This is a genomic window from Thermococcus sp. (assembly GCF_015521605.1).
Classification (GTDB): domain Archaea; phylum Methanobacteriota_B; class Thermococci; order Thermococcales; family Thermococcaceae; genus Thermococcus.
Genome location: NZ_WANV01000036.1, coordinates 1 through 105473, shown reverse-complemented (window position 1 = coordinate 105473; position 105473 = coordinate 1). Strand labels below are relative to the sequence as shown.

The following is a 105473-nucleotide window of genomic DNA, read 5'->3' as shown; positions in this document are numbered from 1 at the left end:
CGGTGCCTCGTGCGCTCCTATGGCTTCGCCCTGGGTTCTCCTTATCTTGGCGAGCAGGGCGACGTAGTTCGGGATTGCCATGAGCTTGCCCTCGGGGAGTTCGTCTATGCAGTATTCGATGATGTCAAGGCTCTGGTCTATCTCGTAGAGCCTCACCATGGTGATGTCGTAGGCGTCCCCCCTGGCCTCGCCGACGATGTCCTGGGGAACCACCGCGCGGACGTCTATGTCAGCGTATGCGTCGTAGGGTATGTCCTGCCTGATGTCCATCCTTACCCCTGCCGCCCTTGCAACCGGCCCAACGGCGTTCAGTTCGAGCGCCATCTTCTTGGAAAGCTGGGCGACACCCCTCGTCCTAGCCTTGTAAACCGGATCGGAGAGGAAGACGTCCTTCATCTCCTGGTTGAATGTGCGGTAGTAGCTTATCATGTCCTTGATGGCCTTTATGTGGCTCTCCTTGATGTCCCTTCTAACACCGCCTATCATGAAGACGGAGTAGTTTATCCTGTTGCCCGTGAGGAGCTCCAGTATGTCGAGAAGCCTCTCCCTGCCCTTCCACGTCCAGAAGAGGAGGGAGTCAAAGCCCATCTCGTGCGCCACGACGCCGAGCCACAGGATGTGGCTGTGTATCCTCTCCAGCTCACCTATTATCGTCCTGATGTACTGGGCCCTGGGCGGCGCCTCTATCCCGAGGGCCTTCTCGGCGGTAACCACGAAGGCGTATGGGTGCGATATCGAACAGATTCCGCATATCCTCTCGGAGAGGTAGAGCGTCTGGATGGCGTTCCTCTTCATGCCCATGTACTCTATTCCCCTGTGGGCGAAGCCCCTCTTGACGTCGACCTCGACTATCTTCTCACCCTCGACCTTCGCCTCGACCCTTATTGGCTCCTTCAGTGCGGGGTGAATGGGTCCAACGGGGACGTAATACTGAGTCTTGGCCATCAGTCCTCACCCCTCATCTTCCTTATCTCGTTCACGCTCCGGTGGGTGTGCTTGATCATGTCCTCGACGCCGTACTCGTCCCGCCTCCACGGGTACTTGCCCTCCGGCCAGTCGTCGGGCAGGAAGAGGTGCCTCTTGTTCTTCAGCCCCTCGAACTCAACGCCGAGCATCTCCCGGATCTCACGCTCGTTGGTCTCGGCACCCATCATGAGGTCGGTTATCGTCGGAAGAACCAGGTTGTCCTTGGGGAGGTCAAACTTGATGGTGATGCTCAGTTCGCCCCAGGGGTGCGTGTGGAAGACCCCGAAGGAGTATATCATGGTGAGGGTTTCTCCGCCCTGGTCTTCGCCGGCTATGAAGTGAAGGTGGGGATAGTCTAGGGCAAATATGGCTTCGACGGCCTTCCTGAAGGCGTCGGGCTTTATGGTGATCCACAGCTCCCTGTACGTTCTCTTCCTCTTAACGCCCTTGGTGTACTCCCTGACCTCGTGGGAGAGCAGTGCCTCCCCCAGCGTCTCCTGGAGCTTCTTGAGTACCTCTTCCACGCTTACAGGCTCTTTCATTTCTTCTTCCCCTCCAGCTCTTTTTCCAGCTTCTCTATCTTGAGCCAGGCCTTAACCACGCCGTCTATTATCGCCTCTGGTCTCGGTGGACAGCCCGGAACGTAGACGTCCACGGGTATTATCTCGTCTATCGGGCCCGCTATGTTGTAGGAGTCGTAGAAGACGCCGCCGCTGGTCCCACAGTTCCCGACAACGACGACAGCTTTGGGGTCGGGCATCTGCTCGTAGACGCGCCTGAGCTTGTCCGCGAAGTCCCTTGGAATGGCTCCGGTAACGAGGAGCACGTCCGCGTGCCTGGGACTTCCGACGAGCTTGATTCCGAAGCGCTCCACGTCGTATCGGGGAGTAAGCACGGCGACTATCTCAATGTCGCACGCGTTGCAGCTTCCTCCCGAGGCATGGAAGACCCATATTGAGCGCTTAAAGTTGGTGAGCTTTCCCATTCACACACCCCCCACGAGGACGAAGAGTATTATAGCACCGAGCCCGAGGTACCAGAGTATGTAGTCCCTGAGGTCTCCGGTGTGCATTCTCATGAGGACGCTGTAGTAGCCCTTGAGTGCTTCGATGAAGCCCCAGTATATGTCCCCGGCCCTTACCCTGATATCCTCCACGTCCTCCACGGCGTTGCCGCTTATGAACGGCTTCACCTGCTCCGTGTTGGGCTTGTAGCTCCTGTTACCCCTCGAATAGATGAGGTAACCGATGATGGCGAAGATAACCAGGAACGCCAGCCAGACTATCGGGTTCCAGAAGCCCGACGGCGACTTCAGTGTAAGGCTCTCAATCCAGGTCATGGTAGACCACCCCACGTCTGGTAGCTGCTCAGCTTCAGCAGCGCGTCAACTGCCGGGTACACCAGCTTGTCCAGCACCACGTTCGGGAACAGACCGAAGAGGATACACAGCGCCGCGAGGATTAGCATTGCCACCACCATGCTTCTCGGAACCTCCTTCACGTCCTCGTACTTCTTGACCGGCGGTCCGAGGAAGGCCGAGGCAAAGACCTTGACGAACGACGCTAGGGTCAGGACGCTCGTGACCATTGCGAATACCGCGAATATCGGGCTGAGCTGGTAGGATGTTTCGTAGATGAGGAACTTGCTCGCGAAGCCGTTGAAGGGTGGTATTCCGGATATTGCCGCGGCTCCAACGATGAAGGCCACCGTGGTGTAGGGCATCTTCCTGGCGAGGCCACCCATCTCGTTGAGGTTCCTCGTCCCGGTCACGTAGAAGAGCGCTCCGGCGGTCATCAGCAGGAGGCTCTTGTAGATGATGTGGTTGATTATGTGGAATATACCTCCGGCCATGGCGTCCCTTCCGAAGGCTGCAAGCTTGGCCGGGTCGTTGAGGACTGCCAGGCCAACGCCGACTCCGAGGAGCATGTAGCCGGTCTGAGAAATCGCGTGGTAGCTCATGAGCCTCTTGACGTCCTTCTGCACGAGTGCCATGGTGACGCCTATGAACATCGTGAGTACTCCGAGGATGCTCATTATCCACCCGAGACTGCTCATGCTCACCGTGATGTTCCCGAAGAGGCTGAAGCTGACCCTGAAGAGGGCGTAGAGGCTCGCGTAGGTCGCCACCAGCAGGGTTGGGTTGATTCCCGAGGGAACTTCTGTGTACGCATCGGGAACCCAGTGGTGGGTCGGCACCGAACCGCACTTCATCGCGAAGGACGCGAAGAGTATTCCAAGGGCTATCATGTCAACGGTGTTGAAGCTTATCTGGGTGCTCAGGTAGGCTATGTTGAGGTTTCCGTACTGGCCGTAGAGCAGGCCTATGGAGAACAGCACCATCAGCGAGGCGACCGCGCTGACTATGAGGTACTTGATTCCAGCCTCGCTTGCCTCTCCCCTGTAGTTTCTGAAGCCCACCAGTGCCGAGCCAGCTATTCCCGCTATCTCCAGGAACACGAAGAGGTTGAACAGGTCTCCCGTGAGAACCATGCCGAGGATTCCGACCTCCAGCAGGAGGAGCAGCGCGTAGTACTTCTCAAGGCCCGTCTCGTTTCTGACGTGGCTGTACGAATAGAGGGCTCCGACGAAGCTCATGAGCGTTGCCGAGAGTGCCATGAAGGCCCCTATCGCGTCGACCTCGAAGATTATCCTCACCGGAACCCTGTACCCTGAGGGCAGGACGAGGGTCGGTTTGTCCGCTCCGAAGACGTACACCATCATGCCCTGAGCGAGCACCTGTCTAACGAGAAGGAGCGCCATTCCCAGGGTTGCGCCGGTGATGATTATCGCCCAGACGGCCGGAGCACTGCCCTTCTTCTTCAGCAGAGGCGCTACAAACGCCCCGAAGAGGGGCACGGCTATCATGAGTGCCGGTAGGTGCTCGATCATCCTTTCAGCCTCCTGACCTTTGTAACGTCAAGGGTTCCGTAGTGGCGGTAGATGTTAACCGCGAAGGCGAGCATGAGGGCCGATACGGCGACGCCTATGACGATGCTCGTCAGGGTTAATGCTTGAGGCGTTGGCAGAACCATGTTGTTGGCTGCCTCCTTCGGCGCCATGGTGTATATCGGGGCGTAGGCGCCTTTGACGTAGCCGAGGGCTATCAGGAACAGGTTGACGGCTCCCTCAAGGATCTCAATGCCTATGACGACCTTGATGAGGTTCCTCTTGAAGCCTATAGTGTAGAACCCCACCGCCAGCAGGAGCGCCACGACTATGAAGGGGAGGTTGACCAAAATCACGTTATTCATTCTTCTTCACCCCCAGGAGGAGGTAGAATACCAGGATTATGCTCGTTAATCCGGCCAGAACCTTTGTTCCGACGAATATGTTCATGTACGGCAGCGTTCCACCTGTGTTCAGGTACCCCGGGTTTATTCCGAGCGGGGTGGGCTCGCCGAAGAGCGGAAACCCGCTGTTTGCTATGACGTTCTTGAAGAACGTGTACCCCATGAATCCGAGTGCCGCCGTTCCCAGGAATCCGAGGGCACCTATGCTCTCGAAGGTACTGAGCGGGACCTTGGAGAAGGTTCTCCTGATGTCATCGTACTTGTTGGCCACGATGAGGAGCGCAAGGCCGCTGGCGAAGACTGCCCCTCCCTGGAAGCCGCCTCCCGGGGTGAGGTGACCGTGGAGGATGATATACGCTCCGAAGGTGAGTATGAGCGTGGCCAGGTACTTCGTGGTGGTCTTGATGATTACGGTGGTCATGTCGTCACCTCCCTCCGCCTGAGGGCCATCAACACACCGGCAACGGCCGTGAACAGAACCGTCGCCTCACCGAGGGTATCGAACCCCCTGTAGTCGAAGACTATGCTCGTGACCACGTTGTTGGCCGAGGCTTCCTCCTGGGCATGCTGGATGAAATAGGAGTCCATATCCTTGTGAACCGGCTCTCCGAAGGGCCTGAGGCTCGCCGCCGCTACCAGGAGGAACAGCGTGAAGCCTATGAACGCAAAGAGGCCGAGGGCCTTCCTCATTCTACCACCTCCTCGTCGGTGGTGTTCTTAATCGCCAGCAGGTACATCGCGGTCGTCAGGCCGGCCCCGACACCAGCTTCGGCGATGGCAACGTCTGGCGCTTGGAGTATGTAGAACTCCAGTGACAGTATCAGGCTGAAGACGGCCATCGCGATGACTGCCGAGATCAGGTTCTTGAACCTGATAGCCGCTATCGCCGAGACCAGAAGCCCCAGCCCGGCCAGAACCTGGATCACCCAGAAGAGCTCCTCGAAGTTCATAGCCTTCCCTCCAGCTCGTCTATAACGGCCCCGTAGGGCCTTATCCCCGACTTTCTGGCCGCTCTACCGAGGGCGTGAGCTCCAACCGGGTTGGTCAGCACCAGGAATATGAGAACCAGCGCCGAGTGGATTCCTATGGTCACCCATGCCGGGTTCTTGGCCACCCAGTAGTAGTTGTATATCGAGTAGCTCACCGTTGCGAGCACTATGAATATCGTCCCGAAGGTCGTACACTTCGTCGCCGCGTGTATCCTCGTGTACACGTCCGGGAAGCGGAGGATACCGACGCTTGCCAGGAGGTTGAAGAAGACTCCTATTGCCAGGAACAGCCCTATGATCCATTCTATCACTGGCTCTCCCCCCCGGTCTCGTAGATTACTCCCACTCTCTTTCTTACCAGATAGCGGGCTATGTAGAGCGTTGCGATGTAGCTCAGAACCGCGTAGACGAGTGCAACGTCTATGAAGACCGCCTGCCTGGTTATGACGCCGTAGAGAACCATGGCACCGGCCGTTGTTGTCGTCATGGAATCGAGGGCCACTGCCCTGTCCGGAATCGTTGGGCCCGCCAGGAGCCTTATAAGTGTCAGCATGGCTGAGAACAGGAGCAGTATCATGGCCCACATGAACATTCCATCGACCGTCATTCCGCAATCCTCCTTGCCCATTTTGGAAGATATCCACACAGCTCCTCCGGAGTGGGCTTCTCCTTTCCGGGCGGAACGTTTATCCAGTGGACGTAGAAGTTGCCCTCCTCGTCTATCTCCAGGGTGAAGGTTCCCGGTGTCAGTGTTATCGAGTTGGCGAGGAGAGTCTTGCTCTCGTCTCTGGTCAGGCCGGGGGATATTTTGACTATTCCTGGCCGTATCTTGCCCGTTATGACCCTGTAGGCGACATCAAGGTTGGCCTTGGCCATGGCGAAGAAGAACGGCCCTATGGCGTAGACTATGAACAGCAGCCACCTCTTCGGGTTGAAGAAGTAGCTCAGCTTTTCGTCCATGACGTCCTTTGTGGCGTAGCCGATGATGGCCGCTATTACAATCCCTGCAACCAGCTCCCCCGGGCTCCAAGCGATGACGTTGCCGGAACCCGCTGTGAGGAGCAGATAGACGATAAGGGACCACAGGAACGGTGTGGCAAACCCCATTTTCCCACCTCAACTTTAGGTTTTAAACCCTTATCGGGCGTATTTTCCCGAAATCTCAAGTGAGCATTGGCCAAATCTTTATAAATGGATTTCTAAAACAAATGGTTAACAACCTGAAATTTGACAAACAGAAACAGCACAATGCTTTACGTAAGTACAAAAAACGGCTCTCTGTAGTATGTTTATGGATACGGATGTTCAGAAAAGAGCATCAGAACCCATGGAGGAAAACATGAGAAAAGAAATGTAACTACTTGGAACCTTCCTTCTTTGCGGCTTCCTTGGCCTTCTTCTGCTCCTCCATCTTCTTCTTGAGACCTTCAATCTCGTCCTCCTTGAGCCAGCGCAGGTTGTCGTCGTACTTGTCCGTCGTTGCCAGCAGGAACTCGTCGCTCATCCAGAGGGCGTTGACCGGGCAGACGTCCACGCACTGCTGGCAGAAGACGCACCTTCCGAGCCAGAAGGTGACCTTCCTGACCTCCGGGACGTACTCTATAACCCCGGCGGGGCAGACCATGACGCAGAGCCTGCAGCCGACGCACTTCTCGACGTCGTAGTTGAGTTTGCCCCTGAAGCCCTCCGGCGTTGGAACCGGCTCGCTCTCGGGGAAGGGGTTGGTGGCGGGCTTCTTGAGGAGGTTGCCGAGCACCGTTGAGAGGGTCGGTGGAACCTTCATGCTATCACCCCCAGTGCGTCAATGGCGAGTAGCAGTGCCCCAACTATGCTCGCCGGCAGGAGCCTCGTCCAGAACAGGTTCACCGCCTGGGTTATCCTGAGCCTCCCCGTTATTGCCCTGAAGACGCTCATGCTCACGAAGAGAACCGCGAAGACCTTGAGCGTGTGGAAGAGCAGGTCAACGATTATCCCCGCTATTCCGCCAAGCCCAATGTAGCCGGAAATCCCCCAGGGGAAGAATATCGCCACCACGAGGCTCGCGCTGACGAAGGCCTTTATGGCGTTGGCAAGCTCGAAGAGGGCCAGGTGTCTTCCGCTGTACTCGGCCATGGGGCCTTCAGCGAGCTCGGTCTCCGCCTCAGGGATGTCGAAGTATCCCACCTCTATCTCGCTCGCCAGCCAGGCGAGGAAGACCACGAGCAGTATGAACGTCCCGATGAGGCTGAGGGGGGTGCCCAGCTCCCATATGCTGTGCTCGTAGAAGGTGCCCATGCTGAATGGTTTGGTGACTCCGAGCTCGCTGAGGCGCCAGAGTATTGTGAAGAGTGCCAGCATCATTGGCCCTTCCCTGGAGACGAGGACTATTATCTCCCTCTGGGCACCTATCTGGGCGTAGGGCGAGCCCGAACTGATCGCACCGATTACCCTGAGGAAGCCGATGAGGGTCAGCAGGTATATGAAGAGTATCACGTCTCCTTTGGTTCCGAAGAGGGGCTCAAAGCCGAGCGGAGTGTATGCGAGCAGTGCTATTGATGTCGCGAGCGCCATGACAGGGACCAGCTCGAAGAACCTGTTGGCGTCTCTCGGTATTATTGACTCCTTGCCCACCAGCTTGAGGAAGTCGTAGAACGGCTGGAGCAGGGGAGGGCCAACGCGGCGCTGCATCCTTGCTACCAGCTTCCTGTCTATACCTCCCCACAGCAGCGAAGCTGAGGACACGTAAACGTAAATCCCTATGAAACCGAGGGTAGCGTAGAGGACGTTCATGGTGCACCACCCCTTGGGCAGCCAACGCCCACAACTTCGGGCCTCGCCTTAACGTTCGGGTTCAGCTCCTTTGTCTTCTCTATGGAGAGTCTCAGGAGGTCTTTCTCGGTGAGAACCATTTTCCTCCCCGTGTTCGCATCGATAACCGCGACCCTGTCGGTACAGCTCAGGCACGGGTCTATCGAGGCTATCGCCACTGGGACGTCCGCCACCTGCTCGCCGACCAGCGCCCTAGCTATCGCGAACAGGTTCGGGAAGGTCGGCTCACGCATCTTCCACTTCGCCGGAACGTCCTTGCCCTTCTGTCCCATGACGTAGTGGATGAGCTCTCCCCTCGGGGCCTCGTACCTTCCGATGCCCTCTCCGTCCGCTTTCTTGAGCTGGAAGAGGAGTGCGTTGTCCTTCGGCACGGCCTTTATCTTACCCTCTGGCATCTGGTCTATTGCCCTCTCAATCAGCTCCATGCTCTGCCAGAGCTCCCCGACCCTGACGACCATCCTGTCGAAGACGTCCCCCTTGATGACACCGGTGAACTCCTTGGGGGTTATCGGCTTCACGCCGAGGTCGGGGTAGACGCCGAGCTTCTCGTTGTAGCGAACGTCCTTCTTCACGCCGCTTCCCCTCGCTGTTGGGCCCTGGGCGCTGTACTCGATGGCTATCCTCTTGGGAATAACTCCGGCGTCTCTGAGCCTTGCCTCGACCGTCGGGTCGTAGAGGAATATCTCCTCTATCTTCGGCATAACCTCGTTCCTGTAGTTCTCTATCATGTCAAGTATCGCCCTGATGTGCTTCTCTTCGAGATCCCTCCTCACTCCTCCGATGGTGTTGATGGAGTAGTTGACCCTGTTGCCACCGATGGCCTCCAGGATGTCCATGACCCGCTCGCGAGCGAGCCAGCTGAGGTGCAAAACGGTGTCGTAGCCTATGGCGTGACCAACCACACCGAGGTTGAGCAGGTGGGAGTGGATTCTTTCCAGCTCGCCGACGATGACGCGGATGTACTCGGCCCTCTCGGGAACCTGGATGCCGGCCATTTCCTCAACTGCCCTTGAGTAGGTGTGGTTGTGGGAAAAGGAGCAGATGCCGCATATCCTCTCCGCCAGGTAGAGTATCTGGATGTAGTTCCTTCTCATGGCTATCCATTCGAGCCCCCTGAGGTTGTAGCCGAGCTTGACGTCGACGTTGATTATCCTCTCACCGTCGAGCGTGATGATGAACTTCTCGGGCTCCTCCAGTGCCGGATGAATGGGTCCGATGGGTATCTTAACCCAGTACTCAAGCCTTCCGTTCATTTTGAGCCCTCCCTCTTCATCTTGTACGGGTGGCCTGCGTTCTTCACCATCTCGGGCTTGATTCCGGTCTCATCGAGCCTCAGCGGGTAGATTCCCTCCGGGAAGTCGTCGGGTAGGAAGAGCCTCCTTGGATCGGGGATTCCCTCGAAGAACAGCCCGAGGAACTCCTGGTTCTCCCTCTCGTAGGGCAGTGCGCTCGGGAACACATCTGTGACCGTTGGGAGCTTCGGGTCGTCCTTCGGAACGCTCGTCCCTATGATGAGCGATATGCTCTCGCCCTCCTCCCAGAACAGCTCCATGTGGTACTTGGCGAGCAGTTTATCGCCGGCATCCATTCCGATTATGATGGAGAACTGTGCCCTGGGGTCGAGCTCTTTGATGAACCCCATGGCGTCGTGGAACTTCTTCCTGTCTATCTCGACCCAGACGCGCCTCTTCGGGTGGGGCATCTTGTTCTCGCTCACCCGTATCTCCGCCTCGGGAAACCTCTCGCCAAAGGCTTTAACGAACTCGTCAACGTTCATTTTTTACCCCCCTCAATCTTCTCTATCAGCTTCTGCAGGCCGAGTACGACGCCGTAGAGTATCGCTTCCGGCCTCGGCGGGCAGCCGGGTACGAAGACGTCCACCGGTATGTGCTTGTCCAGCGGCGCGTTGGTGAAAGGGCTCTCGAAGAACACGCTTCCGCCGGTGGGGCACGCGCCTATGGCCACCACGACCTTGGGGTCTGGAGTCTGCTCGTAGACCAGCTTGACCCTCTCAAGGCTCTGGTCTGTTATCGGGCCTGTTACGAGGAGGACATCGGCGTGCCTCGGCGTTCCGACGAGCTTCACACCGAAGCGCTCCGCGTCGTACCTCGGCGTTAACGCGGCTATTATTTCAATGTCGCAGCCGTTGCAGCTGCCGCTGTTCACGTGGAACACCCAGGGTGACCTGCCTATATACCTGCAGAGCTTGGATATCTCCTTCTCCAGCCTCTCGCGCTCCGAAGGGCTGGAACCACTCACATGAGTTTCGTGGGCGTGAACTTTAATGGCCATTCATCTCACCCCCACACTATCAGCGCTCCAACAATTATCGCGGTCGTGACGAGCAGGTAGCTGACGTAGTCGCTCAGCAGTCCGGTGTGCTCCCTGCGGAAGATGAGGAACATCCTGTGGATTCCCCTTATGAGGCCCCACATGACGTGCCTTCCGGTGACGTAGCCCTGGAAGTGCTCGAACTGCGGGATGACCTTGTCCTGATCCTCACCGCTGAGGAACACCTTGGTTCCGTCGCCGGCTCTTCTGGTTCCAGTGCTTGAGCGCTCGGCCCACTTGTAAATCGCGTACGAGATGAGCAGGCCTATGATGAAAACGTAAACGAAGTAGAGTGCATCCCAGTAGCCGAACATTTCACGCACCCCCCAGCACGGCTGATATGTACGTTCCAGCGTTTTCGAGCATCTTTGCGGCTGGTATCATGATCCTGTCGCTGATGAACCACGGGAAGAGCCCCATGAGGACTATTACCGCCACGAGGATGAGCATCGGAACGAGCATGGCCTTTCCTGGCTCCCTGGCGTTCATGACCCTCTCGCTGGGCCTGCCCAGGAAGGTGAAGAGAACCTTCACGTAGGCCGCCAGACTGAACGCGGTTCCTATCACCGCTATAACCGCCACCAGCGGGTTGAAGAGTGCGGAGCTTTCGTATATCAGCCACTTGCTGGCAAAGCCGTTGAGCGGCGGAAGGCCGATTATCGCCGCGGCGCCGACAAGGAAGGCGAAGCTCGTGATCGGCATCTTCCTCGCTATGCCGCTCAGCTCGTTGAGGTTCTTGGTTCCCAGCTGGTGTATGACCGCTCCGGCGACCAGGAAGAGGAGGGCCTTGATGACCGCGTGGTTGACGGTGTGGTATATCGCTCCGGCGAGGGCGATGTTCCCAACGTCGCTTCCGTAAGCGGCGAGGCCGATTCCTGTGCCGAGGAGGATGTAGCCGATCTGGCCGACGCTGGAGAAGGCAAAGAGCCTCTTCATGTCGGTCTGGATTATGGCCATCGCGTTTCCGACTATGAGCGTCGCGCAGGCGAAGAGTATGATTATCCAGCCTATCGTTCTGGCGTTAACTCCGGCGCTGAAGACGCTGAAGGCAAGCCTGGCCAGTGCGTAGGTTCCACCTATCTTGATGACGAGGCCGGAGAGCATCGCACTGACCGAGCTTGGGGCGGCCGGGTGTGCATCGGCGAGCCACATGTGCACCGGGACGGCGCCGCTCTTGAAGAGCAGCCCCCCGAGGAGCAGGCCGAGGGCAACCTTTGCCGTGAACGTCGGGTTCTCGGCTATCATCTTCGCGAGGTAGGCCATCGTCAGCGTTCCGTACTGGCCGTAGAGCAGCACTATTCCGAGGAGGATGAACGAGCTGGCGAGAGAGCCGACGAACATGTACTTTATGCCCGCCTCGATGCCCTCCCAGGTGTCGTTCCTGAAGGCGACGAGGGCGTAGCCGGCTATACCCATTATCTCCAGGAAGACGTAGAAGTTGAAGAGGTCGCCGGTTATGGCTATGCCGAGCATTCCGACCTCAAGGACGAGCACCAGGGCGTAGTACTTCTCAAGCCCCGTGTCGTGCCCCATGTACTCGCTGGAGTAGAGCACGGCCACGAATGCTATGAACGCCACCATCAGGACGAAGAGCGCACTGAGGAGATCTACCTCCCAGACTATCCTTATCGGGAAGGAGACTCCGTTTCCGAGGGGACTCTTCGCTCCGAGGGTGTATACCAGTATCTCTCCGCTCTTCCAGACCGTGTTGAACAGACCGGCCGCGACGCCGAGGGTGATGGCGGTTACGAGTATTGCCCACAGCTCCCTGGCCTTCCTTCCCACGAGGCCAACTATGGGCAGGGAGAATGCTCCGAAGAGCGGGACTATGATGAGGTATGGTATCAGCCCGTTCATCCTCTCAACCTCCTGAGCTTGTTAACGTCGAGGCTTCCGTAGTGTCTGTAGGCGTTTATCGTGAGGGCCATGGAGAGGGCAAGCACACAGACGCCGATGACTATGCTGGTGAGCGTGAGCGCCTGCGGAATCGGGGCCACCATTGCGCTCTTTACCGTCTCATAGCCCGTGTAGATTGGTGCCGTCGGTATCTGGCCTGCCTCTATGCGGTATCCGAAGCTTATGAGGAGCAGGTGTATGCCAGAATCGATGATGTTCAGCGCCAGTATGAGCTTGATGAGATTCCTCTTGTAGAGGAGGGCGTAGATTCCCATGGCTATCAGCAGGAATGCCGTGATGAACTGGAATGGTATCATTCGTTCCACCTCCTGAATGCCGCTATTGCAACCATCGCGCTGACCAGTCCCGCAAAGACCTTCAGTCCCACGGCGAGGTTCATTATCGGCAGGTATCCGGCCGAGAGCAGCGTTCCCGGCTGGCCGTTGAAGACCGGGCCGCTGTGCCACAGGATGTTGTAGAAGAACGCCACACCAAGGCCGAGCATGGCCGCTCCGAGGAACACCAGACCCCCCAGGCCTTCGAGGGCTGAGTAGAGGTGGTGGTTGTAGCGCCTCTTCATCTCGCCCAGCCCGAAGGCTATGAGGAACAGTATTCCTGCTCCCGCTATCGTCGCTCCACCCTGGAAGCCGCCTCCCGGGGTGAGGTGACCGTGTGAAACAACGTAGGCTCCGAAGATTCCTATGAGAGGTATCGTTGCCCTCGCGGTCGTCTTGACTATGAGTCCCATGTCACTCCCCATCCTCATCCCTCCTCCAGGGCCTGAGAAGCGCAACCGCTCCTGCTATGGCTGTGAAGAGAACAGTCGCCTCCCCGAGGGTATCGTAACCACGGTAGTCGAAGACTATGTCGGTGACTATGTTGGTTCCGCCGACTTCATCAACACCGTGCTCGATGTAGTACTGGTCGGTGTAGCGGTAGGCCTTCCAGTCCTCACCGCCGAGGCCGAACTTTATCCCCGTTGAGGGGCTCGCAACGACGAGCAGCACCCCAAGGAGGAACAGCAGTGCGAGAGCTCCGAACGTCTTCTTCATGGTCCCTCACGCTCCCATCTCTCCGTTTTGGCGATTCCATACACGACTATGGCCGTAACGACGCCTGCTCCAACCGCGGCCTCGGCTATCGCGACATCCGGAGCGTGGAGCATGTAGAACTCCAGGCTGAGGAGCAGGCTCATCGCCGCCGAAGCTATGGCCGCACTGAGCAAGTCACGCATCGTTATCGTGATGTAGGCCGCTATGAGCACGCCGAGGAGTATTCCGAACTGTATCGCCATGTCAATCGAGAGGACATTCATTCGACACCACCCCTGAGCTTGTTCTCGTAGGCATCGATGACCGCCTTGGCGGGCTTGTATCCGCTGAGGTGTGCTGCCTTCGCTATCGCGTGCGCCCCCGTTGGATTCGTGAGGAGGAGCGCCACCAGTGCCACGAGGCTGTGAAGCGCCATCTGGAGGTACTTGGGGTCTCCGGTAATGCGGAGCTGGTAGGCGGCGTGAACTACCACCGCCAGAACCGCGAATATCGTCCCGAAGGTGGTGCACTTGGTCGCCCCGTGGAGTCTGGTGTAGACGTCGGGGAACCTGTGGAGCGAGAAGCTGCCCAGCAGGTTGAAGACTATGTTTATCGCGAGGAATGCGTAGATGACGTACTCGATCACTCCAATCCCCCCTGGAGGTATTTGGCTATGGCCAGGGTCCCCACGTAGCTCAGAAGGGCGTAAACGATGGCGATATCGATGTATATCGTCCTGTCGTAGGCCGCCCCGAGGAGGATCATTCCGGCAACGATCAGCGTGTTGAGCGTGTCGACTCCGACGACCCTGTCGGGCACGCTGGGGCCAAAGAACACCCTGAGCAACGCCAGAAATGCTCCGATCATGACTATGACCGCGGCATAGAAGAACTCCGGTGCTATCATCTTCCCAGCCTCCTCGCCCATTTTTCAAATGGACCTGCTATAACCTCGGAGCTCTCCGGCTCCTTCTCCGTCACGTTTATCCAGTGGACGTAGAGGGCCTTCTCCTCCGGGCATGCGTCTATCGTGAGCGTTCCGGGGGTGAGCGTTATTGAGTTGCTGAGTATTGTGTACTGGGCGTCGTTCTCAAGCTCTACCGGAACGCGGACGATTCCGGGCTTTATCTTGCCGGTTATGACGCGGTATGCAACGTCGAGGTTGGCTTTGACCATGCCCCAGAAGAGCGGGCCGATGGCGTACACCACAAAGCCCACCCACTTTGCCGGGTTGAGGAAGCGGGATGCCTTTTCACCTATGACGTCCCTGGTTGTGAAGGCGATTACTCCCGAGAAGATCAGTCCCGCGATAAGCTCTTCGGGGCTCCAGAGTAATCCTTTACTGCCCGCTGTGAGTACCAACCAGAGCACGAATGACCAAATGAATACAGCGATGAAACTCATTGTTCCTCCCTCCTCTCACTTGATACAGGCTCCACAGCCCTGTGTTTCGTCATTTTTCAATTGAGATTTCGTTATTTGTTTTAAAAGGGTTTTTTGAAGCTTAGAATTGAAAGTAAAGGTCTGTAACCTCTCGTTATTAACCAAAAGTTAAATACCTGCGTCGGATCGTGAAAAAGGGCTGTAAGAAATTCACTGGACTCTGTGCTCCGTTGCTGGACTTCTGTGGTTCAGAACAGCCTTTTAGTGACCTTAGGGGCGTAAAAATTACCCAAAGCTTTATATACCCTCGGGGTGACCCACTACTGGGACTCTTCTTGGAGGTTTCCCTGAAGAGCCCTGAAAGTTGAAAGAGTTGGTGTTAGATATGTATGGAGATGGATTTGGCGGTGGCTACGAAGCCCCTGTTAAGGTTGGAGAAAGGTACAGAGTTAGGATCGAGAGCCTTGGAAAGGGTGGCGATGGTATCGCCAAGATAAAGGGCTTCGTTATCTTCGTCCCGAACACCCAGGTCGGAGACGAGGTTGAGATTGTCATTAACTCGGTCAAGAGGAAGTTCGCTTTCGCGGAAGTCATTGGTTGATTTCCCTTCCCTCTTATTCTTACCTGTCTGCAGGACGTTTTTAAGGCCTTAGGCTAAATGTTTCTCGGTGGTTCTGTGGACGAGAAGTCCGTGATGATCGGAGTTGCAGTCGGTGTTCTGGTTCTTCTGTCACCTGTTATACTCTACTGGACGGTGGCGCTCCTCGATACATCGGGTATCGACTGCTACCTCCCCGATGCACTTTTCATGGCGGTATCGTCATTGGTTCCCGTCCTGATCGTCTGCTCTCTTTCGTTACTCGTTATGAGGCACTACAACAGGCCTAATGAGTGGATAAAGAAGAGACTAACGTTCGTGGCCGTTTTTCTCTTCGCGGCTCTCTTCGTGCTCCTGGCCGTGATAGGTTTTGTGTGAGTTCCCAAACCTGAACCGCACCCTTTTTAAACCCCTGCCCTTAGCCCGCTCCGATGGTAAGGGTTCACGTCGAGACCTACGGCTGCACGAGGAACAGGGCCGATGCGGAGATGATGGAGGCCCTTCTGGTTAGTGCTGGCTACGGGTTAGTGGAGACCCCGGAAAGCGCCGATTACGTCGTGGTGAACACCTGTGCAGTCAAGGACCCGACGGAGAAGCACATGAAGGAGCGCATAAAGGAACTCCTTGATTCCGGTAAAAGGGTCATCGTTACCGGCTGTCTTCCCCACGTTAACCCCGACGTCATAGACCCCCGCGTCTCTGGGATACTCGGTGTCAAGAGCATCGACAGAATAGCCGAGGCTGTAAGCGTGGCGGAGCGCGGTGGGAAGCTGGTGAGCGTCGAAGGCTGGCGTGAGAGGAGCATAGACAAGCTCGAACTCCCCCGCCTCTGGAAAAACGGGGTTGCCTTTGTCGTGCCCATAAGCGAGGGCTGCCTCAACGGGTGCACCTACTGCGCGACCCGCTTCGCCCGCGGGGTTCTCAAGAGCTACAAACCTGAGCTCGTCGTCAAGTGGGTTAAGGAGGCCCTGGCCAGAGGGTACAAGGAAATCCAGCTGTCGAGCGAGGACACCGGCTGCTACGGCTTCGACATCGGGACGAACCTGGCCAAGCTCCTCGACGAGATAACCGCCATTGGGGGCGACTTCAGGATAAGGGTCGGCATGATGAACCCCAACCACGCGATAAAGATACTCGATGAGCTCGTTGACGTCTATCTTGACGGGAAGGTCTATAAGTTCCTCCACCTGCCTGTCCAGAGCGGTGACGATGATGTTCTCAGGAGAATGGGAAGAACGTACACTGTGGAAGAGTTCGAGGAGATAGTTCGAACATTTCGTAAGAAAGTTCGTGACTTGAACCTCAATACAGACATCATAGTGGGCTTTCCGGGAGAGAGCGAAGAGGCCTTCGAGAACACCGTTGAGCTCGTGAAGAGGGTAAGGCCGGACAAGATAAACGTTTCCCGCTATTCACCGAGACCCGGTACGGTGGCGGCCAAGTGGAAGCAGCTCCCCGGCTGGAAGGTTAAGGAACGCTCAAGGGCCCTCCACAGACTCAGGCTCCAGATAGCCCACGAAATAAACCGCTCCTACGTTGGCAGGACGGTGGAAGTTCTCGTCCATGGGGCCGGAGAGAAGGGCGGCGTTGAGGCCCGGACTTTCAACTACAAGGACATAATCCTCGATTCCGGTGAGCCCGGAGAATTCCTACGGGTTAGGGTTCAATGGGCCGGTTCGACGTACCTTAAGGGCACTCCCCTTCACTGAGGCACGCCTTTGGGGAGTATCCAAGATGTCTTGAGGGATTCTCAATAATTTTCAGGTTCTTTTGTAGAACTTACAATTTCAAAAGGTGAACCTGCATGGTTTGCTTTAGAAAACTATTTATACCCCTAAGGGGGAGAAACTATGAGGCTTTATACAGGGGTGGGTCAAAATGAGGAGGAACAATAAGAAGAGGTTAATTCCGCTTGCCATAGCCCTTGCACTTTCCCTCATCAGTGCCGCGCTCGCTGTTCCTGCCATTACCCTGAACGTTCAGGAACTTGGACAGGGAAGCACGGTTATAACGAGCAGCGTTACAAATGCGGACGTCTCGTGGACGCTTGACTCCACGAACCCGGACTACGTTACCGGTGCCACGGTTACGGTCACCACTGATCCTGGGGCTGGAACGATCTATCTGAAGCTCTACAGTGGAACGACTTTAGTGGCCGTTGCCCAGGCGAGTCTGAACGGGTCCGGTACTTATACGCTGACGTTTGCCTCACCGGTGGCCTTGAGCAGTTTTGACACTGTCTATGTGGTCTACCAGGGTGGCTGAAAGTAGAGGAGGCCCTGAATGAATGCCAAGCGCTTTGACTTTCTCTCCATTTTGACGTATTCTATTCTTGTCTTTGTGCTGGGAATCGTTGCTCTGCACTTTATCTTCGGCTTCCAGTATGTCGTTATCCTAACGGACTCCATGAAACCCAATATAAATCCAGACGACATGGTGATTACCCGGCCTGTCTCCCCTGAAGATGTGCATGTTGGTGACGTGATTCTCTATCGTATTGAAATTGGAAATGCAACGTACCGGATAACCCATCGGGTGGTAGACATAAAGACAGACCCGGATGGTAACATTTACTACGTGACTAAAGGTGATAACAGAGAGTATGCTGACCCTTGGAGGGTTTATCCCAGTCAGGTTGTGGGTAGGGTAGTACTCGTTATTCCCCGGGCAGGGGTCATCTGGTACTATACCCCTATCATAATCTTCGGCCTGCTGCTAATAGTGGTGGCCACTCTCGCGTATGATATAGCATGGTCGCTTTTGGAAGAAGAACCGATACGTCCTAAGTCCAGAAAAGCAGACCTGATTGCACTGAGAAGAAAGAAAATAAAGGTTTACCACTATCGGCGTCGTTAAGCCCACTCGTCCTCGGGGATTGCCTCTTTCTTGGCCGGGATTATGCAGAGGAACTCGAATGTCTCGCTCAGAGCCCTGTAGCCGTGCGGCTCGTTGGGCGGGACGTAGAGGAAGTCACCGGCCTTGACGTGGGCCTCCTTGCCGCCGCCGGTTATTATCCCCTCTCCCTTCACGATGAATATCTCGTGCTCCCAGTCGTGGTGGTGGAGCGGTATTTCAGCACCCTTTCTGAGGACGAAGTAGCGCATTGCGTAGTTCTTTGCTCCGAGCTTCGGAGAAACGAGCCACCTTATGGTTACCCCATCAAAACCGGTGTCCTTCTCGGGGACGTCCTTATAGTGTCCTACGAACATGGTATCACCCGGGAGAGATTTTTAGACATTATTATTTAAACCTGCCGAGCTGAAAGCCGGTGATGGCATGCCCAGAAGTCCAAAAGGACTTTAAGCGCGAGGTTTAAACTTTTAGGCGGTGAAAGGTTATGAGGAAGATTGTTTCTGCATTCCTGCTGGTCTTAATAGTCCTGGCGGCTGGGTGCATAGGTTCAACGGGACAGACCACGTCCACACAGACCACTGAGAAGGGCACTGCATCAACGACCCCCGCGTCCCCCTCGGAATCAGGGGGCATTGACTTCACGGCCTACGAAAAGGGCCAGGTTCTCTCCAGATGGTACGACATAGTGGACACGTCGAAGGTCTACGTCAGTGAAGGGTACGAAGACCTTGCAAAGCACTACTTCCCAAACGCTGAAATCCTGCCGGCGAGCCAGTACAACGGTGGAATAGCAATACTTTCCCCCAAGGACGCCCGTCCGGTTCTCAGGGGGAAGCCGATACTGATAACGGTCAACGACTACTTTGGCTACATCGTCTACAAGCTCGGCATCAAGTTTGTCGGAGGAGACAAGGGCATCTTTGCGGCCTTTAACAGTGACGGAAAGCCCTACATCGTATTTACCGGGACGAGCAAAGCTGGAGCTGGAGCCGCCTTGGAATACGCCATGGAGCTTAAGTCGGGTAAGAGCATCAACACCAACGATGTGCTGAGGAGTGGTCAGTTTGAGGGAATCCTCCTCAAGGTCATTGGGGACAACAACTGGAACGGAGTTCCAGATGAGGGTGAACACTGGTATCTGACCTCATTTAAGACGATGGAGCCCTTCATATACTACTGGCGCGTCGTTGATGGGGAGAACGTCACCGTGAAGGGCGGCTTTATCCGGCTCGTCAACGGCTCGACGATATACATCCATGCCCTCGGCTTCAACGTCAGCGTGGAAATAAAGAACCCCAACGGAGCGGAGCTCACCTACGTGATAGAGAACACCAACCCCGGCGTACTCAACATCCCGGCCGGAGCTGAGACCGGTGACACGTGGGTCAGGTTCAGCACCTCGGAGAGCTCTTTCAGGATAGAGGCGGGGAAGCTGGCCAACTACACAGTCCTTGCATTCGGCGACCACAGGTCAGATGGTGGAAAGGAGGTTCCCCCGGCGTTCCTCAAGGTGAGGGATGCCATGAACGCTGACGACGGAGTCTTCATAATAGACGGCGGAGACTTGGTCTATTCGGGCAAGGTTGACGAATGGGGCGAGCTGATGAAGGAATGGAAGTGGAACAAACCGGTCTTCATAGCCGTCGGAAACCACGAGTACCGCGGGGAGGGAATAAACGTCTACCACATGCTCTTCGGCCCGACGGACTACTCCTTCGTCCTCGGAGATTACTACTACATCTTCATGAACAACATAGACCACGACTACGGGCTGAGCGACGAGCAGTGGGGCTGGCTCCAGGACGAGCTTGAAAGGGCTAAGGCCCTTGGCAAGAAGCCCGTCATCGTTATGCACGCTCCACCCGTTGATCCGAGGCCCAGCGGAAACCACGGCATGAACTACATGGACGGGAAGAAGCTCCTCCAGCTCATGAAGACCTACAACGCCTTTGGTGTCTTCAGCCACATTCACATGTTCTGGGACGGCACCATTGAGGGCGTCAGATACATAGTCACCGGCGGCGGTGGGGCGCCGCTCTACGCCAAGCCCGACGAGGGGGGCTTCTATCACTACGCCAGACTCGACATGCTTTCCAACGGCACAATAACGGCTGAGCCCGTGAAGGTGGAGACTTGACCCCGCTCTTCTATTTATTCTATTTATTGCTATATAGAGACTCGCACACGACTATATTCTACTGCGGCAAGATATTTATATGGTGTCGCTTAGCCCCTCCTCGGTGATGCAGGTGGAGCCGTGGTTGCTGGTAACGATCATCCTGGGCTTTTCAATGGCCTGGGCAATAGGTGCGAACGATGCGGCAAATTCCATGAGCACCGCGGTGGGTGCGAAGGCCATAACCCCCAGGCAGGCCGTCATAATAGCCGGAATCCTTGAGTTCACTGGAGCGTACTTCTTCGGAAAGAGCGTTACCGAGACGATAAGGAAGGGCATCCTTGACCCGACCATGATAACCGACCCGAACGTTCTCATCTACGGTTCCGTGGCTGCTCTCATGGCCGCGACGATATGGCTCATCATCGCGACGAAGTTTGGTCTGCCCGTCTCGACCACCCACTCGATCATAGGAGGTATAGCGGGCTATGGAATAGTCTACGCCGGAACGGCCATAGTCAACTGGGGCAAGATGACGCAGGTTGTCCTCAGCTGGATACTTTCCCCGATAGTCGGCGCCATAATGGCTTACTTCATATTTAAGGCCCTGACCAAGAGCATCTTCGAGAGAAAAGACCCCGTGAGGAGCGCCCGCATCTGGTCCCCCTTCTGGATTGGACTGGCCTTCGTGGTCATAGGAACCATGTTCTACATCAAGGTTCTCCACGGGAAGGATCTCAGGACGGGTGTTTTTATGTACGGCATTCCCCTCGGTATAATCGTGTTCGCTGTAACGTACCTTCTCATAAAGCTCCGCTTCCCGAGCAGCGACCCATTCATCGGCGTTGAAGCCATATTCAAGAAGGTTCAGGTCATCACCTCGGGCTATGTCGCCCTTGCACACGGCGCAAACGACGTCGCCAACGCGATAGGTCCGGTCGCGGCAGTGTACGCTGTGGCAACGATGGGGCTGAGCGGCATGCAGGTTCCCGTCCCCAAGTGGATCCTTGCCCTCGGAGGTCTGGGAATAGCGGTCGGTGTCGCAACGTATGGATACAAGGTAATGGAGACCGTCGGGAAGAGGATAACCGAGCTGACCAATACGAGAGGCTTCACCATTGACTTCTCGGCGGCAACGGTTGTTCTGGTCGCCAGCTGGATGGGCCTGCCGATTTCGACGACCCACACCGTGGTCGGAGCGGTCATAGGAATAGGCCTCGCAAGGGGAGTAAAGGCAATAAACAAGAACATCGTTAGGGACATAATAATCTCCTGGTTCGTTACCGTTCCGATCGCAGGTCTGATAAGCGCGGCCATATTCAAGTTCCTTATGATGGTGGGGTGATAGCATGCAGGTCTGGACAAAACTCTTCGCGAAGAGCCCGTTCAAGCCCCTCATAAAGCACGCTGATGTCGTGCTGAACACCGTTGAGACCCTCGAAAAGGCGCTCCAGCACTGGTACGAGGGGGACTACGAGGGGATGAGAAAGATAGCCATCGAGGTCGATCGCCTTGAGGACGTTGCCGACAGGATAAAAGAGGAAATCCGTGACTCCCTCAGCTCGAAGCTCATGATGGCGGTCGCGAGGGAGGACGTCCTAATCTACCTCCACATGCAGGACAAGGTCGCGGATGCTGCGGAGGACACAGCTAAGTGGCTGCTCATCAAGGAGCCCGGTGATCTTCCTGTGGAGGTCAAGGAGGTAATCCTCCAGATGGGCATGGAGAGCATCAAGGCTGCAAAGCTAGTCCACGAGGCCATAGTTCAGATGGACCGCGTCATAGAGAGCGGCTTCACCGAGGGGGAAATAGAGAGGGAGTACGAGATAATCAGGCAGATAGAGAGCGTCGAGAACAAGATAGACGGCCTCGACACGAAGCTCATGCAGCTCGTCTTCGAGAACGCCGACTCACTGAGCTGGGGCGACGGCTTCTACATCCTCAACATCGCCAGAACCCTCAGCAACATCTCGGACAAGGCGAAAGATGCGGCCGAGAGGATAAGGCTCATGATGAACAAGTGAGCCTCTGCTCCTCTATCTTTTTGGAAGAATTGCAAGAGGGAAGAACGAGAGGGTCAGATGGCTATCATCGTCGAGGTCATCTGTATCTCGGACATCTTCCTTATCTTCTCCGTGATGAACTGGTCAAGGTCCTTGAGCGTGTCCGTCTCGACCTTAACAACGAGGTCGTATTCGCCATATACCACGTAAGCCTCCTTAACCTCCGGCATGGCCAGAAGCTTTTCCATAACTTCCCTTTCCTTTCCAGCGGCCGTCACCATCAAAATAAAAGCCGTCACCATGGCTACCACCAAAAGTATTTTATCGGCGGGGTATTTAAGCTTATCGAGGAGTATGTTCGACCACCTGATAAGCAAAGCTCAATTAGGGCGGTTTTACTCTCACCTGAGGGGGCTTGGATTTGAGGAAATCCGCCCCTACGCCAAGGGAACCACGAGCCTCATCTTTGGCGCCCGGTTAGATGAAAAAAACGTCATTATTAAGCTCCAAAGGCCCGACTCGCCGAGGCAGAACTTCGCGAGGGAGGCGAAAATCGTCAGGACGATAGAGCCCTTTGGGATAACTCCTCCGCTCGTGGCCTACGGCGTCTTTGAGGGACTGGAGTATCTCATCCGGGGGTTTGCGGAGGGGGAGATAATATTCCACGCCGACCTCGAAAAACGCCATCTCTTTGAGATAGTTGAAAAAACCGCCCTTCTCGACAGGCTCGGCCTCGACCACGGTCAGATACAGGGCGGCAAGCACATAATAGTTGGCGAGAGCGTTTACCTCATAGACTTCGAAAAGGCCAACTGGAGGAAGCCGAAGAACCTGACCTCGGCAATGGCGATGATCTTCCTCAGCGATAACTACATCTCGCGTCGGGTGAGGGCGAAGTTCGGTATCGATGAAGAATTTTTGGACGAAATGAGGGAGGGGGTCAGGGCCTACAAGAGAACAGGGAGACTTTCAGGCCTTCTGCGTCTCCTTTCTCGCCTTTAGCCTGTCGGCATAGATCGCCAGCAGGGGTATCGCGACTGCCATCGCTATGAGGCCCATCCTGGGGTCCCAGAGGTAGTTGAAGACCAGTATAATCACGACCGCTATGGCTATCATGAGGAACAGATCCCTGTCGTAGAGCCTTGACTTGGCGAGTACGTTCTGCTCCCTCGAAATGTAGGCCAGGTAGAGGGGTATTCCAACGGCGGCCATCGCCACGCCCACGTAGGTCTTGAAAATGAGCGAGACCAGTATTCCAGCCACCAGTATTATTCCAACGGCGTGCTCTTCCTTCATTCTCTCACCTGGACGGGTAGTTATGCTTATATACTTTTAAGGCTCTCTACTAAGTAGGTGATAGCGTTATGAGCGGTATCGAATGGGATGAGAAGACCTTTTCTAAGTTCGCCTACTTGGGCGACCCGGGGATAAGGGAGAGTCTCGTCGCCTACACCCTCACGAAGGCCAGCCTGAAGGAGAACAAGTACGAGAGCACGGTCGTCGTTGAGGATCTGGAGACCGGAGCGAGGCGCTTCATCGAGAACGCCTCAATGCCGAGGCTCTCACCCGACGGCAAAAAGCTCGCCTTCACCCGCTTTAACGAGGAGAAGAAGGAGAGCGAGATATGGGTGGCCGATGTCCAGACCCTGAGCTCCAAGAGGGTTCTGTCCGCCAAGAACGTCCGCTCGATTCAGTGGAACGACGACTCCCGCCGTTTGCTCGTTGTCGGCTTCAAGAGGCGCGACGACGAGGACTTTGTCTTCGACGACGATGTCCCGGTCTGGTTCGACAGCATGGGCTTTTTCGACGGCGAGAAAACCACCTTCTGGGTTCTCGACACGGAGAGCGAGGAGGTCATAGAGCGGTTCGAGAAGCCGAGGTTTTCCAGCGGGATATGGCACGGTAACTCCATCGTCGTGAACGTCCCCCACCGCGAGGGTTCAAAGCCGGCCCTCTTCAAGTTCTGGGACATATACCTCTGGAATGACGGCGAGGAAGAGAAGCTCTTCGAGCGCGTCTCCTTTGTGGCCGTCGATTCCGACGGAAAAAGCCTTCTCCTCCACGGGAAGAGGGAGAAGAAGTACCTCAGCGAGCACGAGTGGCTCTACCTCTGGGACGGGGAGCTTAAGGCGGTCTACGAGGGACCGCTGGACGTCTACTCGGCCAAGCTCGACAATGGGAAGGTCTACTTCCTAACTCCTGATGCAGGCAGGGTGAACCTCTGGCTCTGGGACGGAGAGACAGAGAGGGTCGTTGCCGGCGACCACTGGGTGTACGGCTTTGACGTGGACAGCGGCAGGGCCGTCCTCCTCATAGCCACCGCCACGAGAATAGCGGAGCTCTACCTCTACGACGGCGAGCTGAGGCAGCTCACCGACTACAACGGCCCGATATTCGAAAGGCTGAAGACCTTCGAGCCGAGGCACTTCAGGTTCAGGAGCATTGACCTGGAGATAGACGGCTGGTACTTAAAGCCGGAACTCAAGGAAGGCGAGAAGGCTCCGGTGATAGTCTTCGTCCACGGCGGGCCGAAGGGGATGTACGGCCACCGCTTCGTCTACGAGATGCAGTTAATGGCGAGCAAAGGCTACTACGTCGTCTTCGTCAATCCGAGGGGGAGCAACGGCTATGACGAGGATTTTGCCCTGAGGGTCCTTGAGCGGACAGGTTTGGAAGACTTCCAGGACATCATGAACGGCATCGAGGAGTTCTTCAGGCTCGAACCGCAAGCGGATAAGGAGCGCGTTGGCATAACCGGCATAAGCTACGGTGGCTTCATGACCAACTGGGCCTTAACGCAGAGCGACCTCTTCAAGGCCGGCATCAGCGAGAACGGCATAAGCTACTGGCTCACCAGCTACGCTTTCTCCGACATCGGTCTCTGGTACGACGTGGAAGTGATAGGCCCGAACCCGCTGGAGAACGAGAACTACCGGAAGCTAAGCCCGCTGTTCTACGCAGATAGGGTTAAAGCCCCGATCCTGCTGATCCACTCGCTTGAGGACTACCGCTGCCCGCTCGACCAGAGCCTGATGTTCTACAACGTGCTCAGGGACATGGGCAAGGAGGCGTACATAGCGGTGTTCAAGCGCGGCGCCCACGGCCACAGCATCCGCGGAAGCCCAAAGCACCGCTCAAAGCGCTACAGGCTCTTCATCGAGTTCTTCGAGAGGAAGCTGAAGAGGTACGAGGAAGGCTTCGAGGTGGAGAAGATTCTGAAGGGAGAGGGAAAGGAGGATAATTAGTCTCTCCCCTTTCTTTCCGGTTTCCTCGCCACAACACCGAGCGCTTCCTCGACGCGCCTGACCCCGACGAAGCCGGCCTTCCTCAGTCTTTCCATGACGCCTCTCTGGAGGTCTTTCCTCCGGTACTTTTTCCCGGGGTTGCCGACGTAGTGGAAGAGCCTCCCGCCTGGCTTCAGGACGCGGTACAGCTCGCGGTAGAACTCCTCGGAGTAGAGGTGACCCGCGAGAGAAAAGCGCGGCGGGTCGTGGATCACGACGTCGAAGCTCTCATCGTTGAACCTCTTTACGACCTCGAAGGCATCGCCCTGTATCACCTGAATCCTGCCGCCCGTGAAGAGTTCCCTGCTCCAGGGATTTATCCTGGCGAGCTCAAGCACGTGCGGGTCTTTCTCGACGGTTATGACGTACGCCCCTCTCCTGGCTGACTCTATGGCCGTGTATCCCAGCCCCATGCAGGTATCCAGAACCGTCTCCCCCTCCCTCGGTTTAACCGCGTTCACCTTGTTCCTCGTGTCCTGGAGGGGGTTCACGTCCTTCGTGCGGTGCATCCTTATTCCATTTATCTCTATCGTGGGTGGGATCGTTGGAACGAGCTTGTAGAAGTGCTCTCCGGCTATGGCGGCCTTGTAAACGCCGTTTCTGATAAAGTAAACGCTCCCCTCATCCCTCGCGATCCTCTCCATTACCTCCAGCCCAACCCTCGTGCCGTCCGGAAATATGAACTCCTCCCCCTCAACTGTCACGAGCCACGACCGGCTGGTTTTCCGCAGGTCGAGGTTGACCCTCGCTCCCCCCTTCGTGAGGAGTAACCTCCTTGCCTCCCTCGCGGTCAGAAAATAGAGTTCCTCCATAACTCCCACCGTGCCGTGCTGGGGGGCGGGGAATAAAAACCTAACCCACCACCCTCTCAAAAACGCGCTCGAAGTTCTTGAATGTTATCGCCTCGACCTCTTTTTCGCTGAAGTTCTCCCCCAGCTTTTCAAGGAGGTGGGGTATTCTCGACTCGTCCTCGAAGCCATCGACGCTCTTCCCGCTCCAGCCTGGGAGGTAGTACACGAAATCAAAGCCGAGGCCGACGTGCTTGTAACCGGCTAAATCAACCATATACGCTATGTGCTCCACGTACCTTTCCAGCGTCGCGTGCTCCCTGTGGATGAAGCTCGGAATCGCCACCGCCCCGATGACACCATCGCGCTCCGCTATGGCCTTTATCTGTTCGTCGGTCAGGTTTCTCCTGTGATCGCACAGTTCCCTGGCGTTGGAGTGCGACGCTATAACAGGAAACGCGGTGACATCAAGGACATCCCAGAAGCCGGCCTCGTTGATGTGGCTCAGGTCAACCAGTATCCCGAGCTCCTCGGCCTTCCCGACTACCTCCCTGCCGAAGTTGCTCAGGCCGCCGCCGGTTCTCTCAAAGACGCCGTCACCTATCGCGTTGCGCAGACTCCAGGTGAGGGTCAGAACCCTCAGTCCGAGGCGGTGGAAGACCTCAAGGAGGTGGATGCTCTCCCCTATCGGTTCACCCCCCTCAAGGCCGAGCCACAGGGCGACTCTCCCCTCTTCAATGGCCTTTTTCATTCCCTCCACCGTCGTCACCAGTTCGAAGCGTTCGCTCTCCTCGATGTCCCTTCTGAGGGCGTTGAGGACCTCCAGGCCGTAAACGGTTGCGTTGCTCCTTCTGTCGGGACGGGTCCAGATGGCCATGACGCGCGCCCCTATCCCAGGGGCAAAAAAGCGCTCGAAGTTGTCCTCCAGAACGTGAGTCTTTCCACTACCCCTCTCATCGTAGATGAACGTCGGGAGGTCTGAATGGGCGTCGAATATCATGGCCCCTCACTGGCTCTCCTCTATGGCGACTATCTCCGTCATCGCCTCGGTCTTTATTCTGGGGTCTGGGATGCTCTCGACGATTTCCCGGGCCTCCTCAAACTCCTTTCTCTTGGCCAGCTCAAGTGCGATGGCGCGGAGGGCGTCGCTCTTCTTGCGAACGTCCTTTATAGCCCTTGCGAACTCAAGCGCCCTCCTCAGGCTTCCGAGCTCGGTCAGGATCCGGGCTATCTTCTGCACGTTGGCCTCAGTGAAGTGCGGGTTCTCGCAGTGCTCGAAGGCCCTGTCAACGACCTCCAGGTACTCTATGTTGTTCACCCTCTTCATCCAGAGCGCCACTTCGAGCTCCCCTATGAGCCTCACGACCCCGGCGTACTTCTTCTCAATGAGCGCTAGGGCGTAGTGGTTCCTTCCCTCAAGGAGCGCCCGCCTTATCGATGGAAGACCGACATCGTAGACCGTCTGGGCCAGCTCTATTTTCTTCTCGACGATGGCCGCGCGCTGGTTGACGTGGAGCTTGTCAAATATGTCGAAGGCCATCCTGTAGAAGTCGAGGGCCTTACCCGAGGGCAGTGCGTCCCCGGCCTTCTCAAGAAGCTCGCCTATCCTTATTATGCCGTCGACCTTGAGGTTGTAGCCTACCTCGGCCCCGATTATCGTGTCGAAGGCTATGTTGAAAAGCTCAAGGGCGTTTTCGGGATAACCCGCGAGGGCCAGGTGGTATGCAAGCTCCGAGAGAACGACCCCCTTCTCGATGGGGCTCTTTATACTGTCCGTCACATCCAGGGCCCTGTTGAAGAAGTCCATGGCGTCCTCTTCATACTCCATTATCGCGAGGGAGGAAGCTATCGTTGAGTACGCCACCGCCTTGTTGGCCGGATCCTTGAGCTTCTTGGCTATGTATATGGCGTCCTCTATTATGCTGGGAATCCATTCCTGAGGTCCCCCGTGCTGGTATATGGCAACGGCTATGTCCGTGAGAACCTCTATCTGGTCGAGGGGGTCCTTCAGCTTGTGAACCTTGGACAGGGCCTCCTCGTAGTACCTTCTCTCAACTAACAGTTCTATCTCCTCTCGCGTCGTCATCCTAACTTTTTAGTTTGTTCTAAATCCTTATAAACCTTTGTTGGCCACTCTAAGTGAGGAAAGATGCTGACTCTGGCCCTTTACAACACGTACGACCCTAAGAAGCTCCATGAGGCCCACCTCAGGGCGATAGCCAGGGCTGGCCCGATAGCCTATGCCTACGGCTTCCATCTAGCACTGGTTGGCTTTCCCTTTGAAGGAAAGCCTCTCGACGTTGCCCGGGAGATAAGCTCTCACACCACGATAGGCGAGGGCGGCAGGTACCTCCTTGAGCTGGCCGAGAGAAGCCGCTTTCACCTCCTAGAGTTTCCCAGGAGGGGCTTTCCGCCGCAGTTCGGTGTCCCCGTTGCCACAACGAGAAAGCCGAGCGAAGAGAAGGAGATAACCCCCATCGAGCTTGCGGAGAGGGCTTTGAGGGGCGAGAGTTTCCTCCTCCTGGTCGGCCTTGGCAGGCACGGGCTCCCGAAGGAAATATTTAAGACCGCCCGCTACCATATGGACATCACTGGAAAGAGAGTGAGCCTTGAAACCTGCACCGCGATAGGTGCCATACCTGCGAGAATAAGCACCATCATGGAGGCGCTGAAATGGAGGACTCATGGAAGAAGGATTTAGCGTGGATACTGATAGCCCTGCTGGCCGTTTTCGCCCTCCAGGTGGGCCTTAAGGTGGCCCTTCATACGGACTCGCCCCTCGTGATAGTTGTCAGCGAGTCCATGGAGCCCGTGTTTTATCGGGGCGACGTCGTCCTGCTCAAGGGGATAAACGAGGAGAACATAGACGACGTCCACGTCGGTGACGTTATAGTCTACAAACGGCCCGGTTACGAATACCCAATAATCCACCGCGTCAGGGAGATAGAGACGGTCGAACTGGGTGGGAAGGTCGAGAAGTGCTTCGTGACTTGGGGAGATAACAACTGGGCTCCTGACCCCGACTTCCCAACGCCCTACGGCATGGTGCCCTGCGTGCCTGCCTACGCCGTCGAGGATAAGGCCCTGGTGGTCTTTCCCAAGATCGGCCTGATCCCGCTGATCATAAGGGAACACCTCGGTCTGGGATGATGTGAGGGTAGGTGTCCGAGGGCTCCGATGATGAGCTAATCGGCCCCTGACCCAACGAAAGACAAGGGGGCTCCGCCCCCTTATCTCTCTGTACTCTCAAACCCCCGTAGTGGGGCTTCGCCCCACGGAAAGAAACTTTGCCTGCGCAAAGTTTCATCAAAGTTTGTACGTGCTTTTCAAGTGCTTTATCTCCAGTGGCTTTCACACTCAAACTGACTTTTTTGGATGTGGTTTACTTTCCATAGCGCCCGAAGGGCGCGAAGGAGATAAACCCAGCAGATATCGGCTACTCTACCCAAGAAAGCCAACTACAAGCCTTCCCATTACAAAGCACGTACGAACTGCTCCAAGGCGATTGAATAAAGTCAGAATCATTTGGTCAAGCTTTGCGCAAGCAAAGGTTGCTGGGGGGCTACCGCCCCCACACCCCCAAGAACCTGCATAACAGATTCTTGATGAAAATCTGCTGCAAAGAGCTACAGACTTTTGGTGGAGCTTTTTTTAAAAGCTTCAGCGCCGCTTTCACTGTCGTTCAAGCGTCCTTACGGATGGTGGAAAGGGTGCGTGCTCCTCTAGGATTCCAAATTTTCGTGAGTTACTCACCGTTTGTTGTCCCTTGGTGTTTGCTCTCCTCAAGGCGTCCTTCTGATGCCAGAATAAAAAAGTGAAAAGTGCACGCTCCAGTTTTCGGGTCGGTTGAAAAGAGAAAGAGACTTTTGATCAAACTTGCGCTAGCAAAGTCCGCTCAGTGGTGACCGCTCTCCTCATCGTCGCCTCGGAAGGGCTTGGGCCTCATCATCGCTGGGCTTAAAAACGCTCACGACCTTTTAACTTTGGTGATGTCATGAGGTTTATTCCGCTCATAGTCGCCCGACCCGAGGTTCAGATGGCCATAGACGAGGCGATAATGCGCGCCAGAATAGAGGGAAAAGCTCCCGACACGGTCAGGCTCTACGCCTTCAGTCCGAGCTCGGTGACAATAGGCCGCTTCCAGAGCGTCGTCCACGACGTCAACCTTGGGGAAGCTAAGAGGCTTGGGGTTCCTGTCGTGAGGAGAATAACCGGCGGTGGCTCGGTGTTCCACGACGAGTTCGGAGAGATAACATACTCTGTGGTCGTCGGGGAGGACTACCACCCGATGCTCAGGAACGTCGAGACGAGCTACCGCTACCTCGCAGGGCCCCTCGTCGATGCCCTGAAGGAGCTCGGCCTTGATGCGGGCTTTTCCGGCCTCAACGACATCGTGGCCAACGGGAAGAAGATAAGCGGCTCCGCCCAGACGAGGAGGAAGGGGGTAATCCTCCAGCACGGCACCTTCATGTACTCCACCCGCGTTGAGATACTGGGGAAGGTTCTGAGGGTCTCCAAGGCAAAGCTGGCGGACAAGGGCGTGTCCTCGATATGGGAGCGCGTTACAACGCTGGAGCGCGAGGGAATAAAGCTCGGCCGCTGGGAGGCCTACGAGCTTCTCAAAAACAGCTTCTTCAACGCGTTCCCCATGGAGGAAGGGGAACTGACTGACTACGAGCTCGGGCTGGCGGAGAAGCTGATAGAGGAGAAATACGGAAACCCTGAGTGGAACGAGATGCGCTGATTAGGGAAGCCTCCAGTTTTCCCCCATCCTGAATTCCTCGGCGAGCTCGTAGAACAGTTCATCTTCGCCAAGCTCTTCTCTCAGTTTTTTGAAGTTCTCCTCAAGGCGCGGAAGCCTCCCTTTCGAGCGCCTGAGCATGTCATTGCCGACTTCCAGGGCAAAGCGCAGGTACTCGTCGCTGACGAGGACGTTGCCCTCCCTCCCGAGGGGGGCGGTGAGGTACTCGGTGGCGTTTATCTCGACGAGGTATCTTTTTGAGATTACCTTGAAGGTGGTGTACTTGAAGCCGCTCGCGAGACCGAGCTCGTGGAGCCTCCTAGCCCGCTCCAGGTCCTCTGCCACGACGTGGAATATCGGCGGCTGGCTCTTGAGGAATATGAGGCCGTCTCTGGCGTTTTTTAGGGCCATCTTTGCCTCCTCAAACTCTATCGGGCGGTGGACTTTTATGAGCCACCTTGAGAGGGGCTTCGCTCCGAGAGCGGGCTCCTCGATGATGCCAATCCTGCCGGAGCAGGAAGAGGTCGTATAGATGCCATCAATGGAGTTTATGAGAAGAAGGAGGTCCAGTATATCGGCGTCAACCTTCCCTTCCTTCATCGCCGTGAAGAGGCTGGTGAGCGCTTCGCGCTTTGCCTTCATCTCTAAACCTCCCATATCCTCCTGAGCGCCTAAATCTCGCTTCAGACCTCAGTTATGGTATGTAAAAGGTCTCAGCTCCCTCTTTCACGCCCTTCTGTCGAAAACTTTATAAAGCTAACCCAAAAGGTTTAGCTGGAAATGGCCAGGGTGGTGTAGCCTGGTTAGCACAGGGGACTGTGGATCCCCTAGCCCGGGTTCAAATCCCGGCCCTGGCCCCAGAAACGAAAGACAAGGGGGCTCCGCCCCCTTATCTCTCTGTACTCTCAAACCCCTGGAGTGGGGTTCCACCCCACAACCCCGCTTTTTCTCTAAAAACCTGGGAAACTACGTTTCCCCACCTTCCTTATTCCTTAGTCCTCCGGGGGGCTAACGCCCCCACACCCCCAAACTTGGCCTGCGTAAAGTTTCATCAAAGTTCGTACGTGCTTCTTGTAGTCTTACTCTCAGTGGCTTTCGCTCTCAAACCCGTTTTTGACAGGGGTTCACTTCAATAGCGCCCGAAGGGCGCGGAAGGGATGAACCCCTAAATATCGGCCATCAACCCAAGAAAGCCCTCTCAACTAACTCCCAGCGAGAGGCACGTACAAACTCCCTCATGGCAAATTTTAGCGTCGGAACATTTTGGCCAAGCTTTACACAAGCAAATTTGGATAACAACCATCAAAAAATTCGAGATTGTTATTCAAAATGAAAAGTCAAAGCAGCCCTTCAATCAGCTTGTAGTCTTCCTCTGGCAACTCTCTCATCGCTTTACCCATCAGGTGGCCGCTCCAGCGCTTTTTGTTGGTGATGAAGTTGAGATTATGGTTTTAGCTTCCTATCTTGATCCCGAGTTCTTCAAGTGCTTCTATCACATTATTTTCATTATTATAAACATTAACAAGGACCTCAATGAGGTTGTTTATGTTGATTGAGAATTTGTTGGGGTCTAATTTTATGCTGAGATCTGCCTCCATAAGAGCTTCAATGGGTTTCTTTCCATTTTTAACCTTCCTGAATAAACTAAACGTCTTGTCGCGTCCTTCATAATATTTTCCTGTTGAGTTCTTTTTATCTGGGGGATAGTTTAGATCCTCCTGTATAAATATCAGCTCAAGGAGTTTAAGAAATGCTCTAATATCCATACCGGGGGTTTTGTTTATCCTTTCAATAGCGATTTGATTTTTCGTGATAATATCTTCTGCAGGAGTCCCAGTGTAAATACCTTCGATTAGCTTGAATATTTCTTCTCCAATCTTTTTGTCATGCTTAAGTCTTGTATAAAAATCGAAAAGTAATCTGGCATGTGACGGAGTATATTTTTCAGGTCGGAGTAGGGTTACTCTAAAATCAGATTCTTTGTATTTGCCTTTCCCCCTTCCTTTTCTCAATTCAATTTCTATCCATCCATGTGGGGATGGTTTGATTGGTTTAAATTCTATTAGCATCTCTTTGTTGTATGTTTTTAGAGGTAAATACCATTTGCTTGGGACTTCAAATTCTGTCTTTGGTTTGTCCTTTTCTTTGTCATGAATTGCTATTTTAAAGCTCTTGATCTTATTACTCTCCTTTTCTAGAATAGTGATTCTGACAATGTCCCCGGTTTTTAATATCCTCTCTACAGTTTCTGGCATGGATATCCCAAGATTATATTCTGTTTTTGGAATTCTTAAATTTTTCAAGGGGTTAACATTTAAATCCTTTTGTGTTGCACGTTATATTGGGGGTACTCATGTTTGAAAGGATTATAGAACAGCTCATAGCGTTAAAGACTCCAGCTACCCGTAAGCTAAAAATTCCCGTTGCTGGAACTAGGGCTTTTGAAGTTATACTGAAATCTGAAAATGTTCCAAATGAAACTACTGCCGTTGAACTGGCCGTGAATGAGTTTGTTAAGTATTCTAAAGGAGACCCCCAAGTAGTTTCTGATTTCAAGAAAATTCTTGCTAGGGAATTTTCAGGGTTAAATAGTACTAAACTACTCAAGAAAAAAGCTAGGGCCCTTAAGGAAATATGGGAAATTGAAGCTAGGACGTTAGCTGCCAAAAACAAGCGGAATAAATGGTTATCAATCCGCGTTACTGAGGAGGAATACGAGAAAATTTTCAAACAGGCGCAGAAGGAAGGATTGGACATATCTAACTATATTAGAAAGAGATTGGGTCTTGAGTATAAATCGTGAATATTATGTTGCACCAAAAATTTTATATTTATGTTGCACGTAGTATTATCGAATGCCTTATTAGGGCATGATCTAAATAACGTAACAGCATAGGAGGATGTAATCGATGGCAGAACCTATCCTTAAGTGGGCTGGCGGAAAGAGGCAGATACTTCCTGAAATTGTTGCATTAATGCCAGAGGACTTTAAAAATAGAACGTTCCATGAGCCATTTTTTGGCGGTGGTGCAGTTACCTTCTGGATGGAACCTAAGAGGGGGACTATAAATGACATAAATCCCAAGCTCATAAACTTCTATATTGTCGTTAGAGACTATGTCGATGAACTAATTGAAGACGCAAAGAGGCACAAAAATGAGAAAGAATACTTTTACAAGGCCCGTTCTGAGTTCAATGAGATAGTCAGAAACGGATTTAAGATTCCGAATATCAGACTCGCGAGCTTGCTTTTATACTTGAATAAAACTGCCTTCAATGGGTTATACCGTGAGAATAGAAAGGGAGAATTCAATGTCCCGTTTGGAAGATACAAAAACCCCAAGATAGTGGATGAAGAGCGATTAAGAAAGGCCAGTGAAGTTTTGAAAAAGCTCAAGATTTACAACGAAGACTTCACTTATATATTGAGAGTTGCCAAGCCTGGAGATCTGGTTTATTTTGATCCCCCCTATCACCCAGTTTCAGAAACTGCCAGTTTTACTAGTTATTCGAAGGAAGATTTTAGCAAAGAAGACCAGGAGCGCCTTAGAGATGTTTGCCTTGAGCTTCATAAGAAAGGGGTTTACTTTATCCTGAGCAACTCCTATGTAAAGCCGGTTCGTGAGCTGTATGAGGGAATAGAAGGGTTTGAGATACTCAAGATCTACGCAAAGAGGCCAATAAACTCAAAAGCCGACCGCAGGGGGGAAGTTCCAGAGATGCTCGTTACAAATGTTACTGCGGAATTACGAGTGGGTCGTGAAAGAGCAAAGCTTCTCGTAAACAACGGTAGATCAAAGACTTTGGTGGCTTCTAAGTCGCTTGTTGAATATTTAACTGTTGCAGAGCGATCTACTTAAAAAGTTCTACCTTCTTTTGATATTTGGTGAAGTTCGTGAAGGTAGATGATGTTTTTGAGATAGTCCAAAATTTAAAACCTGCAGAAATAAAGGAGACCCAAAAGACCCGTAGAGTCATTAAAGAAGGTGGAAGGGCCTTGTTATATTCTGGCTCCAACGGAACCAAGGTCTACGTTGTTAGAACGGACAAGATATGTCCTGGAGATTTTAAAGTAGTTCTCCACCCTATGGGAAGAAAGGAATTTGCCCCAACACATGTTCGGTTGTTCTTTGACCTTTATCTTAAACGGATAAGTGATGAAGAGAATGCAAAGACTGTGTTTTTGGCATTTGAACGAATTAACCATGGAGAAGATATAAATAGAGTTCTAGATGACGTTCGGAACATAACTTTCTCAATGGAACTCGATCCCTCTGATGTGACGGTTTTTTATGGCTCATTATTAATGGCCGAGCAGGATTGGAATTATGGTAGCAGAGGATGTAAAAAAAGCAAACTTGATCCTCCTCGAGAGTTTCTTATGAAGTTCATACGATGGATCGCACAGAGTGAATACGGTGATATAGACAAAATAATAACGACTGCAGTTCGAAATAGGCCAGCGCCGAAGAAATACAGTATTTCCCTTTTTGAGCTTTGGAGGAGTTAAACCACTCTACTTTCCCGGAATTTCTCGGTTTTCTCCTCCTCTCCAGATTTTCTAAACACGAATAGGTGTTCATGTGCAATTAGATAGAAGTCTCTCTTCCTTGTTTTCCAGGGTTCGGTACCCCTCATATGATGCTGAACCTTGATAATGTCCTCCTTTAATATAAATCCAGCTTCCAAAAACACTTTCATGACCCTGAAGGCTATAGGAACGTAATGCCTATGCCGTCTAGTGTCTCCCATTAGGATCGCAGCATATTTTCCAGGTTTGAGCACCCTATAGAACTCCTCCGCAACTTTTTTCATTTCTGAAATAAACTCATCTATTGAGTTAACGTTGGACAGATCTCCATTCACAGGAGAACGTGCTCTTTTTGTATACCCTATGATGTTAGCATAGGGTGGATGAGTAGCTATTAGATCTATGCTCTCGTCTTCAATTTTGTCTAATTTTCTTGCGTCACCATGATAAAGGCGAATTTGAGGTTCCACCCACTCAATACTCTCTTTTAGTCCGAGGTATGAGCTTAACGTGGGCTGCCCATCCTTACGGGGGTCATACTCGAAATTCAATCTATCCCATGCTACCATTAGAGCCTCATAGTTTATGTCGACCCCGATCCCGTGTCGTCCTAGGAGTTTGCACTCTATCAGCGTTGTTCCGCTTCCTAAGAATGCATCTAGAACAGTATCCCCCGGCTTTGTATACTGTAATATCAGATTTCGTGGAACTTGGGGGGCCCAATTTCCTCTGTATTTTGCATTTGCATAATGGGTTGCCCATTTTCCACGTTCGGGGAAGCTCCATACGGTCGTTGTTTCAAGCTTGAAGTTCTGAGGCTGAAATGTTTTGATTGGGATGGGTTTTCCAATCTCTATTCTTTGATTCTCTATAATGACGTGATCGTGCTTTTTTATGAATTCCAGATATTCCTCGAACGGAACTTCTCTCATATTCGTTCCTCCATTGTTGTAGTTTGAACAGGTTTTTATAACTTTCATCCGACCCCCTAAAAACCATGGCGATTACATCGCTTTGCGTTATCATGATAACAAAAAAGGCAGAGAAAGAGTGTATTGTTATCATGATAACAACCAGAGGCAACGAACCACAAGAGCAAACCGGGGTCTGGGAAGGTTCAGGGGACTTTAACTGGGTGAAGGGCCCATCACTGATGACGGGACTTCACTTGGCTGGAATTAGTTTAGTCCCGATTAATGCCGTTTAAGCAATTCTAATCAGCTATTCCCTGTGTACTTGCCTTAGACACTTTTCTAATGCGACCAACAATTGTGTTTTCCGTGCCTTTGGGCGTTTTTGGACTTCCCCTCAGGTTTTGGTTAACTCATGCCAGACTTGTTCCCCCTCACAACTCAATCCATTCCAAACCCCTAAAAACCCTGGCGATTATATCCACCCGGTGAAGCCAACATGCCCTGGAAAGAAAAACTCGGCCTCGTCCACATCTACACGGGGAACGGAAAGGGAAAGACGACCGCTGCTCTTGGCCTCGCGGTGAGAATGCTCGGCTCCGGCGGAAGGGTCATCGTCCTCCAGTTCATGAAGGCGCCGGACGTCTACGGCGAGCAGAAGAAGATAAGGGAGTGCGGTGCCGTTATAGAGTCCTTCGGTTTGCCCAAGTTCGTCCACGGAAAGCCCGAGCCCGACGACATAGCGGCCGCCAAGAAGGCCCTTCAGCGCGCTAAAGAGGTAGTCTCAAGCAGCGAATGGGATCTGGTGATACTCGACGAGATATGCGTCGCCCTCGGCTTCGGCATGCTCGATGTTGATGAGGTCAAGGGGCTCATCAAGAGCAAAGCGCCCCACACCGAGCTCGTTCTGACCGGCCGCTACTGTCCGGAGGAGCTGTTTGAGCTTGCCGACTACGTCACCGAGATGAGGGAGGTAAAGCACCCGTACCGGAGGGGAATCCTCGCGAGGAGGGGTGTGGAGTTCTAGTCTGGACTCTTCCCCTTTCTTCGGTTTCGACGTTGACCGAAAAGCTTTTTAGTTAAGAGAGATTAAGATAATCCGGGAAGGTTTTAGTAACAATTCTTTAGAAAAGGGGGTGATAGAATGAGCGAGCTCATCGGCCAGATCGTGCAGGTTCTCAAGGAGCAGGTCGTCCAGGACACCGTTGTTCCAAGGAACATAAGGCGCGCCGCCGAGCAGGCCATCGAGGCCCTCCTCGACGAGAGCAAGGAACCCGCCGTCAGGGCGGCCGATGCGATAGCTATCCTTGAGGAGATAAGCGAGGACCCGAACATGCCGATGCACACGAGGACGATCATCTGGGAAGTCCTCGGTGCCCTTGAGCAGGTCAAGTGAGCGTTTTCTTTTTACGCTCATTTCCTGCGCTTTCTTGTGAATAAAAAGAAGCGGCTATTTTCTGGTAAGGTGCCAGAGCTTTGCACTCTCCTCCACGAGTTCTGCCTTGTAGAATGCCTCCCTCAGAGTCCTCCCAACGGTCACTATGCCGTGCCTCTCCATCAAGACTGCATCGGACTGGAGTATCGCGTCTGCCACGACGTCGGCCAGCTCCTGAGTTCCAGCAGGTCTGAACGGGGCTATCGGGATTCTCTTCAGGTATATCTCCGCCTCGGGGGTCATTATCGGCAGTTCCCACTCGATTAGGGCGGTGGCCGCTATCGCGTGGGGGGGATGGAGGTGCGCTATCGCCCTAACGTCCGGCCGCCTCCTGTAAACGGCGAGGTGGAGCCTGTACTCCGAGGAGGGTCTTACCCCCGAGACCTGCCTTCCGTCCATGTCCACGACCGCCACCTGTTCCCGGGTCATCTCGTCCATTACTGCCCCGGTGGCCTTGATGAAGACGAGGTTTCCCTTTCTGATGCTCAGGTTCCCCCCAAATGCCGCCGTTAATCCCCGCTCGTGGGCGAGACGGGAGTATTTAACAAGCTGGGTCTTTATCGCCCTGCTCATCTTTTCACCACCCTCACTCCATAACCGCAGTCCTGGCAGTAGGCCCTCTCCCCCTTCCAGGCGAGTTCTCCGCCGCAGAGGGGGCAGACGTGAACGTCCCCTTCGTTTCTCCAGCGCTCGTAGGTCTCGCGGCCTATGACGAGGAAGAGCCCCTCTTCGTCCTCCTCGAAGTGGCCCAGGATGGGGTTGCTCTCCAGTTCAAGGGTTTTTTCGTCTATTATTACCGGCTCTATCCCTATGTTCCCCTCGTATTCGAGGTCGTTGCTCGGCAGAATCTCGACGACGAATGCCCCGAGCTTCTTGTCGTTGTAGGCTATGACCTCCAGCGCATCGCTGAGCTCGCCGCTTGAGGAGATGACGTCAACCACCAGCGTCCCTTCCCTCGGAAAGGCGAGGGCTATAAGGAACCTGCTCCTGTAAAGGGCCAGTCCCCGGTCGAGGCAGCTCTCATCCATTCCAAAACTTTTCAGCATCTCGCGGAGCTCGTTGCCGCTTGGCAGCCTGCCCTCGCGCCTTATGAACTCTCCAATTTCCTTCGCGAGCGGCATGGCGAGTGTAACAGGTTCGTAGAGCTTCATGTTCCCACCCCAATTACCTCGGGAGAAAAATTTATAAACCTACCCGGGGGATTATGGAACGGGCTGCCTGTAGGGTCCCGCGGTAGCCTAGCCTGGGAGCGGCGGCGGACTGTAGATCCGCAGGTCCCCGGTTCAAATCCGGGCCGCGGGACCACCAGAATTCTAACAGCCTTTTCTGAGAGCTTTAGACCTGTGAGTCCTCTCCGGTTTGAGGGGTTCGTCCCTAGTGCTCTCCGGGCGTTTCAACGGTCTCTGTCCAGCTTTTTGAGAAAAACTTTTTAATCTTCAGCACCGTGTTAAACTCTGGTGTTTAAAATGGGGAACCGGAGCTTTCTCACCGAACAGCAGATTAGGATCCTCCGCCTGCGAGCCAGGGGCCTTAAGCAGAGCGAGATAGCGGAGATGCTCGGAACGAGCAGGGCCAATATAAGCATCCTTGAGAGGCGCGCCCTTGAAAAGGTCGAGAAGGCTAGGAACACGCTCCTCCTCTGGGAGCAGATAAACTCGAAGATAAGCGTCGAAGTGAGGAAGGGGGAAGACATCTTCTCGGTTCCCGAGAGGCTCTTCAGGAAGGCCGACGAGCTGAAAATCAAGGTTCCCTACAGCACGGCCGAGATAATAGCCTTCCTCGTGGAGCACGCGCCCGTTGAGGACAGGCTCGCGAGACGGGACTTCACGCTCTTCCTCGACGCCAAGGACAGGCTCAGGATAAGCGAGTGCCTACTTGAGGAGTTCGATTAGGTAGGGAAGCAGTAGGGACGTGAAGACACCGTTTAGGGCCATGGCCAGGCCGCTGACCGCCCCGGCGAGCTCGTCCTCCAGTATTATCCTCGCGGTTCCGAGGCCGTGGGAGCTGACCCCAGTCGCCAATCCCCTGGCTATTCTGTCCCTGACCTTAATGAGGCTGAGCAGCTCCGGGGCGAAGGCGTTGCCAAGGAGCCCCGTGAGTATCACGAGAACCGCGGTCAAAGCTGGAATACCGCCTATCTTTTCACTTATGCCGATCGCTATGGCCGTGGTGACGCTCTTCGGGGCTATGCTCAGGAGGACTTCCTCACTTCCGCCGAGGAGCTTCGTGATGTAGAACGCGCTCAGGATTGCAACAGTTCCACCGAGGACAATTCCAACCCCTATCTCCCGTGCGTAGGCCCTTATGGTCTCCCTGCCCTTGTAAACCGGGATGGCGAGGCTCACCACCGCCGGTCCGAGGAGGAATTTGAGGATTACCGCGCTGTCCATGTAGCTCCCGTAGGGGATTCCGAACCACTTCAGGATGACCGCTATCGTGATTATGGAGAGGAGAACCGGGTTCGTGTAGAACGCCCTCTTTCTGGAGTGGAGCTCCGAGAACAGGTAGAAGACAGCGAGGGTGAGCGTTATTCCGAGCGGGTTCATTCCTTCCACCTCCTGAGAAACTCAACGGTCTTCGCTGTTACGACGAGAGTGATCAGGAAGCTCAGAACCAGGGCGGTGAATATGGGAACGGCCTGGCTCCTTATGAGGCCAAGGTAGGTCACTATCCCCACCCCAGGGGGGATGAACATGACGCTCATGTTCCTGACGAAGAGCTCGGCCTCATCCTCAACCCATTCGAGCTTTACTGCACCTCCGAGGAGGGCCGCGAGGAGGTAGAGCATTCCAAGGACGCTCCCCGGGATCGGCAGGTTGAGGGCAAAGCTCGTGAACTCACCCAGTGCATAGAAGCCGAATATTATCGCCAGTCCTCGGTAGGGCCTCATGCTTTCAGTTAGGGTGAGGTGGTATAAAAGCCTCCCGAAGGCGAAAGGCCAATAAGACCGGAGCACATAGCACTACCGGTGATACCATGCTTCTCAGGGACTATAGATTCCCCCCAAGGTACGGCCCGGAGTGGGGCAGCGGCGGCATATTCGGGCTGAAATACCACAACGGGACGCTTTACTTCACGCTGGCCTTTGAGGCCGAGGCGCACTTCGTCAGGGACGGTCAGGAGAAGGTCTATGACTTCACCCTTCTCGGCGACCCCCCGACGAGCGGCGGAGATACCTACAACGCGGTCGAGACGGTCGATGAGTTCATCTACTTCGGCGGCTGGGTTCACGCCCCTGCCGTTTACAGGGAGGACAGGAGGATACTCTTCCACAACAAGTACTCCCACGTCCACGTCTACGACACGGAAAACGACTCAATAAGGCTCCTCTGGAAGGACTCGATTCACCATGAAACGGACTGGGCGGGAGAGGTTAGCGATATACTCTACGACCCGTACGGCGACAGGCTTTTGCTCGCGAGGGAGGACGGGCACGCAAACCTCGGCGTCTATGCCCTTGACAGGAGAACCGGGAAGGCCGAGCCCCTGATCCACGAGCCTTCCCTCAGGGGGACGGTAGTCCACGACGCGGCCTTCTTCGGCGTCGGCAGCAACTTCACCTCCGGGCTGAGGGAGATAAAGGCCCTCGACCTGATAACCGGAAAGTGGGAGGCGTTTAAACCCGGGGACAGCGTCGATGGGAGACCGTATATAAGGCCAGAATACGGTCCGCTGGCGAGCGCGTACAACAGGGCCTTTGCCTTCGTCCGCGGTGGGATAATAGCCGGCAACCCGCTGATGGGCGAGGACTTCCGGTTCTTCCGCCTCTTTGAGTTCTACACCTTCTACGCCCCCTTCAGGGTCAACGCCGTAAACGTCGGCGGTGGGATACTGACGGCCTACAACGCCCACCACGATGTCCTCTACCGGCCGGATGGAAGTCTAACATGGGCAACGACCAACACGATAACCGGCCCCAGCGTTCTCCTCTACATCGCCCCGCCAATGGTCAAGATTGTTGGGGCTTTTGGGGCGAGGGTTACGAGCATCGAGAAGATGGACGGAAAGCTCCTCGTGGCCACCAACACAACCCCGAACACAGGCTCAACCGAGGCGACGCCCTTCGACACCGGGAACAGGGACATAGTCATCCTTGACGAGAAGGTAATCCAGGAGAGGCCACCTGCGGTGAGCTTCTCACTGCCCCTGGCACTGCCTGGCATGGCGAAGGAGATGGGCGGTGGAACCTTCGGAGGGATCCCGCTGGACGGCTACCGCGAGCCGAGGATGGTTCTCTACCTGAGCGGCGACAACAGGCTGACCGTCTATGAGTACGACCTCTCGCTTCCCGCAGGGGAGGCCGTTGCCGAGACCTTCGACGTTAAGGCAGGCAAGAACATCCTTGAACTAGACTCGTTCAGCGGAATCGTCAGCTTCGAGCTGGAGAAAGAGGACATGAAAGGAAAGGTAAGAATAGAGCTTCGCTGAGCCTTTTCTTTTTATGATTCCATGCTCCCCAGGATGTTGTTCCATGAGTAGCTGGATTCCACGAGCTCCTTCACCGCTATGCGCTCCTCTCCGACTATTTCCGGTTCCAGCTCTTTCAGGGCCTCCAGGAGCTCCTCCCTGGGAAGTGCGTCCTCGTCGAATATCACGAAGCCGTTCTTGGAGTATCCGTTGAGGAACGCCCTCCATATCCTCTCGTCCTTCAGGAGCTCGTACTGCTTTGCCGTGGCCTTCTCCCAGTCTATGTTCCCGAACCTGAAGCTGAGCATCGTGAGCCTCTTGTCCGGACTGACGCTCATTTCGACCACCTCACTTCCCGCTTTCCATGACCCCAAGGTAGTCCTCGATGTCGATGTAGGTCTTCCTGTAGAGCTCGCTGTTCTTCATCCGCTCAACGAACTCCTTCGTCCTGATGTACTTGTCCTTCTGGTACTCCCAGTCTGGGTGCATGGCCTTCCACTCCTCCCAGGTGTAGCTGAACTGGGCCTGAACCTTGTCCCTGTAGAGCTCAGGGATCACGTTGAAGGTACAGAAGGGCACTATCCTTCCGTCCGGCATTGCGTAGTGGATGACGCAGCGCTCAACCCTCTCAACGTCGTAGTTGTACTCGTCCATGAAGTGCATCATTCCAAGGAAGAGGGAGTTTATGTGGAACTTTCCAAGGGCGTCGTAGTTGCCGTGAACGAAGGCGTTCTTTATGAGGTCGAGGACTCCGAGCCCCTCCGGGGCGTACTTCTCGTCGTAGAAGCTCTTGAACTTCATGAATATCTCGGCACCAAGTTTGAGCTTGTGGAGCCTGCCCATGCTCTTCCAGTGCTCTATCTCCTCCGCCTTGCTCTCCAGGTACTCAACAAACCCCTCGACGTCGAGGAACCTTCCTATCGGAACGACCCTCTTGTTTTCCCTGTCGAGGAAGACGTAGGTCGCCGCGCCGCAGCCGTAGTGGCTGGTCATGTAGTACTTGCTTCCTGAAAATGCCTCAAAGAACTTGGCTATGTGGCCGGCTATCGGGATCGGGTACCAGTCCTCCCTGGCTATTGCACCGTGAGTCTGCTCCTCTATGCGCTTTATGGCCCCGGGGATCGTTATTCTGAAGCGCTGGCGCTCCTTCTTGGGGACCCTTCCGACGAGGGAAATCGGCTGGAAGTTGACGCCCCTGACGATGTCCAGGTGGTTGAGGCCGAAGTTTATTATTGCCCCGAGCTCGTGGTCGTTGACGTTCCTTATGGTGGTCGGCACGAGGACTATGCCCGGCCCGTTGGCCTTCCTGACGTTCTCAAAGATGAGCGGAATCTCCCAGTGGTTCTTCCAGTTGGTCTGGGGGCTCATTCCATCGTAGCTGAGGTACAGTACGTTGACCCCTGCCCTGCGTATCTCTTTGACCAGTTCCGGCTCGAAAGCGAGCTTTATTCCATCGGTGTTGAGCTGGACGTGGTCGTAGCCCTCCTCCTTGGCGATTCTGATTACCTCTATGAGGTCATCCCTGAGGGTGGGCTCGCCTCCGGTGAGCTGGACGGCGTTGGCACCTATCGGATGCTCCTTCTTGGCGTTGCGGAGCATCATGCGTATCTGCTCGAGGGTGGGTTCGTATATCGGCTGGCCCTCCTTGGCGTAGAAGAAGCAGTACCAGCAGCTCAGGTTGCAGCGGTTGGTGAGAACGATGTTGAGAAGGCTGGTGTGGGAGCGGTGCCTCGCACAGAGGCCGCAGTCGAGGGGACAGTTGACGCCCGAGGCGTCAACGTTGGCGCTCATGAGCTTGAAATCGAACTTCCACTTCTGGAACCTGTAATACTGCTCAACGTCCTCATAATAGACATCGGTTATCATACCTTCCGGACAGCGCTTCGTTATCCATACCTTGCCGTCCTTCTCCCAGACGAGTGCGGGGACAACCCTTCTGGTCTCCGGGCAGAGGGAATACGTTCTGTGCGGCAGCGGTGCACCGTAGGCCCTGCTGGCCTTCCTGAGCATCTCCTCGAACTCCTCCTCGCTGATCTCCGGGAACTCGACTATGTCCCTGATCCTCCTCGTTAGCTGGTCGAATTCTTTCTCACCGCTGGGCACTTCACCAACGCTCTCTGCCATGCTACTCACCTCTTCAACTTTCGCCTTTGGTCATTTATCCAATCATCTGGTATAAAAACTTTTGCGTAAATATGAAGATTTTCCTGCATATCTATGCCCCATACTTGGGTAGAGGGGTAAGGTTAAAAGCAGGCCCTCAAACTTAGTCCGGTGGTGAGATGCCAGCGAGAGAAATGAGGATGGAAATGTTCCTCCGTGCTCTGCTGAGGAGGGACTTCACAAAGGCGAAGGCGCACCTGGAGAAGCTCCAGAAGATGGCCGGCTCCGACGAGTGGGGCAGGGGCTACGGAAAGGCCATAAACGGATTCATGAGCGCCCTGAAGGACAACGACACCGACGCGCTTATAGTCCAGCTGATAAACGAGCACGACCGGGAAAAGGCAGAGAAGCTCCTTGAGCACTTCCAGGGAATACTCGAACACGAGTTCAGAGACGAATACGAGAAGGGCTACTACACCGCCTGGGTCGAGTTCCTCAAGGCCTACCTCGCCCAGAAGACTCTCGGACTCAGGAAATGAGGTGTTCCCATGGGCAGGGAAGAGGCGATGAGAAAGCTTGAGGAGCGGATTAAGGCGTGCCAGAGGTGCCCCCTCGGGAAGCTCAGAACGAACGCCGTTCCTGGTTCCGGAAGTTACGGTGCTGAAATAATGTTCGTCGGAGAGGCACCGGGGTACTGGGAAGATCAGAAGGGCCTTCCCTTCGTCGGCAGGGCGGGTAAAGTTCTCGACGAGCTATTGGCTGAGATAGGGCTTACCCGGGACGAGGTCTACATCACCAACATAGTGAAGTGCCGCCCCCCCGAAAACCGCGACCCCACCGATGATGAAATCAAGGCCTGCTCCCCGTACCTCGACAGGCAGATAGACATAATCCGGCCCAAGGTGATAGTGCCCCTCGGCAGGCACTCGATGCGCTACATCCTCGAAAAGTTCGGCTTCGAAGCCGAACCGATAAGCAAGATACACGGGAAAACTTTCGAGGCAAACACCCTTTTCGGGAAATTCGTCATAATGCCGATGTACCACCCGGCGGTGGCCCTATACCGTCCCCCGCTGAAGGAGGAACTGCGGAAGGATTTCCTGAAACTGAAGGAGCTCATCAGAGGCTCTCCATGAAATTACTCCCACTTTTCAATTACTCTTCCGAGTAAGTCGTCCCTACTTAGCGTTTTTTAAGCCCAAAACACTCTTTTCTGAAGCTTTTTCTGGGAAAGATTTTTATGGAATTGGTGCGCATTATTGTACTTGAGAGTATGCATTAATGCAGGGGTACACCAGTATTCACCAGAACGCAGGAAATTCGGTTCAAATGTATGGAAAGGAGCCATGAAATTTTCGAAAATATGTCATTATGTCAAAAAGTCTTCAGGAAAGCTTATATCCCATCCAAGAATTCAAGGCATGATATTTAGGTGGGGGTGAAACCGTGTCGGATTTCGGAATACTGTCTCTGCTGCCACCCCTGGTGGCTATTATACTGGCGATATGGACGAAGAGGGTTATCCTAGCGCTGTTCGCCGGTGTCTGGATTGGGGGCGTCATGATCTCCGGCTGGAACCCAGTGACCGGAACCACGCAGACCCTTGACTGGATAGTGGCGAACGCCACCGACGACTGGAACGTCAAGATACTGCTGTTCGACTTCCTCATTGGAGCCGGCGTCGGGCTGATCTATAAGTCCGGCGGTGCGTATGCGATAGGCCGCGCCCTCGCGAGCAGGGTTAAAAGCAGCCGCGGCGCCTCTCTGATGGGATGGCTCCTCGGTGTGCTCATATTCTTCGACGACTACACCAACACCATCATCGTCGGTAACACCATGAGGCCCATCACCGACAGGACGAGGGTCTCGCGTGAGATGCTTGCATACATCGACGATTCAACGGCTGCACCGGTCGCGGGTTTGGCGATAGTCTCGACCTGGATAGGCTACGAGGTCGGCCTGATAGGGGACGCCTTCAGCAAGCTGAACGTTGACCTGGCGTCTGTTGGGGGCGCCTACGGTGCGTGGGCCCACAGCGTTCCCTTCAGGTTCTACTCGATACTGGCGATAATACTCGTCTTCATCGTGGCGCTCACCCACAGGCACTATGGTGCCATGCTCCAGGCCGAGATGCGCGCCAGGACGGAGGGCAAAGTCCTGCGTGACGGTGCGAAGCCGCTAATGACCACCGAGGTTGATCTCGGCATGCCCAAGGAGGGGGGAAGCGTCCACATCTTCATATGGCCCATACTGACGCTGATCTTCGTCACCCTCTACGGTATGTGGTACACCGGCGGTGGGGGCGAGGTCTACGCCACCGATGGACTGATGGGAGTCCTCGGGAACTCCGACTCTGCACTGGCGCTCCTCTGGGGAAGCTTCGCGATGGTCGTCGTGGCCTTCTTCCTCGTGCTCGCCACCAAGCAGATGACGATTGAGGAAGCCGAGGACGCCATAGTCCGCGGCATGAAGCAGATGGTCATAGCCAACACCATCCTGCTGCTCGCGTGGAGCATCAAGAGCGCGACAGACGCAGTTGGAACCGCCCCCTACATCGTCGACCTCGCCAAGAGCGCCGGCGTCACCGGGAGCTGGGTGCCGCTGATAGTGTTCCTCATCTCGATGTTCATCTCATTCACGACCGGAACGAGCTGGGGAACCTTCAGCATCATGCTGCCGATAGCGATACCCCTCGCCTACGGCGTTACAGGCTACGTTGGCCCGGAGGTCTTCGCGGCAATCGGTGCCGTCTTCGCCGGCGGTATCTTCGGCGACCACTGCTCCCCGATCAGTGATACGACAATCATGAGCTCGATGTTCAGCGGTTCCGACCACATAGACCACGTCACGACCCAGGTTCCCTACGCAATGACCGCCTCGGGCGTCGGCATAATCCTCTACCTCCTCTTCGGACTCGGAGTCCACAGCTGGTGGATCCTCCTGCCACTTGGCTTCGTGCTCCTCATCGGGGCCTGGTACTTCCTCAGTGAGTGGTACGGCAAGAAGTACGGCATACCGCACGGAAAGGTTCCCGTGTACGTGGTAGAGGAATGAGTCTTTCCTTTTTCTTTTCTCGCCACTTTTAAAAGGCAAACGTTCAACCTCTTCTCGGAGGTGAGAGAGTGCTCGTTAGGGCTTTTGTCCCAGCGCATATAACGGCGTTCTTCGTCCCGATGTTTCACGATGACCCGCTCAAAGCCGGCTCCCTCGGGGCGGGCGTGAACATCGACAAGGGCGTCAACGTCTTCGCGAGCGTGGAGGAGGGCTCCCTTGAGAGGCACATTCACATCGCCTTCAACGGTGAGCCTGTTGAGAAGAAACGGGCGATCATAAGCTATTCCGTCGCGGATGAACTCGTTCCCCGGGATTTCCATGGGGAGGTTGAAATCTGGCAGTACTTCGACTTCCCAAATGGATACGGCTTCGGTAACAGTGCCGGCGGCGCCCTGGGCACGGCTCTGGCTTTGAGCTACACCTTCGGTGGGACATGGCTCAAAGCGGCTCAGATAGCGCACAAGTATGAGGTCATCAACAGGGGCGGTCTCGGGGACGTCGTGGCTCAGATGGCCGGAGGGATGGAGGTTCGCGTTAAGGCCGGCGGTCCGGGAATCGGGGTTGTCGACAACCTGTTCTTCGAGGACTACCGGGTTCTCGTGGTTCCTCTTGGAAGGCTATCAACGAGAGAAGTTCTGGACGGTGACGTTGTGAAGGCCATAGAGCTCTGGGGAAGGGAGGCACTTGAGAAGCTCCTTCGGGGGCCGAGTCCGGAGAGGATGATGGTTCTGGCGAGGGAATTCGCCGAAAAAACAGGCCTTCTGGAGGGAGAACTCCTTGAGCTGGCCAGGGAGCTTGACAGGGTGCTCGGAAATCCCAGTTCCATGATAATGCTGGGGCGGGGTCTCTTTGCCCTCGTAAGGGATAATGAGCTTGAAAAGGCAAAGGGCCTGCTGGCCGACCTTGGCCTGCCCTACGATGTGACCGGAATCCACGCGGGACGGCCCGTGGTAGGAAGGTGGGTCGGCTAAACCCTTTTATCCTCCTTTTTCCTAACCTGTCCCAGGTGGTGAAGATGAAATATGCCGAGCTGGCCGACCTTTACAGACGCCTGGAAAAAACAACCCTCAAGACCCTCAAGACGAGATTCGTCTCAGATTTTCTAAAGAGAACTCCCGATGAGCTCCTTGAGATAATACCTTACCTCATCCTTGGAAAGGTCTTCCCTGACTGGGACGAGAGGGAGCTCGGCGTCGGCGAGAAGCTCCTCATAAAGGCCGTCTCGATGGCAACAGGTGTCCCCGAGAGGGAGATAGAGAACTCCGTGAGAGACACTGGCGATTTGGGAGAGAGCGTTGCTTTAGCCCTGAAAAAGAAAAGGCAGAAGAGCTTCTTCTCCCAGCCGCTGACCATAAAGCGCGTTTATGACACCTTCGTGAAGATAGCGGAGGCCAGCGGGCAGGGGAGTCAGGACAGAAAGCTGAAGTATCTGGCCAACCTCTTCATGGACTCTCAACCCGAGGAGGGCAAGTACCTGGCCAGGACGGTTCTCGGAACGATGAGAACCGGTGTCGCCGAGGGGCTCATGAGGGACGCCATAGCGAGCGCCTTTGGCGTCAAGGCCGAGCTCGTCGAAAGGGCCTACATGCTCACGAGCGACTTCGGATACGTAGCCAGGGTGGCCAAGCTTGAGGGGAACGAAGGCCTCTCAAAGGTCAGGATTCAGGTGGGCAAGCCTATAAGGCCGATGCTCGCCCAGAACGCGGCCAGTGTGAAGGAAGCGCTGACGGAGATGGGTGGAAAGGCGGCGTTCGAGATAAAATATGATGGCGCGCGCGTTCAGGTTCACAAGGACGGGGATAGGGTCGTTATCTACTCCCGCAGGCTGGAGAACGTGACGAAGTCCATCCCCGAGGTGGTTGACGCGGTTCTGGAGAGCGTGAAAGCTGAAAAGGCCATCGTGGAGGGCGAGCTCGTTGCCGTGGGTGAGGAAGGAAAGCCCAGGCCCTTCCAGTACGTCCTGAGGCGCTTCAGGAGGAAGTACAACATCGAGGAGATGATAGAGAAAATACCCCTTGAGCTGAACCTCTTCGACGTCCTCTACGTTGACGGCGAGGGGCTGATAGACACCCCCTTCTCCGAGCGCAGGAAGAGGCTTGAGGGGATAATCTCCTCAAATGAGAGGATAAGACTGGCCGAGCAGCTGGTGACTGCAAAGGCCGACGAGGCTGAGGCATTCTACCAGCGCGCCCTTGAGCTGGGCCATGAGGGGCTGATGGCGAAGCGCCTGGATTCGGTTTACGAGCCCGGAAACAGGGGGAAGAAGTGGCTCAAGATAAAGCCGACCATGGAAGACCTCGACCTCGTCATAATAGGCGCGGAGTGGGGCGAGGGAAGGCGCGCACACCTCCTCGGCTCGTTCCTGGTTGCGGCCTTTGATCCACACAGCGGCGAGTTCGTCCCGGTTGGAAAGGTTGGGAGCGGCTTCACCGACGAGGACCTGGCCGAGTTCACGAGGATGCTCAAGCCCCTCATAGTCCGCGAGGAGGGCAAATACGTCGAGATAGAGCCGAAAGTTGTTATCCAGGTCACCTACCAGGAGATACAGAAGAGCCCGAAGTACGAGAGCGGCTTTGCCCTCCGCTTCCCGCGTTACGTGGCTTTAAGAGAAGACAAGAGTCCGGAGGAAGCGGACACCATCGAGCGCATAGCCCAGCTCTACGAGTTCCAGGAGAGATTTAAGGCTAAAAGATGACATCGCTTTCCTCAGTTTTTTCAGCGTTTTCCCCAACTTCGCCCGTTTCTTCACCTTCCTCGGGAACCAGTTTTTCGGCCAGCTCGGCCGCCTTCTTTGCCATGAGCGGTGTCACGAGGAGGAAGCCAGTTGACAGTCCGGCCAGATACGCCACAACGGTTCCGGAGTAGCCGTCGGCGACTGCCAGCGGTGGGAGGTCGTAGAGGGCGTGGGCGGCCATCGAGAAGGCCAGTCCCGCGAGGCGCTTCCACCCGGTCTCGCCGAGCAGGAAGCCAATGGAAACGGCCGCCCAGATGGTGTGCAGTCCCATAAGCACTACCCTAACTGCCACCAGGTAGGGTTCCTGGTTCAGGGCGAAGATTCCTGCGGTGTACATTATTCCCTCTACAATCCCGAGGAAAAGGCCTGTCCCGATGACGAGCTTCCACTTCTCCCATTCTGGCGAGCGCCCAAAGAACTTCATGGGCAGGAGCTTCACCGACTCCTCGATTATCCCGGCAGCGAAGGCCAGTGCAATCCAGGTCTTGAGGAACAGGAGGGGCGCCTCTAGGATCGAGGCCATGATAAGGCCGAGCACTCCGAGGGCGAAGGATTGAACCCTCCAGCCGCTCTCGGGAAAGGAGCGCCACCTCTGGAGGGTGTACTTGACTGCCAGCAGAACGGAGATGCCTCCAACAAGTGTTACAATTCCGAAGTAGTACCCGATGACCTTTTCCGGTGTGAGCATGGTATTTTCTACACCGTCCCGCCTTATTAAAGTTGGCATCAACTTTTTTAAACTCGGTGTGTATCTCACCCGTGACCTGCAGGAGAATTTACACGAAGGTGTTCAAAAATGGGGGACATGAAGGGCCAGCTCATCGATATGTTCTTCTCTGAGGGGGCCATACTCTTCGGCCGCTTCATACTCACCTCCGGGCGGGAGAGCGAGTACTACATCAACGTCAAGAAGCTCTCCACCAATCCTGAGGCGCTGAGGATAATCGCGAGGCTGATGGCCGAGAAGGCCAAGACCCTCGGCATCGAGTTCGACCGCGTCGCCGGTCCCGAGCTTGGGGCGGTTCCCATCGCGACCGCTCTGGCGCTCGAAACAGGAAAGCCCCTCGTCATAGTCCGCAAGAAGCCCAAGGGACACGGCACGGGGAGCCAGATCGAGGGGGAGGTAAAGCCCGGCGATAGGATACTCCTGGTCGAGGACGTGACGACCACGGGTGGGAGCGTTCTGAGAGCCGCCGAGGTCCTGGAGAATGTCGGGGCCGAGATAGCCGCCATAAGCGTGGTTGTTGACAGGGAAGAGGGGGCTGGCGAAAGAATAGAAAAGAAGTACAGGTTCATACCCCTTGTCACGGTCTCAGAGCTTTTTGCCCGCAGGAACTCTGCTGGAATGGAGGAATGAGATTATCGCCTCGTATAACCTGCGGAGTATGCCTTCTCTCTTCTTTCCGAATATCCACTCGTTCAGAACATCACCAGCTTCCCGGATGGCCTTCGATGCCGGAGCGTGGGGCGCATAGTCGAGAACCGGCCGTCCTATATTCGTCGCTTCCGGAACCTTGTAGTCGTAGGGGATTATCCCGACGACGGGGACGTCGACGCTGTACTCAAGGAAGTCCACAACGTCGTCGATGTTGTGGGACGATTCCCTGACCTTGTTTATTATCACCCCCACCTTAAGCCCGTAGGCCTCGCCAAGGGCCTTGAGCTTGATAACCTCGTTCTCGACCATTCTGTGAATCGAGTGTATCGGGCAGCGCTCTATCTCTAGTATTATAAGCTGATACTGGGCGAGCCGGAAGGTTGATATCGTGTCGAAGGGTATGCCGACGGGCGAGTCTATTATCGTCAGCTGATACCTCGTTGAAATCTCCCTCACGATGTCCCTGAGTCGTTTGTTGTCAAGGTCGATGACGTCGTACAGCCTTGAGCTCCCCGGAAGCACGTCAACCCCCGTGTTGACGTCGTGGTAAACGGCGTTGAGAACGCGCATGTCCGGGTTCTTCAGGAGGGTGTGAAGATTGTAGACCGGGTTGTATATTCCAAAATGAAAGGCAAGCTTGGGCAGGTACAGGTCGCCGTCTATGACGAGCGTCCTGTATCCGTTCTTGGAGAAGTACGTACCCAGGTTGGCGGTCATTGTGGTCTTTCCCGCTCCGCCCCTGCCGGTTATCACCACTGATACCACTGTCTATGCCTCCGTCAATGCATTATTTAAAAAATGGCTGGAGGGGATTAGATGAAGTCCTCTATGGTCTTTGCCCTGACCATTATTGAAGCCTTCTCCCGGCCATAGAAGACCTCCACCAGACCGTCGGATTCAAGCTGTTTAACGGTTTTGAGAACCGCGGACATTGGGGTTTCAAGCTCGGCACTCAGGGCCTGGAGCGCCACGGCCCTTTTTTTGGTGGCAAGGACCTTATAAACAACATCCTTACGCCTGCCGAACATCGGGGGCACCGGTATATAATTACCACGACCACCTAAATAAACCTTCTGTGGACAGGATTGGCACATTTACAAGAGCAGATTTATAAAGCAACCGCTGAAGAGAGAATCATGCGCGGAGTTGTTGAGAGGCTTGATAATGAGGGACTGGGAGTCGTGAGACTCGGAAAGAAGGAGGTTCATGTCCCCTTCACCGCACCCGGAGACGAGGTGGAAATACGGAGATGGCGAAAGAGGAAGAGAACCCTTGTTGCGACCGATTTTGAGGTAATAACGCCTTCTCCGATGAGGACTGAGCCAAAGTGTCCCCACTTCGGTATCTGCGGTGGCTGCCTGCTCCAACATATCCCCTACGGGGAGCAGGTCAGGTTTAAATCCGACAAGTTATCCCGGATTTTGGGTTTTGATGTCGATGTTGTTCCATCACCCGTGATATATGGTCATCGAAACCGCATTGATGTTGTCATCTCTACAAAAGGCGTTGGATTCAGACGGCGCGGTACGTGGTGGGACGCGGTTGACATCGAGTGGTGTCCCGTCTTTGGAGACTCCAGCCGAAAGGTTCTCCGCTCCCTGAGGGACTTCATCGAGGACTTTAAGCCGAGCCTGTATGAGATCCGCAGGAACGAAGGGTTTTTGAGGTACATAGTTATCCGAGAGGGCAAGTTTACGGGAGAGCTCATGGTGAACCTCGTTACCTCTGAGGGGGGCCTTCCCGGGGAGTTCCCTGGGTACTTCGACTACGCCACCTCTGTCTACTGGAGCGTTAACAGAACCAAGAGCGACGTCTCCTACGGCGACGTTGAGAGGTTCTGGGGCTCAGAGTTTATAAGGGAGAAGCTCGACGACGTTACCTACCTGATACATCCAAACAGCTTTTTCCAGACTAACAGCCATCAGGCGGTCAACCTAGTCCGGCGGGTGGCCGAGCTCGTCGAGGGTGAGAGGGTGCTCGACCTGTACTCCGGTGTCGGAACTTTTGGAATATACCTCGCCAAGCGGGGCTTTAGCGTGGAGGGAATCGAGGCCAATCCCTTCGCCGTGGAGATGGCCAATAAAAACGCCCGGCTTAACGGCGTTGAGGCCACTTTCACCGTCGGAGAGGACAGGAATGTCGAAAATCTTTCAAAATACGACACGGTAATCGTGGATCCTCCGAGGGCGGGGCTGCACCCCCGGCTAATAAGGAAAATCTTAAAAGACAAACCGCAAAGCATCGTTTACGTCTCCTGCAACCCAAAGACCCTCAGGGCGAATCTCGATGAGCTGGTAGGAGCCTACTCCCTGGACGCCGCTGTGGGGCTTGACATGTTCCCTCACACACCTCACGTGGAGACGGTTGTCAAACTTAAACTCAAGGTTTAACTTTAGAACCAATAGGTTCAAAAACTTAATATACTTAGTCTGCATAACCTTAAACAGAGGTGATGAAAAATGCTTGATGAAAGGGATAGGATCATAATCGAGATGCTCACCAAGGATGCCCGCACTCCTTTCACGGAGATAGCAAAGGTTCTGGGCATCAGCGAGACGGCCGTCAGGAAGAGGGTCAAGGCCCTTGAGGAGGCCGGGGTTATCAAGCAGTACACCGTTGTCGTTGACCCCTCAAAGCTCGGCTACAACCTCGTCAGCCTGACCGGGGTTGACACCCTCCCCGAGAAGATATTCGACGTTGCCAGCAAGCTCAGGGAGTTTGAGTTCGTCAGGAGCGTCTATCTCACCAGCGGCGACCACATGATAATGGCCGAGGTGTGGGCCAAGGACGGGGAGGATCTCTCCGACATAATCTCCAACAAGATAGGCAAAATAGAGGGTGTCACCAAAGTCTGCCCCGCCATCATCCTTGAGAAGCTGAAGTGAGCTTTTCTCTTTTTACTTCGGGAGCCTGGCAAGAACGGTAGAACGAAGTCCAGTATGCGCCATATCCTGGATTTTTATATTTGAGGATGTTCTAAAACCTTGTCAGCTATGTAGAGGTCACGTCCGCAAGAATAGTATGGTGCGGTGGCCGGGATTTGAACCCGGGTTACCGGCTTGGGAGGCCGGTGTCCTAGACCAGGCTAGACTACCACCGCTCAGCCCAGCCCGTAATATAGGGAACCTTCGAACTTTAAAAGTTTTATCCCTCCTTTCTCCCAACGATAAGCCTCACGACGCCCGCATAGAGCCTCTCCTCGTGCTCCACATCGAAGTACTTCTCCACGAGCCTGTGAGTCTCCCTCAGGGTGTTGTCCTCTATCAGCCACCCGAGGAGAAGGTCAAGGGGCTTGAGGAGGAGCCAGTTGACGAGCCTGCAGTCGCTTTTTGTGTGTTCGAGGAACACAGCCCTTCCGCCGGGCCTCAGGACGCGGTTGATTTCCTCCATGGCTCTCTCCGGGTTTGGGATTGTGCAGAAGACGAAGGCTGAAACTACAGTGTCAAAGCTCTCGTCCGGAAATTCCAGCCTCTCGGCGTCCATGACGTAGAAGCGGGCGTTCAGACCTAATTCCTCGGCTCTCTTCTTTGCCACCTCCAGCATCTCGGGGACGGCGTCAATAGCGTGCAGCTCGATGTCCAAGGGGTAATAGGGCAGCATGAAGCCGGTCCCTACACCGACTTCGAGAACTTTCCCCGAGACGAACCGGGCGGCCTTCCTCCTGAGGGGCTCGAAGAACCTCTCCAGGGGGCCGTCTATCCGCTCGTACCTCTCGCCGAGCCTCGCGTACTTCTCCTTGAAGCTCATGAAGAGGCATTCTCAACCGGGGTTAAAACCCTTGCTGGACAGAACCGGGAAGTCGGCAGGCTTTTAAGGTGCCCCTCAAAAGCTGGCGTGGTGGTGCTTATGCCGTACCTGCTGATAGAACACCTTGAAGAGCTGCGCGACTGGGTTCTCCTGGAGTACAGGCACGCGAGCGAGTGGTGGGGAGAGCGGCTGATATTCACCAACGTAGAACCCCATGAAAGGGAAGAGCTCGCGAAGCTGGGGAGTGTTTTAACCCAGAGCGTAACCGAGTTCCCCTTCGACAGGTCGAAGCTCATAATCCTCGACCCCTTCGCGGAGGAGGAGCTGAAACCGGAGGACATTGAGGAGGACAGCATAATCGTCGTCGGGGGAATCCTAGGCGACTTCGAGTTCACGGGGAAGACCAAGAAGTTCATAACCGAGAGGATCGAAGGCGCCAAAGCGAGACATATCGGGAGCGTGCAGTTCTCCATAGACGGCTCGGCGATAGTGGCGAAGCTCATCGCGGAGGGGAAGCGGCTGGAGGAGATTGAGTACGAGCTGAACCCCACGATAAAGCTCGACGAGTTCAGCGAGATAACGCTCCACTACGCGGTGCCGAAGCTGGGCGGAAAGCTTCTGCTCACGCCCGGACTGATAGAGCTCCAGAAGAGGCAGCTCGGCTACACCGATGCCGATGAGGAAATAAGCGACGAGGAGCTTGAGGCGTTCTTCGAGGGGAGGGGGAAGCTTTAACTCCCGCTAGGCTCTTTTATTAAACTCTACTTCGTGCTATTGTGGACTCTTTCGAGTAAAGTTTATTAACCATCATTGCTAATTAAAATCGATAATCTCCAACCAAAGGAGTGACTGGAGGTCGCTGCCATGAGGCGAACCATCGCCGGAATACTCCTCGGCTTGATTTTTATGGGCCTGCTGGCGCCCTTTGCTACTCCATCCCCTGACAACGGAACCGGCTTCCTTTTCGTCGACGTGCCCCAGGGAACCCAAATAACCGTCTCAGGTGTTGGTTCCTATATTGGGCCCACTGCTCTGGAACTACCCTACGGCAGGTACACCGTGAAGGTCACGGGGGACGTTGAGGTCGTTGCCGAGGTCTTTGTGAGCCCAGATAACGTTACCATACTCCGCATTGATCCCAGAACCATCAGGGAGGCCGTCACCGGCGAGGGAATAACATCTGTTAGGGCCATACTCAACGAGAGCGCCAACTACAGCAGGGAGAAGCTCAACCCGCCGTTCGACCCGTTCTTCTTCCCGGGAGGGTGCGGGGGCAACTTTCCGTACATCAACATATCCAAACCGTATCCCATGAGCCTCCTCGTTAGGGGGAAGGACGAAATCTACCTGACCCTCAATGGAACCTTTATGCACCTCGGGGACGATGAAGGAACGGCTTGTGTGTTCTATGTCGATATATTCCCCGGCGAAAGGAACACAATAGTTTTCGTCAGAAATGCCACCTACACAGTCCCCTGGGCGAGGCTGGAGGTAAGCTCTGAGCCAAAAGACCTGACGGTTTACATCAACGGCGGCTACAACAGGTATATTCTCTACACGCCGGTAGGTCTCTATGTGCCCGCAATTCCACAAGACGTCTACAATTCCACTGCCTACGGCTTCTATGGATACATGCTGATTCCGGTTATTCACAGGCTCAACACTCACACCGTTGGAGTCGCAGAGGACAACTACCTCGTGGAGAGCGTCGTTAGGGTCTCTCCAGGAGGGAACTACTCAGTTCACGTGGACATGGAGAAGGTCAAACTCGCCCTCATGGTGGAGAGGAAGCCTCGGGAGGAGGTATCCGCGGTCATGAGATACTCAACCAGTGAGAACCCAGCAGAAAAGCCGGTTGAACTGAACGTGAACTCCATAGCCTCGCAGGACTTTGCGGTAAGTGACACCGTTGCAGCGGCTTTCACAAGGCTATCCCACGGGCTCGAGTTCGCACTCTAACGTCTCCATTCCCTTGCCATTTTCTCAATTTCTTCCCAAACCCTCTCCCTGTCGCCCTTATCGACGACCAGAAAAACCTCCTGAACGCTCCCGTCGCTCTTGGCTATGAGCTTCAAACCCGTCTTCGTCTCGCGGGAGACCCTTATCTCGAAGCCCCTGGAATCGCTCGCGTATATCCTGCCGGGGATGACTTTCTTAACCCCTGGGATCTGGGCTATCTCTTCGAGCGGCCTCTCAAGTCCCTTGAGGAAGTGGTGCTCCCTCTTGACGCCTTTCTTGAAGTGCTTCGGCATGGAAGGAGAATGGAAGAGAGGTTTTTAGGCCTTACGCCCTCTTCCTCACCTTGACGGCCACGCCCTTCTTTGCCCTCACCATCTCTTCGCCGCTCAGAACGGCCTTTCCTACACCCACCACTCTACCGTCCCTGACGACGCCGACGATGTCGTCGGGCCTTATCACAGGATCTGCCTCGTCAACGCCCACAGCAAAGACGTCGCCGCGGAGCTCGAAGTCCACCTTTACCCAGTAGCCTCCGACGGCGTCGTATATCCTCTGCATGCCGAAGGGCGTGACGCTTATGACGCCGTCCTTGAACGTTCCCGTCTGCTGGTTGTCCACAAAGAGGCGGAGCATCTTCGAGCCCTTGACCTTCCCGTTCTCCGGGAGGACGGCCTCTCCGGCACCGGCGCCGAAGTAGAAGTCGAAGACTTTCCTTATGCCCTCGAAGTAGCGGTAGGTCCTGTCCTCCTTTGTCCCCTCAAGCTCGAACTCCCTCAGAGTCTCCTTGAGAGATTCGAGGCTCTCCCTGCTCGTCGTGCCGTTCTTTACCTCGGTGAAGATTACCTCCCTTCCTGTCATCTCGGAGGCGAGCTTGGCTATCTCGACGTAGGCCTCATCGAGGTGGGCTATGATGGGGACGTCCTTCGGATACTTTTCGAGGGTCTTGGCAAGTAACTTGGCGGCCGGTTTTATCTCCTCCTCGCCCCAGTGGCCGGTGACGACTATGTCGTACTTGGCCAGCCACTCCCACTCCCTTGGAACGACGCCGAAGGGAGAAGTTAATATCAGCTCGTGGACTTTGGAAACGCCGGAGCCGAGGGCCTCTTTCACAGCTTTCCTGTAGAGGGTGTGTGAGCGGGAGAAGGAGTAGGGCTTTTTGGCAGAGCAGGGGAAGAGTAAGACCAGCTCGGTGTTCTCCGGCGGGGTAAAGCGCTCGGCGACGCGCGAGTGCCAGCGCTTCACCTCTGGCCTCCTTATCGAGGCGTCGCTTATGAAGTAGACAGTATCCTTCTGTATCGGAGTGTACTTTTCAAGGTAATCCCCGTGCTCCAGGTCGGCTATACGGAGGATTCCAGCGTTGTACTGGGTCGGGAAGTAGTTCTCCACCAGGTAGCGGAGCTTCCCTCTCTCAAGGGCCTTTCTGACCTCCAGGATGGTTCGTCTGGCGAAGTTGAGGGAGTTGGGCTCATCGCTCCAGATGAAGGGGCTGTACTGGGTGAAGCCCTTCCCCTCGAAGTCGTAGAGCTTAAGCGAGCGGGTGTCGAAGGCATCGACGCCGAGGTATACCGCTAGGGGGTAGAAGAAGGGCTCAAGGTCGGCTATGATCATAACGTTGGGGAACCTCTCGCGGAGTTCGCGCAGGATTCTCACGAAGTAGCGGTACTCCTTGATTAAAATCTTCGAGTTGCCGAGATAGACGGCGTCAAAGTTGTACCGCTCGATTATCTTGAAGAACTCCTCCAGATATTCCGTCCTCCTCAAAGCGGGCAGGTAGAAGGCGTTAAATCCCCCGTAGTTTACGCTCCAGAGCCTCCCAAGGGCCTTCTCTATAACGTCATCCGGCGTGTAGAAGCCGAGAGGTATGGATGGGGCCAGATTGAAGTCGTAATTCCCGGGTTCGGAGGGATGGAAGAAGGAGTTGAAGGGGGATAGTGTGAAGTCTACCCCCACTAGGGCTGGTGTCCGGAATGTATGCTCTCCAATCCTTACGAGACCCAGCCTTCCGGGCCCCTCGTGTCTGAGCACCTCCATAGCCAGGCCTCAGACGAGGTTGTACCTCTGGAGGAGCAGCAGCTCGTCAAGGGTGAGCTTCTCGCCGCGCTTGAACTTCTCAAGGGCTTCAACCGCCTTTTCGAAGCTGGCGTCCTTCTTGGAGCGCATCCTGGCGACGAGCCTGTAGGCTATGAGCTCCTTGTGCCTCTCGTCGTACTCCCTTATCTTCTTCTCGATCTCGCGGAGCTCCCTTCTGACCTCCCTCATCTTCTCGCGCAGCTCGACGACCTTGGCGTGGTACTCGTCGGCCTCCTTCTTGACCTCGTCGGCCTGGTTGAAGGCCTTTATCATCTGCTCGTGGAACTGCTGGCTCTGGTTTGCGAGCTTCTGTATCTCCATGCTTATGGCCCTCCTGGCCTTCTTGAGCTGGTCAACCTTCTTCCGGGTCTCCTGGAGCTTGTTGTGGAACCTCTGGGCCTGCTGGATTATCTCAAGCTCGGTCGCCAGAACCTGTATCTGGTCGACTATCTGCTTCTCCCTCTCAGGGGTTATGTTCGGGTTGGTCTGGAGCTCCCACTCCAGCTTCTCTATGCGCTCCTGTATCTTCTCGGGTGGCATCTTGAGCCTGCGGAGCTGGTTGTACTCGTCCCTCTTCGTCCTGTACTCGAGTATCTCCTGGTAGAGGAGGTCGAGCTTCGCGTTTATCTCCTCGCGGTTCTTCTTGAGCTCCTGTATCTGCTGGTTGATTTCATCCCTCTTGGCTTTATACTCGCGCCCCTTCTGGCGGAGCTGTTTTACCTCGTTGTTCTTTTCGTCCCTCTTCTGAACCCAGATTTGAAGCTCCTTCTCAAGCTCCTCCAGTTTGGCCCTTATCTCATTTCTCTCCTTTTCAAGGGCCTCAATCTCCCTCTTGATCCTCTTAATTTCCTCTGGATCCACTTTCACTTGCATCTCTCTTCCCCTTCCCTCTTTTTAGAACAGCCCGTGAGCTTACTCCAAACATCTGGACTGAAAACGGTGAGAGTAAATAAAAACTTTTTGGCTGAAATTTTGTGTGCCCTTCAAAAGAAGTGGAAGTAGGGGAAAGATTGACCCTTCAGGAACTCTCTCCCTTCTGGGTGTATGGCATGAACTCCACTGTGCCCCTCTGCTTTGTTGGCTGCCTGTAGAGTTCCATAAGGGCATAGACTTCCTCCGGGACACTGGTCTCGACGTGGAGGCCGAGCTCCTTGGCGTGTTCGTAGGTTATCGGGTAGTCGTGGGTCCACCGGCCTTCGGTGAGTACCTGGGCAAGCTCTCTGGCCTTCTCCTCCCCGTATCTGTCTTTCAATATGCTGTAAACGAAGTCCCGTACCTGCTTGATGGCCTTCTCTGCCACGTCTGCCAGAATGAGTGTCTGGTCGTCCACCTTGTCAACGCCCTTCCTCTCGACGGCCCTGACGATGCTTGGTCCGGGATACTGGCCAAGCTGAGGGTCAACAGGTCCCAGAACCGCGTGAGGGTCCATTATTATCTTGTCTGCGGCGAGGGCGATGAGCGTTCCGCCGCTCATGGCGTAGTGTGGGACGATAACCCTCGTCTCTGCCGGGTGGTCGTGAAGTGCCTTCGCTATCTGTGTGGCGGCTAGGACCAATCCGCCCGGGGTGTGTATTATGAGGTCTATCGGCTTGTCCTTGGGGGCCGCGCGGATGGCCCTAAGAACCTCTTCGCTGTCCTCGATGCTTATGAACTTGTAGAACGGTATGCCGAAGAGCCCGACGCTTTCCTGCCTGTGGATCATCGTTATCACGGTTGAGCCCCGCTTTTCCGAGAGCCTCTTCAGTATCTTGGCCCTGGCCAGCTGCAGGCTCCGGTACTGCATCTGGGGCCAGAGGAGCAGGTACATGAAGAACAGCCACCACAGCAGCGAGCCGAAGAATCCGGTGGTTGCGTCAGCCATGTCATCACCAAATAAAGAAGGGAGGGGAGATATTTATAGGCTTTGGTTCAGCCCTTTATGACCTGCGTTCCTGTCTTCCCTTCGAGGGCCTCGACGGCCCTGTCGAGCGCCGCTATCACGGCCCTCTCGCCGCCCCACTCGACGAAGCGTATGGCCGCCAGGACCTTCGGCCCCATGCTGCCCTTCTTGAAGTGTCCCTCCTCGTAGTACTTCTTCAGTTCCTCCACCGTGACCTTTCCGAGCCACCTCTCGTCGGGTTTTCCGAAGTTCACCGCGGCCCCGTTCACGTCCGTGAGGATCATGAAGATGTCCGCCTTTACCTCCTCGGCGAGCCTCTCTCCAGCCAGGTCCTTGTCTATAACGGCCTCCACGCCCTTAAGCTGGCCGTCCTCCTCGATGACGGGAACCCCGCCGCCACCGCTGGCTATGACGATGAAGCCCTTTTCCACCAGGTCAACTATCACAGGCGCCTCGACGTGCCCCATCGGGTCGGGACTCGGCACAACGCGCCTCCACCCCCTGCCCGAGTCCTCGATCACGACCCAGCCCTTCTCCTTTGCGAGCTTCTTCGCCGTTTCTTCGTCGTAGAAGGGCCCAACCGGCTTGCTCGGGTGCTGGAATGCGGGGTCGTTCTTATCAACGAGGGTCTGAGTGACTATCGTCGCCACGGGCTTCTCTATTCCGCGCCTCTTCAGCTCGTTCCTTATCGCCTGCTGTATCATGTATCCTATCTGCCCCTGGGTCATCGCACCTGCAACGTCCATTGGCTGTGCGGGAATGCCGTGGGCGGCCTGACCGGCGTCCATGTGGAGGAGGAGCGCGCCGACCTGCGGCCCGTTACCGTGGGTGATTACAACCTCATAGTCACCGTCAAGGATTATATCCACTATCTGCTTGGCCGTCTTCATGACGTTGGCCATCTGCTCCTCGTAGGTTCCCTTCTGGCCTCGCTGGAGAATAGCGTTACCGCCCAAGGCTATGACAACTCTCTTCATGAGCATCACCTCCGGGATGTATAGATACGCGGGGGAGGATAAAAACGTTCGTTAGGTACCAGTCCTGTTCACTGGAAAAAGGTTCGGGGGGTGGAAAAATAAGTTGGCAAAGGTAAAGGGTAGAGAAGCGGGAGGATGCGTCAGAGGTACCACTCCGAAAAGTTCCCCAGGCCGAGCCTCTCAAGTGTCCTCATGACGCCGAGAGCTATGCCCTCAACCTCGATTCCTCCGGGCGGCTTGTAGGCGTCGCCGACGATGTAAACATCGCCTATCGGGAAGTCCTCGACGGTCTGGCCGCTGGCAACCCTGTTGACGGGATTCCCATCGAGGTAGGTCTGGACGAGCAGAATCTCCCCTTCCTCGTCGAGGTTCGGGAAGATGCGGTGGATGTCATCGAGGCCCTTTCTCTGCTCGGCCTTGACGTTCTTTGACTGGAGGGCGTGGTGGAGCATCACCAGGGTGTAGCCCTTGGGAGCGAGCTCCGGGGAAATACTGGATGGCTCGTTGTAGCCGTTTATCCTCTCGGTATCTAGGGTGAAGACGACGGTGTTGCCTATCCTCGGTTCACCTTTTAAGGCAACGTTGTATTTTATGCCCTCGCTCGGCTTCAGCGAGTCCACCCTTTTGAGGTACTCGCGGTCGAAGTTGTCCCTGCCGATCAGCTCGACGGTCTCCCTGATGCCGATGTTGGAGATGAGAACGTCGTAGTTTAGCTCGTCGCCGTCGGAGGTAAAGACCCTCTTCGCCTCGGGGTCGATCTCGACGACCCTCTTCCTCGTGAGGACTTTTCCACCGTTGGCTTTCGTGAGCCTCGCCAGCTCGCCGGTTATCGCCCTGCAGCCGCCCCTGACCAGTCCAGGCCCGCCCCATCTCAGCGCCGCCTTTATCTCCCTCGCCAGCTCTCCCGCCGGAACGTCCAAGACGCTGTCGGCCCAGCCAAGGAAGCTCTTGATGAAGAGGTCGACGAACTCGTTGTCGCCGATCCTTTCCCTTATCCACTCGCGGCCACTCATCCCGGCCTCTTCGCCGGTTGGCAGTTTGTTCCTCTTGATGTCGAGAAGAAGCTTTGTAGCCCTGGCCTTCTCGGTCAAGCTCAGATACTTCCAGCCATCGCGGTAGTGGAAGGTTTTTCCCCCGTAGAGAATCATGCCCTTTGGATTCGAGTTCACGATTTGAACGTCCGCGTTGAGGAGCTTAAGGAGGTGGGCCAGGGGGCCGTCCTCGCCGTGGGGGAGCATGTGGAAAGCGCCGGTGGAGAGGCCAAAGCCCCTGTATTCCAGGTTGGTGAAGCGGCCGCCGACATATGGGGCCTTCTCAAGAACGGTGACCTCGTAACCGTTTTTGGCCAGGAACGAGGCCGTCAGAAGGCCGCCGATTCCAGAGCCTATTACAACTGCCCTCATGTTTCCCACCCGAAAACCTGAGGAAGGAGGGGAATATAAGGGTTGTTCCTGAAAGGAAGAAAGACTCAGAGGCGCCAGTCAACACCGAGGGCCTCGCTGTACGCTTCAAGGACCCTTTCGAGGTATTCCTTGGCGGTGCCGACTTTGTCGATTCTGAACTTCTCTGCCCAGCGCTCGTTACCGAACTCCTCGCTGCCGGCAGCAACGAGGTCAATGACCCTCATACTGTCCCAGAAGACAGGCGTGTAGCCCGCTCTCCTGGCGTATTCGATGAGCCTCTTGATCTGCTTCCTGGCGTGCTCCTCCATGTCCACGTTGGCTCCGTATGCGTCCATGAACAGTGCTTTAAGGACCGGCTTCATCCATCCCCTGTGGAAGCGGCACCAGCCGACGTTGTCGTACCAGAACTCCCAGAGAGCCGAGGCGATTATCTTCTGGGCGAGCTCCTCCGGCTCAAGGAAGACGCCAAACTGGTAGAACGTCCAGTAGCGGCCCTGGATTGGGAGCGGTATGTAGTTGCCTATAGCCCAGTACATCGTCGGCGTCATCTCCCCGTTCTCGCCGAGCGGAACAAAGACGCCGTAGTCCTTGAAGCTCTCGCCGTACTTCAGCCTGTCCTTGAACATCTCGTCAAAGATCACGCTCGCCTTCCTCTTGCCGAGGCCGATCACCTTGGCTACCTCGTTTTCGGCGAAGGCCACACGGTGGGCCAGCTCCGCCACGAGTTTGGCGTTGACCTCGCTCGCCTCGACGGGTCTCTCAAGGAGCGCCTCCTTCGTGAACTCCGGCTTTCCGCTTATGCCAACCTCCTCGGGCCTCAGCAGACCGCGGTGGACGAGCTCAAGAACCCACGCCGCAGTTCCTCCAAACTCTATCGCGTCGAAGCCCATTGCGTCTGCCGCGTGGACGCTTATGTCGCTGGCACGGAGGCTTATGCTTCCGCTCAGCGGCCCGTTGGCCTCGTAGGGCTCATACTCGACGTGGTGTCCCCTGCGGTGCTTCTTGCACACGACCGGACACGGCTCGCCGCAGGTCGTCCAGTTCTTGGGCTTTATGGCCTCCTCGTTGAAGGGCTCCCAGTAGTGTTTCATTATGTTCTCGTGGATTTTTATGCGCTCCTCCTTCGGGATGTAGGGCATCTGCCAGTTCAGGATGGGCACGAAGTCGCCCTCCGCCGGGTAGTTGCCGCCGAAGGTCCCTCCTGTGTTGAGCTTGGGGTTGAAGCGGTATTTGGTCGTTTTCTCGGCTATTATCTCGTTGTAGGGCTTCTTGTGTACTCCCTCGACGATGTCCTTGGAGGTCTTGAAGCTGCCGATGTCCTCGCCCGGGAAGCTTCTTCTCCTCGGCTTTCCTCCGAAGATTATTCCGACAACGTTGTGTGCCCTCATGAGAACGCTTCCGGAGCCTCCCCTCGCAGCCCAGTCCTCGCTGCCCACGAGCCTCTCTCCCTTCCTGAGTGCCTGGGAGAATATGGCGCCGTAGTTGGTGTTGAGCGAAGCAGGCCCGACAACGGCTATGCGGTACTCGAAGTCGAACCTATCGCCGAAGGTATCGATGAGGTACTGTGTGAGGGCATAAACCCCTTCCTCTCCCTCGTAGCCCCTCCAGATTTCAACGACCTTCTCAAGTTCTATCGCGTGGAGCTCCACCCTCACGTTTTCCCCGTCGTTGTACAGGAGAACCACTACCGGCTTCTCGGCCTTGCCCTCAAAGGCCACAAAGTCAACCCCGACGTTTTTGAATGTGTAGGCGGCTCCACCCATGGCCGAAGGGAAGAGCGTTCCGTAGAGGGGGGAACGGAAGAAGAACATGAGCCTGTGGGCCCCGGGCAGGGTTGAGCCTGAGAAGGGCCCCATCCCCATGACGACGACGTTCTTCGGGTCGTAGGGTTCGAGGCTGTGGGTTTCGAGGTTCTCGTGAACCTCTATCCCGTAGTCTATGACCCCGTATATTCCCTCCTTCTCCAGCTCCTCGCTTTCGACCTTTCCTTCGTTCAGGTTGATCCTGAGAACCGTGAACTTCATATCCCTCACCCCGTATCACTCCCAGTGTTATTTACAATTAATGTATTTAAGAGTTTTGAGAGGTTGCGCTATGTCCTGCCGTCGGGAAAAAAATAAAACGGTGAATCTGGCTAAAGCCCTGCCGTGCTACGCTTCCCTCGTGGCCACTATGTTTGCCCCGGTTCCGAGGACGTTTTCTATTATGACCTGTCCCACACTGACCGGTGCCTCGACCTCGACATCCGCGAGCTTTCGCATGATCTCCGGTATGAGGTTCTTGGGAACTGGCCTGTCGCTCTTGACGGCAACGGTGGGAAACCTTCCCCCCTTCACCCTCACGACACTCATGACGATGCGCTTTGGCTCTCTGACTTCCTGTATCGCGTAGTCCTTCCCCCTTGGACATGTGAAGCCCTCGACTCCGGTTATCTTGTCGCCCTCCATGGTCACCTCCACTGTACAGCCCAGGGGACAGACGATGCAGGTCAGCCTGAACTTCTTGGTCTCACTCATCACGAACGACCTCCATGGTGATTCTGTCTTTGGCCCGGGCTATCTCTTCCCTCTTCAACCTCACTCTTATCATCTCGGAGGGCCTCACGAAGGGCAGCCGTATCTCTTTCCCAATCTCTGGGAAGCGGAGCTTGACGTTCTCCTCCGGCTCGGCCACCCTCGCGTATATTGTGACGTCTTTGGTATCGGCCAGATAGTGTGGCACCGCCAGCCTGATGTTTCTTCCTTTCACGAGCCTTCTCCATTTAAGCGCGGGCAGGCCATCGTTTTTGACGAACTCGTACGCTCCCACGGCGGCCTCCTCTCCCTGCTCGACGACGTAGTCAACGAGGTCATTGATGACGAGGGCGTTCCCTGCGACGAAGATTCCCGGGACGCTGGTTTCCAGGTAGCTGTTGACGACCGGCCCCTTGGTGGCAGGGTCTATCTCCACACCTGCCCTCTCTATGACCCTGAGGTACGGGACAAGGCCCGCCGCTAGAACGACGGTGTCGCAATCTATGCTCTCCTCTGTTCCGGGGATTGGCCTGAGGTTCTCGTCAACCTTCGTCACGATGACCCTCTCGACCCTTTTCTTTCCTTCAACCCTCGTTACGGCGTGACTCAGGTAGAGTGGGATCCCGAAGTCCTCAAGGCACTGGACGACGTTTCTGGTCAGTCCCCCGGGGTAGGGCATGAGCTCTATAACCGCCTTGACGTGGGCGCCCTCAAGGGTGAACCTTCTCGCCATTATGAGTCCGACGTCGCCCGAACCCACTATGACTATCTCCTTCCCGGGCATTATGCCGTAGATGTCCATCATGGTCTGGGCTTCCCCGGCGGTGTATATTCCGGCAACCCTGTGCCCGGTTATCCCTATCTCGAACATGTGCCTCTCCCTTGCGCCCGCTGCGTAGATGACGGTCTTTGCCCTGACATCGAAGAGCCCCTCCTCCGTCACCACCCGGAGGATCTTGTGCCTGTAGGAGTACGGCACTATCTCAAGGACGTGGGCGTTCGTGTAGTACTCGACCTCCAGCTCCCTGAACCGCTTGATTATGCGGTGTATGAACTCCGTTCCGGTCAGGTCTTCCTTGAAGTAGTGGAGCCCGAAGCCCGGGTGCACGCACTGCATCGGGACACCGCCGAGGAATTCCCTGTTCTCGATGAGAAGGACGCTCATCCCCAGTTCCTTTGCCTTTATCGCAGCGGCCAGACCGGCGGGCCCGCCTCCAATGACAACGACGTCGTACTCACTCCTCATCGTTCTCACCCCTGAGGAGAACCTTTATGTCGCCGATGCCGTACTCCGTTCCCTCTCCCTTCAGGGTAACCTTCCAGAGCGGGGTTCCGGTTTCTCTGGCTATGATGTTGGCTATCCTCACCCTGCAGAAGGAACCTTGGCAGGTTCCGGCCATGACGCCGCTCCTCAGCTTGACGCCGTCGAGGCTGATGGTTCTAACGCCCATCCGCTTCATGCGGTGTATTATGTCCACTATGTCGCCCTCCGTTATCGTGCGGCACATGCAGACTATCCTTCCGTAGGAGGGGTTCTTCTTTATCAGCTCCGCCTGCTTCTCCCGCGGCAGAACCTTGAACCAGAAGGCGTCCCTGTAGGGGTTCCAGTGGGACTTTTTGGCCAGCTTCACGTCCAGTTTGCCCCGAATCAGCTCCTCAACAACGTAGTGCGCTATCGCTGGAGCCGCAGTCAGTCCGGGCGACCTTATTCCAGCAACGTTTATGAAGCCCCAGGGGTCGTCGTAGGCCTCTATTATCCACCTGCCGTCCGGTGGCTCTGGTCTCAGGCCAGCAAAGGTTCTTATCACCTTGCTCCTGGGCGGTAGTCCCCTAACCAGCTTCTTCGCCATCTCCCATACGAACTCCAGCCCCTCCTTGGTGGTAGAGGTGTCGTCCTTCGCATCCTCCGGCAGGTCCTCGGCGGTGGGCCCTATCATAACCCCATCGTTCATCTCGGTGATGACGTAGACGCCCTTTGTGGTCGGGGTCGGCGTCTGGTGGACTATCCTCCTGACCTTGGGTTCGGCATCGTCGTCGAAGATGTAGTACTCGCCCCTCCTTGGGCGTATCGTGAAGTGGTCTATGCCTGCCATGGCAGAGATTCTGTCCGCGTAGAGGCCGGCGGCGTTTATGACGATGTCCGCCTCGATGAACCCCTGGTTTGTTTCAACACCCCTAACCTCCCCGTTCTCCACCTTTATTCCGCGCACTTCGGTCTCCGGGTGGAACTTAACCCCGTTGTCAACGGCGTTCTCAGTGAGAGCCACGGCTGCTATCGGCGAGGACATGACTCCCGCGGTGGGTGCCCACAGCGCTCCCGCAGCGTTTGGGTTGACGTTGGGTTCGAGCCTCAGGAGCTCCTCCCGGTCAACGAGCCTGACACCAGGAACGCCGTTCCTCTGTGCAAGCTCCAGGTAGTACTCGGCAACCTTCATATCCTCCTCTTCGAGGGCAACCATGAGCTCGCCCGGCCACTTCGCGGGGATGCCAAGCTCCTTGGTCCACTGGTACCAGAGCCTGTTCCCCTCGACGCAGAGCTTCGCCCTCAGGGGATGCTTTTCGGGGTCATCCTCGTGTCCGGGGTGGATTATTCCCGTGTTGGCCTTGCTGACGCCCATCCCGGCATCGGCGTGTTTCTCGATTAGATGAACATTGAGTCCCTCGTACTGGCTGAGAACGCGCGCTATCGACGCCCCGACGACGCCGGCACCGATTATTGCGATCCGTGTCTTCATTCCATCTCCCTCCTAATTAACCTAAGAAAGGGTTTTTCTCGTTTTAAAGCTTTCTTAAACCTCAAGTTCCTTTCAGCGGCACGCAGAGAACATATCTGGGCATAAAAAGGCAGCACATTGGTGGACATTGGAGCAATGGACTGAAGTGTCCTTTCCCTGTTTTCGGCGGCCCGGCAGAACAGCCAGCCCTTCCAGCCCGTTCAAAACGGTGAAAGGTGAAGGGACGGGTGGTGCTCCCGTCAAGTCCCTGTGACCTTCGCCCACCCCAGCGCCCTCTTCACGGCCTCCTTCCAGCCGCGGTAGAGCCTCTCCCGGGTCTCCGCGTCCATCTTTGGTTCAAATATCCTCTCAGCCTTCCAGAGATCCCTTATCTCTTCCATACCCTCCCAGTAGTCCACGGCCAGTCCTGCAAGGTAGGCCGCCCCGAGGGCAGTGGTTTCCTTGACGACAGGCCTTATGACGGGCTTTCCGAGTATGTCAGCCTGGAACTCCATGAGGAAATCGTTCGCCGTCGCTCCCCCGTCGACGCGCAGTTCCTTTATACCAACGAGCCTCTCCATCTCCTCGATCACGTCGCGGGTCAGGTAGGCTATCGCCTCCAGCGTCGCCCTCGCCAGGTGCTCCCTCCCGGTTCCACGCGTTATCCCGATTATCAAACCCCTGGCGAACTGGTCCCAGTAGGGCGCCCCGAGGCCAACAAAGGCAGGGACGAAGTAAACGCCCTCGTTGCTTTCGAGCTTTCTTGCGAGCTCTTCGGTCTCCCCAGCACTTCCTATGATCCTTACCCCATCGCGGAGCCACTGGACGGCTGCGCCGGTTATGAAGACGCTCCCCTCAAGGGCGTAGGTGACCTTTCCGTTGAGCCCCCACGCTATCGTCGTGAGAAGGTTGTCGGAATAGCGGACGGTTTTGCCGGTGTTTGCCAGGATGAAGTTCCCGGTTCCGTAGGTGGCCTTCACCATTCCCGCTTCAAAAGCGGTCTGACCGAACAGGGCCGCCTGCTGGTCGCCGGCATCCCCACTCACGGGTATTTCGGCTCCGAGGAGCTCTCCCTTTGTATAACCGTACACTTCGCTCGACTCCCTGACCTCGGGAAGGACCTCTTCAGGAATCCCGAAGAGCTCCAGCAGCTCATCGTCCCAGTCGAGCTTCTTGATGTTGAAGAGCATCGTCCTGGAAGCGTTGGAGTAGTCGGTCACGTGCTCCCCTGTGAGGCGGTAGATGAGGAATGTATCCACTGTCCCGAAGAGGACCTCCCCCCTCTCGGCCTTTTCCCTGAGTCCCGGGACGTTGTCGAGGAGCCATTTGAGCTTGCTTGCCGAGAAGTAGGCGTCCGGAACCAGGCCTGTCTTCTCCTTGATTACGTCCCCGTATTCCCTCTTTATCTCCTCCACCATCTTGGCGGTTCTCCTGCACTGCCAGACGATGGCGTTGTGGAGGGGCTTGCCGTTTCTGTCCCATACTATCGTCGTTTCCCTCTGGTTGGTGACGCCTATTGCCGCTATCTGCCCCGGCCCGATTTTAGCCCTCTCCAGCGCCGTCTTTATCGCCCTGAACTGGGCATCCCATATCTCGTCCGGCCTGTGCTCAACCCAGCCGGGCTTCGGGTAGTGCTGTGGGAACTCGTACTGGCCTATCCCCCTAACGTTACCCTCCCTGTCAAAAACTATTGCCCTGGCGCTTGTGGTTCCCTCGTCGAGGGAGAGAATGAACATGTCCCCGCTCATTTCAACCACCGGTGTACATTCCCATTCACCCTGCACTGGGAGTGTATATTGATGGCTATGGTGGTCTGGAGTTATAAGATTTTACGGACAGAAAAGGGGAAAAGGAAATCACTCGACGGGCTCGAATCTGTCCTTGAGCTTCTCCAGAACTCCCGGGAGGGTGGTGTACTCCATGTCCTCCATCGGGAGTCTGTGGGGCTCGAACGGGCCGTGCCTGCGCATGTACTCGGCGATCTCAAGGGCCTTCTGCCTGGCCCCATCGAAGGCCGGGTCGTCGAAGAGGTCAACCGGGCCGACGAGCTTTCCTTCGGGGCTTATCTGCCAGCCGAGGGCGACGACCCTTGGAGGTCCATCGAACCTGGTCGGGTTGGCCATGTGCATCGGGACGGGCATTATCGGGCCGTTGTGTGAGCCCCTCATCCAGCCGCTGACCAGGTGAGGGAATGCGAAGGGCTCAAGAACCTCTCCGAGTGCCGGAAGGCCGCTCTGAGCCCTAACGATGGCTACCGGGTCGTCCTTTCCAACGTACTCGCCGGCTATTTCGTAGAGCTTCTCGGTGCTTATGACGGCGACCGGTTCGTCCTTCGGTATCTTGTGGCCCTCCTTGGGGAAGACCCTCTTGATGACATACCTTGACTTGGCGCCGATGAGGGCGAGGAGGTCGTAGAGCTCCTCGGGAGTGTTGAGGGTAACCCTCGTGTGCTCCTTTATGTCCCAGACCTCAAAGCGGAAGCCCATGTGCATGTTGGGGTCTATCACGAGCCCGGCGGTGTTGAACGGGTCTGCGAACATCCTGAATATCGGAAGGTTGAAGGCACCGGGCTCGGTCTTGTCCATGTGGAAGGTAACTACAGGCTCGCTCTTTCTCACGGTTATCTCCATCTCAGCTATTCCTGGACCCATTCCCCTTATGTTGCCGCTGAAGGCGTCCTTCAGGAGGTCCTGTCCGGCACCGTAGAGACCGAGCTCCTTGGCGACCTTCGTGGCCTCCTCAAAGGCCTTCCAGGCGAGACCGTGTATCTCGGAGCTGTCAACACCCTTCCTGTGGGTCATGATGAGCTGAAGGTCGTCTCCACATGTGGCGACGTAGAAGTCGATTATCATGCCCTCCTCCCGGGCCTTGGCAAGAACCTCCTCGGCGGTCTCGACAAGCTGGGGATGAACCCTCGAATGTCCGGGCCAGCCGCCGATGTCGGCCTTTATAACGCTGATCGTTATCTTCTCTCCAACTGCCATGGCAATCACCTCGATGGCTTTTAAGCACTTTTATGCTTATAAAACGTTAATATCACCGCCAATGATACTCATGGAGACGGCAAAGCCGGGATTCGGCGGAAAAAAGAGAGATTCACTCGCAGATGTCGGTCCATCCGAACTCCTCTTTGGCAACCTTGATCAGGTTCTTGAGCTCTTCCTTCTTTATGTTGACGCTTGAGCTTGCACCAACGAGGGCTATGATGCCGTGGACCTCTTCCTGAACCTGGATCACGTCGTCACCAACCTTAACCACGCGGAGCTCCCTTCTGGCCGTTTCTCCCTCGCCGATGTAGAACTTGTCGTGGCCTATCTTTATGGGCTCCTCCATGATACCACCTCGTAAACTTTTTATGAGTCAAAGTTAATAAAACTTCCGCTCCCACTGAACCTTTGCAAAGGCTGGCAGTCCTTTTTCTGGAAGTTTGACGAGTACCCTCTGACAAAGGCTGGCGGAGACTTCAGAAAAGCCCTAGCCGGACAAATAATCCTGCCCGTTCGGGCCGGCCAAAATGTCCCAACCAAGGGGGCACATGGGGAGTTACATCCCCTTCAAGTGGTTGGTGGCGGCCGATGGCAAGAAACACAAACAGGAACCTACTGAAAAAGGCACTCAAGCCCCAATGGAACTTCCGTCAGAAGGATTTCAATGGTGGGGGCGCGGGGATTTGAACCCCGGTCCGCGGGTTTCTCCGGGTCAGAGCTCCAAAGGCTCATCCCCAAATCAGCAAACCCGCAAGTCCTCATACCTCTGGAGCCCGCGATGATGGACCAGGCTACACCACGCCCCCATCCGGCTTAACCTACCCAAGCCGAGTTTATAAGTTTTGCTATCTCTTTCCGATGATTATACCGCCCACTATCATCGCCAGCCCCAGCACCGTTGCCGGGGCGATGCCTTCCCCGACGACGAGGGAGATGAAGAAGAGGCTCAGGAAGGGCACGAGGTAGGCCAGGTTTGAGGCGAAGGCCATGTCGCCCTCGACCGCCCTGTACCAGAGGAGGAACGTGATACCCATCTCGAAGAGGCCGACGTAGGCCGCCCCGACGAGGCCTTCCGCTGGAGGAACGGCAGGCCGGCCCGATAGCGCGAGAACCACCGAAACGTAAGCGAACCCGAAGAGGAAGTTCCAGAACATCTTCTCGATGAGTGGCCTGTCATCGCGCAGGTTGAGGATCCAGTAGCTCGCCCATATCACCGCGCTCCCCAGACCGAGGGCGACGCCAACCGGATCCGAAAAGTTCAGGCCGGTTATGTTTCCCTTCGTGGCCACAACCAATGCCCCAAGGAAGCCTATGAAGAGTCCCAGCACCGTTCTCGCTCCCGGCCTCTTTCCGAGGAGGGGGATCGAGAGCAGGACGAGCATGAGAGGCCAGGTGTAGTTGAGCGCCTGCGCCTCCTGTGCCGGAAGCCTGTCGTAGGCCGAGAAGAGCACGGTGTAGTAGAGGAGCGGATTTATTAAGCCCAGATAGGCGGAGCGAAGGTTCTCTTTCCTCAGCGAGAACTCCCTGGAGTAAAGAAAGCCAAATACGATGAGTGAAGTCAGGGAAGCGTATAAGAGTAACTGGAGGGGGCTCATGTAGCGCAGCGAGAGCTTGAAGGCGCTCGCGACGGTTGACCAGAGGAGCACCGCGCCGACGGCGTGTTTTCTGGACATAGCTCCAACTCATTCTCGGGAAATATAAATCCAGCGATTTTGGTTTCCTGAATAAAATTCGGTTCTGCCCCCGTTACCAGGTAACGCCCCCATTACCTAAAGGATTTTGGGTGATTAAGGAAAAATCGGGGGATGGAGAAGACAATAAAACGGGAGGAATCACTCCTCCCTGAAGGCTCCGTACTTCTTGGGGTCGTAGAAGGGCGGAGCAACGGTTACGGCCTTCTTGGGCTTGCCCCTTATCTCTATCTCCAGCTCGACGCCAGGCCTGGCGTACTCCTCCTTCACGAAGGCTATCCCAATGCCAATTCCGAGGAGCGGGGAGCTGGTCCCGCTGGTTACCTCTCCTATGGGCTCGCCGTTCGCGTAGACGGCATAGCCCTCCCTCGGAATGCCCCTGTCAACCATTTTGAAGTGCACCATCTTCCTGCCGAGGCCGCGCTCCCTCTGCTTGAGGAGGGCCTCCTTTCCTATGAACTCCTTGTCCCAGAAGATGGCGAAGTCGAGGTTGGCCTGGAGGGGCGTAACTTCGTCGATGTCGGTGCTGAGGAGCTGGAGCTCCTTGGTCTCGTTGCCGTAGAGCGTGTAGCCGGCCTCAAGCCTGAGGGTGTCCCTCGCTCCCAGTCCAGCGGGCTTTATGCCGTACTTCTCCCCGGCATCGAGGATGGTCTTCCAGACGTGGAGGGCCTTCTCCGGCTCCCCGCGCTTGCTCTCGTCCGGGTGATAGGGGTTGGCGTCCTCGAAGTAAACCTCAAAGCCGTTCTCACCGGTGTAGCCGCTCCTTGAGAGGAGCATCTTGATCCCATCGAGCTCGACCTCCTTTGCCTGGAACCACCAGAGGTCGTTGATGTCGATGCCGAAGAGGTCCTTGGCGAGGTCTCTCGCCTTCGGGCCCTGGATGGAGAACATTACCATGTCGTAGGTCTTGTTTTCAATCTCAAGGTCAAGCTCGCCGAACTTCTCGATTCCGCGCTTTATCGCGTTGAACCAGGCGTCGAGCTTCTCGAAGGCATCGCTGTCACAGACCATCATGTAGGTGTCGTTGCCCATGTTGAAGACCAGCGTCTCGTCCTTTACAGCGCCCCTCTCGTTGAGGACGAGCGTGTAGGTTCCGCTTATCGCCGGGGGCCTTGAAATGTCGTTGGTGGTCACATACTGAAGGAACTCCAGGGCGTCCTTACCGCGGAAGATGAACTCTCCCATGTGGGAGACGTCGAAGATTCCGACGCCGTTCCTAACGGTTAGGTGCTCCTCCTTTATGCTGGAGTACCAGATGGGCATCTCCCAGCCGGCGAACTCCTCGACCTTCTTCGCGTTCTCCCTGTGCCAGTCAAAGATGTGAACCCTCTTAACCATAGCTATCACCGTTGAGAGTTCGCTCTGAGCGTTATAACCCTTTCCAATTGAATGGATAACGATAATAAGCACCAACGTCCAAATTAATACTGAGGTGTCCAAGATGTTTGAGAAGGTTTTGTACCCGACCGACTTTTCGGACGTTTCCCTGCACGCCCTGCGCACCTGCATCCCGAAGCTCATCTCCATGGGAGTTGGGGAGCTTCACCTCATCCACGTTGTTGACATAACCATCGCCGAGTTCGAGGCCTTTGAGCTTGAGGACATCTACCGCGAGAAGCTTGAGAAGCTCGCCGAAGAGCTCAGGACTGAGGGTGTGGATGTGAACGCGATAGTCAGGATAGGGATTCCCTCCATAGAGATAGCAGAGGTGGCGGAGGAAAGGGACATAGACCTCGTCGTCATCCCAAGCGTTGGTGAGAACATCTGGAGGACGATGTTCATGGGAAGCACCGCCTCCAACCTTGCCAGGGCCACCAGAAGGCCGGTTCTCCTCCTGAAGTACCAGAAAAAGGACGACGGCTTTGAGCCATCGGTGGACTGTTCGACAATATTCAAGCGCCCCCTGGTTGCACTTGACTTCTCGAAGTGCTCGGTAAAGATAGTCAAGACCGTGAGGGAGTTCGAGGAGCTCATAGAACGGGGAATCCTCGTGCACTCCGTGGACTACGGGAAGATGGACGAGCTTGAGCACAACATAGAGGTGGCGAAGATTAACCTCAGGAAGTCCGCCCGGGGCGTGAAGGCCCACTTTGACGTTGAGGTTCTCGTGGGCAGTGCCAGTCAGGCGATAATAGGGACGGCCATCGCAAAGAACGCCACGCTGATAGTCATAGGCAAGAAGGGCAGGAACTTTCTGAAGGATCTGCTCCTTGGAAGCACCGCGGAGAGGGTCATGAGGGACTCAAAAGTCCCGGTACTGTTGGTGCCGTGCGATTAGCCTCAGACTGGAACGGCTTCCACATCAAGATTCGGTAGCTACCCTGTTGCCATCATCGGCCGTTTCTCTCTTTCTTCGGCTCTCTTATAAACTTACTCCCGGGTGCTTTCTCCACTCATAACGGCGCTCGCTATCATGTGTGCCAGCCTGAGGGGCTCCGGGACGAGCCCGGTTCGGGTCGTGACCCTGACGACTTCGGAGGCTTTGTTTCCCTCGATTCCCACCACTTGGATGTAGAGCCTCTCCGGGATGAGCTCCAGGAGGGGAGGCGATTTTCTAAGGAGTTCTATCCTTTCCTCGGCATCACTGAAGTGCTTTCTTAGCGCCCTTTCCATCGCCTCCATGTCCGGCCTCTTCCTGATAACGACTACCACCGGAAGACCCGTCTCCCCGTGGAGCCTCTCCAGGTCAACGACGTTGAAACCCGCGTAGGTTATCCCCTTGAGGAGAATTAGCCTCAGATCTTTGAACCTGGAGGAGTTGACGGCGTCTATCATTGCGTCGGTGGCGTCGTTTCCATCAACGGTTATCCAGCGCGAGAGGACTCCCATGACTTCCTGAGAGCCCTTCATGACAACTCCCACTAGAATGGTCTTCTCCCCTCTGAGTTTGGAAGAAAAAGAGAACGTCCCATCGTCAAACCCTACGACGCGGATCTGGGGCTTGACCTTCCTTATCATGTCAGCACCTTCTCAAGCCACTCAGCGTATTCACCGTTCACCTTGTCGACCTCGATGCGGGCTATTATTGGAACGGTGTAGGGGTGCATCTCCTTTATGGCCTCCCTCAGCTCCTTCCACTTCTCGACGCTCGTCTTGAGTATGGCACCGACCTCGGTGTCCTCCTCAATCTTCCCCTGCCACCAGTAGAACGCCCTGTGCTCCCTGAGGTTGGCGCAGGCGATGAGCTTTTTCTCAAGCAGGGTCTTCACTATCCTTTCGGCGCTCTCCCAGTCCGGGAAGGTCGTGTAGACGAATATCATCTCCATGTCCCCCACCCTGTTCTGAACTCGATGGATAAGCTTAAATCGGTTGTGGGGGTATCATCAACGGGATGAGGTATGGAGCGGGTGAGGGCTCACCTTAGAATCTACGGACGCGTTCAAGGGGTTGGCTTCAGGTGGAGCATGCAGAGGGAAGCGAGAAAACTCGGTCTCAGCGGCTGGGTAAGGAACCTGCCCGATGGAACCGTCGAGGCCGTTATTGAGGGTGACCCCGAAAGGGTGGAAGCGCTCATCGGCTGGGCGCACCAGGGCCCGATGCTTGCCAGGGTAACGAGGGTGGATGTAAAATGGGAGGAACCGGAGGGGCTGGAAGGCTTTAAAGTCACGGGGTAGCCTCAAACCTCTCGATGAGAACCCTTTTTGGGCAGTATTTGACCTCGCAGTAGTTGCAGACGAACCTCTCCTTATCCTTCTCGGGCGTGTGGAGTATGAGCTTCCTGAAACCCTCCATCTCCTTGATGCGCATGAAGACCTCAACGGGCAGGGTTCCGTCTATCACTATGTAGAGCTTCGTGGGCTCTTCGCGGAGGTTTCTGCTAAACACCTCCATTACCGAAACGCCGTTGTCCGAGAGCAGGGCGAGAACCTCGGAAAAGCCCCGGAGGTAGCCCTCTTTGTCCAGCTCTATCTCCAGAACCTCCCACCCCATCAGGGGGGCGACCTCTATCAGGCTCGGCAGGGGATTGAGCCTCTCAAAGATGAGCTTGAGGGGATAGGTCTTCTCAATGTATTCTATGGTGTGATAGACTATCTTCCTGTTGACCCCTATGACCCTGGCGAGCTCGCTTATGGGAACCTCCACGTTCCGAAGGTATATCTTGCCGTTCTTTACGCTGAGGCCGTTTTCAAAGAGAAACTCGGCTACCTTCCTTCTGGCAGGGTAGTTCTTGAAGTAGGCCTCCAATACAAGCATCATTTTTGTTCACCTCTTACTCATATGTGGGTAGGAATGGATATTTAAATCTTTCCCTTCCCTACCGTCCGCAAGATTATTAACGAAGTCCGGCGTATCATCTCACTCAGGGGGTGAGGCCTGTGGTCAGATTTGATGTGGTGGGCATTGGGAATCTGAACTACGACATCATAATGCTGATGGAGCGTTTTCCCGAGTTCCACGAGAAGGTCAACGCCAAAGAAGCTTTTTTCGGTCTGGGCGGCGCAGCTGCAAACACGATAAGCTGGCTGGCCACCTTTGGGTTGAAGACGGGCTATATAGGTGCCGTTGGTCGGGACGAGATAGGTGAGGCTCACCTGGCATACTTCAAAAAGCTCGGTGTGGACACCGGCGGCATAAAGGTCGTCGACGTTCCCTCCGGTGTGGCCGTGGCGATGATACGCGGTGAGGACAAGAGGATAGTGAAGTACCCGGGTGCCAACCGGATGAAGGAGGTGGATTTCAATTATCTCTCGACGACGAGGCACGTTCACCTATCCTCTAACCCTCCGGAGACCATAGTTGAGGTCGTGAACTTCGCGAGCGACAACGGCATAACGGTCTCCCTCGACATAGGGGAGGCGGAGCTTCCTCCCGAGATTGAGAGAAAGGTGGATTACCTGATGATGAACGAAGACGAGTACAGGCGGAAGTTCGGTTCTCTGGATCTTTCTCTCTCGGAGGCAAGGAACCTCGTGGTGACCCTCAACGGCGGGGGGGCGCTGGTGAGGGACGAGTATGGAAACGTGCACGAGGTGAGGGGGCTGAGTGCCAAGGTTGTGGACTCAACCGGTGCGGGGGATTCCTTCGACGCGGGCGTAATCTACGGGGTTCTCAACGGCTGGTCGCTGGAGGAAGCCGCAAGGCTGGGCATGGTGCTGGCGTACCTCACCGTCCAGAAGGTCGGCGCGAGGAGTGCCGTGGTTCCACTTGAGAGGGTCGTAAAAGTTGCAGAGGAGACGGGGATCGAGCTGCCCTTCAGTAGGCCTTGAGACCAACTGTCCTTGCCTGTTTTTCACTCCATTTATACGTCAGGTAGCCAAGAAGGCCGTATGCTACCGAGAGAACTGAGAGGTAGGCTATCTCCCCCGCCGCCGCCCCGTAACCATGGGCAACGACACTCCTCACGGCCTCGGTTGTGGGTGCGTAGGGGAGTATTCTGGCCAGGAACTGGAGCCCGCCAGGGAGTATTGAGATGGGATACATTGCACCGCTCAGTGCGAACACCAGCATTTCAAGTATGCTTATGAAAGGTCCCGGATCCCTCAGGTAGAGCACTATCCCTGCGGCGGTCATCCCCATCCCCACCATCCCGACGGCCCCTATCAGGAGCACGGGGATAGCCCTTGAGAACGCCACGATGTCGAAGTTCAGCCCGAACATGAGTACGAAAAGGGGAACGTAAACCGCCATGTACGCGAATGAGAGGAGGAGTCTCGTGAGGACGTTGCCGAGGAAGAAGGTTATCCTCCTCATTGGGGCGGCGAACGAGTACTCCAGGGTTCCGGCGTAGAGCTCGTCGACAACGCTCCAGACGAAACCGCTGAGAAAGGTCAGCCCGAACCCAAGAACCATAAATCCCAGGACGGCAAAGGTCACGTAGTCTGAGTAGCCGGTCAGCTCGCGGAGGGCCTCGGAGTTCCGCTCCCCGGTGAGGCCTATCCCTATGAGAAGTGCCTGTCCAACGAAGAAGAAGCCAAGGGCTATGTCGCTGATGAACCAGAGCTTGTAGCCGAGGAAGATGCGCCAGCTTTTAACGGCTACCCCCCAGAGGGCCCTGAGCTCAGTAGCCACCATATCCGATCACCCTCGTCGTTCTCTCTGCCCACCGGAAGAGCAGGTAGCCAACGGCCCAGTAAGCGGGTATCAGGAACAGGAGCCACGCCACGGAGCTTCCAACGGCGGAGTATCCTCCCCCGGCAAAGAGCGCCCTGACGATTCGTGCTGAATGGGTCAGCGGGAACAGGTTGGAGAGCGCCTGGATGGGCGCTGGCATGACGGTGAGTGGGAAGAAGACTCCGGACAGGAACAGCATTGCGAACTCGAATATCTGGGCGAATGGCCCGATGTTCTTCAGAAGCATAACCAGGCCGGCAAAAACAAAGCCGAAGCCCAAAAACGCCAGAAGTGACGCCGCTATGGCAGGCAGGGACTTCAGTACGATGACCGCGGTTATGGGGATGTTGAAGATTACCACCCCCATTGCAAAGACTATCGCCATGAGGAGGGAGTCCATGAGGAGCCAGCTCAGCGAGAGTCCGAAGAGCAGGCTGATGAGTCTCGCAGGGGACAGGACGTTGGTTTCAAAGGTCCCCCTCTGGAGCTCCCGCCTGACGCCCCAGACGTAGGCCTCCATCGGTGAAACTGAGACCCACCAGAGGACGTAGCCTATGAGGGCGTAGGTGGGGTAGTCCCCCATTCCGGTGGAGGCCTCAAGCAGTGCCGAGTACCTGCCCCCCAGAACTGCCTGTCCAAAGTAAACGAACTGGAGGAGGAAGACTATCCCCACGAGGATCGAGCTTATGACCCTCAGGGGGTAGCGGAAGAACATCCGGAACTCCTTCTCCACAACGGCCAGTATCAATCCCTCAGCCCCCTCCCGGTGAGCTTGATGAAGACGTCCTCAAGGGTTGGCTCCATTTTCTTGACCGACAGCACCTTAGCGCCCCGTTTTACGAGCCATTCCACGAGCCGGGGGAGGTCTTCCTCGTCAACCTGGGCCCTGAGCCTCACGGTTCCGGTTGAGGTGTCCTCCTCCACTACGGCCATGCTGAATGGGCTCTCTCCGAGGCTTTTGGGGTTCAGCTCCCTTACCCTGATCTCGACGGTTTCCTCGTCCTTAACGAGCCTCTTCAGGCCCTCGGGGGTGTCCATGGCTATTATCCTCCCGTGGTCGATGATCGCTATCCTGTCGCACAGCTCCTCCGCTTCGGCCATGTAGTGGGTCGTGAGAAGAACCGTTTTGCCCTCCTCCTTCACGAGCCTCTTCACAAACTCCCTCACGAATATCGCACTCTGTACGTCGAGGCCCAGGGTGGGCTCGTCCAGAAAGAGTACCTCCGGATCGTTTATGAGAGCCTTTGCTATGGCCAGGCGCTGCTTCATACCCCTGGAAAAGTTCATCACCAGGTCGTTCCTCCTCTCCCAGAGGCCCACCAGTTTGAGGAGACGTTCTATCCTTTCCTTCTCATCCCTCTTTGGGACGTAGTATATTCTGGCGAAGTACTTGAGGTTCTCGTAGGCGGATAGACGCCAATAGAGGGTTCTCTCGCCCTCTGCCACGAAGTTTATCCTCCTCCTGATTTCCCTGGTGTTTCCCCGTATGTCCAGCCCCAGAACCCTTGCAGTCCCTCCGCTGGGCTCCAGAAGGGTCGTTAGCATCTTTATCGTGGTGGTCTTCCCCGCACCGTTGGGCCCGAGGAGCCCGAAGAGCTCCCCCCTCTTAACTTTGAAGCTGACGCCCCTTACGGCCTCCACCCACTCCACCTTTCTGAAAGGGAGGGGGATCTTCTTTGGATAGCTTTTTTTAAGCCCCTCGGCCTCTATCGTCCACATAACACAGCCCCTATCGAGTTTGTGAACTTCAATAAAAATCTTGTCTCATAACGTTTAAATAATGGCCGACATCATTTTATCTAAGGGTCCTTTAGGAAACCCTTAAAAATCCGCACCCTAAAAGCCTTAGGGAGGCCAAAAAGTCTTTGGGCTGGAGGTGGAGCACTTGGAAATCATAATCGACAACTTTAAGCCGAAAATCACCCGCCCCTTCAAGAGGAAAAACGAGTACTGGGTCAAGCTTATTTTGTCAGATGGTGAGGAGTACATAATGAAGTTTAAGACCCCCCTTGAGGCCGAGGACGCGATATACGGCATGCTTGATGACCTTCAGGTCTACGGTGGCAAGGTGAAGCTCCGTCTTAGGGAGGGCAACGTCATCGAGGACATCGAGGTTTTAGAGCTCTACAAGCCATCCGCAAAGGAGCTCCTCAATGAGTACTTCACCGATTAGTCCATCCAACGTTCTTTTCTGTTCACTGGCGTTGGAAATATGACAAAAACCTATATATACTCCAGCTCACATAGTTTGTTATTGGACAGTATTTATGCGCTAAAAGTCAGTTCCGTTAAATATTCTCTGGAGGTCGTGGTTGTGGCAAGGAGAAGGAACAAGGAGCTCCTTGAGCTTGCAATGGACATGGGCGGGGAGGAGGCCGTTGAGGTAATCAAGGCTCTTGAAAAGAAGAAGGAATCCACCGACGAGGAGCTCGCCGAGATAACTGGCATTAGGGTCAACACCGTCAGAAAGGTTCTCTACATGCTCTACGACCAGGGTTTGGCGGAGTTCAAGCGCATAAGGGACAAGGAAACCGGCTGGTATTACTACTACTGGCGCCTTGAGACCAAGCGCCTCCCGGAGATTATCCGGGCAAAGAAGATGGCCGAGCTGAAGAAGCTCAAGGAGATGCTCGATGAAGAGACCAGCGAGATCTACTACCACTGCGGCACGCCGGGACATCCTAAGCTAACCTTCGACGAGGCCATGGAGTACGAGTTCCAGTGCCCGATATGCGGTGCCATGCTCATGCAGTACGACAACACTGCCGTCGTTGAGGAGCTCCAGAAGCGCATAGAGGAGCTTGAGGTAGAACTCGGCCTCAGGAAGAAGCCCAGGAAGAAGAAGTGAGAATGTTTGAATGGCCGTTGAATGAACTTCGGGGATGGTGAGTATGCGGGAAGTAGTTATTCTTGAGAAGGTTTACGGAGACAGGAGTGGTTTTCTCAAGCTTGATAAGAAGCTGAAAGCCCTCCTTGGAGACCTGGAAGTTGAATGGAAGCTCTCGGCGGTGAAAAAGAACTGGGTCAAGGTTTCTCTGAGCGGTGAGGACGAGGAGATAAGTGCGAACCTCGTCCGTGAGGAGTTTGGGGAAGTCCCCTACAGACTGAGCGCCGTTAAGGAGGGGGAAACCTATCGGGGCAGGTTCGTTGACCTGGGTAAGGTCGGCTACGGTGCCTACGTGGACATCGGAATATTCACCCCCAGGCCGAAGGACGCTCTGCTTCCCCTCTACTACCTGAAGGAGACCTTCGGTGACATCCCGGTTAGGCGGATGATACGGGACTTCGGCTGGATGGACAACCTGCCCGTTGAGGTCGTTGTGACCGACGTTGAATTCGGTGCCAGGGAGGTCGAGCTGGCCTTCAGCGACGCCCAGCTGAGGCGCATAAAGGGCTGGATAAGCGACGGCTACGACAAGCTATTCATCACTGGGACGATAAGCGAGAACGTGGAGAAGGCGCTGATCCGCACCGGCCACGGAAGGGACGTGAAGCGCATAGAAGAGCTGGGCCTTATGGAGACCCTCCTCATACTCAAAAAGGGCACTCAAGCGCCGGGGATAATAAAGGAGATCGGCCCACATCTTCGGGGAACCCTCATCGGTGCAATCAAGTTCCGGGAGTGAAGCCGTGGATCAGCCTGATGGTGAGTGCCGCCAGCAGGATGAAGCAGTACGGGAACATCGGGGGCACGAAGAGGGCTATCGGCAGATACACCGCCGTCATCAGCGACAGAAAAGCCGTCTGTCCCTTCATCTTTATTCTTCTCCTGCCTTTTACGGTCGCATAGGCCATTGCGGCTAGTGCAAGGGAGCTGTTAAAGAGGAACCTTTCGAGGTATCTCCATCCGTTGGGGTCTATGCTCCTGGGTATTCCCGGGGGCAGGCCGAACTGCGTGTACATCAGAAAGACTCCGATGCCGGTTATCATCAGGTATGCATAGTTCCGGAGGTGTCTCTTCGGGAACGTCAGGACGAAGATTATTGGGATGAGAACCAGATAAGGGTTTATTGCTATCGCCAGGAGCGTGAAGATCGAGAGGACGAAAGTCTGGAGCAGTGCTTTCCACCTCTCCGGGGAGAACGTCACGTTGCTTATTATCGCGAGGGTTATTGCCAGGGCCGCCAGGCCGAGGGCGCTGCCGTTGATGCGGTACAGGTTCTCCCTGAACATTGGAGAAACAAAGATGAGTCCGAATATCATAAAGCCGAGCTCACGAGCCCGCTTGGGGGCGAGGTAGAAAGAGAAGGATACTATGAGCAGAATGAGGATCCAGTGGATGAACACTATGTTCTCCTCTATCGGGGGTATAACCCTGAACATGGCCCCCATTACCGCGCTCAGCGGTGAGTTCGGCGAGCCTCCCGCGGCGAACTTCAGTCCCTGCAGGAGATGGCGCAGGAACCCCTCGGTCGGGACGGGTCTCTTGGCGGTGAGGTACCAGAGGCCGAGGAGGGAAGAGGCGAGGAGATAAAAGCTCCCGGCGTGGCTGTTATCGCGGCTCAGACAGATGACGAAGATTATAAATATCAAGAGGGAGATGAAAGAAAACGCCACCACCGAGCTCCTTGGGGGGTTCCAGAGCTCTCCGAAGGCCCTTTCCGTCATGTAGATGTTGTCCTCGGAGCCGGTTATGAGAACCGTGCCATTGAGGACGATGATGGAGGGGAGAAGGGAGGCGTTTTCGGGAAGACCTGTCTGATTCCATACCCTCGCCATTAGGGGGTTGTTGCGGACGTTGCCGACGAGAACAACGGTATCGTTGCCGCGTGGCTTTATCGTTTGGAGTCTCTCATCGACGTAATACGCCCAGCCCTTTGCCCAGCTTTCGTCGCCGGCAACGACGGTGTACGATGAGTTTGAGTCGAGAAACGCCTGAAACGCACTTTGACTGGGATAATAGCTTAACACTTCGGCGGAAACTGGTGGAAGGGCGGCGATGAGGATGAACGCGATTAGAATGAGGGCCCGTTTCATGCTCTCCCTCCCGATGAGATAGAGGGAAGTGGTTAAAAAGTTAATGTAGCCTGGCCCAGCGCGGCCCCATCGCTTCGGCACCTGCCGGCCTGAGCCGCGCCCGTTTAAAATATCGGGGAAGATTTAAAAGGTTCATTCCTCTTTGGAGCTCTCTTCGCCCCTCATCCCTTCGAGCTTCGTGACGAGCTTCTCCACTATCTCCATGAAGGCCTTGGCCGCCACGGTGTCCTCGTAGAGGACTATCGGGATTCCGGCGTCGCTCGCTTCCCTGGCCTTGAGGTCTATCGGTATCTCGCCCAGGAAGTCAACACCCTCCTTCTCGGCGAGCTTTTTGCCCCCTCCCTTGCCGAAGAGGTCTATCTCGTTGCCGCAGTGCGGACAGATGAGGTAGCTCATGTTTTCGACAACGGCGATGTATGGGACTTCCATCTTCTTCATCATGTTCACTGCCTTACCTGTGTCGAGCAGAGCGACCTCCTGGGGGGTGGTGACTATTATGGCCGCGTCGAGCTTTACCGTCTGGGTGACTGTGAGTATCTGGTCGCCGGTTCCGGGCGGGAAGTCGATTATCATGAAGTCAAGCTCGCCCCACTTTACGTCGCCGAGGAGCTGTTTTATCGCCTTTGTAACGAGAGAGCCGCGCCAGATTATCGGCTGATCTTCCGGAACCAAAAATCCCATGCTCATGACCTTTATGGGCGTCGTCTGTCCGAGGAAGTCGTTCATCGGCGGTATCATCTCGAACCTTCCGTCTTCGAGCTTCTCCGCGAGCACTTCCTCCTTATCAACTCCCAGCATCTTGGCGACGTTCGGGCCGTGTATGTCGGCGTCAAGGATGCCCACGAAGTAGCCCTTCTTCGCCAGCGCCGCTGCCAGATTGACGGCGACGGTGCTCTTTCCGACGCCTCCCTTGCCGCTCAGGACGGCTATCTTGTACTTCCACTTTTCCTGCTTCTCGTTTATCCTCTGTGTGAGCGGATCAGCGCCGAGTCCGGCTATGTTGAGTGTTGGGGGAGTCTTTATCGTCATTTTTAACCACCTCTGGGTTAGGTTCCCCTAAGGGCTTAAAAGCTTTGCCTCAAAATATGGCACTCCTGGACAAATCTGTGTAAAAATTTTCACAAGAAAGCACAAGAGAAAAGGGAGGAAATCACTCCTCCGGCTTCGGGAGGGTGACTTCAACGCCGAGAACCTTCCACATCGCCTTGATCTGCTCGCGTAGCTGGTCAATTGCCTCTGGCTGCTTGAAGAGGTGCTTGAACCTTCCCTGGAGCTTGAGGTACTCCTCGATGGGCTTCTTGAACTCGATGGCTACAACGCGGCCTCCCTCGCGCTTGACCTTTGCCCCTCCTCCGGGGGCCTGTATCTTGATGTTGTGGAAGTCGCCGTTCTCGATCTCGAAGAGCGGCCAGACACCGGTCTCGATGGCGAGCCTGGTTATCTCAATGCTCTTCTCAGGCGGGGCGCGCCAGCCCGGAACACAGGTACACTGGACCTGGATGAACGCCGGACCGTCGATCTTGGCGGCCTTCTTCATCTTCCTGATGTAGTCGTAGGGGTTGGCCACGCTGGCGGTGGCGACATAGGGTATCTGGTGTGCTGCCGCGATGAGGGCGACCCACTTCTTGGGCTTGTCCTCACCGATGGAGTACTTTCCGGGCGGAGAAGTCGTAGTCCAGGCTCCGTAGGGGGTTGAGGAGCTCCTCTGTATTCCGGTGTTCATGTAGGCCTCGTTGTCGTACATGAGGTAAACCACGTTGTGCCAGCGCTCCAGCATACCGCTCAGGGCCTGCATACCGATGTCTGCGGTACCGCCGTCTCCGCCTATTGCCAGTATCTTGCCCTTTCTGCCCACCTTCTTCCATGCGGCCTCGACACCGCTGGCAACGGCGGCCGCGTTCTCAAAGGCCACGTGGACCCACGGGGCCTTCCATGCGGTGTACGGGAAGACGGCTGAAACGACCTCCATACATCCGGTGGCCTGGGCTATGGCGAAGGCGTTTGGATCACCGTACTTCTCTTCCATGGCCTCGCTAAATGCCTTGGTGGCAAGCCTGAGGGCAGCGGCACAGCCACAGCCGGCACAGGCGGCGTGACCCGGCGCCCAGTACTCGCGAGTGGTAACGGGGGGCTTTCTAACGGCCATCTTCCTCACCTCACAGTATCTCCTTCCTAAGTCCTACCCAGTTGACTTCCTCAAACTCCTCTCCGGCGAGGGCCTTCTTGGATATGCTGAGAACCTCGTCGAGGTCCTTGAAGGTGACGTCCCTGCCTCCAAGGCCGAGGATGAAGTCAACTATCTTTGGCTTCTCGCTCTCGTTGATGAGTGCCCTGCTGAAGTCCTGGAAGAGTGCTCCACCGACGCTGAAGGTGACGTTCTTCTCAAGCAGGGCCAGAACCTTGGCCTTCTTCGCGAGCTCCCTGACCTTCTCTGTCGGGAACGGCCTGTAAACGGTGAGCTTCGCGGCGCCGACATTGACTCCCTTCTCGCGGAGCATGTCAACGTACTCCTTGACGGTTCCGGCGAGGGAGCCCATGGTGACGAAGATTATGTCTGCGTCGTCGGTCTTGTACTCCTCGATCTTCTGGTACTTTCTTCCAAACTTCTTCTCGAACTCGGCGAAGACCTCGTCGATGACCTTCTTGGCGTTCTCGTTGGCCTCCCAGACGGTGTAGCGAGCCTCCATGTAGTGGGCCGGGAAGGCGAGGGTACCCTGTGTGATCGGCCTGCTCGGGTCGAGGTAGGCGTGCTTCGGAACGTACTCTCCGAGGAACTCGTCGACGAGCTCCTGGTCGGGTATCTCGACCGGCTCGACCGTGTGGGTGAGGATGAAGGCGTCGAAGCCGACCATGGCAGGGAGAAGAACGCGCTCGTCCTCGGCGACCTTGAAGGCTATCAGGATGAGGTCAAGTGCCTCCTGGTTGTTCTCGGCGTAGAACTGCATCCAGCCGGTGTCGCGTTCGCTGATGGTGTCCTGCCAGTCGTTCCAGATGTTGATAGGGGCGCTCAGAGCCCTGTTTCCGACGGCTATGACTATCGGAAGCCTCATGCCGGCGGCGATGAAGAGTATCTCGTGCATGAGGGCGAGACCCTGGGAAGCGGTTGCGGTGAAGGTTCTAACTCCGGCAGCTGAGGCACCGACACAGGCTGAAATCGCTGAGTGCTCGCTCTCGACCTTGATGAACTCGGCGTCAAGTTCGCCGTCGGCGACGAACTCACTAATCTTCTCGGGAACCAGGGTTGACGGTGTAATCGGGAACGCCGCTATGACCTTAGGCTTGGCCAGCTTGGCCGCCCAGGCGGCGGCTTCGTTAGCCTTCATAACCTTCCTAATCGGCATCTTTCACCACCTCACTTGCTCTCCCTAACCATCACGATAGCCTCAACGGGGCACTCGTTTGCACAGATGCCGCAGCCCTTACAGTAGTCGTAGTCGAAAACCGGGTAGTTCTCCTCATCAAGGTAGATAGCCGGCTCCGGGCAGTAGATGTAGCAGAGGTAGCACCTAACGCACTTGTCCCTGTTGAACTCCGGCATGAAGACACGCCAGGAACCGGTCTTGTTGACGACGCTGCTCCCCGGAATTACTGCTATGGCCCCGGGGGTCATCTTTTCGCTATACTCCTTCTGAACCCTCTCAATCTCGGCCTTAAACGGACTCTCGGCCATGCGTATCACCTCGGGTGAATTATCAGATTGGAACTTAAACCTTGCGAGGGATTAAAGATGGAAAGCTCAGCCGAAGACCTCGGCGAGCTTCTTGAGCTTCTCCCATTCGTGGAGAACCCACTGCTGGAGCACCTCAATGTCTTCTTTTGTCATGTACTTGAACCTGCCCTGGTACTTGAGGAACTCTTCGATGGGCTTGGGCTCTTTCTTGGTTGAAGGCATGTTGATCTTGTACCTGCCGTTCTCGTACTCGAAGAGCGGGAAGTAGGCCGTCTGAACCGCGAGTCTTGCAAGTTCAATGCTCTTGTCGGTCGGTGAGCGCCAGCCGGTCGGGCACGGGGCGAAGAGCTGTATGAAGCTCGGCCCCGGCGTTTTCTGAGCCTTCTTGAGCTTCCTCATGAAGTCCTCGGGGTAAGCGATACTGGCGGTCGCTGCGTAGGGTATCTCGTGGGCGATGACTATGTCGATGACCTTCTTCTTATTCCTCCTCTCAAGGAAGTGCTTCTTTCCGCCTGGGGTGTTGGTGGTCCAGGCTCCGTAGGGGGTTGAGGAGCTCCTCTGTATTCCGGTGTTCATGTAGGCCTCGTTGTCGTACATGATGTAGACGGCATCGTGCCCCCTCTCAAGGAAGCCCGACAGTGCCTGAAGGCCTATGTCGGCGGTACCGCCGTCACCGGCCCAGCCGACTACCATTATCCCGTCCTCGCCCTTGACCTTAAAGCCCCTCGCCTTGAGGGCCGCCTCGATACCTCCTATGACGGCACCGGTGGTCTCGAAGGCGGTGTGGAACAGGTTGGCCTCTAGGGCGGTGTAGGGCCATGGGCCGGCGATAATGGTCGAACAGCACGCCGGGATGGCAAAGATGGTCTTCCTTCCGTAAGCCTTAAGGACGTAACGGAGTCCCAGGGAAGCACCACAGCCCTGACAGGCCGTGTGGCCGGCGTAAAAGTGCTCCTCGGCGGGGATGCTCAATCTCTTTTTAACGTTCTCGGGAATCTCCATCGTTCTCACCTCTTAAGGTGGTACCAGTCCACCTCTACATCAAGCTCTCCCTTATCGATGATGGCCTTCATGTTCTCGGCTATCTTCCTGACGTCGCTGACGGTGAAGTCCCTTCCTCCAAGGCCGACGATGTAGTTCTTCATGAGCGGCTTCGCCCTGGTGTTGTAGAGCGCTCCCTTGGCCTCGGTGAAGAGTATGCCCTCCATACCGAAGGAGTAGTTCCTGTCGAGAACGGCAATGCCCTCAACGTTCTTGGCGAGCTCGTAGAGCTCCTCCTTGGGGAAGGGCCTGAACCAGCGCACCTTAGCAGCTCCAACCCTGTAGCCCTCCTCGCGGAGAACGTCAACGGCCTGTTTGACTGTTCCCATGAGTGAACCCATGCCCATGAAGACGAAGTCAGCGTCGTCAGTCCTGTAGAGCTCTATCATCTGGCTGTAGTCTCTTCCAAAGCGCTCACCGAACTCCTTACCGACCTCGTGGATGACTTCCTTGGCCTTCTCCATGGCCCTCTGGATCTTGTAGCGGAACTCGTAGTAATCCGCTGGAGTTCCGAGGGCGCCTATTGAGAAGGGCTTCTCGAAGTTGGTGAGGTCGTAGAGCGGCTCCCTCGGCGGGAGGAACTCGTCAACGAGCTCCTGTGGAATCATCTCAACGACGTCGTAAGTGTGGCTCAGTATGAACGCGCTCTCAACGACCATCGCGGGGAGGTTGACGGTCTCGGCTATCTTGAACGCCATCAGCACGCCGTCGTAGACCTCCTGGTTGTTCTCGGCGTAGAACTGCATCCAGCCGGTATCGCGCTGGGCGAGGCTGTCGGTCTGGTCGTCCCAGACGCTCCACGGGGGAGCCATGGCACGGTTAACGTCAACCATCACAACAGGAAGCCTTGCGCCGCTGGCCCAGTGGAGCATCTCGTGCATCAGAGCCAGGCCCTGAGCGGAGGTGGCGGTGAAGGTCCTCGCTCCGGCCGCGCTCGCACCTATACAGGCGGCCATAGCGGAGTGCTCGCTCTCAACGGGAACGTACTCAAGGTTCTCGACTTCACCGTTGGCTATGAACTCGGCTATCTTCTCGATGATGCTCGTCTGGGGAGTGATCGGATAGGCCGCGACGACCTGGACGCGGGCGTGCTTGACGGCGTATGCGGCGGCGTAGTTGCCGCTCACAACCTTCCTAATTGGTTTGTACTCCGCCATCTCACTTCTCCTCCTTCTCCATTGTTATTGCCTTGGTCGGGCACTCGTTCGCACAGATGCCGCAGCCCTTACAGTAGTCGTAGTCCACACCAACGTAGCCGTCCTCGCGGATGAATATGGCCGGCTCGGGACAGAACTTCCAGCAGATGTAGCACTTGACGCACTTGCTGTCGTCAACGACCGGTATGAAGGTTCTCCAGTCGCCGGTGAAGTTGGAGAGTGTCGTACCCAACGTTACGGGGGCTTCCGGATACTCGTCCACGGAGCTGAGGACGATTTTGGTTGCCCCTTCTTTCTTTTCACCAAACAACGTGTTCACGCTTTTCACCCCTTTGAAGGATTATGAAGGAAAGAGAATCAGAGCTCGTAGAGGACAGTCTTGTTGAAAGCTTCCTCTGCGGCCTTGGCGTTCTTCTCGCCAAGGGCTCCTGAGAAGACGTCCTGGATGGCCTTCTGGACGTGCTCCAGCGTAACGACACCGGTGGCCTTGGCAACGGCGCCGAGGATTGCGGTGTTGGTGATGGGCAGGCCAAGAACGTCGAGGGCTATGGTCGTCGCGTCCACCAGGGCCAGCTTGGCCGGCTTCTTCTTGAGCTTGGCAAGAACCTCGTCCTTGCTCTTCTCGGTGTTGACGATGACTATCCCGCCGTCCTTGAGACCCGCGGTAACGTCAACGGTGTCAAGAAGGCTCGGGTCAAGAACAACGACAATATCGGGCTCGTAGATCTGGGTCTTTATCCTTATTGGCTTCTCGTCGATCCTGGTGAATGCCGTGACCGGCGCTCCACGCCTCTCAACGCCGAAGAACGGGAACGCCTGGACGTACTTGCCCTCAAGGAAAGCAGCTGAGGCTAGTATGTTGGCGGCGGTAACTGCGCCCTGTCCACCTCTACCGTGAAAACGGATCTCTATCATCATTCCTGCCTCCTTAAGTTTGTCAAACTTTATTCATCCAATGCATTTATTTAAGTTTCGGTATTGGCTTAACCGCCCTTCGGCAGCTGTCTTTGGGTATGCATGAACGTTGTCAGTCGTCAATGGCTTAATTGGGGCATCATTTCTCGAAAAAAGTTCGCCCTCCTTTTGGCAAAATTTTTAACTTCCCTCCTCAATGGAGAATATATAGACTATATAGGTGGTATCCATGGACGGTCTAGCGGTGGCGGCGATAGCGGTGGCATTCTACATTGCATGGAACATAGGTTCCAACGATTCGGCCAACGCCATGGGCACGGCTGTCGGCGCGGGGATACTCAGCTTCCGCCAGGCCACCCTCACGATAGCAGTATTCGTCCTGATGGGAGCTTATCTGCGGGGTTACAAGGTCATGAAGACCGTGGGGAGGGGCATAGTCCCTGAGGGCTACCTCACGATGGAGATGGCGGTTATAGCGCTCTTGGCTGCGGGCGTTTGGGTGACGATAGCGACTGTTAAGGGCCTTCCGGTTTCCACCACCCAGGCAATAGTCGGGGGAGTTATAGGGGTCGGACTCGCTACCCACGCCCCCGTGAACTGGTACACGCTCGTCAAAATAGCCGCCGCCTGGGTGATCTCCCCGATACTCTCTGGAATCCTGGCGATGCTGCTCTTCAGATTTTATTCGTGGGTGATTTCTAGAATCAAAAGCGTCTCGACGATTGAAGCCCTATACAAAGCCCTCGCCATCCTTGGGGGCTCCTATATGGCCTTCAACTTCGGGACGAACGAGGTTGCCAACGCCTCGGGCCCCCTAGTGGGCGCCGGTTTTATGGAGCCGAAGGTCGCGGGCATCTTCGGGGCGATAGCCCTCTCGATGGGAGCGCTTACCTTCAGCTACGCCGTGATGCACACCGTCGGAAAGAAGATAACAGCCCTGGGACCGATCTCGGCCTTCGCGGCCCAGTTCGGCTCGGCGATAGCGGTGAGCCTTGCCAACCTTATGGGTCTTCCAGTGAGTTCTAGCCAGTCCATAGTTGGGGGCGTCGTCGGCGTTGGAATACTGGCCGGAGAGGGGGTTGAGAGGTCCGTTATACGGGACATAATCTTCGGCTGGGTGGCGACGCCGCTTACCGCTATAATGATTTCGCTGGCTATCTTCAAGGCGTTTGCGCTGGCCGGGCTTGTGTAGCATTAGTCCCCGTGTTCTTCGCATCCAACTTTTATCAGGCTCTTTCTCCAGAAAATACAGTGGCCGGAGACATCCGCGTTCCCGGTCCATCCGGAGAGGCTGTAAATCACTTTTATCTTTTCATCACCCACGATAAGGTGCACTCTAACTCCGAGCAAATGCTCCCCGGCGCTCGCCACGAAGACTTTTCTCGTCTTCCTCCCCCTCACGGCATAGATGAACGCATCCCCACTGGCCAGACTCGCCCCAGCTAGGTATAGCTCATTCCCGATAACCCTGACGTCCGTGATGTAGAACTTGTACTCGTCGGGGCAGAATCTGAACTTCTCCTCCCCGTTCGAGGGGTTCAGGAGGTAGACACATCCTCTTGGCTCGTACTCGTCCGAGAGCACGAGGACGATGCTACCGTTTTGGTAGCCCCTGGGGAGGGCTGGAAGCTTCCGCTTCCACAGAACGCTCAGATTGCAGTCCAGAAACGCCCCCTCACTTCCCCTCGACTCCCCGGGATAGAACGTATAAACCAGGATTCCCCCCGGAGTGCGCATGTACTTCCCCACCGGCCCCGCGAGGGTCAGGTTAACCGTTTTATTTCCACCGCTGAGTTTGAAGTGGGTGAGGTACTCGGCACCTCCGGTGGTCTCAATGGAAATGCCCACAGGATTGGAACAGGGGCGAGTCTCTTTTCCAAGTGGCGTCGAATCCCCTCCGCTGGTGCGGGAGCTTTCCCTGTCGGGGACTGTGCCAGTGCCGGCCAAAACGAGGAGAAGGATAAGGACGAGGATGAGCGGCTCTTTCATGCCACCACCTCAGGGGAGATTATCCGGTAGGCCTTAACCTCGTGAAGGATTCTAACATAGACAGCGTCACCATCGACCTTGACGTTTAGGGCAGAGTGTCTGGGGTCCGGCAGGGAGGGGTCAAGAACGCGGCTATGGCAGGCACACTGACTGTGGTCTTGAGCTCCACGCCCCTCCCCTGAATTACTATCTCCTGTTTTCCTGAAAAACCTTTCTTACTCGTTTTTAACCGGAAGTCTCTTTATCCCAACTCCGAGCCTCGTCAGCTCCTTTATCATCCCCATCTGGATGTATGCGTTTATCCTCGTCTCTTCCCCGTACTCAACGTCCAGAACCTCGCCGATGGCGTTTATCAGCGCCATAACCTGGGGCACCTTTTCAGGTTCGCCCACCGTTATCTCGAAGGCACCGTACTTTGGCAGTGTTAGTATGACCTCTTCGAGGGCGCTGTAAAGCTCATCCAGCTGACCGAGCTTTGCGGATATGGCCACCACGCGGGAGACGTTTACACCGCGCTCCTCGATTATCTCCCCTATCCTCCTTGCCTTGTCCCTCACGTCCTCCTCTGTGGTCAGGTCCATCTTGTTGAGCACGACTATCATAGGTCTGTCGAGGGTCTTCAGCTCCCTGAGGACGTTGAGGGATGCCAGGAATTTCCTCCTTATCTCGCCCCAGGGCTCGCTGACGTCGAGGACGAGGAGTATTATGTCCGCTTTCACGATCTCCTCAAGCGTCGAGTGGAAGGCCTCGACTATGAAGGGAGGGAGCCCGTCTATGAAGCCGACCGTGTCCGTCAGAAGAACCCTCTTCCCTGAGAGCTTGAAGCGTCTGGTAGTGGTGTCCAGTGTTGTGAACATCTGATTTTTCGCCTCTATGTTCTCCTTTGCTAGGGCGTTGAGGAGCGTTGACTTGCCGGCGTTCGTGTAGCCCGCCAGCGCCAGGAGTATGAACCCTACCTCCTCGCGGCGCTTCCTCTTTACAGCCCGGTCGGCCTTGACCTTCTCCAGCTCCTTTCTTATCCTGCCCATCCTGTACCTGATGTGCTTGAGGTACTGCTGGGTCTGGTACTCACCCATGCCCTTGAAACCGGCCCTATCGCCGAGCTTTATCCTCCTTATGGCCTCCTTCACGAGCGGAACCTCGTACTGGAGGGATGCAAGTTCAACCTGGAGCTTGGCCTCCTTGGAGTGCGCCCTTCTCTCGAATATCTCAAGGACGAGCTGCCACTTATCGATGATTTCAACCCTCAGCTCCTTCCAGAGGTTGTAGGCCTGGCTCGGTGTTAGCTTGTTGGCGAACACAACCTTGTCCGGTTCGAGCTCCCGCACGAGCTCCTTCAGCTCCTCCAGCTTGCCCTTTCCGATGTTGTACTTGGGGTGCTCCTCCCTGTTCTGCTCCAGAATGGCCACTACCTCGTAGCCGGCACTCCTCAGGAGCTCCTCAAACTCCTCGCGGCTTATCCTCTCCCGCCGCGATTTTCTTATAACGCCTATCGCCCTCATCATCACCGCCTACACGGTGGCCTTTATATCCTTTTGGCATAGTTTCCAACCTAAAGTTAGGGATACGCCTTTAAACCTAAAATGCGAGTTATTCACGGTGGTTCCCGTGGACTGCGAAGAGGTTAACGTCAAACTTAAGGAAATAGAGGAGCTCCTTGACAAACTCGGGAAGGAGCATCCCAAGGAGATATCGGCCTTTTCCCGCTTCCTCCGTGAGACCCTGGACAACAAGGCCCTTACCACCCGGGAGAAAGAGCTGATAGCCCTCGCACTCGGCATATCTGCTGGCTGTGAATGGTGCATCTACCTCCACACCCAGAAGGCCCTTGCCGCGGGCGCAAAGCCTGAGGAGCTAATAGAGGCCGGCCTTGTCGCGGTTCTCATGGCCGGCGGTCCAGCGCTGATGCACCTGATTCCCCTTATGAAGGCAATAGAAAGCTTCCAGAAGGAAGAGGAAAAGGCATGAGAACTTTTCTTTTTCATTCCTCTGTGAGCTTGAGTATCGCCTCTGCCAGGTCTCCCTTGGCCTCCTCCAGGGCTTTCTTTGCCGTGTCGTAGTCAACGCCAGTCTGCTCCATAACGAGCTTTATGTCCTCCTCGGGGATGCTCACCACGGTCCTGACCTCCTCGGGCCCGATTATCTGGTAGCTCTTCTCGCCCTGTGCGGTGATAACCGTAACCGCAGGTTCCCTTATGATTATCTCCTTGTTTTCGAGCCTAATTATCACTTCCTTAACGCCCTCAAGTTCCTCCATCTTGATGCCCATCTGTCGCATGAGCTTCTTCATCTGCCTGGGGTTCATTCCCATCATCGCTACCACCTGAGGAGAGTTCCATTCGGATTTTAAAAAGGTTGGCAAAGTTTTTTTAGGTACTCCGCGAAGTTTCCCCGGTGGGAGCATGTCCTACATCCCCCACGCGGTCCCCACGGATTTCCAGATTGTGTTCGGCTTTTTTGGTGTAGCCCTTCTCCTCCTAGTGCTCTGGCTCTTCTTCGACTGGATGGAGAAGTACGCGGAGAAAAAGAAGGAGGAAATCGAGAGGGAACTTGAGGAGCTGGATGAAGCGGGGGAGCTGTACTAGTTGGACTGTCCCCCGTCCTCTCCCGGGAACTTCGAGGTTTCCTCGTTGGCCTTCATAATTTTCTGCCTGTACTCCTCATACTTCTTCCTTGCCTCCTCTGCCTTCTCCCTCTCGCCCAGGTAGTCGTACGCCTCGGCGACGTGCTTCCACCACATCGGGTCTTCCTCGGCCTCCTTCAGGCAGTACTCAAGGAACTTCTGGTAGGCTTCCTTCGCCAGCTCCTCCATGCCGAGCTTTCTCGCTATGGTGCCGACGTCCTCCCAGAAGACGCCCTCTTCCTGGGCCTCCTTGGTGTAGTACTCCAGTGCCTTCTCCCACGCCTCTCTGGCCTTCTCCTCGTTGCCCAACTCCTCGTAGAGTTTGGCGACGTCCTCCCAGAACCAGGGCTCCTCTTCGGCGTACCTCTCAAGGGCCTTTGCGGCCCTCTCCATGTTGCCGGCCTTCTTCCAGTACTCGTGGGCCTCCTTGAGGTAGTAGGTGTCCTTCTCCTTCTCGTAGAGTCCCTCATAGATTTCTGCCGCCCTCTCGTACTTCTCTGCCTTCTCATAGGCCCACGCTGCGCTCTCCATCCATCCAAGCTTCTCGTACATCTCCGCCGCCTTCAGGTAGTTGCCGGCCTTCTCGTACTTTCTGGCCGCCGCCTTGTACTTGCCCATCCTTTCGAGCTTCTCCGCCGAGCGGAAGCGGTCGGCCAGGCTCAAGTCAGGCTCGCTGATGTACCAGATGCCGAAGGCGACTATCGCGATGAAGAAGACTATTATGCCAGCAACGACGTTCAGCTTCTGCCACGTAGCGCTCAGGTAGAGGCCGTAGCCGCTTATGGCGGTGAAGATAGCGAGTATTGTCCCGTACTTCCAGCTCTCCGCGTAGAACGTCAGTCCCGTGAAGAAGAGGAGCATGAGCGTGACTCCAAGGAAGCCGAGAGTGAGAACAACTTGGAGCAGCAGCTTCCAGCCGCCGTACCAGACTATACCTGCTGCTACTGCTATGAGAACCGCCAAAAATCCTATCAGGTACGCCTTGAGCTTGTCCATTCTTTCACCCCCTCAATTTCGAGCAGGAACACCTTTTCCTCAAGTCTCGGAGTGTAGTAACCGATGCCATCGTGGGCAACTACCCTGTGACAGGGGACGATTATCGGATACGGGTTTCTCCTCATGGCACCGCCGATGGCCCTTGGTGAGGTCTTGAGAGCCTCGGCAAGGCTACCGTAGGTTATAACGCTCCCTCTTTTAACGTTTTTCGTGAGCCATTCGTAAACCCGTCTCTCAAAGGGTGTAACACCCTCGAAGGACAGCATCGGAAGGAGCTCCCCGTTCTCAAGCCCTCCTGTGATCACCTCCCGCACCAGCGACGGATATTCGCTCTCCCTCCTCGCCGCGTCAACGATAACGCCCCGCCTTTCCAGAAAACCCGCGAGGCGTTTTACGTTGTCATCAAACTGCCCCCTATCCAGAGAGAACGTTATTCCCTGGATTCTCTCGTCGAAGAAGACCCCTATCCAAACCTTCCTTCCTGCGATCCCAAAGCTGTCAACGCTCAGCATCCCCACATTCCTCCAGCTTCATCAGGGCCCTCCTCAGGGGCCCAATGAGGGTGTGGACCTCCCTCCCATAAAGAAGAGACCTCCCAACGAAGCGCCGGAACACCCTTACGAAAACCTCCCTTCTCTCAGGGTCTTTGGGATAGTTCAGTGCGTCGAGGAGTCTCCTCCAGGCATTTACCAGCTCCTCCTTCTCCCTCCTCGTGGCGGGCTCAAGGGAGTGGACTTTTGCCTCCGGCCTCTCCTTTGCCAGCTCGTAGAGGATGACTGCCACGGCCTGGGCGAGGTTCATGACGGGATACGCCTCACTGGTTGGAATGGTCACGGTAAAGTCGAGTCTCTCCAGCTCCTCGTTTTTCAGGCCGATGCTCTCCCTGCCGAAGAACAGGCCGACCCTTCCGGGGTAGCCCCGTATGGTTTCCCTGAGCTCCCAGGGCATCAGCGGCGCCCTCTCGGGGATGTAGCTCTTTCCGGGCTTTCCGGTCGTTCCAACGGTGAGGTCGAAGAGCTCCAGCGCCTCCTCAAAGCTCCCTACCACCAGCGCCTCTTTTAGCACATCCGCCGCGTGGACAGCGTAGCTGTAGCTCTCCCGGGTGATGTTTGGATTGACGAGAACTAACTTTGGGAACCCGAAGTTTTTCATGGTTCTCGCTACCATCCCTATGTTGGCCGGCCCCTCCGGCTCAACGAGCACTACCGAAATCATCGGTAAGGCTTTAAGGATGGGGCTTTAAACGCTTGCGGTGGTGGGATGAAAGTTTACGTACTTGGAGCGGGGAGCATAGGCTCGCTCTTCGGGGCCCTGCTTGCAAGGGCCGGCAACGACGTAACGCTCATCGGTAGGGAGGAGCAGGTGAGGGCCATAAAGGAGAACGGGCTGCACGTTTCGGGCTTTCAGGAGTTCACGGTTTATCCGGAAGCGAGCCTCTACGCGCCCGACGAGCCCCCGGAGCTTTTGATACTTGCCACCAAGTCCTATTCGACCAAGACGGCGCTTGAGTGTGCGCGCAACTGTATAGGGCCCGAGACATGGATACTGAGCATCCAGAACGGTCTGGGCAACGAGGAGCTTGCACTGAAGGTCACCCCAAACGTCATGGGGGGGATAACCACGAACGGGGCGATGCTGGTCGAGTGGGGGCACGTGAAGTGGACAGGGAAGGGCATCACCGTCATCGGCAGGTATCCTACAGGAAGCGACCCCTTCGTCGGAAGGGTGGCGCGGGTCTTCAACGATTCTGGCCTGGAAACCCACGTCACGGAAAACGTGAACGGCTGGAAGTGGGCGAAGACTATAGTGAACTCGGTCATCAACGGCCTGGGAACGGTTCTTGAGGTCAAGAACGGCTTCCTGAAGGACGACCCCCACCTTGAGGCGATATCGATAGACATAGCCCGCGAGGGTTGCATCGTCGCCCAGCAGCTTGGCGTCCAGTTCGAGATGCATCCCCTGGAGCTCCTGTGGGACACCATTGAACGCACGAGGGAGAACTACAACTCCACCCTCCAGGACATAAGGCGGGGAAAGAGGACGGAGGTTGACTACATCCACGGAAAGATAGTTGAGTACGCAAGGAGTGTGGGCCTCGAAGCCCCGAGGAACGAGCTCCTCTGGGCACTCATCAAGGCGAAGGAGGGGCAAAGTAGATAAACCCCACCGTTCGAAGTTACTCCGGGGGAGGAAAGATGCCCATATTCGGTGGTAAGGAAAGCAACGTCTTTGAGGCCATCGAGAACCACCTTGCAGTCGTGGACGAAACCCTCGTGGCGTTCAGAGAGCTCATGAGGGTGTACCTTGAAGGGGACTTTGAGAGGGCAAAGGCCTTTGAGAGAGAAGTCGACGAGCTTGAGAGCAAAGCAGACAGACTGAGAAGGGACATCGAGACCATGCTCTACGAGGGTGCGTTCCTTCCGGCAAACAGGGGGGACTACGTGAGGCTGAGCGAGCTCATAGACCAGGTGGCCGACGCGGCCGAGAGCGCGGCACACACGCTGATCCTTGCAAGGCCAAAGGTGCCTGCTGAGCTCAAAGACGAGATTATGGAGCTTGTAGACTCATCAGTCAAAAGCTATAAGGTTCTCGTTGAGGCCGTGAGGGCCTTAAACCGCGACGTTGACAAGGCCATAGAGCTGGCGAAGGCCGTTGAGGACGCCGAGGAGAAGGCCGATGACGTCGAGTACGACGTCAAGGGTAAGGTTTTCGAGAGCGAGACCGTCACAACCTACGCCAAGCTCATCTGGAACCAGATACTGACGAAAATAGGAGACATAGCCGACAGGGCGGAGGACGCTTCCGACCAGGTCATGCTCATGGCTATAAAAAGACGGGGATGAGGTGATGGACATGGTGAAGGTTCTCGTTGCGGCGCCCCTGCACGAGAAGGCGATAGAGGTTTTGACGAACGCCGGTTTTGAGGTTCTCTACGAGGAGTACCCCGATGAGGAGAGGCTCATCGAGCTCGTCGGGGATGTTGACGCTATAATCGTCAGGAGCAAGCCCAAGGTGACCCGGAAGGTCATCGAGGCGGCTCCAAAGCTAAAGGTCATTGGGAGGGCCGGCGTTGGCCTCGACAACATAGACCTCGAAGCGGCAAAAGAGAGGGGCATTAAGGTCGTCAACAGCCCCGGTGCGTCCAGCAGAAGCGTCGCGGAGCTCGTTCTTGCCCTGATGTTCAACGTCGCCAGGAAGGTGGCCTTCGCCGACAGGAAGATGAGGGAAGGCGTCTGGGCCAAGAAGCAGTGCATGGGGATCGAACTTGAGGGCAAGACCCTCGGTATAGTGGGCTTCGGAAGGATAGGCTACCAGATAGCGAAGATCGCAAAGGCCCTTGGGATGAACATCCTACTCTACGACCCCTACCCGAACGAGGAGAGGGCGAAGGAAGTCGGTGGGAAGTTCGTCGACCTTGAGACCCTCCTGAAGGAGAGCGACGTGGTTACTCTCCACGTCCCGCTCATCGATGCAACCTACCACCTCATAAACGAGGAGAGGCTGAAGCTCATGAAGCCCACCGCCATACTCATCAACGCCGCCAGGGGAGCGGTCGTTGACACAAACGCCCTCGTTAAAGCCCTTCAGGAAGGCTGGATAGCCGGAGCAGGCCTCGACGTCTTCGAGGAGGAGCCCCTGCCGAAGGACCACCCGCTTACCAAACTCGACAACGTGGTTCTTACTCCGCACATCGGCGCCTCGACCGTCGAGGCCCAGATGAGGGCTGGAGTCCAGGTGGCGGAGCAGATAGTCGAGATTCTGAAGGGCTGAGCTTTTCTTTTCCTCTCTTTAGCAGGTTTACCATGGTGGTAGACTTTTCGGGAGAAAGTTTACCAGTATAGTGATAGATTTTAGCGGAAAAGTTTTGCAGTATGATGGTAAACGCTCTGGATGTGGCTTTTAAATCCACACGTCAAACTTTTTAACTCATCTTCGAACCTTTGACTGGTGTATGCCGATTGCTCGTTGATTCACTTGTCGATGCCATAAGGCTCGCCGTTACGAGGATTCCCGAAGATACCGTCAGAGCCCTCAGGAGGGCCTACGCGGAGGAGGAAGACGAGATAGCCCGTTTTAATCTCGGGAACATGCTAAAGGCCATAGACCTGGGCCTCGGAGACAGAATTCCGGTCTGTCAGGACACGGGAACGATAACCTTCTTCGTCGAGGCCGGCATCGACAGTCCCTACCTCGGTGATGTTGAAAGGTGGCTCATAGAGGCGACGAGAAGGGCGACGGAGGAAATACCCCTGAGGCCAAACGCCGTTGACGTTCTGACGGGCAGGAACTCGGGGAACAACACCGGGAGGGGCGTTCCGGTGATCCACTGGGAGCTCGTCCCGGGAGATAGGATAATGATAGCGGTTCTTCCGAAGGGGGGAGGGAGTGAGAACTGTTCTGCCCTTGCGATGCTGACTCCGAGTGAGGGCTGGGAGGGGGTCAAGAGGTTCGTGGTGGAACGAGTCAAGGCCTGCGGCGGAAAGCCCTGTCCGCCGGTTATCCTCGGTATCGGCGTCGGCGGAAGTGCGGATTTGTCCCTAAAGCTGGCCAAGAGGGCGATCCTGAGGCCTGTGGGTGAGAGGAATCCAGATGGGAGGATAGCCAAGCTCGAAGAGGAAATCCTTGACGAGGTCAATTCCCTGGGCATAGGACCGATGGGCATGGGCGGAAGAACTACGGCCCTCGACGTTAAAATCGAGGTCGCCCACAGGCACCCGGCGAGCTTTCCGGTAGGCTTGGTCGTCCAGTGCTGGGCCAACAGAAGGGCCTTCGTGGAGATAAAGCCCGACGGGAGGGTCGATGTGTGGCAGTGAGGCTGGAGACCCCTCTGGGCGGGGAGGACATCTTGAACCTCAAGGCCGGGGACATCGTGCACCTCTCGGGGGTAATCTACACCGCCCGCGATTCGGCCCACAGGAGGATTCTGGAGCTTGCTGGAAGGGGAAAACTCTCCTTTGAGCTTGAGGGGGCGGTGATATACCACTGTGGCCCGATTGTGAGGAGAACCGCTGGGGGCTATGAGATTGTATCCGCCGGGCCGACGACGAGCGCCAGAATGAACCCCTATCTTGATGGCCTCCTCTCCCTCGGTGTTAAGGGGATAATTGGCAAGGGCGGCATGGAGGTTGCCCCCTTCGAGGGGAGGGCGGTCTATTTCGCCTTCACCGGAGGAGCAGGTTCCCTCGCGGCGAAGAGCGTAAAGCAAATCGTTGACGTCCTCTGGCTGGAGGAGCTGGGGATTCCCGAGGCCGTGTGGGTTCTTGAGGTCGAGGACTTCCCCCTACTGGTTGCGATAGACGCCCATGGAAACTCACTCTACCGCTAGAGCTCGTCCTTTAGGCCCATCGGCTCATCACGGAAGAGCCTCTCGTCCATCTCCCTCAGCCTCGGACTGATCAGGGGCTCGAACTCCATGTTATCTATTATGTCCCTCTCGACGTCTATCCCCGGGGCGTACTCTTCAAGCCGGAGGCCTTTTCTGGTCAGCCTGAAGACTGCCCTCTCCGTGATGTAGACCACTTCCTGCCCCTTTTCCAGTCCGAGGCGGGCGTTGTAGACCACCTTGTACACGCTCCTGACGAACTTCCTGACGTTCCCGTCACTGACTATCTCCAGGCGTCCGTTTCTCACCCGGAGCTCCTTCTTCCCCGCCGTGAAGTGCCCCGCGAAGAACATCCTAGGTGAGCCGTAGGATATGACTGGAAAGCCTCCCGGGCCCGGGAGTCTCCCGGGAAGGAGGGAGGGGTTTACGTTGCCCCTCTCGTCCACCTGCATGAAGCCTAAACTGGCGGCGTCTATCACGCCCCCTTCGTAGTTGGCGAACTGGTCCGGCTGGGAGATTATCGCGAAGGGCCCTATGGATGCCCCGAAGTCCGGGCCACCGAGGGCTATCCCGCCGAAGGGACCGGATTCAACCGTCGTGAAGACCCAGTCGGCCACGCCCTCCTCCATGGCAACCCCGGCCACTCTGTCAGGAATGCCTATGCCGAGGTTTACCAGGACGGGCCTTTTGAGCCTCTTGACAAGCTCCAGCATCTCGACCAGTATCCTCCTCGCGATGACCTTCTTGGTGCCCAGCTCCATCGATGAAGAGACACCCCTGGGGGGAATGACCTCGCCGGAAACCCTGGGGTCGTAGGTTATGTTTGCGCTCTGCCTGTGGTACTCCGGAGGCGCAACCACCACGTAGTCCACCAGCGGGCCGGGAACTCTAACGCCCTGCGGATTGAGGGAAGGATACCTCGCTATTCTCTCCACCTGAGCTATGATGATTCCCTTGCCCGGCTCGGCCTTCGCGGCCTGGGCCAGGTTGAGTATCTCCGTGAAGGCGCCCTCCTTTTCGGTGGCGATGTTTCCAATCTCGTCCGCCGTGGTCCCCCTGATGAAGGCCACCGTGGGCTTCGGGGCGCGATAGAACAGGTATTCCTCTCCGTTGATGGTCACGACGTCGATTCTGCACCGCTTTTTCTTCCTGGCCAGCTCGTTGAGGTAGCCGCCGTCCTCCCTGGGGTCGAGGAAGGTTCCAAGCCCAACTTTCGTGAGCACTCCCGGAAGGCCCCTCGCCACCTCTCGGAAGAACCACGAGGCGGTGCCTATCGACCACGTGTAGCCCTCAACTCTGTTCTCCTCTATTAGCTTCTGAATGTAGGGAGACCAGCCAGGATAAGTTACGAGCATGCCCGAGAGGAAGTCCTGGTCTTTTTCGTGGTAGATTTCCCCGAGGATCCTGTCGAGAACCCTGCCAGGGGCGGTTGGAATCGGGTTTACCTCAAGGAAGAGCCCCTTTGGATGTCCGGTTTCCTTGTATCTCTCGAAAAGCTTGAGGAGCAGGTACTCCGGGGCAACGAGAAGATTGAAGCCCGAAACCGCTATCACAGCCCCATCTGGAACGGCCGAAACGGCCGTCTCGGCATCGACAACCTTCGCCATAGACATACCCCCGCCGCGTATTGTTCAACCTACGGCGGCGGGGCTTATATGGCTACCGCCATCCAAGGGGCGCGATTTTCTCCAGGTAGAACACCCTCCACTGTCTGAGCTTCCCCTCCACTTCCTCCGGGCTGACCTTGGCCCTCGCCACACCCTCTCTGAGGGCCTCTTCCGCAACAGCCCTGGCCACCTTTGGGTGGACGTCCGGGTGGAACGGAGAGGGGATTATCTCGTCTTCGCTGGGCTCTATCACCGAGGCCATGGCCTTGGAGGCCGCTATAATCATCCCGTCGGTTATCGCCCTCGCCCTTACGTCTAAAGCCCCCCTGAATATCGCCGGGAACCCGAGGAGGTTGTTCACCTGGTTGGGGTAGTCGCTCCTACCTGTGGCAACTATCCTCGCTCCGGCCCTTTTGGCCTCCTCGGGGAGTATCTCAGGGACAGGGTTGGCCAGCGGGAAGACCACCGCGTCGTCGGCCATGAGTCTTATCCACCCGGGCGTTATCACGCCGGGGCCGGGCTTCGTGAATGAAATGAGAACGTCAGCTCCCTTAACGGCCTCCTCCGGGCCGCCCTCAATGCCCTCGCCGTTCGTCTTCGAGAGGAGCTCACCCCTGTAGGGGAAGAGGCGCTCAAGCGGAAGGTCGGGCGTTATGACCCTCTGCCTCCCCTCAACGAGCTCAACGACCCTGACGTTCTCAGGCCTCACGCCTGCTTCGGTTGCTATCCTGAGCGTTGCGAAGCCAGCCGCCCCCGCGCCAAAAAGCACGAGGGTTATGTCCCCCATCCTCTTGCCAACGACCTTAAGGGCGTTCATCAAACCCGCCAGGACGACCGACGCAGTTCCCTGCTGGTCGTCGTGGAAAACCGGGATGTCCAGCTCGTTGCGGAGTCTTTCGAGGATGTAGAAGCACTTCGGTGAGGCTATGTCCTCAAGGTTTATCCCTCCGAAAGAAGGGGAAACCGCCTTGATGACCTCGATGAACCTCTCGGGGTTCTTCTCGGCCAGGACGAGGGGAAAGGCATCCACTCCACCGAAAACCTTGAAGAGGAGTGCCTTCCCTTCCATGACAGGGAGTGCCGCCGATGGGCCTATATCGCCGAGGCCTAACACGCGAGTTCCGTCGCTTACAACAGCGACGGTGTTGCACCTGTTGGTGTACTCGCACGGGTCATCTCCGTTGGCTATCGCCCTTGAAACCTCAGCCACACCCGGGGTGTAAGCTAGGCTGAGGGTCTCCTCGGTGAGGGGAACCTTGGGTATTATCTCTATCTTCCCGTTGCCGGGGAAGTTGTCCCGATGAAAGTTGAGAGCGTCCATAAGACCACCGGGGTTTGTTGGCATGTGAAAGTTAAAAACTATTTGATTCGTGTATGAATTTGTCAGCGGCATGGCCATCGAAACGTGCCGGCGCTTGTGCCCCTTTCCCGACCAAAAGCTTTTAAACCCTCCAGGGGTTCACTAATACCGGGTGTGGGCCGGTAGCTCAGCCTGGTATGAGCGCCGCCCTCGCAAGGCGGAGGCTGCGGGTTCAAATCCCGCCCGGTCCACCAC

The 105473-nt window shown here is 55.8% G+C and carries 127 protein-coding genes, 5 tRNA genes and 1 pseudogene (1 of these 133 running past the window's edge); 47 read left to right on the top strand and 86 right to left on the bottom strand.

Features of this window, described 5'->3' with window-relative positions; translation table 11 throughout:
* From F7C11_RS09210 to F7C11_RS09085, 26 genes are all read right to left on the bottom strand, one after another.
* Nucleotides 1–945 carry the 5' portion of a nickel-dependent hydrogenase large subunit gene (locus F7C11_RS09210; protein WP_297092888.1) on the bottom strand. The gene continues 294 nt to the left of window position 1, outside the view, so 945 of the gene's 1239 nt are visible here — the first part of the coding sequence; it begins with the start codon at nucleotides 943–945; its stop codon lies off the left edge, out of view.
* Entirely contained in the window at nucleotides 945–1508 is a 564-nt protein-coding gene (locus F7C11_RS09205) for an NADH-quinone oxidoreductase subunit C (protein ID WP_297092887.1), read from the bottom strand. The genes F7C11_RS09210 and F7C11_RS09205 overlap by 1 nt, the downstream gene beginning before the upstream one ends.
* Entirely contained in the window at nucleotides 1505–1951 is a 447-nt protein-coding gene (locus F7C11_RS09200; protein WP_297092886.1) for an NADH-quinone oxidoreductase subunit B family protein, read from the bottom strand. The genes F7C11_RS09205 and F7C11_RS09200 overlap by 4 nt, the downstream gene beginning before the upstream one ends.
* The gene (locus tag F7C11_RS09195) at nucleotides 1952–2305 is read right to left on the bottom strand and encodes a hydrogenase (protein WP_297092885.1); all 354 of its coding nucleotides are present in this window, start codon (nucleotides 2303–2305) and stop codon (nucleotides 1952–1954) included. It lies immediately after the preceding gene.
* Nucleotides 2302–3855 (bottom strand): proton-conducting transporter membrane subunit, encoded by a 1554-nt coding sequence (locus tag F7C11_RS09190; protein WP_297092884.1) that lies wholly within the window; start codon nucleotides 3853–3855, stop codon nucleotides 2302–2304. Before F7C11_RS09190 ends, F7C11_RS09195 begins: the two co-directional genes overlap by 4 nt.
* Entirely contained in the window at nucleotides 3852–4217 is a 366-nt protein-coding gene (locus tag F7C11_RS09185) for a sodium:proton antiporter (protein WP_297092883.1), read from the bottom strand. The genes F7C11_RS09190 and F7C11_RS09185 overlap by 4 nt, the downstream gene beginning before the upstream one ends.
* On the bottom strand, nucleotides 4210–4677 hold the full coding sequence (locus F7C11_RS09180; RefSeq protein WP_297092882.1) for an MnhB domain-containing protein: 468 nt from the start codon (nucleotides 4675–4677) through the stop codon (nucleotides 4210–4212). Before F7C11_RS09180 ends, F7C11_RS09185 begins: the two co-directional genes overlap by 8 nt.
* The gene (mbhE, locus tag F7C11_RS09175; RefSeq protein WP_297092881.1) at nucleotides 4674–4946 is read right to left on the bottom strand and encodes a hydrogen gas-evolving membrane-bound hydrogenase subunit E; all 273 of its coding nucleotides are present in this window, start codon (nucleotides 4944–4946) and stop codon (nucleotides 4674–4676) included. Before mbhE (F7C11_RS09175) ends, F7C11_RS09180 begins: the two co-directional genes overlap by 4 nt.
* The gene (locus F7C11_RS09170) at nucleotides 4943–5206 is read right to left on the bottom strand and encodes a hydrogenase subunit MbhD domain-containing protein (RefSeq protein ID WP_297092880.1); all 264 of its coding nucleotides are present in this window, start codon (nucleotides 5204–5206) and stop codon (nucleotides 4943–4945) included. The genes mbhE (F7C11_RS09175) and F7C11_RS09170 overlap by 4 nt, the downstream gene beginning before the upstream one ends.
* Complete coding sequence (gene mnhG / locus F7C11_RS09165; RefSeq protein WP_297092879.1) at nucleotides 5203–5556, bottom strand: monovalent cation/H(+) antiporter subunit G; 354 nt, start codon at nucleotides 5554–5556, stop codon at nucleotides 5203–5205. The genes F7C11_RS09170 and mnhG (F7C11_RS09165) overlap by 4 nt, the downstream gene beginning before the upstream one ends.
* Nucleotides 5553–5852 (bottom strand): cation:proton antiporter, encoded by a 300-nt coding sequence (locus F7C11_RS09160; protein WP_297092878.1) that lies wholly within the window; start codon nucleotides 5850–5852, stop codon nucleotides 5553–5555. Before F7C11_RS09160 ends, mnhG (F7C11_RS09165) begins: the two co-directional genes overlap by 4 nt.
* Nucleotides 5849–6352, bottom strand: coding sequence for a Na+/H+ antiporter subunit E (locus F7C11_RS09155; RefSeq protein ID WP_297092877.1), 504 nt, complete (start codon nucleotides 6350–6352; stop codon nucleotides 5849–5851). Before F7C11_RS09155 ends, F7C11_RS09160 begins: the two co-directional genes overlap by 4 nt.
* Nucleotides 6353–6602: 250 nt before the next feature.
* Nucleotides 6603–7028: a 4Fe-4S binding protein gene (locus F7C11_RS09150; protein WP_297092876.1), complete on the bottom strand. Its 426-nt coding sequence runs from the start codon at nucleotides 7026–7028 to the stop codon at nucleotides 6603–6605.
* Nucleotides 7025–8014, bottom strand: a complete 990-nt coding sequence (locus tag F7C11_RS09145) for a respiratory chain complex I subunit 1 family protein (RefSeq protein WP_297092875.1) — start codon at nucleotides 8012–8014, stop codon at nucleotides 7025–7027. Before F7C11_RS09145 ends, F7C11_RS09150 begins: the two co-directional genes overlap by 4 nt.
* Entirely contained in the window at nucleotides 8011–9306 is a 1296-nt protein-coding gene (locus tag F7C11_RS09140; protein ID WP_297092874.1) for a nickel-dependent hydrogenase large subunit, read from the bottom strand. The genes F7C11_RS09145 and F7C11_RS09140 overlap by 4 nt, the downstream gene beginning before the upstream one ends.
* Nucleotides 9303–9830, bottom strand: coding sequence for an NADH-quinone oxidoreductase subunit C (locus F7C11_RS09135; RefSeq protein WP_297092873.1), 528 nt, complete (start codon nucleotides 9828–9830; stop codon nucleotides 9303–9305). Before F7C11_RS09135 ends, F7C11_RS09140 begins: the two co-directional genes overlap by 4 nt.
* Nucleotides 9827–10345 carry an NADH-quinone oxidoreductase subunit B family protein gene (locus F7C11_RS09130; protein ID WP_297092872.1) on the bottom strand — a complete coding sequence of 173 codons (519 nt, stop codon included), beginning with the start codon at nucleotides 10343–10345 and terminating at the stop codon, nucleotides 9827–9829. Before F7C11_RS09130 ends, F7C11_RS09135 begins: the two co-directional genes overlap by 4 nt.
* Before the next feature lie 5 nt (nucleotides 10346–10350).
* Nucleotides 10351–10698, bottom strand: coding sequence for a hydrogenase (locus F7C11_RS09125; protein WP_297092871.1), 348 nt, complete (start codon nucleotides 10696–10698; stop codon nucleotides 10351–10353).
* Nucleotide 10699: 1 nt separating this feature from the next.
* Nucleotides 10700–12241, bottom strand: a complete 1542-nt coding sequence (locus tag F7C11_RS09120; RefSeq protein WP_297092870.1) for a proton-conducting transporter membrane subunit — start codon at nucleotides 12239–12241, stop codon at nucleotides 10700–10702.
* On the bottom strand, nucleotides 12238–12597 hold the full coding sequence (locus tag F7C11_RS09115; RefSeq protein WP_297092869.1) for an NADH-quinone oxidoreductase subunit K: 360 nt from the start codon (nucleotides 12595–12597) through the stop codon (nucleotides 12238–12240). Before F7C11_RS09115 ends, F7C11_RS09120 begins: the two co-directional genes overlap by 4 nt.
* A complete protein-coding gene (locus F7C11_RS09110; RefSeq protein ID WP_297092954.1) occupies nucleotides 12594–13040 on the bottom strand; it encodes a Na(+)/H(+) antiporter subunit B in 447 nt (148 codons plus the stop codon). Before F7C11_RS09110 ends, F7C11_RS09115 begins: the two co-directional genes overlap by 4 nt.
* On the bottom strand, nucleotides 13030–13332 hold the full coding sequence (mbhE, locus tag F7C11_RS09105) for a hydrogen gas-evolving membrane-bound hydrogenase subunit E (RefSeq protein ID WP_297092868.1): 303 nt from the start codon (nucleotides 13330–13332) through the stop codon (nucleotides 13030–13032). Before mbhE (F7C11_RS09105) ends, F7C11_RS09110 begins: the two co-directional genes overlap by 11 nt.
* Complete coding sequence (locus F7C11_RS09100; RefSeq protein WP_297092867.1) at nucleotides 13329–13595, bottom strand: DUF4040 domain-containing protein; 267 nt, start codon at nucleotides 13593–13595, stop codon at nucleotides 13329–13331. The genes mbhE (F7C11_RS09105) and F7C11_RS09100 overlap by 4 nt, the downstream gene beginning before the upstream one ends.
* Nucleotides 13592–13957 carry a monovalent cation/H(+) antiporter subunit G gene (mnhG, locus tag F7C11_RS09095; RefSeq protein WP_394354849.1) on the bottom strand — a complete coding sequence of 122 codons (366 nt, stop codon included), beginning with the start codon at nucleotides 13955–13957 and terminating at the stop codon, nucleotides 13592–13594. The genes F7C11_RS09100 and mnhG (F7C11_RS09095) overlap by 4 nt, the downstream gene beginning before the upstream one ends.
* Nucleotides 13954–14217 (bottom strand): cation:proton antiporter, encoded by a 264-nt coding sequence (locus F7C11_RS09090; RefSeq protein ID WP_297092866.1) that lies wholly within the window; start codon nucleotides 14215–14217, stop codon nucleotides 13954–13956. Before F7C11_RS09090 ends, mnhG (F7C11_RS09095) begins: the two co-directional genes overlap by 4 nt.
* Complete coding sequence (locus tag F7C11_RS09085; RefSeq protein ID WP_297092865.1) at nucleotides 14214–14714, bottom strand: monovalent cation/H+ antiporter subunit E; 501 nt, start codon at nucleotides 14712–14714, stop codon at nucleotides 14214–14216. The genes F7C11_RS09090 and F7C11_RS09085 overlap by 4 nt, the downstream gene beginning before the upstream one ends.
* 364 nt (nucleotides 14715–15078) lie before the next feature.
* On the opposite strand from F7C11_RS09085, the gene F7C11_RS09080 reads away from it, so the two are divergent.
* The 5 genes from F7C11_RS09080 (at nucleotide 15079) to F7C11_RS09060 (ending at nucleotide 18147) form a co-directional block, all read left to right on the top strand.
* Entirely contained in the window at nucleotides 15079–15294 is a 216-nt protein-coding gene (locus tag F7C11_RS09080; RefSeq protein ID WP_297092864.1) for a TRAM domain-containing protein, read from the top strand.
* 75 nt (nucleotides 15295–15369) lie between these two features.
* Nucleotides 15370–15669, top strand: a complete 300-nt coding sequence (locus tag F7C11_RS09075; protein WP_297092863.1) for a hypothetical protein — start codon at nucleotides 15370–15372, stop codon at nucleotides 15667–15669.
* Nucleotides 15670–15722: 53 nt separating this feature from the next.
* Nucleotides 15723–17000: a tRNA (N(6)-L-threonylcarbamoyladenosine(37)-C(2))-methylthiotransferase gene (locus tag F7C11_RS09070; protein ID WP_297092862.1), complete on the top strand. Its 1278-nt coding sequence runs from the start codon at nucleotides 15723–15725 to the stop codon at nucleotides 16998–17000.
* Between the two features lie 169 nt (nucleotides 17001–17169).
* Nucleotides 17170–17556 carry a hypothetical protein gene (locus tag F7C11_RS09065; RefSeq protein ID WP_297092861.1) on the top strand — a complete coding sequence of 129 codons (387 nt, stop codon included), beginning with the start codon at nucleotides 17170–17172 and terminating at the stop codon, nucleotides 17554–17556.
* Between the two features lie 18 nt (nucleotides 17557–17574).
* Complete coding sequence (locus F7C11_RS09060) at nucleotides 17575–18147, top strand: signal peptidase I (protein ID WP_297092860.1); 573 nt, start codon at nucleotides 17575–17577, stop codon at nucleotides 18145–18147.
* Here F7C11_RS09060 and F7C11_RS09055 read toward each other — a convergent pair.
* Nucleotides 18144–18500 (bottom strand): cupin domain-containing protein, encoded by a 357-nt coding sequence (locus F7C11_RS09055; protein ID WP_297092859.1) that lies wholly within the window; start codon nucleotides 18498–18500, stop codon nucleotides 18144–18146. The genes F7C11_RS09060 and F7C11_RS09055 overlap by 4 nt on opposite strands.
* Nucleotides 18501–18628: 128 nt before the next feature.
* On the opposite strand from F7C11_RS09055, the gene F7C11_RS09050 reads away from it, so the two are divergent.
* From F7C11_RS09050 to F7C11_RS09040, 3 genes are all read left to right on the top strand, one after another.
* A complete protein-coding gene (locus F7C11_RS09050) occupies nucleotides 18629–20281 on the top strand; it encodes a metallophosphoesterase (RefSeq protein ID WP_297092858.1) in 1653 nt (550 codons plus the stop codon).
* A gap of 106 nt (nucleotides 20282–20387) precedes the next feature.
* Nucleotides 20388–21605 (top strand): inorganic phosphate transporter, encoded by a 1218-nt coding sequence (locus F7C11_RS09045; protein WP_297092952.1) that lies wholly within the window; start codon nucleotides 20388–20390, stop codon nucleotides 21603–21605.
* A gap of 4 nt (nucleotides 21606–21609) precedes the next feature.
* The gene (locus F7C11_RS09040; protein ID WP_297092857.1) at nucleotides 21610–22284 is read left to right on the top strand and encodes a TIGR00153 family protein; all 675 of its coding nucleotides are present in this window, start codon (nucleotides 21610–21612) and stop codon (nucleotides 22282–22284) included.
* Nucleotides 22285–22337: 53 nt separating this feature from the next.
* Here the strand turns inward: F7C11_RS09040 and F7C11_RS09035 are convergent, their stop codons facing one another.
* Nucleotides 22338–22565, bottom strand: coding sequence for an Lrp/AsnC family transcriptional regulator (locus tag F7C11_RS09035; RefSeq protein ID WP_012572508.1), 228 nt, complete (start codon nucleotides 22563–22565; stop codon nucleotides 22338–22340).
* Nucleotides 22566–22617: 52 nt separating this feature from the next.
* Here F7C11_RS09035 and F7C11_RS09030 point away from each other — a divergent pair, with 52 nt between their 5' ends.
* Entirely contained in the window at nucleotides 22618–23265 is a 648-nt protein-coding gene (locus tag F7C11_RS09030; protein WP_297092856.1) for a serine/threonine protein kinase, read from the top strand.
* On the opposite strand, the gene F7C11_RS09025 is transcribed toward F7C11_RS09030, so the two are convergent.
* Nucleotides 23233–23559 carry a hypothetical protein gene (locus F7C11_RS09025; protein ID WP_297092855.1) on the bottom strand — a complete coding sequence of 109 codons (327 nt, stop codon included), beginning with the start codon at nucleotides 23557–23559 and terminating at the stop codon, nucleotides 23233–23235. The two genes, F7C11_RS09030 and F7C11_RS09025, sit on opposite strands and share 33 nt — an antisense overlap.
* Nucleotides 23560–23627: 68 nt before the next feature.
* Between F7C11_RS09025 and F7C11_RS09020 the strand changes: the two genes are divergently transcribed.
* Nucleotides 23628–25508: a S9 family peptidase gene (locus F7C11_RS09020; protein WP_297092854.1), complete on the top strand. Its 1881-nt coding sequence runs from the start codon at nucleotides 23628–23630 to the stop codon at nucleotides 25506–25508.
* Here F7C11_RS09020 and F7C11_RS09015 read toward each other — a convergent pair.
* The 3 genes from F7C11_RS09015 to F7C11_RS09005 are packed head-to-tail and all read right to left on the bottom strand — an operon-like array spanning nucleotide 25505 to nucleotide 28421.
* On the bottom strand, nucleotides 25505–26359 hold the full coding sequence (locus F7C11_RS09015) for a methyltransferase domain-containing protein (RefSeq protein ID WP_297092951.1): 855 nt from the start codon (nucleotides 26357–26359) through the stop codon (nucleotides 25505–25507). The genes F7C11_RS09020 and F7C11_RS09015 overlap by 4 nt on opposite strands.
* Before the next feature lie 40 nt (nucleotides 26360–26399).
* Nucleotides 26400–27335 (bottom strand): dipeptidase, encoded by a 936-nt coding sequence (locus tag F7C11_RS09010; RefSeq protein ID WP_297092853.1) that lies wholly within the window; start codon nucleotides 27333–27335, stop codon nucleotides 26400–26402.
* Nucleotides 27336–27341: 6 nt separating this feature from the next.
* Complete coding sequence (locus tag F7C11_RS09005) at nucleotides 27342–28421, bottom strand: hypothetical protein (RefSeq protein ID WP_297092852.1); 1080 nt, start codon at nucleotides 28419–28421, stop codon at nucleotides 27342–27344.
* 63 nt (nucleotides 28422–28484) lie between these two features.
* Here F7C11_RS09005 and F7C11_RS09000 point away from each other — a divergent pair, with 63 nt between their 5' ends.
* From F7C11_RS09000 to F7C11_RS08990, 3 genes are all read left to right on the top strand, one after another.
* Nucleotides 28485–29036 carry a DUF531 domain-containing protein gene (locus F7C11_RS09000; protein WP_297092851.1) on the top strand — a complete coding sequence of 184 codons (552 nt, stop codon included), beginning with the start codon at nucleotides 28485–28487 and terminating at the stop codon, nucleotides 29034–29036.
* Nucleotides 29009–29485 (top strand): signal peptidase I, encoded by a 477-nt coding sequence (locus tag F7C11_RS08995; RefSeq protein WP_297092850.1) that lies wholly within the window; start codon nucleotides 29009–29011, stop codon nucleotides 29483–29485. The genes F7C11_RS09000 and F7C11_RS08995 overlap by 28 nt, the downstream gene beginning before the upstream one ends.
* A gap of 844 nt (nucleotides 29486–30329) precedes the next feature.
* Entirely contained in the window at nucleotides 30330–31079 is a 750-nt protein-coding gene (locus F7C11_RS08990; RefSeq protein WP_297092849.1) for a biotin/lipoate A/B protein ligase family protein, read from the top strand.
* Here F7C11_RS08990 and F7C11_RS08985 read toward each other — a convergent pair whose 3' ends face one another.
* Nucleotides 31080–31718 carry a hypothetical protein gene (locus F7C11_RS08985; RefSeq protein WP_297092848.1) on the bottom strand — a complete coding sequence of 213 codons (639 nt, stop codon included), beginning with the start codon at nucleotides 31716–31718 and terminating at the stop codon, nucleotides 31080–31082.
* 141 nt (nucleotides 31719–31859) lie between these two features.
* Between F7C11_RS08985 and F7C11_RS08980 the strand changes: the two genes are divergently transcribed.
* Nucleotides 31860–31936: transfer RNA gene (locus F7C11_RS08980), tRNA-His, on the top strand.
* A gap of 477 nt (nucleotides 31937–32413) precedes the next feature.
* On the opposite strand, the pseudogene F7C11_RS08975 reads toward F7C11_RS08980, so the two are convergent.
* Nucleotides 32414–32518: pseudogene (locus F7C11_RS08975) on the bottom strand (EVE domain-containing protein); the annotation flags it as partial.
* A 9-nt stretch (nucleotides 32519–32527) separates the two neighbouring features.
* Entirely contained in the window at nucleotides 32528–33379 is an 852-nt protein-coding gene (locus tag F7C11_RS08970; protein WP_297092847.1) for a hypothetical protein, read from the bottom strand.
* 50 nt (nucleotides 33380–33429) lie between these two features.
* Between F7C11_RS08970 and F7C11_RS08965 the strand changes: the two genes are divergently transcribed.
* The 3 genes from F7C11_RS08965 to F7C11_RS08955 all read left to right on the top strand — a co-directional run bounded on the left by F7C11_RS08965 (nucleotide 33430) and on the right by F7C11_RS08955 (nucleotide 35586).
* Complete coding sequence (locus F7C11_RS08965) at nucleotides 33430–33879, top strand: plasmid mobilization protein (protein ID WP_297092846.1); 450 nt, start codon at nucleotides 33430–33432, stop codon at nucleotides 33877–33879.
* A 106-nt stretch (nucleotides 33880–33985) separates the two neighbouring features.
* Nucleotides 33986–34936, top strand: a complete 951-nt coding sequence (locus tag F7C11_RS08960; protein ID WP_297092845.1) for a DNA adenine methylase — start codon at nucleotides 33986–33988, stop codon at nucleotides 34934–34936.
* A 26-nt stretch (nucleotides 34937–34962) separates the two neighbouring features.
* The gene (locus F7C11_RS08955; RefSeq protein ID WP_297092844.1) at nucleotides 34963–35586 is read left to right on the top strand and encodes a hypothetical protein; all 624 of its coding nucleotides are present in this window, start codon (nucleotides 34963–34965) and stop codon (nucleotides 35584–35586) included.
* Here F7C11_RS08955 and F7C11_RS08950 read toward each other — a convergent pair.
* A complete protein-coding gene (locus F7C11_RS08950; RefSeq protein ID WP_297092843.1) occupies nucleotides 35583–36587 on the bottom strand; it encodes a DNA methyltransferase in 1005 nt (334 codons plus the stop codon). The genes F7C11_RS08955 and F7C11_RS08950 overlap by 4 nt on opposite strands.
* 430 nt (nucleotides 36588–37017) lie before the next feature.
* Here F7C11_RS08950 and cobO point away from each other — a divergent pair, with 430 nt between their 5' ends.
* Nucleotides 37018–37545 carry a cob(I)yrinic acid a,c-diamide adenosyltransferase gene (gene cobO / locus F7C11_RS08945; protein WP_297092842.1) on the top strand — a complete coding sequence of 176 codons (528 nt, stop codon included), beginning with the start codon at nucleotides 37018–37020 and terminating at the stop codon, nucleotides 37543–37545.
* Nucleotides 37546–37662: 117 nt separating this feature from the next.
* The gene (locus F7C11_RS08940; RefSeq protein WP_014013138.1) at nucleotides 37663–37914 is read left to right on the top strand and encodes a UPF0147 family protein; all 252 of its coding nucleotides are present in this window, start codon (nucleotides 37663–37665) and stop codon (nucleotides 37912–37914) included.
* Nucleotides 37915–37968: 54 nt separating this feature from the next.
* Here F7C11_RS08940 and F7C11_RS08935 read toward each other — a convergent pair whose 3' ends face one another.
* Nucleotides 37969–38526, bottom strand: coding sequence for an aldolase (locus tag F7C11_RS08935; protein WP_297092841.1), 558 nt, complete (start codon nucleotides 38524–38526; stop codon nucleotides 37969–37971).
* On the bottom strand, nucleotides 38523–39104 hold the full coding sequence (locus tag F7C11_RS08930; protein WP_297092840.1) for a hypothetical protein: 582 nt from the start codon (nucleotides 39102–39104) through the stop codon (nucleotides 38523–38525). The genes F7C11_RS08935 and F7C11_RS08930 overlap by 4 nt, the downstream gene beginning before the upstream one ends.
* Nucleotides 39105–39180: 76 nt before the next feature.
* On the opposite strand from F7C11_RS08930, the gene F7C11_RS08925 reads away from it, so the two are divergent.
* A tRNA-Tyr gene (locus F7C11_RS08925) sits at nucleotides 39181–39258 on the top strand.
* 161 nt (nucleotides 39259–39419) lie between these two features.
* Nucleotides 39420–39845, top strand: a complete 426-nt coding sequence (locus F7C11_RS08920) for a Tfx family DNA-binding protein (protein WP_297092950.1) — start codon at nucleotides 39420–39422, stop codon at nucleotides 39843–39845.
* Here the strand turns inward: F7C11_RS08920 and F7C11_RS08915 are convergent.
* Nucleotides 39825–40499: a CidB/LrgB family autolysis modulator gene (locus tag F7C11_RS08915; protein WP_297092839.1), complete on the bottom strand. Its 675-nt coding sequence runs from the start codon at nucleotides 40497–40499 to the stop codon at nucleotides 39825–39827. The two genes, F7C11_RS08920 and F7C11_RS08915, sit on opposite strands and share 21 nt — an antisense overlap.
* Nucleotides 40496–40843 carry a CidA/LrgA family protein gene (locus F7C11_RS08910; RefSeq protein ID WP_297092838.1) on the bottom strand — a complete coding sequence of 116 codons (348 nt, stop codon included), beginning with the start codon at nucleotides 40841–40843 and terminating at the stop codon, nucleotides 40496–40498. Before F7C11_RS08910 ends, F7C11_RS08915 begins: the two co-directional genes overlap by 4 nt.
* Nucleotides 40844–40929: 86 nt before the next feature.
* On the opposite strand from F7C11_RS08910, the gene F7C11_RS08905 reads away from it, so the two are divergent.
* Nucleotides 40930–42381, top strand: a complete 1452-nt coding sequence (locus F7C11_RS08905) for a DUF2139 domain-containing protein (protein WP_297092837.1) — start codon at nucleotides 40930–40932, stop codon at nucleotides 42379–42381.
* An 11-nt stretch (nucleotides 42382–42392) separates the two neighbouring features.
* Here F7C11_RS08905 and F7C11_RS08900 read toward each other — a convergent pair whose 3' ends face one another.
* Both F7C11_RS08900 and tes read right to left on the bottom strand, forming a co-directional pair.
* The gene (locus tag F7C11_RS08900) at nucleotides 42393–42698 is read right to left on the bottom strand and encodes a DUF3213 domain-containing protein (RefSeq protein ID WP_297092836.1); all 306 of its coding nucleotides are present in this window, start codon (nucleotides 42696–42698) and stop codon (nucleotides 42393–42395) included.
* Nucleotides 42699–42708: 10 nt separating this feature from the next.
* A complete protein-coding gene (tes, locus tag F7C11_RS08895; protein WP_297092835.1) occupies nucleotides 42709–44484 on the bottom strand; it encodes a tetraether lipid synthase Tes in 1776 nt (591 codons plus the stop codon).
* 158 nt (nucleotides 44485–44642) lie between these two features.
* Here tes and F7C11_RS08890 point away from each other — a divergent pair, with 158 nt between their 5' ends.
* From F7C11_RS08890 to F7C11_RS08870, 5 genes are all read left to right on the top strand, one after another.
* Nucleotides 44643–45002 carry a hypothetical protein gene (locus tag F7C11_RS08890; protein WP_297092834.1) on the top strand — a complete coding sequence of 120 codons (360 nt, stop codon included), beginning with the start codon at nucleotides 44643–44645 and terminating at the stop codon, nucleotides 45000–45002.
* 9 nt (nucleotides 45003–45011) lie between these two features.
* A complete protein-coding gene (udg, locus tag F7C11_RS08885) occupies nucleotides 45012–45599 on the top strand; it encodes a type-4 uracil-DNA glycosylase (RefSeq protein WP_297092833.1) in 588 nt (195 codons plus the stop codon).
* 310 nt (nucleotides 45600–45909) lie between these two features.
* Complete coding sequence (locus F7C11_RS08880; RefSeq protein WP_297092832.1) at nucleotides 45910–47517, top strand: Na+/H+ antiporter NhaC family protein; 1608 nt, start codon at nucleotides 45910–45912, stop codon at nucleotides 47515–47517.
* A 68-nt stretch (nucleotides 47518–47585) separates the two neighbouring features.
* Nucleotides 47586–48488 (top strand): pantoate kinase, encoded by a 903-nt coding sequence (locus F7C11_RS08875; protein WP_297092831.1) that lies wholly within the window; start codon nucleotides 47586–47588, stop codon nucleotides 48486–48488.
* A 44-nt stretch (nucleotides 48489–48532) separates the two neighbouring features.
* Complete coding sequence (locus F7C11_RS08870) at nucleotides 48533–50212, top strand: ATP-dependent DNA ligase (protein ID WP_297092949.1); 1680 nt, start codon at nucleotides 48533–48535, stop codon at nucleotides 50210–50212.
* Here the strand turns inward: F7C11_RS08870 and F7C11_RS08865 are convergent.
* Nucleotides 50202–50939, bottom strand: a complete 738-nt coding sequence (locus tag F7C11_RS08865) for a hypothetical protein (protein ID WP_297092830.1) — start codon at nucleotides 50937–50939, stop codon at nucleotides 50202–50204. The genes F7C11_RS08870 and F7C11_RS08865 overlap by 11 nt on opposite strands.
* 117 nt (nucleotides 50940–51056) lie before the next feature.
* On the opposite strand from F7C11_RS08865, the gene pyrE reads away from it, so the two are divergent.
* The gene (pyrE, locus tag F7C11_RS08860; RefSeq protein ID WP_297092948.1) at nucleotides 51057–51608 is read left to right on the top strand and encodes an orotate phosphoribosyltransferase; all 552 of its coding nucleotides are present in this window, start codon (nucleotides 51057–51059) and stop codon (nucleotides 51606–51608) included.
* Here pyrE and F7C11_RS08855 read toward each other — a convergent pair.
* Both F7C11_RS08855 and F7C11_RS08850 read right to left on the bottom strand, forming a co-directional pair.
* A complete protein-coding gene (locus F7C11_RS08855) occupies nucleotides 51564–52394 on the bottom strand; it encodes a MinD/ParA family protein (protein ID WP_297092829.1) in 831 nt (276 codons plus the stop codon). The genes pyrE and F7C11_RS08855 overlap by 45 nt on opposite strands.
* A 47-nt stretch (nucleotides 52395–52441) precedes the next feature.
* Nucleotides 52442–52657: an ArsR family transcriptional regulator gene (locus tag F7C11_RS08850; protein WP_297092947.1), complete on the bottom strand. Its 216-nt coding sequence runs from the start codon at nucleotides 52655–52657 to the stop codon at nucleotides 52442–52444.
* Nucleotides 52658–52765: 108 nt separating this feature from the next.
* Between F7C11_RS08850 and rlmD the strand changes: the two genes are divergently transcribed.
* Both rlmD and lrpA read left to right on the top strand, forming a co-directional pair.
* Nucleotides 52766–54019: a 23S rRNA (uracil(1939)-C(5))-methyltransferase RlmD gene (rlmD, locus tag F7C11_RS08845; protein WP_297092828.1), complete on the top strand. Its 1254-nt coding sequence runs from the start codon at nucleotides 52766–52768 to the stop codon at nucleotides 54017–54019.
* A 69-nt stretch (nucleotides 54020–54088) separates the two neighbouring features.
* Nucleotides 54089–54514: an HTH-type transcriptional regulator LrpA gene (gene lrpA, locus F7C11_RS08840; protein ID WP_297092827.1), complete on the top strand. Its 426-nt coding sequence runs from the start codon at nucleotides 54089–54091 to the stop codon at nucleotides 54512–54514.
* Nucleotides 54515–54651: 137 nt separating this feature from the next.
* Here the strand turns inward: lrpA and F7C11_RS08835 are convergent.
* Both F7C11_RS08835 and F7C11_RS08830 read right to left on the bottom strand, forming a co-directional pair.
* Nucleotides 54652–54729: transfer RNA gene (locus F7C11_RS08835), tRNA-Gly, on the bottom strand.
* Between the two features lie 44 nt (nucleotides 54730–54773).
* On the bottom strand, nucleotides 54774–55376 hold the full coding sequence (locus F7C11_RS08830) for a class I SAM-dependent methyltransferase (protein ID WP_297092826.1): 603 nt from the start codon (nucleotides 55374–55376) through the stop codon (nucleotides 54774–54776).
* A gap of 99 nt (nucleotides 55377–55475) precedes the next feature.
* Between F7C11_RS08830 and F7C11_RS08825 the strand changes: the two genes are divergently transcribed.
* Both F7C11_RS08825 and F7C11_RS08820 read left to right on the top strand, forming a co-directional pair.
* Nucleotides 55476–56111, top strand: coding sequence for a hypothetical protein (locus F7C11_RS08825; RefSeq protein ID WP_297092946.1), 636 nt, complete (start codon nucleotides 55476–55478; stop codon nucleotides 56109–56111).
* A 129-nt stretch (nucleotides 56112–56240) separates the two neighbouring features.
* Nucleotides 56241–57335, top strand: a complete 1095-nt coding sequence (locus F7C11_RS08820) for a hypothetical protein (protein WP_297092825.1) — start codon at nucleotides 56241–56243, stop codon at nucleotides 57333–57335.
* Here the strand turns inward: F7C11_RS08820 and F7C11_RS08815 are convergent.
* From F7C11_RS08815 to gcvT, 16 genes are all read right to left on the bottom strand, one after another.
* Nucleotides 57332–57628: a DUF2103 domain-containing protein gene (locus tag F7C11_RS08815; RefSeq protein WP_297092824.1), complete on the bottom strand. Its 297-nt coding sequence runs from the start codon at nucleotides 57626–57628 to the stop codon at nucleotides 57332–57334. The genes F7C11_RS08820 and F7C11_RS08815 overlap by 4 nt on opposite strands.
* 31 nt (nucleotides 57629–57659) lie before the next feature.
* Nucleotides 57660–59366, bottom strand: coding sequence for an archaeosine synthase subunit alpha (gene arcS, locus F7C11_RS08810; RefSeq protein WP_297092823.1), 1707 nt, complete (start codon nucleotides 59364–59366; stop codon nucleotides 57660–57662).
* A gap of 9 nt (nucleotides 59367–59375) precedes the next feature.
* Complete coding sequence (locus F7C11_RS08805) at nucleotides 59376–60278, bottom strand: coiled-coil protein (protein ID WP_297092822.1); 903 nt, start codon at nucleotides 60276–60278, stop codon at nucleotides 59376–59378.
* Between the two features lie 145 nt (nucleotides 60279–60423).
* Entirely contained in the window at nucleotides 60424–61266 is an 843-nt protein-coding gene (locus F7C11_RS08800) for an ATP-dependent Clp protease proteolytic subunit (RefSeq protein ID WP_297092821.1), read from the bottom strand.
* Between the two features lie 47 nt (nucleotides 61267–61313).
* On the bottom strand, nucleotides 61314–62261 hold the full coding sequence (gene arcC, locus F7C11_RS08795; protein ID WP_297092945.1) for a carbamate kinase: 948 nt from the start codon (nucleotides 62259–62261) through the stop codon (nucleotides 61314–61316).
* 140 nt (nucleotides 62262–62401) lie between these two features.
* On the bottom strand, nucleotides 62402–63664 hold the full coding sequence (locus tag F7C11_RS08790) for an NAD(P)/FAD-dependent oxidoreductase (protein ID WP_297092944.1): 1263 nt from the start codon (nucleotides 63662–63664) through the stop codon (nucleotides 62402–62404).
* 65 nt (nucleotides 63665–63729) lie between these two features.
* Nucleotides 63730–65688, bottom strand: a complete 1959-nt coding sequence (gor, locus tag F7C11_RS08785; RefSeq protein WP_297092820.1) for a glyceraldehyde-3-phosphate:ferredoxin oxidoreductase — start codon at nucleotides 65686–65688, stop codon at nucleotides 63730–63732.
* 126 nt (nucleotides 65689–65814) lie between these two features.
* Nucleotides 65815–66180, bottom strand: a complete 366-nt coding sequence (locus F7C11_RS08780) for a DUF1667 domain-containing protein (protein ID WP_297092819.1) — start codon at nucleotides 66178–66180, stop codon at nucleotides 65815–65817.
* Nucleotides 66173–67423, bottom strand: a complete 1251-nt coding sequence (locus F7C11_RS08775; RefSeq protein ID WP_297092818.1) for an NAD(P)/FAD-dependent oxidoreductase — start codon at nucleotides 67421–67423, stop codon at nucleotides 66173–66175. Before F7C11_RS08775 ends, F7C11_RS08780 begins: the two co-directional genes overlap by 8 nt.
* Nucleotides 67413–68912, bottom strand: a complete 1500-nt coding sequence (locus F7C11_RS08770; protein ID WP_297092817.1) for an NAD(P)/FAD-dependent oxidoreductase — start codon at nucleotides 68910–68912, stop codon at nucleotides 67413–67415. The genes F7C11_RS08775 and F7C11_RS08770 overlap by 11 nt, the downstream gene beginning before the upstream one ends.
* 239 nt (nucleotides 68913–69151) lie before the next feature.
* Nucleotides 69152–70639, bottom strand: coding sequence for a glycerol kinase GlpK (gene glpK, locus F7C11_RS08765; protein ID WP_297092816.1), 1488 nt, complete (start codon nucleotides 70637–70639; stop codon nucleotides 69152–69154).
* 108 nt (nucleotides 70640–70747) lie between these two features.
* Nucleotides 70748–71875, bottom strand: coding sequence for a fructose-1,6-bisphosphate aldolase/phosphatase (fbp, locus tag F7C11_RS08760; RefSeq protein ID WP_297092815.1), 1128 nt, complete (start codon nucleotides 71873–71875; stop codon nucleotides 70748–70750).
* Between the two features lie 112 nt (nucleotides 71876–71987).
* On the bottom strand, nucleotides 71988–72224 hold the full coding sequence (locus F7C11_RS08755) for a hypothetical protein (protein WP_297092814.1): 237 nt from the start codon (nucleotides 72222–72224) through the stop codon (nucleotides 71988–71990).
* A gap of 319 nt (nucleotides 72225–72543) precedes the next feature.
* Nucleotides 72544–72684, bottom strand: a tRNA-Trp gene (locus tag F7C11_RS08750).
* A 39-nt stretch (nucleotides 72685–72723) separates the two neighbouring features.
* Complete coding sequence (locus F7C11_RS08745; RefSeq protein ID WP_297092813.1) at nucleotides 72724–73551, bottom strand: DMT family transporter; 828 nt, start codon at nucleotides 73549–73551, stop codon at nucleotides 72724–72726.
* Nucleotides 73552–73710: 159 nt separating this feature from the next.
* A complete protein-coding gene (gcvT, locus tag F7C11_RS08740) occupies nucleotides 73711–74907 on the bottom strand; it encodes a glycine cleavage system aminomethyltransferase GcvT (RefSeq protein WP_297092943.1) in 1197 nt (398 codons plus the stop codon).
* A 103-nt stretch (nucleotides 74908–75010) separates the two neighbouring features.
* Here gcvT and F7C11_RS08735 point away from each other — a divergent pair, with 103 nt between their 5' ends.
* Nucleotides 75011–75847 carry a universal stress protein gene (locus tag F7C11_RS08735; protein WP_297092812.1) on the top strand — a complete coding sequence of 279 codons (837 nt, stop codon included), beginning with the start codon at nucleotides 75011–75013 and terminating at the stop codon, nucleotides 75845–75847.
* A gap of 92 nt (nucleotides 75848–75939) precedes the next feature.
* Here F7C11_RS08735 and F7C11_RS08730 read toward each other — a convergent pair whose 3' ends face one another.
* Nucleotides 75940–76527, bottom strand: a complete 588-nt coding sequence (locus F7C11_RS08730; RefSeq protein WP_297092811.1) for a DUF99 family protein — start codon at nucleotides 76525–76527, stop codon at nucleotides 75940–75942.
* A complete protein-coding gene (cutA, locus tag F7C11_RS08725; RefSeq protein WP_297092942.1) occupies nucleotides 76524–76835 on the bottom strand; it encodes a divalent-cation tolerance protein CutA in 312 nt (103 codons plus the stop codon). The genes F7C11_RS08730 and cutA overlap by 4 nt, the downstream gene beginning before the upstream one ends.
* 72 nt (nucleotides 76836–76907) lie before the next feature.
* On the opposite strand from cutA, the gene F7C11_RS08720 reads away from it, so the two are divergent.
* A complete protein-coding gene (locus tag F7C11_RS08720; protein WP_297092810.1) occupies nucleotides 76908–77183 on the top strand; it encodes an acylphosphatase in 276 nt (91 codons plus the stop codon).
* Here the strand turns inward: F7C11_RS08720 and F7C11_RS08715 are convergent.
* A complete protein-coding gene (locus tag F7C11_RS08715; protein ID WP_297092809.1) occupies nucleotides 77173–77766 on the bottom strand; it encodes a regulator of amino acid metabolism, contains ACT domain protein in 594 nt (197 codons plus the stop codon). The two genes, F7C11_RS08720 and F7C11_RS08715, sit on opposite strands and share 11 nt — an antisense overlap.
* Nucleotides 77767–77885: 119 nt before the next feature.
* On the opposite strand from F7C11_RS08715, the gene F7C11_RS08710 reads away from it, so the two are divergent.
* Complete coding sequence (locus F7C11_RS08710) at nucleotides 77886–78776, top strand: ADP-dependent ribose-1-phosphate kinase (RefSeq protein WP_297092808.1); 891 nt, start codon at nucleotides 77886–77888, stop codon at nucleotides 78774–78776.
* Here F7C11_RS08710 and F7C11_RS08705 read toward each other — a convergent pair.
* Genes F7C11_RS08705 through F7C11_RS08695 form a run of 3 tightly spaced genes read right to left on the bottom strand, consistent with a single transcriptional unit; the run spans nucleotide 78763 to nucleotide 81339 of the window.
* Nucleotides 78763–79581: an ABC transporter permease gene (locus F7C11_RS08705; protein ID WP_297092807.1), complete on the bottom strand. Its 819-nt coding sequence runs from the start codon at nucleotides 79579–79581 to the stop codon at nucleotides 78763–78765. The genes F7C11_RS08710 and F7C11_RS08705 overlap by 14 nt on opposite strands.
* Nucleotides 79568–80368: an ABC transporter permease gene (locus F7C11_RS08700; protein WP_297092806.1), complete on the bottom strand. Its 801-nt coding sequence runs from the start codon at nucleotides 80366–80368 to the stop codon at nucleotides 79568–79570. Before F7C11_RS08700 ends, F7C11_RS08705 begins: the two co-directional genes overlap by 14 nt.
* A complete protein-coding gene (locus F7C11_RS08695; RefSeq protein WP_297092805.1) occupies nucleotides 80365–81339 on the bottom strand; it encodes an ABC transporter ATP-binding protein in 975 nt (324 codons plus the stop codon). Before F7C11_RS08695 ends, F7C11_RS08700 begins: the two co-directional genes overlap by 4 nt.
* Before the next feature lie 166 nt (nucleotides 81340–81505).
* On the opposite strand from F7C11_RS08695, the gene F7C11_RS08690 reads away from it, so the two are divergent.
* The 3 genes from F7C11_RS08690 to F7C11_RS08680 all read left to right on the top strand — a co-directional run bounded on the left by F7C11_RS08690 (nucleotide 81506) and on the right by F7C11_RS08680 (nucleotide 83246).
* Nucleotides 81506–81793: a hypothetical protein gene (locus tag F7C11_RS08690; protein WP_297092804.1), complete on the top strand. Its 288-nt coding sequence runs from the start codon at nucleotides 81506–81508 to the stop codon at nucleotides 81791–81793.
* Nucleotides 81794–81934: 141 nt separating this feature from the next.
* Nucleotides 81935–82468 carry a transcription factor E gene (gene tfe, locus F7C11_RS08685; protein WP_297092941.1) on the top strand — a complete coding sequence of 178 codons (534 nt, stop codon included), beginning with the start codon at nucleotides 81935–81937 and terminating at the stop codon, nucleotides 82466–82468.
* Nucleotides 82469–82511: 43 nt separating this feature from the next.
* The gene (locus F7C11_RS08680; protein ID WP_297092803.1) at nucleotides 82512–83246 is read left to right on the top strand and encodes a DUF2110 family protein; all 735 of its coding nucleotides are present in this window, start codon (nucleotides 82512–82514) and stop codon (nucleotides 83244–83246) included.
* On the opposite strand, the gene F7C11_RS08675 is transcribed toward F7C11_RS08680, so the two are convergent.
* From F7C11_RS08675 to F7C11_RS08635, 9 genes are all read right to left on the bottom strand, one after another.
* The gene (locus tag F7C11_RS08675) at nucleotides 83230–84597 is read right to left on the bottom strand and encodes a hypothetical protein (RefSeq protein ID WP_297092802.1); all 1368 of its coding nucleotides are present in this window, start codon (nucleotides 84595–84597) and stop codon (nucleotides 83230–83232) included. The genes F7C11_RS08680 and F7C11_RS08675 overlap by 17 nt on opposite strands.
* 132 nt (nucleotides 84598–84729) lie before the next feature.
* Nucleotides 84730–85626 (bottom strand): Mrp/NBP35 family ATP-binding protein, encoded by an 897-nt coding sequence (locus F7C11_RS08670; RefSeq protein WP_297092801.1) that lies wholly within the window; start codon nucleotides 85624–85626, stop codon nucleotides 84730–84732.
* Between the two features lie 121 nt (nucleotides 85627–85747).
* Nucleotides 85748–86743, bottom strand: coding sequence for a pyruvate synthase subunit PorB (porB, locus tag F7C11_RS08665; RefSeq protein WP_297092800.1), 996 nt, complete (start codon nucleotides 86741–86743; stop codon nucleotides 85748–85750).
* Nucleotides 86744–86753: 10 nt separating this feature from the next.
* Entirely contained in the window at nucleotides 86754–87938 is a 1185-nt protein-coding gene (gene porA / locus F7C11_RS08660) for a pyruvate synthase subunit PorA (RefSeq protein ID WP_297092799.1), read from the bottom strand.
* A gap of 11 nt (nucleotides 87939–87949) precedes the next feature.
* Complete coding sequence (porD, locus tag F7C11_RS08655; RefSeq protein ID WP_297092940.1) at nucleotides 87950–88267, bottom strand: pyruvate synthase subunit PorD; 318 nt, start codon at nucleotides 88265–88267, stop codon at nucleotides 87950–87952.
* A 66-nt stretch (nucleotides 88268–88333) separates the two neighbouring features.
* Nucleotides 88334–89269 carry a 3-methyl-2-oxobutanoate dehydrogenase subunit beta gene (locus tag F7C11_RS08650; RefSeq protein WP_297092798.1) on the bottom strand — a complete coding sequence of 312 codons (936 nt, stop codon included), beginning with the start codon at nucleotides 89267–89269 and terminating at the stop codon, nucleotides 88334–88336.
* Between the two features lie 5 nt (nucleotides 89270–89274).
* The gene (gene porA, locus F7C11_RS08645) at nucleotides 89275–90465 is read right to left on the bottom strand and encodes a pyruvate ferredoxin oxidoreductase (protein ID WP_297092797.1); all 1191 of its coding nucleotides are present in this window, start codon (nucleotides 90463–90465) and stop codon (nucleotides 89275–89277) included.
* A 1-nt stretch (nucleotide 90466) separates the two neighbouring features.
* Nucleotides 90467–90784: a 3-methyl-2-oxobutanoate dehydrogenase subunit delta gene (locus F7C11_RS08640; RefSeq protein WP_297092796.1), complete on the bottom strand. Its 318-nt coding sequence runs from the start codon at nucleotides 90782–90784 to the stop codon at nucleotides 90467–90469.
* A 38-nt stretch (nucleotides 90785–90822) separates the two neighbouring features.
* Nucleotides 90823–91380, bottom strand: a complete 558-nt coding sequence (locus F7C11_RS08635; RefSeq protein ID WP_297092939.1) for a pyruvate/ketoisovalerate ferredoxin oxidoreductase subunit gamma — start codon at nucleotides 91378–91380, stop codon at nucleotides 90823–90825.
* A 229-nt stretch (nucleotides 91381–91609) separates the two neighbouring features.
* On the opposite strand from F7C11_RS08635, the gene F7C11_RS08630 reads away from it, so the two are divergent.
* On the top strand, nucleotides 91610–92572 hold the full coding sequence (locus F7C11_RS08630; RefSeq protein ID WP_297092795.1) for an inorganic phosphate transporter: 963 nt from the start codon (nucleotides 91610–91612) through the stop codon (nucleotides 92570–92572).
* A gap of 2 nt (nucleotides 92573–92574) precedes the next feature.
* Here F7C11_RS08630 and F7C11_RS08625 read toward each other — a convergent pair whose 3' ends face one another.
* Both F7C11_RS08625 and hflX read right to left on the bottom strand, forming a co-directional pair.
* Entirely contained in the window at nucleotides 92575–93369 is a 795-nt protein-coding gene (locus F7C11_RS08625; protein ID WP_297092794.1) for a hypothetical protein, read from the bottom strand.
* A 215-nt stretch (nucleotides 93370–93584) separates the two neighbouring features.
* Entirely contained in the window at nucleotides 93585–94871 is a 1287-nt protein-coding gene (gene hflX, locus F7C11_RS08620) for a GTPase HflX (protein ID WP_297092793.1), read from the bottom strand.
* Between the two features lie 106 nt (nucleotides 94872–94977).
* Between hflX and F7C11_RS08615 the strand changes: the two genes are divergently transcribed.
* Nucleotides 94978–95337, top strand: coding sequence for a carboxymuconolactone decarboxylase family protein (locus F7C11_RS08615; protein WP_297092792.1), 360 nt, complete (start codon nucleotides 94978–94980; stop codon nucleotides 95335–95337).
* Between the two features lie 13 nt (nucleotides 95338–95350).
* Here the strand turns inward: F7C11_RS08615 and F7C11_RS08610 are convergent, their stop codons facing one another.
* Nucleotides 95351–95683, bottom strand: a complete 333-nt coding sequence (locus F7C11_RS08610) for a nascent polypeptide-associated complex protein (protein ID WP_297092938.1) — start codon at nucleotides 95681–95683, stop codon at nucleotides 95351–95353.
* 88 nt (nucleotides 95684–95771) lie between these two features.
* Between F7C11_RS08610 and F7C11_RS08605 the strand changes: the two genes are divergently transcribed.
* A complete protein-coding gene (locus tag F7C11_RS08605; RefSeq protein WP_297092791.1) occupies nucleotides 95772–95954 on the top strand; it encodes a hypothetical protein in 183 nt (60 codons plus the stop codon).
* Here F7C11_RS08605 and F7C11_RS08600 read toward each other — a convergent pair.
* The 3 genes from F7C11_RS08600 to F7C11_RS08590 are packed head-to-tail and all read right to left on the bottom strand — an operon-like array spanning nucleotide 95951 to nucleotide 98203.
* Nucleotides 95951–96988 carry a tetratricopeptide repeat protein gene (locus F7C11_RS08600; protein ID WP_297092790.1) on the bottom strand — a complete coding sequence of 346 codons (1038 nt, stop codon included), beginning with the start codon at nucleotides 96986–96988 and terminating at the stop codon, nucleotides 95951–95953. The genes F7C11_RS08605 and F7C11_RS08600 overlap by 4 nt on opposite strands.
* Nucleotides 96964–97500 carry a methylated-DNA--protein-cysteine methyltransferase gene (otg, locus tag F7C11_RS08595; protein ID WP_297092789.1) on the bottom strand — a complete coding sequence of 179 codons (537 nt, stop codon included), beginning with the start codon at nucleotides 97498–97500 and terminating at the stop codon, nucleotides 96964–96966. Before otg ends, F7C11_RS08600 begins: the two co-directional genes overlap by 25 nt.
* Nucleotides 97487–98203, bottom strand: a complete 717-nt coding sequence (locus F7C11_RS08590) for an RNA methyltransferase (RefSeq protein WP_297092788.1) — start codon at nucleotides 98201–98203, stop codon at nucleotides 97487–97489. The genes otg and F7C11_RS08590 overlap by 14 nt, the downstream gene beginning before the upstream one ends.
* Before the next feature lie 45 nt (nucleotides 98204–98248).
* Between F7C11_RS08590 and F7C11_RS08585 the strand changes: the two genes are divergently transcribed.
* The 5 genes from F7C11_RS08585 (at nucleotide 98249) to F7C11_RS08565 (ending at nucleotide 102314) form a co-directional block, all read left to right on the top strand.
* Entirely contained in the window at nucleotides 98249–99148 is a 900-nt protein-coding gene (locus F7C11_RS08585) for a 2-dehydropantoate 2-reductase (protein WP_297092787.1), read from the top strand.
* A gap of 35 nt (nucleotides 99149–99183) precedes the next feature.
* Nucleotides 99184–99831 (top strand): TIGR00153 family protein, encoded by a 648-nt coding sequence (locus F7C11_RS08580; protein ID WP_297092786.1) that lies wholly within the window; start codon nucleotides 99184–99186, stop codon nucleotides 99829–99831.
* A 13-nt stretch (nucleotides 99832–99844) separates the two neighbouring features.
* Nucleotides 99845–100759 carry a hydroxyacid dehydrogenase gene (locus F7C11_RS08575; protein ID WP_297092937.1) on the top strand — a complete coding sequence of 305 codons (915 nt, stop codon included), beginning with the start codon at nucleotides 99845–99847 and terminating at the stop codon, nucleotides 100757–100759.
* A 188-nt stretch (nucleotides 100760–100947) separates the two neighbouring features.
* Complete coding sequence (locus tag F7C11_RS08570) at nucleotides 100948–101802, top strand: fumarate hydratase (protein ID WP_297092785.1); 855 nt, start codon at nucleotides 100948–100950, stop codon at nucleotides 101800–101802.
* Nucleotides 101793–102314 carry a FumA C-terminus/TtdB family hydratase beta subunit gene (locus F7C11_RS08565; protein ID WP_297092784.1) on the top strand — a complete coding sequence of 174 codons (522 nt, stop codon included), beginning with the start codon at nucleotides 101793–101795 and terminating at the stop codon, nucleotides 102312–102314. Before F7C11_RS08570 ends, F7C11_RS08565 begins: the two co-directional genes overlap by 10 nt.
* On the opposite strand, the gene F7C11_RS08560 is transcribed toward F7C11_RS08565, so the two are convergent.
* Both F7C11_RS08560 and F7C11_RS08555 read right to left on the bottom strand, forming a co-directional pair.
* A complete protein-coding gene (locus F7C11_RS08560) occupies nucleotides 102311–103924 on the bottom strand; it encodes an acyl CoA:acetate/3-ketoacid CoA transferase (RefSeq protein ID WP_297092783.1) in 1614 nt (537 codons plus the stop codon). The genes F7C11_RS08565 and F7C11_RS08560 overlap by 4 nt on opposite strands.
* Nucleotides 103925–103970: 46 nt before the next feature.
* Nucleotides 103971–105239 (bottom strand): NADP-dependent malic enzyme, encoded by a 1269-nt coding sequence (locus F7C11_RS08555; protein ID WP_297092782.1) that lies wholly within the window; start codon nucleotides 105237–105239, stop codon nucleotides 103971–103973.
* A 155-nt stretch (nucleotides 105240–105394) separates the two neighbouring features.
* Between F7C11_RS08555 and F7C11_RS08550 the strand changes: the two genes are divergently transcribed.
* Nucleotides 105395–105472: transfer RNA gene (locus F7C11_RS08550), tRNA-Ala, on the top strand.
* Nucleotide 105473: the final 1 nt, after the last annotated feature.

Bases quoted from the DNA above. Each gene is read 5' to 3' on its own strand.
- F7C11_RS08850 (WP_297092947.1), bottom strand. From the start codon at position 52,657: ATGTTCGGCAGGCGTAAGGATGTTGTTTATAAGGTCCTTGCCACCAAA.
- glpK (WP_297092816.1), bottom strand. From the start codon at position 70,639: ATGAGCGGGGACATGTTCATTCTCTCCCTCGACGAGGGAACCACAAGC.
- F7C11_RS08930 (WP_297092840.1), bottom strand. From the start codon at position 39,104: ATGAAGCTCTACGAACCTGTTACACTCGCCATGCCGCTCGCGAAGGAA.
- F7C11_RS09065 (WP_297092861.1), top strand. From the start codon at position 17,170: ATGAGGAGGAACAATAAGAAGAGGTTAATTCCGCTTGCCATAGCCCTT.
- F7C11_RS08730 (WP_297092811.1), bottom strand. From the start codon at position 76,527: ATGATAAGGAAGGTCAAGCCCCAGATCCGCGTCGTAGGGTTTGACGAT.
- rlmD (WP_297092828.1), top strand. From the start codon at position 52,766: ATGCGCGGAGTTGTTGAGAGGCTTGATAATGAGGGACTGGGAGTCGTG.
- F7C11_RS08770 (WP_297092817.1), bottom strand. From the start codon at position 68,912: ATGAAGACACGGATCGCAATAATCGGTGCCGGCGTCGTCGGGGCGTCG.
- F7C11_RS08635 (WP_297092939.1), bottom strand. From the start codon at position 91,380: ATGATAGAGATCCGTTTTCACGGTAGAGGTGGACAGGGCGCAGTTACC.
- F7C11_RS09195 (WP_297092885.1), bottom strand. From the start codon at position 2,305: ATGACCTGGATTGAGAGCCTTACACTGAAGTCGCCGTCGGGCTTCTGG.
- F7C11_RS09070 (WP_297092862.1), top strand. From the start codon at position 15,723: ATGGTAAGGGTTCACGTCGAGACCTACGGCTGCACGAGGAACAGGGCC.
- F7C11_RS08915 (WP_297092839.1), bottom strand. From the start codon at position 40,499: ATGAACCCGCTCGGAATAACGCTCACCCTCGCTGTCTTCTACCTGTTC.
- F7C11_RS09050 (WP_297092858.1), top strand. From the start codon at position 18,629: ATGAGGAAGATTGTTTCTGCATTCCTGCTGGTCTTAATAGTCCTGGCG.
- F7C11_RS08905 (WP_297092837.1), top strand. From the start codon at position 40,930: ATGCTTCTCAGGGACTATAGATTCCCCCCAAGGTACGGCCCGGAGTGG.
- F7C11_RS08630 (WP_297092795.1), top strand. From the start codon at position 91,610: ATGGACGGTCTAGCGGTGGCGGCGATAGCGGTGGCATTCTACATTGCA.
- F7C11_RS08745 (WP_297092813.1), bottom strand. From the start codon at position 73,551: ATGTCCAGAAAACACGCCGTCGGCGCGGTGCTCCTCTGGTCAACCGTC.
- porA (WP_297092799.1), bottom strand. From the start codon at position 87,938: ATGCCGATTAGGAAGGTTATGAAGGCTAACGAAGCCGCCGCCTGGGCG.
- F7C11_RS08610 (WP_297092938.1), bottom strand. From the start codon at position 95,683: ATGATGGGAATGAACCCCAGGCAGATGAAGAAGCTCATGCGACAGATG.
- F7C11_RS09080 (WP_297092864.1), top strand. From the start codon at position 15,079: ATGTATGGAGATGGATTTGGCGGTGGCTACGAAGCCCCTGTTAAGGTT.
- F7C11_RS08585 (WP_297092787.1), top strand. From the start codon at position 98,249: ATGAAAGTTTACGTACTTGGAGCGGGGAGCATAGGCTCGCTCTTCGGG.
- F7C11_RS09005 (WP_297092852.1), bottom strand. From the start codon at position 28,421: ATGACGACGCGAGAGGAGATAGAACTGTTAGTTGAGAGAAGGTACTAC.
- F7C11_RS09120 (WP_297092870.1), bottom strand. From the start codon at position 12,241: ATGAACGGGCTGATACCATACCTCATCATAGTCCCGCTCTTCGGAGCA.
- gor (WP_297092820.1), bottom strand. From the start codon at position 65,688: ATGAAGTTCACGGTTCTCAGGATCAACCTGAACGAAGGAAAGGTCGAA.
- F7C11_RS08800 (WP_297092821.1), bottom strand. From the start codon at position 61,266: ATGGCTGACGCAACCACCGGATTCTTCGGCTCGCTGCTGTGGTGGCTG.
- porD (WP_297092940.1), bottom strand. From the start codon at position 88,267: ATGGCCGAGAGTCCGTTTAAGGCCGAGATTGAGAGGGTTCAGAAGGAG.
- F7C11_RS09060 (WP_297092860.1), top strand. From the start codon at position 17,575: ATGAATGCCAAGCGCTTTGACTTTCTCTCCATTTTGACGTATTCTATT.
- porA (WP_297092797.1), bottom strand. From the start codon at position 90,465: ATGGCGGAGTACAAACCAATTAGGAAGGTTGTGAGCGGCAACTACGCC.
- F7C11_RS09000 (WP_297092851.1), top strand. From the start codon at position 28,485: ATGCTGACTCTGGCCCTTTACAACACGTACGACCCTAAGAAGCTCCAT.
- F7C11_RS08780 (WP_297092819.1), bottom strand. From the start codon at position 66,180: ATGAGTGAGACCAAGAAGTTCAGGCTGACCTGCATCGTCTGTCCCCTG.
- F7C11_RS08985 (WP_297092848.1), bottom strand. From the start codon at position 31,718: ATGAAGGCAAAGCGCGAAGCGCTCACCAGCCTCTTCACGGCGATGAAG.
- F7C11_RS09140 (WP_297092874.1), bottom strand. From the start codon at position 9,306: ATGAACGGAAGGCTTGAGTACTGGGTTAAGATACCCATCGGACCCATT.
- F7C11_RS08715 (WP_297092809.1), bottom strand. From the start codon at position 77,766: ATGATGCTTGTATTGGAGGCCTACTTCAAGAACTACCCTGCCAGAAGG.
- udg (WP_297092833.1), top strand. From the start codon at position 45,012: ATGGGCAGGGAAGAGGCGATGAGAAAGCTTGAGGAGCGGATTAAGGCG.
- F7C11_RS09160 (WP_297092878.1), bottom strand. From the start codon at position 5,852: ATGACGGTCGATGGAATGTTCATGTGGGCCATGATACTGCTCCTGTTC.
- mbhE (WP_297092868.1), bottom strand. From the start codon at position 13,332: ATGAAGAAGACGTTCGGAGCTCTCGCACTGCTGTTCCTCCTTGGGGTG.
- F7C11_RS09020 (WP_297092854.1), top strand. From the start codon at position 23,628: ATGAGCGGTATCGAATGGGATGAGAAGACCTTTTCTAAGTTCGCCTAC.
- F7C11_RS08900 (WP_297092836.1), bottom strand. From the start codon at position 42,698: ATGAGCGTCAGTCCGGACAAGAGGCTCACGATGCTCAGCTTCAGGTTC.
- F7C11_RS09035 (WP_012572508.1), bottom strand. From the start codon at position 22,565: ATGGTGACGGCTTTTATTTTGATGGTGACGGCCGCTGGAAAGGAAAGG.
- F7C11_RS09100 (WP_297092867.1), bottom strand. From the start codon at position 13,595: ATGAATGTCCTCTCGATTGACATGGCGATACAGTTCGGAATACTCCTC.
- F7C11_RS09110 (WP_297092954.1), bottom strand. From the start codon at position 13,040: ATGGGGAGTGACATGGGACTCATAGTCAAGACGACCGCGAGGGCAACG.
- F7C11_RS08990 (WP_297092849.1), top strand. From the start codon at position 30,330: ATGAGGTTTATTCCGCTCATAGTCGCCCGACCCGAGGTTCAGATGGCC.
- F7C11_RS08650 (WP_297092798.1), bottom strand. From the start codon at position 89,269: ATGGAGATTCCCGAGAACGTTAAAAAGAGATTGAGCATCCCCGCCGAG.
- mbhE (WP_297092881.1), bottom strand. From the start codon at position 4,946: ATGAGGAAGGCCCTCGGCCTCTTTGCGTTCATAGGCTTCACGCTGTTC.
- F7C11_RS09125 (WP_297092871.1), bottom strand. From the start codon at position 10,698: ATGTTCGGCTACTGGGATGCACTCTACTTCGTTTACGTTTTCATCATA.
- F7C11_RS09115 (WP_297092869.1), bottom strand. From the start codon at position 12,597: ATGATACCATTCCAGTTCATCACGGCATTCCTGCTGATAGCCATGGGA.
- F7C11_RS08555 (WP_297092782.1), bottom strand. From the start codon at position 105,239: ATGGACGCTCTCAACTTTCATCGGGACAACTTCCCCGGCAACGGGAAG.
- F7C11_RS09200 (WP_297092886.1), bottom strand. From the start codon at position 1,951: ATGGGAAAGCTCACCAACTTTAAGCGCTCAATATGGGTCTTCCATGCC.
- arcC (WP_297092945.1), bottom strand. From the start codon at position 62,261: ATGAAGAGAGTTGTCATAGCCTTGGGCGGTAACGCTATTCTCCAGCGA.
- tes (WP_297092835.1), bottom strand. From the start codon at position 44,484: ATGGCAGAGAGCGTTGGTGAAGTGCCCAGCGGTGAGAAAGAATTCGAC.
- F7C11_RS08820 (WP_297092825.1), top strand. From the start codon at position 56,241: ATGAGGCGAACCATCGCCGGAATACTCCTCGGCTTGATTTTTATGGGC.
- F7C11_RS08870 (WP_297092949.1), top strand. From the start codon at position 48,533: ATGAAATATGCCGAGCTGGCCGACCTTTACAGACGCCTGGAAAAAACA.
- F7C11_RS08625 (WP_297092794.1), bottom strand. From the start codon at position 93,369: ATGAAAGAGCCGCTCATCCTCGTCCTTATCCTTCTCCTCGTTTTGGCC.
- F7C11_RS08890 (WP_297092834.1), top strand. From the start codon at position 44,643: ATGCCAGCGAGAGAAATGAGGATGGAAATGTTCCTCCGTGCTCTGCTG.
- F7C11_RS08910 (WP_297092838.1), bottom strand. From the start codon at position 40,843: ATGAGGCCCTACCGAGGACTGGCGATAATATTCGGCTTCTATGCACTG.
- F7C11_RS08935 (WP_297092841.1), bottom strand. From the start codon at position 38,526: ATGAGCAGGGCGATAAAGACCCAGCTTGTTAAATACTCCCGTCTCGCC.
- F7C11_RS08705 (WP_297092807.1), bottom strand. From the start codon at position 79,581: ATGGTGGCTACTGAGCTCAGGGCCCTCTGGGGGGTAGCCGTTAAAAGC.
- F7C11_RS08815 (WP_297092824.1), bottom strand. From the start codon at position 57,628: ATGCCGAAGCACTTCAAGAAAGGCGTCAAGAGGGAGCACCACTTCCTC.
- F7C11_RS08775 (WP_297092818.1), bottom strand. From the start codon at position 67,423: ATGAGGAGTGAGTACGACGTCGTTGTCATTGGAGGCGGGCCCGCCGGT.
- F7C11_RS09015 (WP_297092951.1), bottom strand. From the start codon at position 26,359: ATGGAGGAACTCTATTTTCTGACCGCGAGGGAGGCAAGGAGGTTACTC.
- F7C11_RS08825 (WP_297092946.1), top strand. From the start codon at position 55,476: ATGCCGTACCTGCTGATAGAACACCTTGAAGAGCTGCGCGACTGGGTT.
- F7C11_RS08695 (WP_297092805.1), bottom strand. From the start codon at position 81,339: ATGTGGACGATAGAGGCCGAGGGGCTTAAAAAAAGCTATCCAAAGAAG.
- F7C11_RS09150 (WP_297092876.1), bottom strand. From the start codon at position 7,028: ATGAAGGTTCCACCGACCCTCTCAACGGTGCTCGGCAACCTCCTCAAG.
- otg (WP_297092789.1), bottom strand. From the start codon at position 97,500: ATGCTGAGCGTTGACAGCTTTGGGATCGCAGGAAGGAAGGTTTGGATA.
- F7C11_RS09190 (WP_297092884.1), bottom strand. From the start codon at position 3,855: ATGATCGAGCACCTACCGGCACTCATGATAGCCGTGCCCCTCTTCGGG.
- F7C11_RS08940 (WP_014013138.1), top strand. From the start codon at position 37,663: ATGAGCGAGCTCATCGGCCAGATCGTGCAGGTTCTCAAGGAGCAGGTC.
- F7C11_RS09025 (WP_297092855.1), bottom strand. From the start codon at position 23,559: ATGAAGGAAGAGCACGCCGTTGGAATAATACTGGTGGCTGGAATACTG.
- F7C11_RS08960 (WP_297092845.1), top strand. From the start codon at position 33,986: ATGGCAGAACCTATCCTTAAGTGGGCTGGCGGAAAGAGGCAGATACTT.
- F7C11_RS09030 (WP_297092856.1), top strand. From the start codon at position 22,618: ATGTTCGACCACCTGATAAGCAAAGCTCAATTAGGGCGGTTTTACTCT.
- F7C11_RS09045 (WP_297092952.1), top strand. From the start codon at position 20,388: ATGCAGGTGGAGCCGTGGTTGCTGGTAACGATCATCCTGGGCTTTTCA.
- F7C11_RS08605 (WP_297092791.1), top strand. From the start codon at position 95,772: ATGTCCTACATCCCCCACGCGGTCCCCACGGATTTCCAGATTGTGTTC.
- F7C11_RS09090 (WP_297092866.1), bottom strand. From the start codon at position 14,217: ATGATAGCACCGGAGTTCTTCTATGCCGCGGTCATAGTCATGATCGGA.
- cutA (WP_297092942.1), bottom strand. From the start codon at position 76,835: ATGGAGATGATATTCGTCTACACGACCTTCCCGGACTGGGAGAGCGCC.
- pyrE (WP_297092948.1), top strand. From the start codon at position 51,057: ATGAAGGGCCAGCTCATCGATATGTTCTTCTCTGAGGGGGCCATACTC.
- F7C11_RS09130 (WP_297092872.1), bottom strand. From the start codon at position 10,345: ATGGCCATTAAAGTTCACGCCCACGAAACTCATGTGAGTGGTTCCAGC.
- F7C11_RS09135 (WP_297092873.1), bottom strand. From the start codon at position 9,830: ATGAACGTTGACGAGTTCGTTAAAGCCTTTGGCGAGAGGTTTCCCGAG.
- fbp (WP_297092815.1), bottom strand. From the start codon at position 71,875: ATGGCAGTTGGAGAGAAGATAACGATCAGCGTTATAAAGGCCGACATC.
- F7C11_RS08920 (WP_297092950.1), top strand. From the start codon at position 39,420: ATGGGGAACCGGAGCTTTCTCACCGAACAGCAGATTAGGATCCTCCGC.
- F7C11_RS09170 (WP_297092880.1), bottom strand. From the start codon at position 5,206: ATGAACTTCGAGGAGCTCTTCTGGGTGATCCAGGTTCTGGCCGGGCTG.
- F7C11_RS09085 (WP_297092865.1), bottom strand. From the start codon at position 14,714: ATGAGTTTCATCGCTGTATTCATTTGGTCATTCGTGCTCTGGTTGGTA.
- F7C11_RS09010 (WP_297092853.1), bottom strand. From the start codon at position 27,335: ATGATATTCGACGCCCATTCAGACCTCCCGACGTTCATCTACGATGAG.
- F7C11_RS08995 (WP_297092850.1), top strand. From the start codon at position 29,009: ATGGAGGACTCATGGAAGAAGGATTTAGCGTGGATACTGATAGCCCTG.
- F7C11_RS09180 (WP_297092882.1), bottom strand. From the start codon at position 4,677: ATGACCACCGTAATCATCAAGACCACCACGAAGTACCTGGCCACGCTC.
- F7C11_RS09145 (WP_297092875.1), bottom strand. From the start codon at position 8,014: ATGAACGTCCTCTACGCTACCCTCGGTTTCATAGGGATTTACGTTTAC.
- F7C11_RS08670 (WP_297092801.1), bottom strand. From the start codon at position 85,626: ATGACGATAAAGACTCCCCCAACACTCAACATAGCCGGACTCGGCGCT.
- F7C11_RS08735 (WP_297092812.1), top strand. From the start codon at position 75,011: ATGTTTGAGAAGGTTTTGTACCCGACCGACTTTTCGGACGTTTCCCTG.
- F7C11_RS08675 (WP_297092802.1), bottom strand. From the start codon at position 84,597: ATGAAACGGGCCCTCATTCTAATCGCGTTCATCCTCATCGCCGCCCTT.
- F7C11_RS09205 (WP_297092887.1), bottom strand. From the start codon at position 1,508: ATGAAAGAGCCTGTAAGCGTGGAAGAGGTACTCAAGAAGCTCCAGGAG.
- F7C11_RS09185 (WP_297092883.1), bottom strand. From the start codon at position 4,217: ATGAATAACGTGATTTTGGTCAACCTCCCCTTCATAGTCGTGGCGCTC.
- F7C11_RS08830 (WP_297092826.1), bottom strand. From the start codon at position 55,376: ATGAGCTTCAAGGAGAAGTACGCGAGGCTCGGCGAGAGGTACGAGCGG.
- F7C11_RS09055 (WP_297092859.1), bottom strand. From the start codon at position 18,500: ATGTTCGTAGGACACTATAAGGACGTCCCCGAGAAGGACACCGGTTTT.
- F7C11_RS08965 (WP_297092846.1), top strand. From the start codon at position 33,430: ATGTTTGAAAGGATTATAGAACAGCTCATAGCGTTAAAGACTCCAGCT.
- porB (WP_297092800.1), bottom strand. From the start codon at position 86,743: ATGGCCGTTAGAAAGCCCCCCGTTACCACTCGCGAGTACTGGGCGCCG.
- F7C11_RS08560 (WP_297092783.1), bottom strand. From the start codon at position 103,924: ATGTCTATGGCGAAGGTTGTCGATGCCGAGACGGCCGTTTCGGCCGTT.
- F7C11_RS08950 (WP_297092843.1), bottom strand. From the start codon at position 36,587: ATGAAAGTTATAAAAACCTGTTCAAACTACAACAATGGAGGAACGAAT.
- gcvT (WP_297092943.1), bottom strand. From the start codon at position 74,907: ATGGTTAAGAGGGTTCACATCTTTGACTGGCACAGGGAGAACGCGAAG.
- F7C11_RS08790 (WP_297092944.1), bottom strand. From the start codon at position 63,664: ATGAGGGCAGTTGTAATAGGCTCTGGAATCGGCGGCCTTCTGACGGCC.
- F7C11_RS09155 (WP_297092877.1), bottom strand. From the start codon at position 6,352: ATGGGGTTTGCCACACCGTTCCTGTGGTCCCTTATCGTCTATCTGCTC.
- F7C11_RS08580 (WP_297092786.1), top strand. From the start codon at position 99,184: ATGCCCATATTCGGTGGTAAGGAAAGCAACGTCTTTGAGGCCATCGAG.
- F7C11_RS08590 (WP_297092788.1), bottom strand. From the start codon at position 98,203: ATGATTTCGGTAGTGCTCGTTGAGCCGGAGGGGCCGGCCAACATAGGG.
- F7C11_RS08865 (WP_297092830.1), bottom strand. From the start codon at position 50,939: ATGCTCACACCGGAAAAGGTCATCGGGTACTACTTCGGAATTGTAACA.
- F7C11_RS08805 (WP_297092822.1), bottom strand. From the start codon at position 60,278: ATGCAAGTGAAAGTGGATCCAGAGGAAATTAAGAGGATCAAGAGGGAG.
- lrpA (WP_297092827.1), top strand. From the start codon at position 54,089: ATGCTTGATGAAAGGGATAGGATCATAATCGAGATGCTCACCAAGGAT.
- F7C11_RS08755 (WP_297092814.1), bottom strand. From the start codon at position 72,224: ATGGAGGAGCCCATAAAGATAGGCCACGACAAGTTCTACATCGGCGAG.
- F7C11_RS08600 (WP_297092790.1), bottom strand. From the start codon at position 96,988: ATGGACAAGCTCAAGGCGTACCTGATAGGATTTTTGGCGGTTCTCATA.
- F7C11_RS08720 (WP_297092810.1), top strand. From the start codon at position 76,908: ATGGAGCGGGTGAGGGCTCACCTTAGAATCTACGGACGCGTTCAAGGG.
- F7C11_RS08680 (WP_297092803.1), top strand. From the start codon at position 82,512: ATGCGGGAAGTAGTTATTCTTGAGAAGGTTTACGGAGACAGGAGTGGT.
- F7C11_RS09040 (WP_297092857.1), top strand. From the start codon at position 21,610: ATGCAGGTCTGGACAAAACTCTTCGCGAAGAGCCCGTTCAAGCCCCTC.
- cobO (WP_297092842.1), top strand. From the start codon at position 37,018: ATGCCCTGGAAAGAAAAACTCGGCCTCGTCCACATCTACACGGGGAAC.
- arcS (WP_297092823.1), bottom strand. From the start codon at position 59,366: ATGGAGGTGCTCAGACACGAGGGGCCCGGAAGGCTGGGTCTCGTAAGG.
- hflX (WP_297092793.1), bottom strand. From the start codon at position 94,871: ATGAGGGCGATAGGCGTTATAAGAAAATCGCGGCGGGAGAGGATAAGC.